Annotated in this window: 88 protein-coding genes and 11 pseudogenes; 52 read left to right on the top strand and 47 right to left on the bottom strand. The window is 69.1% G+C overall.

Going from position 1 to position 95,084, the window contains the following annotated elements; translation table 11 throughout:
* Positions 1-158: pseudogene (locus ACFU5F_RS16765) on the bottom strand (IS256 family transposase); the annotation flags it as partial.
* Positions 159-270: 112 nt separating this feature from the next.
* Entirely contained in the window at positions 271-510 is a 240-nt protein-coding gene (locus tag ACFU5F_RS16770) for a DUF6207 family protein (RefSeq protein ID WP_383887503.1), read from the bottom strand.
* Between the two features lie 98 nt (positions 511-608).
* Here ACFU5F_RS16770 and ACFU5F_RS16775 point away from each other — a divergent pair, with 98 nt between their 5' ends.
* Positions 609-974 (top strand): hypothetical protein, encoded by a 366-nt coding sequence (locus ACFU5F_RS16775; RefSeq protein WP_383887505.1) that lies wholly within the window; start codon positions 609-611, stop codon positions 972-974.
* A 74-nt stretch (positions 975-1,048) separates the two neighbouring features.
* Here the strand turns inward: ACFU5F_RS16775 and ACFU5F_RS16780 are convergent, their stop codons facing one another.
* The 4 genes from ACFU5F_RS16780 to ACFU5F_RS16795 form a co-directional block, all read right to left on the bottom strand.
* The gene (locus ACFU5F_RS16780) at positions 1,049-1,567 is read right to left on the bottom strand and encodes a hypothetical protein (RefSeq protein ID WP_383887507.1); all 519 of its coding nucleotides are present in this window, start codon (positions 1,565-1,567) and stop codon (positions 1,049-1,051) included.
* A gap of 166 nt (positions 1,568-1,733) precedes the next feature.
* Positions 1,734-1,946: an MmcQ/YjbR family DNA-binding protein gene (locus ACFU5F_RS16785; protein WP_383887651.1), complete on the bottom strand. Its 213-nt coding sequence runs from the start codon at positions 1,944-1,946 to the stop codon at positions 1,734-1,736.
* A complete protein-coding gene (locus tag ACFU5F_RS16790; protein WP_383887509.1) occupies positions 1,943-2,140 on the bottom strand; it encodes a hypothetical protein in 198 nt (65 codons plus the stop codon). Before ACFU5F_RS16790 ends, ACFU5F_RS16785 begins: the two co-directional genes overlap by 4 nt.
* Entirely contained in the window at positions 2,137-2,532 is a 396-nt protein-coding gene (locus ACFU5F_RS16795) for an MmcQ/YjbR family DNA-binding protein (RefSeq protein WP_383887511.1), read from the bottom strand. The genes ACFU5F_RS16790 and ACFU5F_RS16795 overlap by 4 nt, the downstream gene beginning before the upstream one ends.
* Before the next feature lie 224 nt (positions 2,533-2,756).
* Here ACFU5F_RS16795 and ACFU5F_RS16800 point away from each other — a divergent pair, with 224 nt between their 5' ends.
* On the top strand, positions 2,757-3,587 hold the full coding sequence (locus ACFU5F_RS16800) for a helix-turn-helix domain-containing protein (RefSeq protein WP_383887513.1): 831 nt from the start codon (positions 2,757-2,759) through the stop codon (positions 3,585-3,587).
* 113 nt (positions 3,588-3,700) lie between these two features.
* Here the strand turns inward: ACFU5F_RS16800 and ACFU5F_RS16805 are convergent, their stop codons facing one another.
* The 8 genes from ACFU5F_RS16805 to ACFU5F_RS16840 all read right to left on the bottom strand — a co-directional run bounded on the left by ACFU5F_RS16805 (position 3,701) and on the right by ACFU5F_RS16840 (position 10,483).
* On the bottom strand, positions 3,701-4,132 hold the full coding sequence (locus ACFU5F_RS16805; RefSeq protein WP_383887515.1) for a YybH family protein: 432 nt from the start codon (positions 4,130-4,132) through the stop codon (positions 3,701-3,703).
* Between the two features lie 64 nt (positions 4,133-4,196).
* The gene (locus tag ACFU5F_RS16810) at positions 4,197-5,177 is read right to left on the bottom strand and encodes an alcohol dehydrogenase catalytic domain-containing protein (RefSeq protein ID WP_383887653.1); all 981 of its coding nucleotides are present in this window, start codon (positions 5,175-5,177) and stop codon (positions 4,197-4,199) included.
* A 295-nt stretch (positions 5,178-5,472) separates the two neighbouring features.
* Positions 5,473-6,393, bottom strand: a complete 921-nt coding sequence (locus tag ACFU5F_RS16815; protein ID WP_383887517.1) for an SDR family oxidoreductase — start codon at positions 6,391-6,393, stop codon at positions 5,473-5,475.
* A 293-nt stretch (positions 6,394-6,686) separates the two neighbouring features.
* Positions 6,687-7,166 (bottom strand): MarR family winged helix-turn-helix transcriptional regulator, encoded by a 480-nt coding sequence (locus ACFU5F_RS16820; RefSeq protein ID WP_383887519.1) that lies wholly within the window; start codon positions 7,164-7,166, stop codon positions 6,687-6,689.
* A gap of 11 nt (positions 7,167-7,177) precedes the next feature.
* On the bottom strand, positions 7,178-8,239 hold the full coding sequence (locus ACFU5F_RS16825) for an alkene reductase (protein ID WP_383887521.1): 1,062 nt from the start codon (positions 8,237-8,239) through the stop codon (positions 7,178-7,180).
* Positions 8,240-8,315: 76 nt separating this feature from the next.
* Positions 8,316-9,221, bottom strand: a complete 906-nt coding sequence (locus ACFU5F_RS16830; protein WP_383887523.1) for an NADP-dependent oxidoreductase — start codon at positions 9,219-9,221, stop codon at positions 8,316-8,318.
* Between the two features lie 222 nt (positions 9,222-9,443).
* Entirely contained in the window at positions 9,444-9,980 is a 537-nt protein-coding gene (locus ACFU5F_RS16835) for a DUF6262 family protein (protein ID WP_383887525.1), read from the bottom strand.
* Complete coding sequence (locus tag ACFU5F_RS16840; protein WP_383887527.1) at positions 9,977-10,483, bottom strand: hypothetical protein; 507 nt, start codon at positions 10,481-10,483, stop codon at positions 9,977-9,979. Before ACFU5F_RS16840 ends, ACFU5F_RS16835 begins: the two co-directional genes overlap by 4 nt.
* A gap of 302 nt (positions 10,484-10,785) precedes the next feature.
* Between ACFU5F_RS16840 and ACFU5F_RS16845 the strand changes: the two genes are divergently transcribed.
* Positions 10,786-11,280: a hypothetical protein gene (locus ACFU5F_RS16845; RefSeq protein WP_383887529.1), complete on the top strand. Its 495-nt coding sequence runs from the start codon at positions 10,786-10,788 to the stop codon at positions 11,278-11,280.
* 104 nt (positions 11,281-11,384) lie between these two features.
* Here ACFU5F_RS16845 and ACFU5F_RS16850 read toward each other — a convergent pair whose 3' ends face one another.
* A complete protein-coding gene (locus tag ACFU5F_RS16850) occupies positions 11,385-12,722 on the bottom strand; it encodes a hypothetical protein (protein ID WP_383887531.1) in 1,338 nt (445 codons plus the stop codon).
* Between the two features lie 387 nt (positions 12,723-13,109).
* Here ACFU5F_RS16850 and ACFU5F_RS16855 point away from each other — a divergent pair, with 387 nt between their 5' ends.
* The 3 genes from ACFU5F_RS16855 (at position 13,110) to ACFU5F_RS16865 (ending at position 14,945) form a co-directional block, all read left to right on the top strand.
* Positions 13,110-13,649: a hypothetical protein gene (locus ACFU5F_RS16855; RefSeq protein WP_383887533.1), complete on the top strand. Its 540-nt coding sequence runs from the start codon at positions 13,110-13,112 to the stop codon at positions 13,647-13,649.
* Between the two features lies 1 nt (position 13,650).
* Entirely contained in the window at positions 13,651-14,310 is a 660-nt protein-coding gene (locus ACFU5F_RS16860) for a hypothetical protein (RefSeq protein WP_383887535.1), read from the top strand.
* Between the two features lie 122 nt (positions 14,311-14,432).
* Complete coding sequence (locus tag ACFU5F_RS16865) at positions 14,433-14,945, top strand: hypothetical protein (protein ID WP_383887537.1); 513 nt, start codon at positions 14,433-14,435, stop codon at positions 14,943-14,945.
* Positions 14,946-15,112: 167 nt separating this feature from the next.
* Here the strand turns inward: ACFU5F_RS16865 and ACFU5F_RS16870 are convergent, their stop codons facing one another.
* Positions 15,113-16,459 carry a hypothetical protein gene (locus tag ACFU5F_RS16870; protein ID WP_383887539.1) on the bottom strand — a complete coding sequence of 449 codons (1,347 nt, stop codon included), beginning with the start codon at positions 16,457-16,459 and terminating at the stop codon, positions 15,113-15,115.
* A 287-nt stretch (positions 16,460-16,746) separates the two neighbouring features.
* Here ACFU5F_RS16870 and ACFU5F_RS16875 point away from each other — a divergent pair, with 287 nt between their 5' ends.
* Together ACFU5F_RS16875 and ACFU5F_RS16880 are read left to right on the top strand one after the other, a co-directional pair.
* Complete coding sequence (locus tag ACFU5F_RS16875; protein WP_383887541.1) at positions 16,747-19,302, top strand: DnaB-like helicase C-terminal domain-containing protein; 2,556 nt, start codon at positions 16,747-16,749, stop codon at positions 19,300-19,302.
* Positions 19,302-19,874 (top strand): hypothetical protein, encoded by a 573-nt coding sequence (locus ACFU5F_RS16880; RefSeq protein WP_383887542.1) that lies wholly within the window; start codon positions 19,302-19,304, stop codon positions 19,872-19,874. Before ACFU5F_RS16875 ends, ACFU5F_RS16880 begins: the two co-directional genes overlap by 1 nt.
* A 490-nt stretch (positions 19,875-20,364) precedes the next feature.
* On the opposite strand, the gene ACFU5F_RS16885 is transcribed toward ACFU5F_RS16880, so the two are convergent.
* Positions 20,365-21,617 (bottom strand): IS3 family transposase gene (locus ACFU5F_RS16885; protein WP_383887544.1). Its coding sequence is split into 2 segments (ribosomal slippage): positions 20,365-21,335 and positions 21,335-21,617, totalling 1,254 coding nucleotides; the frame shifts between segments, so codons are not numbered across the junction.
* 54 nt (positions 21,618-21,671) lie between these two features.
* Between ACFU5F_RS16885 and ACFU5F_RS16890 the strand changes: the two are divergent.
* Together ACFU5F_RS16890 and ACFU5F_RS16895 are read left to right on the top strand one after the other, a co-directional pair.
* A pseudogene (locus tag ACFU5F_RS16890) lies at positions 21,672-21,953 on the top strand (transposase); the annotation flags it as partial.
* A 98-nt stretch (positions 21,954-22,051) separates the two neighbouring features.
* Positions 22,052-22,660: a calcium-binding protein gene (locus ACFU5F_RS16895; RefSeq protein ID WP_383887546.1), complete on the top strand. Its 609-nt coding sequence runs from the start codon at positions 22,052-22,054 to the stop codon at positions 22,658-22,660.
* A 350-nt stretch (positions 22,661-23,010) separates the two neighbouring features.
* Here the strand turns inward: ACFU5F_RS16895 and ACFU5F_RS16900 are convergent.
* Positions 23,011-23,346, bottom strand: a pseudogene (locus ACFU5F_RS16900) (lamin tail domain-containing protein); the annotation flags it as partial.
* Positions 23,347-23,479: 133 nt separating this feature from the next.
* Between ACFU5F_RS16900 and ACFU5F_RS16905 the strand changes: the two are divergent.
* Entirely contained in the window at positions 23,480-26,608 is a 3,129-nt protein-coding gene (locus ACFU5F_RS16905; RefSeq protein WP_383887548.1) for a Tn3 family transposase, read from the top strand.
* A 173-nt stretch (positions 26,609-26,781) separates the two neighbouring features.
* Here the strand turns inward: ACFU5F_RS16905 and ACFU5F_RS16910 are convergent, their stop codons facing one another.
* Positions 26,782-27,981 carry a terpene synthase family protein gene (locus ACFU5F_RS16910; protein ID WP_383887550.1) on the bottom strand — a complete coding sequence of 400 codons (1,200 nt, stop codon included), beginning with the start codon at positions 27,979-27,981 and terminating at the stop codon, positions 26,782-26,784.
* Entirely contained in the window at positions 27,978-29,111 is a 1,134-nt protein-coding gene (locus tag ACFU5F_RS16915) for a polyprenyl synthetase family protein (protein WP_329449156.1), read from the bottom strand. Before ACFU5F_RS16915 ends, ACFU5F_RS16910 begins: the two co-directional genes overlap by 4 nt.
* A gap of 407 nt (positions 29,112-29,518) precedes the next feature.
* On the opposite strand from ACFU5F_RS16915, the gene ACFU5F_RS16920 reads away from it, so the two are divergent.
* Positions 29,519-30,436, top strand: coding sequence for a recombinase family protein (locus ACFU5F_RS16920; protein WP_383887552.1), 918 nt, complete (start codon positions 29,519-29,521; stop codon positions 30,434-30,436).
* Between the two features lie 48 nt (positions 30,437-30,484).
* Here ACFU5F_RS16920 and ACFU5F_RS16925 read toward each other — a convergent pair.
* Both ACFU5F_RS16925 and ACFU5F_RS16930 read right to left on the bottom strand, forming a co-directional pair.
* A pseudogene (locus ACFU5F_RS16925) lies at positions 30,485-30,664 on the bottom strand (lamin tail domain-containing protein); the annotation flags it as partial.
* 527 nt (positions 30,665-31,191) lie between these two features.
* Positions 31,192-31,323, bottom strand: coding sequence for a hypothetical protein (locus tag ACFU5F_RS16930; protein ID WP_383887554.1), 132 nt, complete (start codon positions 31,321-31,323; stop codon positions 31,192-31,194).
* A 507-nt stretch (positions 31,324-31,830) separates the two neighbouring features.
* Between ACFU5F_RS16930 and ACFU5F_RS16935 the strand changes: the two genes are divergently transcribed.
* Genes ACFU5F_RS16935 through ACFU5F_RS16945 form a run of 3 tightly spaced genes read left to right on the top strand, consistent with a single transcriptional unit; the run spans position 31,831 to position 33,323 of the window.
* Positions 31,831-32,451, top strand: coding sequence for a DUF6417 family protein (locus tag ACFU5F_RS16935; RefSeq protein WP_383887556.1), 621 nt, complete (start codon positions 31,831-31,833; stop codon positions 32,449-32,451).
* 21 nt (positions 32,452-32,472) lie between these two features.
* The gene (locus ACFU5F_RS16940) at positions 32,473-32,838 is read left to right on the top strand and encodes a hypothetical protein (protein ID WP_383887558.1); all 366 of its coding nucleotides are present in this window, start codon (positions 32,473-32,475) and stop codon (positions 32,836-32,838) included.
* 56 nt (positions 32,839-32,894) lie between these two features.
* On the top strand, positions 32,895-33,323 hold the full coding sequence (locus ACFU5F_RS16945) for a barstar family protein (RefSeq protein ID WP_383887560.1): 429 nt from the start codon (positions 32,895-32,897) through the stop codon (positions 33,321-33,323).
* Here ACFU5F_RS16945 and ACFU5F_RS16950 read toward each other — a convergent pair.
* Positions 33,274-33,655 (bottom strand): annotated as a pseudogene (locus ACFU5F_RS16950) (IS5/IS1182 family transposase); the annotation flags it as partial. The gene ACFU5F_RS16945 and the pseudogene ACFU5F_RS16950 sit on opposite strands and share 50 nt — an antisense overlap.
* A gap of 346 nt (positions 33,656-34,001) precedes the next feature.
* On the opposite strand from ACFU5F_RS16950, the gene ACFU5F_RS16955 reads away from it, so the two are divergent.
* Entirely contained in the window at positions 34,002-34,454 is a 453-nt protein-coding gene (locus tag ACFU5F_RS16955) for a hypothetical protein (RefSeq protein WP_383887562.1), read from the top strand.
* 42 nt (positions 34,455-34,496) lie between these two features.
* Here the strand turns inward: ACFU5F_RS16955 and ACFU5F_RS16960 are convergent, their stop codons facing one another.
* Both ACFU5F_RS16960 and ACFU5F_RS16965 read right to left on the bottom strand, forming a co-directional pair.
* A complete protein-coding gene (locus ACFU5F_RS16960) occupies positions 34,497-34,787 on the bottom strand; it encodes a hypothetical protein (RefSeq protein ID WP_383887563.1) in 291 nt (96 codons plus the stop codon).
* Positions 34,784-35,461, bottom strand: a complete 678-nt coding sequence (locus tag ACFU5F_RS16965; RefSeq protein WP_383887655.1) for an HNH endonuclease family protein — start codon at positions 35,459-35,461, stop codon at positions 34,784-34,786. Before ACFU5F_RS16965 ends, ACFU5F_RS16960 begins: the two co-directional genes overlap by 4 nt.
* A gap of 510 nt (positions 35,462-35,971) precedes the next feature.
* On the opposite strand from ACFU5F_RS16965, the gene ACFU5F_RS16970 reads away from it, so the two are divergent.
* Together ACFU5F_RS16970 and ACFU5F_RS16975 are read left to right on the top strand one after the other, a co-directional pair.
* Positions 35,972-36,229: a hypothetical protein gene (locus tag ACFU5F_RS16970; protein WP_383887565.1), complete on the top strand. Its 258-nt coding sequence runs from the start codon at positions 35,972-35,974 to the stop codon at positions 36,227-36,229.
* An 8-nt stretch (positions 36,230-36,237) separates the two neighbouring features.
* Positions 36,238-36,606, top strand: coding sequence for a hypothetical protein (locus tag ACFU5F_RS16975; protein ID WP_383887657.1), 369 nt, complete (start codon positions 36,238-36,240; stop codon positions 36,604-36,606).
* Between the two features lie 275 nt (positions 36,607-36,881).
* Here ACFU5F_RS16975 and ACFU5F_RS16980 read toward each other — a convergent pair whose 3' ends face one another.
* Positions 36,882-38,102 carry a hypothetical protein gene (locus ACFU5F_RS16980; RefSeq protein ID WP_383887567.1) on the bottom strand — a complete coding sequence of 407 codons (1,221 nt, stop codon included), beginning with the start codon at positions 38,100-38,102 and terminating at the stop codon, positions 36,882-36,884.
* A 384-nt stretch (positions 38,103-38,486) separates the two neighbouring features.
* On the opposite strand from ACFU5F_RS16980, the pseudogene ACFU5F_RS16985 reads away from it, so the two are divergent.
* Positions 38,487-38,636: pseudogene (locus ACFU5F_RS16985) on the top strand (IS5/IS1182 family transposase); the annotation flags it as partial.
* A gap of 357 nt (positions 38,637-38,993) precedes the next feature.
* Here the strand turns inward: ACFU5F_RS16985 and ACFU5F_RS16990 are convergent.
* Positions 38,994-39,376 (bottom strand): annotated as a pseudogene (locus ACFU5F_RS16990) (serine/threonine-protein kinase); the annotation flags it as partial.
* Positions 39,377-39,707: 331 nt separating this feature from the next.
* On the opposite strand from ACFU5F_RS16990, the gene ACFU5F_RS16995 reads away from it, so the two are divergent.
* The 3 genes from ACFU5F_RS16995 (at position 39,708) to ACFU5F_RS17005 (ending at position 43,254) form a co-directional block, all read left to right on the top strand.
* Positions 39,708-41,480 carry a hypothetical protein gene (locus tag ACFU5F_RS16995; protein WP_383887569.1) on the top strand — a complete coding sequence of 591 codons (1,773 nt, stop codon included), beginning with the start codon at positions 39,708-39,710 and terminating at the stop codon, positions 41,478-41,480.
* 178 nt (positions 41,481-41,658) lie between these two features.
* Positions 41,659-42,132 carry a hypothetical protein gene (locus tag ACFU5F_RS17000; RefSeq protein WP_383887571.1) on the top strand — a complete coding sequence of 158 codons (474 nt, stop codon included), beginning with the start codon at positions 41,659-41,661 and terminating at the stop codon, positions 42,130-42,132.
* 924 nt (positions 42,133-43,056) lie between these two features.
* Positions 43,057-43,254 carry a hypothetical protein gene (locus ACFU5F_RS17005; protein WP_383887573.1) on the top strand — a complete coding sequence of 66 codons (198 nt, stop codon included), beginning with the start codon at positions 43,057-43,059 and terminating at the stop codon, positions 43,252-43,254.
* A gap of 202 nt (positions 43,255-43,456) precedes the next feature.
* Here the strand turns inward: ACFU5F_RS17005 and ACFU5F_RS17010 are convergent, their stop codons facing one another.
* Together ACFU5F_RS17010 and ACFU5F_RS17015 are read right to left on the bottom strand one after the other, a co-directional pair.
* Positions 43,457-44,452: a PP2C family protein-serine/threonine phosphatase gene (locus tag ACFU5F_RS17010; RefSeq protein ID WP_383887659.1), complete on the bottom strand. Its 996-nt coding sequence runs from the start codon at positions 44,450-44,452 to the stop codon at positions 43,457-43,459.
* A gap of 208 nt (positions 44,453-44,660) precedes the next feature.
* Entirely contained in the window at positions 44,661-45,080 is a 420-nt protein-coding gene (locus ACFU5F_RS17015; RefSeq protein WP_383887575.1) for a GNAT family N-acetyltransferase, read from the bottom strand.
* Between the two features lie 433 nt (positions 45,081-45,513).
* Here ACFU5F_RS17015 and ACFU5F_RS17020 point away from each other — a divergent pair, with 433 nt between their 5' ends.
* From ACFU5F_RS17020 to ACFU5F_RS17030, 3 genes and pseudogenes are all read left to right on the top strand, one after another.
* Positions 45,514-46,653 (top strand): peptidoglycan recognition protein, encoded by a 1,140-nt coding sequence (locus ACFU5F_RS17020; RefSeq protein ID WP_383887577.1) that lies wholly within the window; start codon positions 45,514-45,516, stop codon positions 46,651-46,653.
* A gap of 253 nt (positions 46,654-46,906) precedes the next feature.
* Positions 46,907-47,254, top strand: coding sequence for a hypothetical protein (locus ACFU5F_RS17025; RefSeq protein ID WP_383887579.1), 348 nt, complete (start codon positions 46,907-46,909; stop codon positions 47,252-47,254).
* Between the two features lie 591 nt (positions 47,255-47,845).
* A pseudogene (locus ACFU5F_RS17030) lies at positions 47,846-48,286 on the top strand (transposase); the annotation flags it as partial.
* Positions 48,287-48,346: 60 nt separating this feature from the next.
* Here ACFU5F_RS17030 and ACFU5F_RS17035 read toward each other — a convergent pair.
* A complete protein-coding gene (locus ACFU5F_RS17035) occupies positions 48,347-49,234 on the bottom strand; it encodes a prohibitin family protein (protein ID WP_383887581.1) in 888 nt (295 codons plus the stop codon).
* A 293-nt stretch (positions 49,235-49,527) separates the two neighbouring features.
* Between ACFU5F_RS17035 and nhaA the strand changes: the two genes are divergently transcribed.
* The 4 genes from nhaA to ACFU5F_RS17055 are packed head-to-tail and all read left to right on the top strand — an operon-like array spanning position 49,528 to position 51,919.
* Positions 49,528-50,844: a Na+/H+ antiporter NhaA gene (gene nhaA, locus ACFU5F_RS17040; protein ID WP_383887583.1), complete on the top strand. Its 1,317-nt coding sequence runs from the start codon at positions 49,528-49,530 to the stop codon at positions 50,842-50,844.
* A gap of 13 nt (positions 50,845-50,857) precedes the next feature.
* Positions 50,858-51,319: a CBS domain-containing protein gene (locus ACFU5F_RS17045; RefSeq protein ID WP_383887585.1), complete on the top strand. Its 462-nt coding sequence runs from the start codon at positions 50,858-50,860 to the stop codon at positions 51,317-51,319.
* Positions 51,316-51,579: a hypothetical protein gene (locus tag ACFU5F_RS17050; protein ID WP_383887587.1), complete on the top strand. Its 264-nt coding sequence runs from the start codon at positions 51,316-51,318 to the stop codon at positions 51,577-51,579. The genes ACFU5F_RS17045 and ACFU5F_RS17050 overlap by 4 nt, the downstream gene beginning before the upstream one ends.
* Before the next feature lie 34 nt (positions 51,580-51,613).
* Positions 51,614-51,919, top strand: a complete 306-nt coding sequence (locus ACFU5F_RS17055) for a PGPGW domain-containing protein (protein WP_383887589.1) — start codon at positions 51,614-51,616, stop codon at positions 51,917-51,919.
* A gap of 400 nt (positions 51,920-52,319) precedes the next feature.
* Here the strand turns inward: ACFU5F_RS17055 and uppS are convergent, their stop codons facing one another.
* From uppS to mobF, 4 genes and pseudogenes are all read right to left on the bottom strand, one after another.
* Complete coding sequence (gene uppS, locus ACFU5F_RS17060; RefSeq protein WP_383887591.1) at positions 52,320-53,981, bottom strand: polyprenyl diphosphate synthase; 1,662 nt, start codon at positions 53,979-53,981, stop codon at positions 52,320-52,322.
* Positions 53,982-54,174: 193 nt separating this feature from the next.
* Positions 54,175-55,041 (bottom strand): ABC transporter permease, encoded by an 867-nt coding sequence (locus ACFU5F_RS17065; RefSeq protein ID WP_383887593.1) that lies wholly within the window; start codon positions 55,039-55,041, stop codon positions 54,175-54,177.
* Positions 55,038-55,643, bottom strand: coding sequence for an ABC transporter ATP-binding protein (locus tag ACFU5F_RS17070; RefSeq protein WP_383887595.1), 606 nt, complete (start codon positions 55,641-55,643; stop codon positions 55,038-55,040). Before ACFU5F_RS17070 ends, ACFU5F_RS17065 begins: the two co-directional genes overlap by 4 nt.
* Before the next feature lie 265 nt (positions 55,644-55,908).
* Positions 55,909-57,446: pseudogene (mobF, locus tag ACFU5F_RS17075) on the bottom strand (MobF family relaxase).
* A gap of 142 nt (positions 57,447-57,588) precedes the next feature.
* Here mobF and ACFU5F_RS17080 point away from each other — a divergent pair.
* Complete coding sequence (locus tag ACFU5F_RS17080) at positions 57,589-57,867, top strand: hypothetical protein (RefSeq protein ID WP_383887597.1); 279 nt, start codon at positions 57,589-57,591, stop codon at positions 57,865-57,867.
* Here ACFU5F_RS17080 and ACFU5F_RS17085 read toward each other — a convergent pair.
* The 3 genes from ACFU5F_RS17085 to ACFU5F_RS17095 form a co-directional block, all read right to left on the bottom strand.
* A complete protein-coding gene (locus tag ACFU5F_RS17085; RefSeq protein WP_383887599.1) occupies positions 57,857-58,789 on the bottom strand; it encodes an anti-sigma factor RsbA family regulatory protein in 933 nt (310 codons plus the stop codon). The genes ACFU5F_RS17080 and ACFU5F_RS17085 overlap by 11 nt on opposite strands.
* The gene (locus tag ACFU5F_RS17090; protein WP_383887601.1) at positions 58,789-59,145 is read right to left on the bottom strand and encodes an STAS domain-containing protein; all 357 of its coding nucleotides are present in this window, start codon (positions 59,143-59,145) and stop codon (positions 58,789-58,791) included. Before ACFU5F_RS17090 ends, ACFU5F_RS17085 begins: the two co-directional genes overlap by 1 nt.
* Positions 59,146-59,639: 494 nt before the next feature.
* Positions 59,640-60,110 carry an ATP-binding protein gene (locus ACFU5F_RS17095; protein ID WP_383887602.1) on the bottom strand — a complete coding sequence of 157 codons (471 nt, stop codon included), beginning with the start codon at positions 60,108-60,110 and terminating at the stop codon, positions 59,640-59,642.
* A gap of 197 nt (positions 60,111-60,307) precedes the next feature.
* On the opposite strand from ACFU5F_RS17095, the gene ACFU5F_RS17100 reads away from it, so the two are divergent.
* Positions 60,308-60,838, top strand: a complete 531-nt coding sequence (locus ACFU5F_RS17100) for a methanogen output domain 1-containing protein (RefSeq protein ID WP_383887604.1) — start codon at positions 60,308-60,310, stop codon at positions 60,836-60,838.
* On the top strand, positions 60,835-62,415 hold the full coding sequence (locus ACFU5F_RS17105) for a SpoIIE family protein phosphatase (protein ID WP_383887606.1): 1,581 nt from the start codon (positions 60,835-60,837) through the stop codon (positions 62,413-62,415). Before ACFU5F_RS17100 ends, ACFU5F_RS17105 begins: the two co-directional genes overlap by 4 nt.
* Here the strand turns inward: ACFU5F_RS17105 and ACFU5F_RS17110 are convergent.
* Complete coding sequence (locus tag ACFU5F_RS17110) at positions 62,318-62,797, bottom strand: DUF6207 family protein (RefSeq protein ID WP_383887608.1); 480 nt, start codon at positions 62,795-62,797, stop codon at positions 62,318-62,320. The genes ACFU5F_RS17105 and ACFU5F_RS17110 overlap by 98 nt on opposite strands.
* Before the next feature lie 169 nt (positions 62,798-62,966).
* On the opposite strand from ACFU5F_RS17110, the gene ACFU5F_RS17115 reads away from it, so the two are divergent.
* The 5 genes and pseudogenes from ACFU5F_RS17115 (at position 62,967) to istB (ACFU5F_RS17135) (ending at position 67,683) form a co-directional block, all read left to right on the top strand.
* Positions 62,967-63,275, top strand: coding sequence for a transposase (locus ACFU5F_RS17115; RefSeq protein WP_171072378.1), 309 nt, complete (start codon positions 62,967-62,969; stop codon positions 63,273-63,275).
* Entirely contained in the window at positions 63,272-64,192 is a 921-nt protein-coding gene (locus tag ACFU5F_RS17120; protein WP_383887610.1) for an IS3 family transposase, read from the top strand. Before ACFU5F_RS17115 ends, ACFU5F_RS17120 begins: the two co-directional genes overlap by 4 nt.
* Positions 64,193-64,331: 139 nt before the next feature.
* Positions 64,332-64,742, top strand: a complete 411-nt coding sequence (locus tag ACFU5F_RS17125) for a hypothetical protein (RefSeq protein ID WP_383887661.1) — start codon at positions 64,332-64,334, stop codon at positions 64,740-64,742.
* A 508-nt stretch (positions 64,743-65,250) separates the two neighbouring features.
* Positions 65,251-66,889: pseudogene (gene istA / locus ACFU5F_RS17130) on the top strand (IS21 family transposase).
* Complete coding sequence (gene istB / locus ACFU5F_RS17135) at positions 66,886-67,683, top strand: IS21-like element helper ATPase IstB (protein WP_383887612.1); 798 nt, start codon at positions 66,886-66,888, stop codon at positions 67,681-67,683. The pseudogene istA (ACFU5F_RS17130) and the gene istB (ACFU5F_RS17135) overlap by 4 nt, the downstream one beginning before the upstream one ends.
* A gap of 75 nt (positions 67,684-67,758) precedes the next feature.
* Here istB (ACFU5F_RS17135) and ACFU5F_RS17140 read toward each other — a convergent pair whose 3' ends face one another.
* Positions 67,759-68,499 (bottom strand): class I SAM-dependent methyltransferase, encoded by a 741-nt coding sequence (locus ACFU5F_RS17140; RefSeq protein ID WP_383887614.1) that lies wholly within the window; start codon positions 68,497-68,499, stop codon positions 67,759-67,761.
* A gap of 1,486 nt (positions 68,500-69,985) precedes the next feature.
* Between ACFU5F_RS17140 and ACFU5F_RS17145 the strand changes: the two are divergent.
* Positions 69,986-70,431, top strand: a pseudogene (locus tag ACFU5F_RS17145) (ATP-binding protein); the annotation flags it as partial.
* Between the two features lie 154 nt (positions 70,432-70,585).
* Here the strand turns inward: ACFU5F_RS17145 and ACFU5F_RS17150 are convergent.
* Positions 70,586-71,074, bottom strand: a complete 489-nt coding sequence (locus ACFU5F_RS17150; protein WP_383887662.1) for a replication-relaxation family protein — start codon at positions 71,072-71,074, stop codon at positions 70,586-70,588.
* A gap of 500 nt (positions 71,075-71,574) precedes the next feature.
* Here ACFU5F_RS17150 and ACFU5F_RS17155 point away from each other — a divergent pair, with 500 nt between their 5' ends.
* Positions 71,575-71,856 carry a hypothetical protein gene (locus ACFU5F_RS17155; protein WP_383887616.1) on the top strand — a complete coding sequence of 94 codons (282 nt, stop codon included), beginning with the start codon at positions 71,575-71,577 and terminating at the stop codon, positions 71,854-71,856.
* Between the two features lie 436 nt (positions 71,857-72,292).
* On the top strand, positions 72,293-72,517 hold the full coding sequence (locus ACFU5F_RS17160; RefSeq protein ID WP_383887617.1) for a hypothetical protein: 225 nt from the start codon (positions 72,293-72,295) through the stop codon (positions 72,515-72,517).
* A 90-nt stretch (positions 72,518-72,607) separates the two neighbouring features.
* On the opposite strand, the gene ACFU5F_RS17165 is transcribed toward ACFU5F_RS17160, so the two are convergent.
* A complete protein-coding gene (locus tag ACFU5F_RS17165; RefSeq protein WP_383887619.1) occupies positions 72,608-73,450 on the bottom strand; it encodes an RNA polymerase sigma factor SigF in 843 nt (280 codons plus the stop codon).
* A gap of 294 nt (positions 73,451-73,744) precedes the next feature.
* Between ACFU5F_RS17165 and ACFU5F_RS17170 the strand changes: the two genes are divergently transcribed.
* From ACFU5F_RS17170 to ACFU5F_RS17180, 3 genes are all read left to right on the top strand, one after another.
* Positions 73,745-75,199, top strand: a complete 1,455-nt coding sequence (locus ACFU5F_RS17170) for a PP2C family protein-serine/threonine phosphatase (protein WP_383887621.1) — start codon at positions 73,745-73,747, stop codon at positions 75,197-75,199.
* A complete protein-coding gene (locus tag ACFU5F_RS17175) occupies positions 75,196-75,564 on the top strand; it encodes an STAS domain-containing protein (RefSeq protein ID WP_383887623.1) in 369 nt (122 codons plus the stop codon). Before ACFU5F_RS17170 ends, ACFU5F_RS17175 begins: the two co-directional genes overlap by 4 nt.
* Positions 75,565-76,696: 1,132 nt before the next feature.
* The gene (locus tag ACFU5F_RS17180) at positions 76,697-76,975 is read left to right on the top strand and encodes a GlsB/YeaQ/YmgE family stress response membrane protein (RefSeq protein WP_383887625.1); all 279 of its coding nucleotides are present in this window, start codon (positions 76,697-76,699) and stop codon (positions 76,973-76,975) included.
* A gap of 623 nt (positions 76,976-77,598) precedes the next feature.
* Here the strand turns inward: ACFU5F_RS17180 and ACFU5F_RS17185 are convergent.
* From ACFU5F_RS17185 to ACFU5F_RS17195, 3 genes are all read right to left on the bottom strand, one after another.
* Positions 77,599-77,721 (bottom strand): hypothetical protein, encoded by a 123-nt coding sequence (locus tag ACFU5F_RS17185; protein ID WP_383887627.1) that lies wholly within the window; start codon positions 77,719-77,721, stop codon positions 77,599-77,601.
* Positions 77,722-78,109: 388 nt separating this feature from the next.
* The gene (locus ACFU5F_RS17190; RefSeq protein WP_383887629.1) at positions 78,110-79,207 is read right to left on the bottom strand and encodes an SPFH domain-containing protein; all 1,098 of its coding nucleotides are present in this window, start codon (positions 79,205-79,207) and stop codon (positions 78,110-78,112) included.
* Positions 79,208-79,234: 27 nt separating this feature from the next.
* Positions 79,235-79,672 carry an NfeD family protein gene (locus tag ACFU5F_RS17195; protein ID WP_383887631.1) on the bottom strand — a complete coding sequence of 146 codons (438 nt, stop codon included), beginning with the start codon at positions 79,670-79,672 and terminating at the stop codon, positions 79,235-79,237.
* A 789-nt stretch (positions 79,673-80,461) separates the two neighbouring features.
* On the opposite strand from ACFU5F_RS17195, the gene ACFU5F_RS17200 reads away from it, so the two are divergent.
* Together ACFU5F_RS17200 and ACFU5F_RS17205 are read left to right on the top strand one after the other, a co-directional pair.
* A protein-coding gene (locus ACFU5F_RS17200) for an IS5 family transposase (RefSeq protein ID WP_383887633.1) occupies positions 80,462-81,336 on the top strand; the annotation gives its coding sequence in 2 pieces (ribosomal slippage) (positions 80,462-80,851 and positions 80,854-81,336; 873 coding nt in all).
* A gap of 94 nt (positions 81,337-81,430) precedes the next feature.
* Positions 81,431-82,174, top strand: coding sequence for a CBS domain-containing protein (locus ACFU5F_RS17205; protein ID WP_383887663.1), 744 nt, complete (start codon positions 81,431-81,433; stop codon positions 82,172-82,174).
* Here ACFU5F_RS17205 and ACFU5F_RS17210 read toward each other — a convergent pair.
* A complete protein-coding gene (locus tag ACFU5F_RS17210; RefSeq protein ID WP_383887635.1) occupies positions 82,074-83,189 on the bottom strand; it encodes a PI-PLC domain-containing protein in 1,116 nt (371 codons plus the stop codon). The two genes, ACFU5F_RS17205 and ACFU5F_RS17210, sit on opposite strands and share 101 nt — an antisense overlap.
* Positions 83,190-83,922: 733 nt before the next feature.
* On the opposite strand from ACFU5F_RS17210, the gene ACFU5F_RS17215 reads away from it, so the two are divergent.
* From ACFU5F_RS17215 to istB (ACFU5F_RS17235), 5 genes are all read left to right on the top strand, one after another.
* Positions 83,923-84,309, top strand: a complete 387-nt coding sequence (locus ACFU5F_RS17215) for a hypothetical protein (RefSeq protein ID WP_383887637.1) — start codon at positions 83,923-83,925, stop codon at positions 84,307-84,309.
* Between the two features lie 295 nt (positions 84,310-84,604).
* Positions 84,605-85,600, top strand: coding sequence for a PP2C family protein-serine/threonine phosphatase (locus ACFU5F_RS17220; protein WP_383887664.1), 996 nt, complete (start codon positions 84,605-84,607; stop codon positions 85,598-85,600).
* A 77-nt stretch (positions 85,601-85,677) separates the two neighbouring features.
* Positions 85,678-87,522 (top strand): glycoside hydrolase family 15 protein, encoded by a 1,845-nt coding sequence (locus ACFU5F_RS17225; protein WP_383887666.1) that lies wholly within the window; start codon positions 85,678-85,680, stop codon positions 87,520-87,522.
* Between the two features lie 644 nt (positions 87,523-88,166).
* Positions 88,167-89,408 carry an IS21 family transposase gene (gene istA / locus ACFU5F_RS17230; protein ID WP_383887639.1) on the top strand — a complete coding sequence of 414 codons (1,242 nt, stop codon included), beginning with the start codon at positions 88,167-88,169 and terminating at the stop codon, positions 89,406-89,408.
* Positions 89,408-90,229, top strand: a complete 822-nt coding sequence (gene istB, locus ACFU5F_RS17235) for an IS21-like element helper ATPase IstB (RefSeq protein WP_383887641.1) — start codon at positions 89,408-89,410, stop codon at positions 90,227-90,229. Before istA (ACFU5F_RS17230) ends, istB (ACFU5F_RS17235) begins: the two co-directional genes overlap by 1 nt.
* A gap of 239 nt (positions 90,230-90,468) precedes the next feature.
* Here the strand turns inward: istB (ACFU5F_RS17235) and ACFU5F_RS17240 are convergent, their stop codons facing one another.
* Positions 90,469-91,572, bottom strand: coding sequence for an amidinotransferase (locus ACFU5F_RS17240; RefSeq protein WP_383887643.1), 1,104 nt, complete (start codon positions 91,570-91,572; stop codon positions 90,469-90,471).
* A 369-nt stretch (positions 91,573-91,941) separates the two neighbouring features.
* Between ACFU5F_RS17240 and ACFU5F_RS17245 the strand changes: the two genes are divergently transcribed.
* Positions 91,942-92,700: an IS6 family transposase gene (locus ACFU5F_RS17245; RefSeq protein WP_383887645.1), complete on the top strand. Its 759-nt coding sequence runs from the start codon at positions 91,942-91,944 to the stop codon at positions 92,698-92,700.
* Between the two features lie 577 nt (positions 92,701-93,277).
* Here ACFU5F_RS17245 and ACFU5F_RS17250 read toward each other — a convergent pair.
* A complete protein-coding gene (locus tag ACFU5F_RS17250) occupies positions 93,278-93,517 on the bottom strand; it encodes a hypothetical protein (RefSeq protein WP_383887647.1) in 240 nt (79 codons plus the stop codon).
* Between the two features lie 718 nt (positions 93,518-94,235).
* Between ACFU5F_RS17250 and ACFU5F_RS17255 the strand changes: the two genes are divergently transcribed.
* Positions 94,236-94,919, top strand: coding sequence for a CBS domain-containing protein (locus tag ACFU5F_RS17255; protein ID WP_383887649.1), 684 nt, complete (start codon positions 94,236-94,238; stop codon positions 94,917-94,919).
* Positions 94,920-95,084 lie beyond the last annotated feature (165 nt).

Below are 95,084 nucleotides of genomic sequence, written 5' to 3' on the forward strand. Positions count from 1 at the left end.
TGCCCCTGCTCGTCTCTCTCGCTGATCAACTCAGCTATATATGCGTCGACTTCAGCTTCCAGAGCGGCGGCCAGCATCCGCCGGGCGCCCTCCCGTACGATCTCGTCGATCAGGGATCCATCTCGCGTCGAACCGTCGTCGTTGACTACCGTGAGCACGGGCGTGCCTTCCCGACCGACGCGCCAACGTCGGCCTACTCGATACCAGTCGATCGATCACTCGGGAAGGTACGCCCTCCCGAGCAGATCCACAGGATCTGAGCATTGCTCCTCACTGCATCCCGGACTCCTCCGCGTCCGAGGGCCCGGGGAGCGCCTGCCGGAGATCGGTGTACAGGCGGATCCGTACGCCGGGCTGACCCGGCTCCCGCGTCACGTGCTCGGCCGGAGCCGTCGCCCACGTCCGGACCACGGCATCCCGGAAGGCCATGACGCTCGCTTCATCGACTCCAGCGACGTCGATGACGAGCAGGCCGGGTTCGGACAGGTGCACTTCTCGGATCGGGTCCACGTCTGCCAGTACGTGTTCGTGGGCGCCCAGGGTTCTGTTCAGACTCCTGATTCACCTGACCGGGTGAGTTGTCAGTGGCGACATCTACGGTCCCTTGCATGACCAGTTCGCCGAACTCCCGCGAGGACGCTTGGGTGTTGGAGGCCACCATCCGGACAGCACCGGCCGCCGATCCTCACTGGCAGGAGCAACTCGACAGGCTCCGCCCGATCGCCTCGTACGATCCTGAGACCCAGACGTGGCATGCCCGCCTCGGCGCGCTCGACCTGGCGGGCCTACAGATGTTGCAGACCCTCTTCGACACCGCGCGCGTCCACGGCACCGAGGTGCGCCTCACGCACGTGGCGGTCCCAGCGTACTGGGACGGCCCCGCCTTTAGGCGGGGGCCAGACGTGGCCGTGGCCGCTTTCCTGGAGGCGCAGGCCGACCGCGGTCGGCCGCTCGGTCAGCTGCCTCTGGCCTGACGAGCCCCGCGGGTACGGCTATCGCACTGGGGCGCTCGCCCATGCAACAGAATCCTGCGCCCACACCGCGAGCGTCAGCTGCTCACTCTGAAGCGGCGGAACATGTCCGGGAGGAACTGCTGCAGAAGGTCCTGGGCTGCATCGAGACGCTTGAGCTCGTCGTGGCCGAAGCGGAAAACGTCGTACCCCCTGAGCTTGAGGTCTCGGTCAGCGGTGACCATGTCCGCGTACTTGCCTGTATCCGGAGCGCGGCCGCGGTCGGGGGTGTAGTGCTGGGATCCGTCGACCTCCAGGACGACGCGCTGGCCGTGCGGCAGCAGCAGGAGGAAGTCCATGCGGGAGCGCAGCAACGCCTCGGGGCCGCGCTCCTGAACAGTCTTATGGTCCCAGTGCAGCCACACCTCGGGCAGAAGAGCGGGATCCCCCGGCGAGGGCCCGAGGATCTGGTGGTAGGCGATGAAGAGATTCTTCTGGCCGTCCGAGTTGTCCGGCAGGCTCTTGAGGAGTCGTTGGTACAGGTCACCTCTGCCCTCGGTGTCACTGCTGATCTCGCGGGTGTCCTGCCACCAGGCATGCAGATCACGCCAGCGCAAGAATTCTCTGGGGCTGAAGACGTAGCGCGAGGCGGGCTTTGAGGACTTGATGCAGCTCAGCGCCGGTGCGTCTGACCGTATCGGGTGCAACAGCTGTGGCGCCATCGCTGAATCGGGCGATGGCGCCGTCCCAGCGGATGAAATTTCAGTAAGGACTCTGATCGCACTATCGGCCTAACTCCCTGTCAGTTACAGCCTTGTCAGAAGCCGACCCATACGGGCGCTCGCTTTGTGGCAGACCGTCGATGACCAGGTCGTAGGAGTGCTCGACGGCATCGTTGATCAGCTGCTTCGTGATGCCCCGCCCGGGCCCCAGCGAGATCCAGTGCCTCTTGTCGAGATAGCGGCCCGGGGTGATCGAGGCGTAGCCGCGCTTCAGTGCCCGCGCGTGCTCGGGCTCGCACTGACCGTGATGATCTGTTCGTCCGGGTCGTCGGTGACGATCAGGAACACCTTGTCCGCGACCTTGTACACGTCGAGTCCGGGGGTGAAGGGGCGTCCGTGGCTGACCTCGGACAGGGCGAGGGCCGCCTTGCGGGCGGTGTCCTGGAGGCGGTCACCGGCCGCGCTCACCGGGCCGCCCGCGTGCTGGTGCCGTAGGTGTGCGGGTTGACGGGCTGCTCGGCCTTGGGCAGGCGGGCGACGACGAGCAGGTAGGAGTCGGTGACAAGTTCCCTGACGAGCTTCTCGTCGACGCCTGCCCCGCCCTCCAGCGTGATCCAGTGCTTCTTGTTCATGTGGTAGCCGGGGGTGATGTGGCTGTACTGCTCCCGCAGGGCGTCGGCCTCGCCGGGATCCGCCTTGAGGATCACGACGGGGCGCCCGGGAACCTCTGTCATCAGCATGAACACCTTGCCTCGTACCTTGAAGACCTCCCAGTCCGGGCCGAAGGGATGCTCCAGCTGCGCTCCGGGAAGTTCCTCCGCGCACTCGGCGGCGAACGTCTGCAGGGTCGATCCGTTCATGAGTTTTTCCTTCCTCGGGTGGTGACGGGGAGGGGCGTCGGCCAAGGACGCGTACGGCACGCCCCACCTTTTCGTCGACGCGGGCAAAAAGGGCGGTAGGCTGCGGACACGTGATGGTCGACAAGCGACAACCCGGGCGTACTCCACGCGTCGGGCGCAGCGGGCAGGCCGCGGTTCCGCTGTACGGTTTCCAGCCCCCGGTCGGCACTCCGTACGGCCTCGAGGTGAACACCGTCGAGGACTTCTTCGCCGAACACGACGACTGGCCGTGGAACCCGCCCCGCCCGGGCCGCGCCACCTTCCACTACCTGATCCTCGTCACCGAGGGCGAGCTGCTCCACGATGTCGACCACGTCACGCGGACCGTCAGCCGAGGCCAGTGGCTGTGGGTACGTCCCGGGCACGCGCAGTGCTGGCATCCGCCGGGCGCCGCCCGCGGCTTGTTCATCCTGTTCGAGCCGGACGTGCTGACGTCCGACGCCGCCCGCCTGCTGGCCCCGCTCACCGCGCACGAGGCCCCCGCCGTTCTGGGCCCACACCCCGATGACGCGGCCTGGCTGCGGCAAACGGCGCTCCAGCTCCTGGACGAGCACCGTGCACTGGGGCGGCGTCGACTCGATGTCCACCACGCCCTGCGGCGCAGCCTGCTCGAATCGCTGCTGCTGCGCCTTGCCAACTCCCCGGACGTCACCTCCGACGGCGCGTTGGCGGGCGGCACGGCACGCAGGGACACGTACGCACGGTTCGTGGACGCCCTGGAGCTGCACTTCCGGGAACTGCACCGGGCCGCGGACTATGCCGGGCTGCTCGGCTGTTCGGTTCGCACCCTCAGCCGCGCGGCCCGGGACGCCACCGGCAAGGGCGTGCGTGAGGTCATCGACGAGCGGCGGCTGCTCGAAGCCCGGCGCCTGCTGAGAGGTGGCGGTTGGGACGCCCGGGCTGTGGCCGTCCATCTCGGGTTCACCGATCCCGCGAACTTCGGCCGCTTCTTCCGTGGCCACACCGGTCTCACCCCGGCCGCCTTCACGGCCCGCGAAACCAGGACCGGCATGTGAGGCGGGTGCGGCACAAGCCGGCATCCCCACGGCCGCCACGGCCTTGATCGCGTCCGGAACAGGGGCCGGGGCCGGCCGCTCACTGGCCAGGGTGCGTCACCTTGGGTCCCCGGTCAGGACGCGATCGCGTCTGTCGCGGTCTGGGCGAACGCCCAGTTGGAGTGCACGATGCGCCACTCGCCGTCGATCAGCCGGTACGCCTCGGTGGCGTTCCAGGCGCGCAGCTGGCGCTCGTTGCCGTTGTCGTCGAGCACGTAGGTGTTCAGGTTGTAGGCCAGGACGGCGAAGTCACCGCCGTCGCTGACGTGCACGACGGGGTTGAGGTACTCGTTGCGCACGATGTGCGGGTTGGAGTAGATCGCCTCGATGTGGGCGACGGCAGCGTCGCGGCCGACGACCAGGTCCTTTTCGATCGGGTCGAAGTAGCTGATCTCCTCGGCGTAGTTATCGAGGTAGCCACGGCTGTCGCCGACGCTGAACCGCTCGTTGAAGGACTTCTCCAGTTCCAGGATGGTCTTGCTGATTTCTTCCTTGTTGACGCCCATGACAGTCTCCTTTTCGTGCATGCCGCCGCCGGCCGGCTCCGACCGGCGCGGATGGGTGTGTTTCTCAGTCGTCGAGCAGCACCACGTGCTTGCCCGGTGTCGCGCCGCCCTCGAGGTCGGCCTGGGCCTCGCGAACCTGCTCTAGGCCGTGGTAGACCTTCGCGACCGGTGCCTTGAGCCGCCCGGCGGCGATGGCTTGCAGGTGCTGCTGGAACACCTGCGCGGGCAGGTCGGTGGCCTCGCCCGCGTAGCTGGTCAGGCGCACCCCGCTGGGGATCATGAACGGGGTGAAGTCGGGGATCGTCCACTGGCCCGCCAGGGCTCCGGTGAAGCAGACGGTGCCGTGGCGGCGGACGGTGCGGAAGGTGTCGGCGAGGACCGAGCAGCCCACCAGTTCCAGTACGGCGTCGACGCCGTCCGGGATCAGCTCGCGCACCTGATCGGCGATGGTGCCGTTGTCGACCAGAGGATGGTCGACGCCCATGGCCCGCAGCTCCCCGGCCCGGTCCGGGCTGCGGGTGGTGGACAGCACGGTGGCTCCGAGGTCCTTCGCGATCGTGGCCGCGCTCAGCCCGACCGTGGAGGTGCCGCCGCGGATCAGCAACGTCTGCCTCGCCTGCAGACCGAGGCTCGTGGCGAGGGAGCCATAGGCGGTCTGGAACATCTCCGGCAGCGCGCCGGCCACTTCCCACGGGAGGCCGGTCTCGAACGGGATGACCTGGCTCGCGGGGACGGTCACATACTGCGCGTACGAGCCGTCGAAGGATCGGCCCATGCCGCCCATCATGGTCGCCACCTGCTGCCCCGGGCGCAGCCCGCTGTCCTCGTCGGCCTGATCGACCACACCGACGCCCTCGATGCCGGGGATCCGCGGATAGGTGACCTCCGCGTCCGACTCCCCCTTCCGGGTGGTGACCTCAGACTCATTGACGCCGAACGCCTTCACCTTGATGCGCACCCACCCGGGCTGCGGCTCGGGCACCGGCACCGTGGTGACCTGAAGGGCATCCAGGCCGCCGGGCTGAGTGACGACGACCGCTCGCATCGCCGTAGTGGCGGCGCCTGCGGACGCTGCACGCTTGCCCATGCCAATGATTCCTTACTCATCGAGGACGACCCGCAGGGTCGCCACCCTGCGGCCCGCGGCGAGATGGTCGCCGCAGCACCTCTCGATCCTCTGTCGACATCCAGCGAATCCTGCAGTCAGTTGCGGACATCTGATCGTCAATGGAGGACACCGGTGAAGCCCCGCGGTCGCAAGGCTTCGGGCCCCTCATCTGGGATGGGCCCGAGCCGTCCTGATCAGGCCGCCGGGCCGCGAGGGATGGGACGCGGGCCGGTCACCGGTGCCGTGCGGTGCGCAGCTCATCGGTGTACCGGGCGAGGGCCTCCTCGGCCGTGGGGACGGGCCCGAACAGCTGCTCCTGGCGGCGGGGGTCGGCGACGTAGCGCCCGGTCTCGAACCAGCGGAACATCGCGGCCAGGTCCTTGAACAGGGGCATGAAGCGGCCGGCAACGGCTCCTGCGGCGCGGGCGACGGCGGACGGGACGGCCCACACCTTGATCTTCTTTCCGGCCCGGCTGCCCATCACGTCGGCCACCTCTCGCATGCTGACCGGACGGTCCCAACCGATGTCGATCCGCTCACCGGCCTCGGCCTCGGCGTCGACCGCGGCTGCCAGGTACGCCGCGAGATCTGAGGTGTGGACGAAGGTCAGCGGGACGGTGGCCTTGCCGATCCACACCATGCGGCCCTTGTCGACCGGGGCGCCCGCCATGCTCGCGACCTGGTCGAGAAACGCCCCCGGACGCAGGGCGACGAACGGGACGCCGAACTGTTCGAGCTTGTCCTCGGCGAGCTTCTTGTGCCAGAAGTGCGGGACATCGGGCGTCTGGTCGCTGGTGAGGATGCTGGTCAGGACGAACCGCCGGATGCCGGTGCGGTGGGCGGCCTCGGCGAGGTTGGCGTTGCCGACGGTGTCGATGTCATGGGCGTTCTTGCCGCCGCGGGTATAGCCAGCGGCAGTGGTGATGACGGCATCGGCGCCGTTCATGGCGGCCACGAGCGAGTCGACGTCGAGCATGTCGCCGCGGGCGATCTCCACGCCCCGGCTTTCGAGCCGGCGGGCGTCGCTGGCCGGCCGCACCAGGGCGCGGACGTTCTTGCCGCGCTTGAGCAGTTCGTCGACGACCTTGCTCCCCAGGGAGCCGGTCGCCCCGACGACGAGGACCGGGAGGGTGGTTGAGTCGGTGGCAGGCATGGGGGTCTCACTTCCGTCAGGTCATCGGCAAAGGGCTTGGTGGGAGGGACAGGGTGGCAGCAGGCATGATCGCCTGCCGGCCGGGCGGGCCGACGGAGGCGGGCCGTGGGGGTGGATCCGCAGTGCTCCTCGCCGCCGGAACGTGCCGCGTCCGAAGGCAGCCCGCGACGGGGTGGGTGATACGGCCGACCTGGAGGTGGTCGCGCCGCATGCAGGACGGTGTGCACCCCGGTCCGCGTGCCCCACATCACGTGTGGTGTGGCGTAATCGGGCATGGGGTGCACACCAGGGAGTCACGCGGACTCTTCTTCCGGCAGCGCGCGGCTGCTGATCGCCTCGGTGATGGCGTACGCGGTCTCGACGAAGGACTCCGCCTGCTGCTCCGACAGATTCCGGGCGGACGTCTCCTCCAGGGCCTGCCACAGGGCTGCGATGGGCTCGCGCATCGCCCGGCCCTTGTCGGTGAGGTGGACCACCATGACTCGCCGGTCATGTGCGGCCGGCTCGCGGACGACCAGGCCGGCGTCCTGCATGCGGCGTAGTGCCTTGGAGATGGTGGAGTGGTCCACGCCGAGGCATTCGAGCAGCTCGGACTGGGACTGGCCGTCTCGGTCAAGAAGGTGCATCAGCAGCAGCTCCTGTCCGGGATGCAGGTCCATCTCGCGCAGCAGGGTGGCGGCGTAGGCGCGGTGCGCGCGGGCGAGTTGGAAGATCGCGTAGCTCATCGGTCCTGCGTCGGCCGTCGCGGGGATGCGGGGTTCGGGGGTGGGCATGGTTCGGTTCCTCAGCCGGTGTGGGTGGGGTAGTCGGTGTAGCCGGCCGCTCCGCCGCCGTAGAAGGTCGCCGGGTCGGGGGTGTTCAGCGGCGCGCCGGCGCGAAGCCTTTCGACCAGGTCCGGGTTGGCGAGCGCGAGGGCGCCGACGGAGACGAGGTCGGCCGTGCCGCCCTCGATGTCCTTGGCGCGGGCGGGCAGGTCGGTGCCGCCCCGGTTGAGGATCAGCGTGGTCGGCCACAGCGCGCGCAGAGTGCCCAGCAGCTCCTCGTCGCCGGCGTGCATCACGTGGAGGTAGGCCAGGTCGAGAGGGCGCAGAGCGTTTAGAAGCGCCGGATACAGGTCGGCGGTGTCGGACTCGGCGATGTCGTTGTAGGGGTTGCCGGGGGAGATACGGATACCGGTGCGCTCGGCCCCGATCTCGTCGGCCACCGCGGCGGCGACCTCGACGGCGAAGCGGATGCGGCCCCCGATCGAGCCGCCGTAGCCATCGGTGCGCTGGTTGGTGTTGTCGGACAGGAACTGGTGCACCAGGTAGCCGTTGGCGCCGTGGATCTCCACGCCGTCGGCGCCTGCCGCGACGGCAGCCGCCGCGGCGCGGCGGAACTCCTCGACGGTCGCCACGACCTCCCGCGTCGACAGAGCACGAGGGGTCGGCATTTCCTGGGGCCCGGACGCGGTGAACATCGCGCCCGCTGGCCGGATCGGCGAAGGGGCGACCGGCTGGCGCCCGTGGGGGGTGTTGTCGGGGTGGGCGATGCGTCCGGTGTGCATGAGCTGGATGACGATCCGGCCGTCGGCCGCGTGCACAGCGTCGGTGACCTTGCGCCACCCGGCGATCTGCTCGTCATTGTGGATGCCGGGGGTGAGGAGGTAGCCCTGGCCGTCGGCGGAGGGCTGGGTTCCCTCGGTGATGATGAGCGCGTGCGAGGCTCGCTGGGCGTAGTACTCGGCGTTCAGCTCGGTCGGGACGCCCTCAGGTGTGGAGCGGTCACGGGTCATGGGGGCCATGACCAGGCGGTGCGGGAGGGAGATGCCACCGACGGCGGTCGGCGTCCACAGGGCGTTCAACATGAATGGTCCTTCGGTTCGGTGATCGACAGCGGTCATCGGCAGAGCGGGGGCGTGGCGGAAGGAGAGGCGGGCGTGATCAGTCGACGGTGAGGACGAGCTTGCCCCGGACATGACCGGCGTCGCTGACCTGCTGGGCCGTGGCCGCCTGGCCGAGCGGGTAGGCGGTGACGGTGGTGACGAGCTTGCCGGCCGCGGCGTCCTGGGCCAGGGCGGCCAAGCGGGCGGTCGAGCGTTCCTGGGACCCTTGGGAGAAGGTGACGCCCATCTGACGTGCACCGAAGTCGGCGATGGTGACTATGCGCTCGGTGCCGCCCCGCAGGGTGATGGAGTCCTTCAGGGCTCCCTTCCCGGCCAGGTCGAACACCGCGTCCACACCGTCTGGGGCGAGCGCCTGCACCCGCTCGACCAGGCCCTCGCCGTACACGGTCGCGGTGGCGCCGAGCGAGGCGAGGTAGTCCTGGTTGGCAGGGCCGGCGGTGGCGATGACCCGCGCTCCGCGGGCCGTGGCGAGCTGGACCGCCAGGGTGCCGACCGCTCCGGACGCGCCGTGCATCAGCACGGTCTCCCCGGCGGCGACCCCCAGCAGGTTCAGGACCCGCTCGGCCGTCTCACCGGCCACTGGCAGCGCGACCGCGTGCTGCCAGTCGAGGCCGGCGGGCTTGGGGGCCACGGTGGTGGCCAGCGCGTACTGGGCGTACGAGCCGGTGTCCGACCAGCCCAGCACCTCATCACCGACCTGCACGTCGCTCACGCCCTCACCGAGGGCGTCCACCACGCCGGCGAGCTCGGCACCGGGGACGGCGGGGAGGGTCGTCGGGCGGACGGCCTCCATCATCCCGGCGCGGATCTTGCCGTCCAGAGCGTTCAGCCCGGCGGCCCTCACGCGGACCCGGACCTGGCCGGGGCCGGGCTGCGGGACCTCGATGTCCGCCTCGTACAGCACGTCCGGACCGCCGAACCGGTCGAACAGAATGGCTTTCATGACGACTCCTCCCGTGCCCCCCACGCATTTAGGTGGCTGGACACATATTCACCGTAACAGTAAACATGTGGCTAGCCAAGTATCCGCTGTCGCTCGGGCTGCGTCGGGGTCGCGTCGGTCTCCCCGGGGCGGAGGTCGAAGCGGGAGACGCGCAGCCGGAGCGCGCCTTCCTCAGCCAATGGCTGCCTCGGCCGGAAGCCGGACGACCGGGCCGGCCAGACCCTAGCGGTCCGCGGCCTCCTTCTGGTTCAGCGCCCGGGTCAGCTCACGGTTGGCCGCCCGGGCAGCCTCCAGCTCCGCGTCCCTCTCCTCCAGCCGCGCCAACAGCTCGGTGTTCGCCTGTTCCATGCGGGAGACCTGGCGCTGAAGCTCTTCCTGGTCGGCGGGGGCGCCGAGGCCCGACTCCCGCCACGCCTGCTCGCCCATCAGCTCGGCCAGCCGGCGCTCCAGGCGCTGGGTCTGGATGACGAGCCGGGTGTTGCGGGCGTGTGCGTTGGCGAGGTCGGCCTGGAGCGAGGCGAGGCTGACCGGGGGCCCGGCCCCGGGCTCCGAGGCAGAGGGTTGCCGTTCGGCGGCGTGGATGAGGGCAAGCAGGTCGTGGTGGCGGTAGAGGAAGGTGCGGTCGACCCCGGCCTGCCGGGCGATCCCGCTCACGCTGATCGCCGTGCCGTTCCCGGTGGCCTGCTTGATGGCGGTTTTCACGCGCTGGCGGCGGCGTTCACTGTCGGCGCGGCGGCCGTCGGCCATGGCCTTGCTCATACGGACCTCGTGGTGTGCGCGTCGGGCAGAAGCTGGCCGATGCGGGGCATGCCCAGCATCACGCTCCGGTTGCGGCGTACGACGGCGACGGCCTCGCCGATCTGGGCCTGTTCCTCGGCCGTGAGGTCACCGAGATCGGCCTTGACCCGGTCGATCAGGCGACGCACCCGACGGATCTCCTCCTGGGAGGGCATGGCCTCGCTGCGCGCCCAGTCGTCGGCGGCGAACGCCGACATCAGCCGCTCCCGGCTGCGCAGCAGGTCGGCCAGATACGCCTGTAGATCAGGCAGGTAGGAGACATCCGTGCGGAAATGGTCGCAGCCCACGCACCGGAACCGGATGGGACAGCTCTGCCCGCCGGCCGCGACATTCGAGGGCTCCTGGCAGACACCGTAGGGGACGCTGACCTCCCCGATCGCCCGCCGTACGTGCTCGGAGTCCAGCAGCGAGTGGGCCCTGCGCCACACACGGGTGCCGTTACGGTCGAACTGCAGCGCAACCACCCGGTCTACGGCGTCGCGCCGCCGCTCCTGGCTGACCCGGTATACCTGGTCCGCCCCTCTGTCGCGGTAAATGCGTGCACCTCGCCCCGGCAGCCGGAAACCCCTGCCGCAGGTCGCAGTGATCACGGTAGAGACTCCGCCGCAGTAAATCCGTCATTTACTGCCGCACTACCCAGTCGGGGAGGGGGACCGCAGAAGTCCGATAAACCGACCCCGGCGTGCGTCTATGCGCCCTTGGCGCGCAACGCTGCGCTGACAGCTTTGCGTTGTCAGCGCAGTGCTGTGCCGGGAGGGTGAGAGGCATGACGAACACCGACAAGCCGACTCGTCCGCCCCGGCGGGTCCCGTACGTAATGGACGAAGAACAGGCCGAACTGCTCGCCCGGCTCGCCGGCCGCTACGCCAGCGTCCTGCCTGAAGTCCGGGACCACGCTCCGGAGGCGTCGGTGCCCGTGCTGCTGCACGCGGTTCACGCTCACCAGGCCCGTCGACTGATCGAGTCCGATCCGCGCTGGCAGAAGGCAACGGGGCGCGTGGTGGAGCTCGAAGACCGTGCTGATGACGTCGCCGCGGCCTTGGCCTTGCTGCGGGTTGCTCGTGCAGACCTGGACGGCCTGGAGTTTGCCCTGCTGCTGGCCGCCCGCTCCATCAGTACGAGCACGGGCAAGCCCCTGCTGACGTTCAAGAAGATCGCTGCCGCGCTCGGCGTCGAGTCAGAGCAGGCCGCCCAGGGCCGTTACCGCCGCAAGGTCGGCAGGCCGAACGCCACTTCTTCCGGCGCCGACGGCACCCCGTAAATGCTACTGCCGATTTCGGCATCGAGCTGGTCGATCTCGGCCATCGCCGAGGCGCGGACCACGGGTCGTCGATCGATGAACCCGCCAATCAGTTCCCCGTGATCTCAGAATCTGTGTGGCCAGAAGAGCGAGTCAGGGATACCAACGGCGGGTGGCCGCCGGGGGACGATGACGCCGATGGCGTCTTCGGCGGCCCGCAGGGCCTGTTCGTGGCTGCCGCTGCCGAGCTGATGAGCAGGGCAGTTTCTGCAGTCGCCGACCCGGGCGTGTGCATCGGGGCTGCCGTTGAGGCCCCGTACGTGGGCGAAGGCGTGTTCGGGGAAGTCGGCCCGCACCGTGTACCAGGCGCCGTGTCGCTCTTCTTTGGCGAGGCCGGCGGCCACTTCCGGGTGCATCGGCGGGTACAGCTGGCCATCGTGCTCGCGGAGCATGAAGACGCGGTCGACGTAGTTGACGGTGTCCCCCTTCGGCTGCTTCGCATCTAGCCAGGCCAGGGCGTCGCTGCGGCTTCCGGGCCCCCAGAGGTAGTCCGCGGGGAACTGCGTTGTCTCGAACCGGGAGTCGAACGCTGCCCAGTGTGCGTCCTCGTACCGGCTTCCGGGGCGGGAACCGCTGCGGATCAGGAGGTAGAGGTAGCCGTCGGCATCGGTGTCGTCGCGCAGGGCATCGGCCTGGGCCATGTGGACGCTTCCCTCGTCGTTCCAGGCCATGACGACGATGTCGCGTTCCACCGGGGCGGGGTACAGGCGGCCGCCAGGAGTCGGGTGTCCCCACAGCTGGTTGACGAGCTCTGCCAGGTCATGCAGGGTCCGTGCCGTCTCCACGGGCGTCGTGCGGTGGTAACCGGTCGGGTGGGCGACAGCATTGCGCAGATTCGACATCGCATGCTCGATGCCACGCGTGCGCTGACCACGCAGCAGACCAGCCGCTCGCGCCCAGGTCCGCAGTCCGGCGAGCATGCCATTGAAGGCGATCAGCGTGGTGCCGACCTTCAACTGCCATTGCGGCGAAGGTTGTTGACGTGATCTCCGCCGGTTCCTCCGGCCCAGCTTCTTCACCGCGGCGAGCACATCGTCGTAGGTGCCTACGGCCTCGGTTTTTGGAGGCTCCAAGCCATTGGCGTCCTCGAAGGTGACCGCACCGGCGTACCACTGGAGGAACCGCTCGCGCAGCGCCTGCTCCATCACCAGCAAGGCGCGGTCGTCGACCACGGTGAAGACGTCATAGTCGAGCAGGCCATAGACGAAAAGGCGCTGAAGCCGATCGAACTCCCGGCGCGTCCCCTCCGCCACGTCCGAAGCAAGCCCGCAGTCCGCGACCATCCCTTGTAGGAACTCGGCGGACCTCTCGGCCGGCATCGGGCCGCCCAGCCCGAACGGGGTGAAGATGAGCGCCGTACTATCCGGCGTCTGCAGCTCCTCCAGCGAGCGGATCTCTGCCACGGTTACGACCTCCTGTGCGGGCAACCCAACAGAATGCATGAGAAGTTCACACTGCGCCATCGCTTTTGGTACTGCTGGACCTGCTCCCCATCTCCCCGACGTAGAGCGCGCTCCAGGGCCCTGCTCTCCACCGCTCTGCTCCGCCAGCCGCGACGCAGCCGTGCTCCGATTGTCAGTGCCGCCCGGTACCGTGGATCCCGTAGAAAACGGCATGCCGCGAACCGCCGTTTCCGCTGTTGCCCGCGCCCACGCCGCACAGGGGCAACGCCGCCGGACAAGGACCGAGATTGGGTCCCGCGCAGCACCACCCGAAGGAACCCGTCTGTCCGGCTGCGCCCATCCACGCGACGTCCGGCGGGGAGCGTGGGGTCCCGCTTGGAGACGACCGTGACCAAATCAGGCAGCGACTACCTCAAGCGGCAGGCTCGCAAGATCGCCAGCACCACCGGCCGCCGGTTCCCCGACGTGCTCGCCGAACTGCGCCGCGCGCCCCGTCCGGCACTGCGGCAGCCCTCCACGGAGCTTGTCCTCGTCTGCGACGGGATGGCCCACCCCATCGACGGCGGCCGATGCGCCCGCGCGGCCGGCCACCGGATCCTCGACGGCGGCTGGGGCTGGTGCAGTTGGGGACCCAACGACGCCGTGAACGTCTGGGCCGGCTACTACGACGCCCAGGACCAGGCGCGGCGGGAGCAGGAGGCCGCGCGCTGCGCCGCACTCACCCCGGAGGAACGGGCGGCCGAGGAAGCCGAGTCGGAGTCCGCCTACTGGGCGGACCTGGCCGACGCGGCCCGGGAGCCGTACGACCCATACGACGACAAGTACCAGGAGATGGTCTGGGAAGCCCAGGACGAAGCGCGCTGGGAGGCCGAGGCCGACCGCGACGACGCCGAAGACCCGTACGTCGACTCGCACCTGGGGGCGTGACGTGACCACCTCCAGCGCCCTCAAGTCGTACGGCCCTCTGCAGTTCCCCGACCGCGCCGGTCTGGCGCGATGGCAGTTCACCCGCGCCCAGCGCCTTGGGCTCATCCCTGGTCCCGACGTGGCCAGCGACCGATGGTCGGCCGCGGCCTTCAACGACGCCGTCGCCCGCCTCGACACCATCCGGCAGGCCGTCGGCACCATGCCTGACGTCGGCGCCACCCGCGCCGAGGAACACCTCGCCGACCGTTTCTCGATCACCGTCCACTCTGGTGCTGCGGCCGAACTTGCCCGCCGTGGACACCTTCCAGTCCGCGGAGAGTACCGCGATCGCCCCCTCTACTGCGGGCTGGCCCTGGAGACCTTTCGCGACCGTCGCAAAGTCGAACGCGCCTCGGCCGCGGGCCGCCTCCACATGCGCGACGCGGCGGCCGAGGTCCTCCGCGTGAGGGAGAGCGACTTCGACCACCTCGTACGGGCCGGACTGCTCACCTACTCCGAGATCGTCGAGGGACAGCACCACACCCAGGTCCGCCTCTACCGGCAGGCCGACCTGGACCGGCTTGCCCGAAGCCGTCGAATCGACTGGCCGGCCGTCCACGCGACCCCCGCGGGCCGCCGGTCCCCGCTCGCCTCGCTCCCCACCAAGTCGGCTGGCCGGTGAGCGTACAGAGGGTCCACAGAGCCTGCTGCCCGCAAGACGACGAGGAACTCCCGACGACCCACGCTCTCCAGTACGCCATCCCTCACCCTTCCCCCACGGGGTCGGCGGGTACCAGCCGGCCAGTGGACGGCGCGCGGACAACCACGCGGCTCGACGACCTCCTGGAGACGCTCTCGCCGGAGGACCGATGGGAGTTGGCCCGCCGGGTGCGGGTTGGCTCTCTGACGCTGCACGTCGGCGACCGAGTGGAGGCTCGACGTCAGCTGCGAGGCTCGTACCCGCACGCCGACCTGGAGGCGGAAGAAGGATGGGGAGCGGAGCCAGAGGACTACTGCGTCCCGTATCGCGTGCCGGCCGGAACACTCGGCTGGGTGACGCTGGTTCGGACGTACATCACTCCGTTCCCCTACGGCGTTGTCTTCGACAGCGGCCCTGAGCTGAGCCTGGCTGAGGGCGACATCGTCCGTGTCACCGAGCAGCCGTCCGAGAACGAGCGGGAACGGAACGATGCGCTCTGGACCATCCCGCCCGACGGGATGTTCACCCTCTACTGCTGCCGATGGGTCGATCGGGTCGGCCGAGCCTGTCCGCAGCTCAGGCGCCACCGCGGCCCGTGCGGGCTGCCGCCGAGGTGACGATGGTGACCCCGGCCCCTGTCTTAGGGCCGTGCCGCGCGTGGCGCCCGGCGCGAGTCCGATCAACCCGGCCTGATGGCACCTCCAGGCGTCCGTGTGCGCGTACGGGTGCGGCTGCTGCATTCTGTGCGGCGGACTGCTGGGAGTAGCCCGGCCCTTCAGAGGGATCAGAGGCGGTGTAGTGGGGCCGTGCTGTCGACCCAATGCCAATTCACCGGCCGCCACTGCCTCTTGAGGGTGGTGCGCTCTTTGGCGTAGGAGCGCAGCGCGTCTTCCACCACCTGGCCGAGGCCGCCGAGGGAGGCAGGACGCGGGATGCGGAGCATCAGGTGCTGCGTGCGGTGAACGAGGATCAACTCGCCCGCGGGGGTGCAGTCCAAGAGGGTGAAGTGCTTGAGCAGCTTGTACCGCGTGTCTTCCAGGTCGAGGCGCTGGGCGCGCACTCCCGTGGCTGTCCAGGCGAACAGCCCGTACCGGTTGAGGTGGTAGATCCGCTCACGTATGGGGTCGGCGGCGATCTCGAAGCAGAAGCCGGTGAAGGGGCTATCGCGGTGCAGGTGCATGCCGCCGAGCTGGCCGACGAACTTGCCCTCGTCGCTGACCAGGACGAAGGCGAACCGCTGGCCGCGGCTGCCGCCCCGGTAGATGTGTCCGTAGACGGGGATGACGAACAGGTCCTCACGCACCACCGCGGGCCGGCCGAGCCGGGCGTCGTCCCAGTCCCACTGCCGCGCGGTCTGTTCGAGCTCGGTGAGGTGCTCGGTCAGCGAGGGCTGCGGCCGGTGGTCCATGCCGACTGGTTTGTCGTTGAAGAGGACGTCCGGCCGCAGGTCGGCTTCGGTGTGCTTGACGGGTTCTGCCTCCATGGATGCCAGGGCCCGCAGCGTCGGCTTCGAGGTGGGGGTGAGGGGCTGGTCCGTGATCGACACGATGTTGTCGAGCAGGTTGGCGTAGTTGTAGAGCCCGTACTCGCCGGTCGTGCACAGCAGGCGGCCGGCGGGAGTCGTGCTGATCCAGGTGGCGAACGGGTCGCGCGGGCCCTCGTCGTAGCTTCTGCGGGGCATACCGTGGTGCGCGGTCACCGCCGTGAGGTCCGCGGTGACCAGATGGGTGTGGTCACCGGGACCGGTTACGGCGACTGTTCCTTCGGGCAGGACGCACAGTCCCTTTGCCCACCAAAGGTCCTTGCCCAGCCCTGTCGTGGGGCCGCCGAGAGTCGTGTCCTGACGCAGGTACTTGCTCTGCCCGGAGACCGCGGTGGCGAGCAGGGTGCCGTCGGGGGCGTACCTGGTCACCAGCGAGTAGCTGAAGTCCGCCTTCGCCGGATCGGCTTCATCGTCCGCCACGCCGTAGGTGTGGCGGTGGACGCTGTAGAGGGCGTAGAGCTCGCCGGAGGGCGCGGTGGCGACGTCGTCGACCCGCACGCCCCAGCCGTCGGTGTACTTGCGTTCCAGGTCGACCGCGTGGTGATCGACGAGCGCGGACGGCAACGGCACGGGTATGGCGTGAGTCATCACGCCATTCTCACCGGCCCCACTGACAACACTGCTTCTCTCCCTCACTCGATCCGCACCTCGCGGGCGCGCCCTCACCGACAGGGATGACAGACGCCTGCCCAGCTTCTGGCACAGCGTCTCCGCGCTGCTGGCTACCGATCGGTTGCGGGGGCACCCCGCCCGTCAACTCACACCCCGCCAAGTCACCAATAGTGAGTGAGATACTCAAAAAACTTAGTGACTTTCACAGTCTGATATATGGATTCTGCTACAATGGGGGCTAGTTGAGTGCCCTAGGAGGGTGAGTGAGTCAGCCGCACGAAGAAGTTGCGACGAACGCGACCGAGGCACGGAACGATCTCTTCTCCCTGGTGAAACGCGCCGAGCTGGAAGGGCGTACGACGTTGATCCACAAGCACCGAGAGCGTGCTCTGCTGGCTCCGCTCGACCGGCTCCCGGCCGCCCGGAAGGCCGATGCGTTCCCGTCCCACGCGCTGAGTGCGGCACAGAAGGACTTCGGTGAACTCATCACCCTGGCCGCTCAGGGGCAGCCGCAGGTGCTCCGCCGGGGCCGTACCCCGGTCGCGGTGCTGCTTCCCGTCGACACCACGTCAGGTGTTCCCTCGTCCGACACGGCCGCCCACACTGGCGCGGCGCCAGAAGGAGGTGCGGTGAACAGCCCACACGATCAGGACAGCGGCAGTGCACCGCGCAGGCTCGCCACGCTGGGCGACGCCATCGGTGCCGTGCTCGCCGCCGGCCCAACCGGCGGCCCCACCTTCGGGCTGCCCGGCCTGGACGCCGCGACGGGCGGCCTGCAGGCCGGGCGGCTGACACTGGTGGCGGCCGCCCCGAACGTCGGCGGGAGCCTGCTGGGCCTGGCCGCCGCGCGACAGACCGCGCTCGTCGACAACCACCGGGTCCTGTACGCGGCCTCGGGGCCGAACCAGGCCGACATCATGCGCCGGATCATCTCCGCGGAGACCGGGGGCGACTACCCGCGCCTGAAGCAGGGCCGCCTCACCCAGCACGAGCAGCAGGTCGCCCAGGAGTTGGTCCAGGCGCCGCTGCTGATCGACGACGGCAGTGAGCTGACCGCCGAGGCGATCGCGGAGACCGCCCCCTACGTCCAGGACCTGGCCCTGGTGGTCGTGGACCGCCTGCAAGCCGCCCACAACCCCCGGCTTCCCCTGTCCGGTGACCGTCTCCCGGTTGCCTCCCAGGGCCTGGCCTCACTCGCGCGCACCCTGCACGTACCAGTGCTCGCCATCGTCGACAGCGACGATCCCACGCTCCTACGTCTCCTGGACGCCGACGTCACGTTGACGCTCGCACCGACCAAGGACCCTGCCAAGGTCCAGGTGACCATCGCGGAGCGCGACTTCGGCACGATCGGCTCGGCGTATCTGCAGCCCGACCTGCTCCACGCCCGTTTCCTCGACGCCGGAGCCGCCTCCCTCGACCGCGCCGACAGCCCGGCAGGCCCGGGGCTCTCGGCGTCCGCCGGCGGAACGGCGGCACTGGAACTGGCCGAAGCCGCCCTTCCCTACACCTCCGGCGGACACCAGGGGATCCCCGCCGCCCTCACCCACGAACTGGCGGCATGGCGAACTGCGGTCGCAGACAGCGACCAGGAAGCCCTGAAGGAGATCCTGCCGTCGCTGCTCCAGGCCGCCGCAGCGGTAACGGCGATGCCGGACACCCACGAGGGACACCGCCTCACCGCCGCTCTGCGCCCCTACGGCGAGCCCGTGTCTGCCGACACCGGCGCAAGTGCCGGTCAGGCTCCTGCCGCCGGTGCCCCTGTCCACGCCCCGGCGGACAGCGGACAGGCCCAGGGCCACGTGGCAGAGGACGAGGAAGACGACGAGGACGGCCTGAAGCCTGGGGATGAGGAGGACGAGCCCGAGGGCCACGTCTTCCCCGCCCTGAAGATCCTCAAGGACGCGGTCGGCCGCTCGAAAATGCACCCGATCCCCGTCATCCGCACTGCGGACCGCGACAGCGGCCCGTGGCCGCTGATCAGCGAGCACATGGACGGCGAGCCCCGCTGGGTCCACCCCGACGTCACCGCCACCCGCGTTCCCCACATCCGGGCGAACGGCAAGCGCGTCCGCCGCGACCAGCTCGACGTGCCCGACTCCTTCGGCGAAGGCATGCTGTGCCTGATCGACCGCAACGGCAGCTTCCCCTCCGCCTGTTCGGCCGTTCCCCTCGCCCCGAACAAGCTCCTGCACACCGGCCCGCTCGACGCCTACGACAAGGCCGGAGCCGGCATCTACCTCATCGACATCCCCGAGTGGACCCGCACCGACATGCCCCACCCCCTGGGGCGGATCATCGACCGACCCGACGACGACGGCCGCGTGTGGGTCACCACCCCCCACATCAAGCAGCTGGACAAACTCGTCCGGGACAACCACCTCGCCGCCATGCCGGCCATTCACGACTCCTGGACCGGGAAATACAACGAGTCCCTCTTCAAGCCCTTCTACGAGGCCACCCGCAAAGCACGGACCGAGCTCGTCCAGATCGGCGGCGACCCCTACAAGGCGTACAAGACCCGACTGTCCATCGCGCTGCGCCTTTTGTGGCCCAAGCGCCCCGCACAGCGGTCCCCGTTCTACCGGCCGGACTGGCGCATGAGCATGGTCGCCGAAGCATCTGTCCGCCACTGGTCGGTGGCCTTCAGGGCCGTCCAGCAAGGCCACCAGCTCCTCGCACTGCGCAACGTCGACGCGGCCGTCTTCTGGACGCCCGACGGCACCGCGCCCGCCACGTACCGGATCGGGACCGGCTTCGGCGAAGTGAAGGCCAAGTTCGTCAAGCCCGGCGAGATCATCCCCGAAGGTGACGACTGATGGCAGGCCCCACAGGCCGCGGCGACTCCCTGGGCGCCGCACTCAACAACCTCCTGCGCTCCCAGGTCACCCCCCGACACCGCCTGTCGTCGTACAACGCCAAGCACTGGCACGCCCAGCTCAGCCAGCTCACCGCGACCCACCGCGGGCAGCAGGCCCTGGCAGACTCCGGCCTCCACGTGACGACCAAGACCCTCATCAACTGGCTGTCCGACGCCGAATACAACATCCGCCGCAGCTACCGCGACCTCATCCACACCGCGTACGAGAACGTCGCCATCGTCCCCGCCGACCCGATCCCCGACCACATCAGGCGCGGCCAGTACGAGATCAGCGGCGTCGTCAAAACCGGCGACGATGAGCGCACACGCGGCACCGTGGACGCCGCGCCCCTGCGTATCGACGGCAGCCGGGGCCACTGGGACGAGATCGAGGAGCTCTGGCTCGCCGGCGAACTCACCGACGACGAGTTCGAGGACCACTTCATCGACGACGTCATCGTCGAGGACATCGGCGAAGGCACCGACGGATGGGAGTTCCCCGGCGCCTCGTACTCCGTCGAAGTCAGGTAACAGCACGCTGTGGTGCACGCCTCCTCTTCTGCTGTGGAGTCGGCGCGAGCCGTGCTCGGCGGGCCAGGCAAGGGAGGTCCGAACAGATAACCGCCACCCCGGTCGCACGTTCGCTGCCAGAGGGGGTCGGCTGTCGGAAGCTGTTCCCGAGCGACGGAACCATCACGGGCCGTAGGCTCACGGTCAGAGCCGGGGCGTAGCGCACGCATGGGACACGTACGGGACACCAGGGGGAATCAGTACGGTGGAGCAGGAACGTGAGCTGTTGGTCGAGTACGGCCGGTGGCGGAGGGACGACAGTGCTTCAGACGACGATCGTTCCGAGCAGTTTGTCGACATCGTGTCGGCGCTGTTGAGTCGGTCCGTGCCTCGGGACTCGCTGCATCTGGCCCATGGGGCGACGGAATGCGCGGTGGAGTACGAGTTCGAGGGACGGGACTACCTCGTTGCTCTCGTGGGGCACTGAACCGCCCCGGGTTCGGTAGAGATCTCAGGTTGTGGTTGTGACCTGGGGTTTCGTGAGTTCGGTGTAGTAGGTGGCTTCGTACTCGACCGGTGGGACGTGGCCTATCTCACCGTGGAGCCTGCGGTGGTTGTACCAGTCAACATATTCAGCGGTGGCGAGTTCGACCTCGGACAGCGTCTTCCAGGGCCGCCGGGGTTTGATCAGCTCGGTCTTGAACAGACCGATCGTGCTCTCCATCAGGGCATTGTCGTAGGCATCTCCGACTGATCCGATCGAGGCGGCGATGCCGGCGGCGTCCAGGTGCTCGGCGAGCCGGAAACTCGTGTATTGCGACCCGGCGTCCGAGGGATGGATCAACTCGCCTGGTCGAACGGGGTGTTGGTCGCGGTCGCGCTGCCAGATCGCCATCTCCACAGCGTCCAGGACGAAGACCGTCGCCTTCACGGTGGCCGCGGACCAGCCGACGATCCGGCGGGAGAAGGTGTCCACGACGAAGGCGATGTAGACGACACCGGCCCAGGTCTTCACGTGGGTGAAGTCCGCGACCCAGCAGCGGTTCGGAGCCTTGGCGACGAAGTCGCGCTCCAGGCGGTCGGGAGCCCGTTCGACTTGTCCGCCGGGAAGTGTGGTGATCACCTTCTTGCCGCGGACGGCGCCGGTGATGCCGAGTTCGCGCATGAGGCGCTCGACGGTGCAGCGGGCCACCGCATGTCCCTGCCGGTTCAGCTCGCGCCAGACCTTCCGGGCCCCGTAGACGCGGTAGTTGGACGTGTAGACCTCTTGGATGCGCACTTTGAGTTCCTCGTCGCGCACAGAACGGGCGGAGGGAGTTCCGAGGCGTTTCTTGTGGGCGTAGTACGTGGAAGGGGCGATCTTGCAGTCGTGCCCGGTGAGGGTTCTGCAGATCGGCTCGACGCCGCCGAAGCGGTCCCGGTGCTCGTCGATGAACGCTACGAGCGTGTGTGTGGCCGGTCGAGCTCGGCCGCGAAGAAACTCGCCGCGGCCTTCAGGATCTCGTTGGCCCGCTTGAGTTCGGCGTTCTCCTTCTTCAACGCCTTGAGCTGGGCGGACTCCTCCGTCGTCGTCCCCGGACGCTGGCCCCCGTCGATCTCGTGCTGCTTCACCCAGTTCCGGAGCGTCTCGCGGGAGCCGATGCCGAGCTTGTCGGCCACCGTCTGCAGAGCGGCCGTCTCGTTCGGGTGATCGTCGCGCACCTCAGCGACCATGCGCACCGCACGGCGGCGGAGCTCAAGCGGGTAACGGGAAGGTCGTGCCATGACTCGATCCTTTCATGAAATCGAGTCTCTATTCGAGCCGGGGCGGTTCAGTACGTCGATGTGTTGCGGCTGCGGCAGGTGCTGGCCGGACTGCCGCAGCCCGAGGCCGCCGACGGACGTCTGGTCCTCGCGGTGGACGTCACTAACTGGCTCCGCCCGGACGCGCCGACCAGCCCGGACCGCTTGTTCTGTCACGTCTACGGCCGCAGCGGCCGGTCCTCGGACCAGTTCGTGCCCGGCTGGCCCTACTCGTTCGTCGCCGCACTGGAGTCGGGCCGGACCTCGTGGTGCCAGATCCTGGACGACGGGCCCGACGGGCTCGTCCCATCCGTCTCGAACACTATCTGGGGGTTCTCTCCCCATGTGCGGCCCTCTTTCCCCGTTGATGCTTGATCGCAGGCACCGTACTGACTGGAGGAACAGTGGGAACCTCGATGCGCACGGGTTTACAGGCCGTGGTGATGGCAGGCGCGATGGGCGCGGCGCTGGCTTTGTCGGCCGGGCAGGCCCACGCCGCCACCGGTGTGACCGCGAACTCGGCCTTCATCAATATCAATGCCGCGGCCGACAAGGCGAACCAGATCATCATCAACCCGTCCGGCAGCAACATCACCGTCATCGACAACGGTGACACCGTCACCGCGGGGGCAGGTTGTACCCAGCTCAGCGCCAACTCGGTGTCCTGCCCGGCGGGCACACGGACGATCCTCCTCAGCGCGGGCGACCGCAATGACACCGTCATCCTGCGGGCGAGCCTGCGGGCCACGCTCAACGGCGACGCGGGCGGCGACACTCTCCAGACGATCGACAGCACACAACGCGCTGTCCTGGTCGGGGGCGACGGCAACGACATCCTGATCGGCGGTGCGGGCGACGACGAGATCGTCGGTGGGGCCGGCCGGGACATCATGGACGGCAACGCCGGAAACGACCGGCTGGGAGCCATCGACGGCGTGGGGGGCAACGACTCCTCCAACGGCGACACCGGCACGGACATCTGCCCGGGGGACGTGGGCGACCAGGAGTTCGACTGCGAGAGCTGAGCCGCTCATCCGCAGGGCCGGGACCTGGTATCGGGTACCGGCCCTCTGCCGGTTCGGTTCTGCACCGAGCGCCGCCTCTTGCACCGGGTCGGCCACAGGATGGCGCCGCGTCCGTAAACGCATCATCGGGAGTGCTGCCCACCCGCGTGATTACGCAGACCGTCGCGGCCGTAGCCCCGGAACGGCTCCTCCAGCAAAGCCTCGTGGCCCTCGTCTAGAGCACAGACCCCGGATGTTCGGTCGCGAGGGCCGTCCTACCCCGCTGGGCCAGGCGTTCGCATGGGGGCGCGCCCGGCCGTGTGTGGCCGGGCGCGTCCTTGTCGTTATCGGGGTGTGCGCGTGGTGTTGGGTCAGTGGCGGCTGCCACCCTTGTTGTAGTGGCCGCCGCCTCCGCCGTTGTGGTGGCCCCAGGAGTCGCTGTCGATGTGGCGTCCGCGGTCGTTGCGGAGGGTGGCGGTGTCGGAGCGGTTGTCCCAGACGTAGCGGCGGCTGTCCTGGTAGAGGTCGGTGTCGGTGTCGCGTCCGCGTCCGGTGTGGATACGGACCGTGGTACGGCCCTCCAGGCGGTAGTCCTCGAAGGTGTAGGTGTGGCCGTCCTCGTCCTGGAGGGTCCAGCCGTCGAGGTTGACGCTGCGGCGGGCGTTGTTGGTGATCTCCACCCACTCCCGGTTCAGGGAGCGGTTGGACGGCCTCGGGGAACATCGGTACAGCGGTTATCGGTGAGAACGATCATGGCCGTCTAGCACAGTGATCCACTTCGCCGCTGGGGTTCGGTGAAACGCCTCCGGGCCTGGTCCGGGGCTGGCTACGGTCCGGCTCGTGCCGGTGGAATTTCTGAGCGATGAGCAGGCCGAGGCGTACGGGACGTTCGCCGAGGAGCCGACGAGGCCCGAGCTGGAGCGGTTCTTCTTCCTGGATGACGTGGACCGGGACCTGATCGCCCTGCGGCGGACGGAGCATCACCGGCTCGGGTTCGCGCTCCAGATGTGCACGGTTCGGTATGTCGGGCTGTTCCTGGAGGACCCGCTCGCGGTGCCGTGGCCGGTGGTCGAGCACCTGGCCGTGCAGCTCGGCATCGAGGACCCGTCGGTGGTCAAGCGGTACACGGAGCGACGTCAGACGCTGTACGACCACGCGTGGGAGATCCGGGACGCCTACGGCTACCACCCCTACGAGGACGCCGAGTGGGGCCGGCGGTTCCGTACATTCCTGCACGGGCGGGCGTGGACGCACGCCGAGGGCCCGAAGGCGCTGTTCGACCACGCGGTGGGCTGGCTGCGCCGTCACCGGGTCCTGCTGCCCGGGGTGTCCGTGCTGGCCCGGCAGGTGGCGGAGGCGCGGACGGTCGCGGAGAAGCGGCTGCACGCCACCGTCGCGGGCGCCGCCCGCCGCGCGGACCCGGCGCTGCCCGGGGATCTGGTGGCGACGCTGAAGACGCCGGAGGGCTCGCGGTTCTCGGAGCTGGAGCGGCTGCGCCGGCCGCCGACGCGGACGACGGGCACGGCGTTCGCCCGAGCGCTGGAGCGGGTGGACGAGATCGGCGCGTACCGGCTCGGGCGGCTGAGGCTGTCGCAGATCCCGCCGAACCGGATGGCGGCGCTGGCCCGGTACGCGCTGGGGTCGAAGGCGCCGCTGCTGGAACGGGCGGCGGAACCGAAGCGCACGGCGATGCTCACCGCGGTGATGCGGCACCTGGAGGCGAAGGCCATCGACGAGGCCCTGGACCTGTTCCAGGTCCTGATGGCCACCCGGCTGCTGAACACCGCGAAACGCAAGACGGAGAAGGAGCGGCTGTCGACACTGCCGCAGCTGGAGAAGGCGTCACGGGTGCTCGCGCGGGCGGCGAAGGTGCTGTTCGAGGAACTGGAGCTGGTCGAGGAGCAGGCGGCGGACCTGGACGTCGCGGCGCTGTGGGCGGCGGTGGAGGAGGTCGCGCCGCGCGCCGCCGTGATGACGGCGGCCGCGACCGTGGTCTCGCTGGTGCCCGAGGACGAGGACTCGGCCGAGGTTGCCATGCGGGCCGCGCTGGCGAACCGGTACGCCACGGTGCGCCCGTTCCTCGCGTTGCTGGGCGAGTCGAAGGCGCTGGACGCGGCGAGCGCCGGCAAGCGGGTCCTGGCCGGGGTGCGCGGCCTTCCGGCGCTGGCCCGGCGGAAGGTGGGGGTCAAGCCGCTGCTGCCGCGGGAGGTGGACGACAAGCTCGTGCCGCCGGCGTGGCGCAAGGCGGTGTACGCCAACCCTGATCTGCCGCAGGGTGCGGTGGACCGGGACGCGTACGTGGTGTGCGTGCTGGAGCAGCTGCACCGGGCCCTGAACAGCCGCGACGTGTTCGCCGCCCCGTCGCACCGCTGGTCCAACCCGCGGGCCCGCCTACTGGACGGGCCCGACTGGGACGCGGTCGAGGAGGACGTGCTGGCCGGGCTGAGCCTGGACATGCCCGTGACCGAGCACCTGGCGGAGCTGGTGCGGGGCCTGGACGCCGGGTGGAAGCAGCTCGCCGAACGTCTGGAAGAGGCGGGGCCGGCGGCGAAGGTCTCCATCGAGGTGCAGGACGACGGGCGGGTGAAGCTGAACGTCGCGGGGCTCGGGGCGCTCGGCGAGCCGAAGTCCCTGACCTGGTTGCGGGGGCGCGTCGAGAGGATGCTCCCGAAGATCGACCTGCCGGACCTGCTGTTCGAGGTGAACGCCTGGACCGGGTTCCTCGACACGTTCGTGCACCTCGGGGACGGCACGACCCGGATGAAGGACCTGCCCACCTCGGTGGTCGCGTTGCTGGTGTCGGAGGCGTGCAACATCGGCCTGGCCCCGGTGGTCAACCCCGCCCATGAGGCCCTGACTCGGGCCCGGCTCGTGCACGTCGACCAGTACTACCTGCGCGCCGACACCATCGCCGCCGCGAACGCACGGCTCATCGCGGCCCAGGCCGAGGTGCCCATCGTGAAGTTCTGGGGCGAGGGCCTGCTCGCCTCGGTGGACGGGCTGCGGTTCGTCGTCCCCGTCCGCACCATCAGCGCCGCTCCGTCGCCAAAGTACTTCGGGTTCAAGCGGGGCATCACCTGGCTCAACGCCGTCAACGACCAGGTCGCGGGCATCGGGCAGATGGTGGTGCCTGGCACCCCGCGCGACTCCCTGCACATCCTGGACGCGCTGCTGAACCTGGACGGCGGCGTGAAGCCGGAGATGGTGGCCACCGACAACGCCTCGTACTCCGACATGGTGTTCGGCCTGTTCAAGATCCTCGGCTACAACTTCAGCCCCCGGTTCCGCGACCTGGACGATCAGCGGTTCTGGCGGGCCACGATGCCCGGGGTCGAGACCGGAACGTACGGCGCGCTGGAGGATCTGGCCCGCAACCGCGTGAACCTGAACAAGGTGATCACGCACTGGCCGGACATGCTCAAGGTCGCCGGCTCCCTGGTCACCAACCAGGTCCGCGCCTACGACCTGCTGCGCATGTTCGGCCGAGACGGTCGCCCGACCCCGCTCGGGGCGGCGTTCGTGGAGTACGGGCGGATCGCCAAGACCGAGCACCTGCTGCGCGTGGTCGACCCGGTCGACGACACCTACCGCCGTCAGATGAACCGGCAGCTCACTGTGCAGGAGTCCCGCCACAAGCTCGCCCGCGACGTGTGCCACGGCAAGCGCGGCACCATCCACCAGGCGTACCGCGACGGCATGGAGGACCAGCTCGGCGCGCTCGGCCTGGTCCTCAACGCCATCGTGCTCTGGACAACGAAGTACCTCGACGCCGCCGTCAGCCAGCTCCGCGCCGAGGGCCACGAGATCCGGGACGAGGACATCGCCCGGCTCTCTCCGCTCAAGCACAAGAACCTGAACCTGCTCGGCCGCTACAGCTTCACCGCCTCGACGCCGGCCGCCGGTGCCCTGCGCCCGCTGCGCGACCCGGACGCACCGGAGCTGGACGAGGACGGGGACGAACAGGACTAAGGGCGGCTGACCACGTCGGTGATGAGCTCGCGAGTCCTTGCCCTGGTCAGTCGCTTCGCGGCCGCCACGGCGTGGCCGGTGGCAACCTCGCGGGAGATGAGTGCCGGGGCATGGACGCGACCGTGAACCCAGCGATCGGAGCGGCGGGCGCGGCCAGTGATGCGCAGACCCGCTCATAGCGCATGTGTATGTCCGGCCGGGCTGGTGCGGATGCCGCGGATCCGCAGGCCGTGCGGTCCGTAGCGGGCAGCGAAGGCGTATGCGCGGAAGGTTCCTTCGACGGTTAGCCTTACCGCTCGGGTGTAGCCGGTGAGGTCGGGATGGCGGCGGCACAGTGCTTTCGCCAGGCGCATGGTCTCCATAGCCTCGTGGTGCTGCATGGCCATCACCTTGTCGCAGGCTTCCTGCAACGTGAGGCTGCCTTCTTGGTGCAGGACCATGACGAGGTTGCTGGGGTTGCCGTTTCTGATGTCCTTGGCCAATCCCATCACATCATGTCCGAGCAGAACGGCGTATGTGGCTGCCTGACGGAAACGCTTGATTTCCAGGAGGTTTTGGAGGCTGGGCGGGAGGTCGACCGCGTTGAGGAGCGCGGCTTGTTCGTACGCGAGATTCCCGGCCCCTTCGAATTCTCGCTGGAAAAGGAAGGTGTTGACGTCCGGGGGCCACACGCGTGTTTCTGCGTACTCGCGCAGTGCCCATTCACCTGCGTCGAGATATTCCTTGAGGGATTCAACGAAGACCTGTTTGCGGGACTGCCAGCCCGGCATGTGCGCGGCGTAGCGGACGGCGGCTTCGCGCAGGCATCCGAGAAGGGCGGCCCCGTGGGGGTAGGGCCTGGCGGTGCTCACGGGGTCAGGGGGCCGGTCGTCGCGGAACATGTCCAGGATGACCTGATCGATTTCCTCCAGGCTGCGGAGACGCTCAAAGACTGAGTCGGGGGCTGCGCGGGGATCGGGATCGACTCCGTCGTCGTGCATGAACAGTCCGGTGTTGAGCAGTGCCGTGGTGGCCATCAGGGGGGACGTCGGGGAGACGTCAGGAAAGGCATAGGCCGTCCATGCGGCACCCATACGGCTGGCTGCCGCCACGTAGCGATCGTCTTCAGGGGAGAAAACCTGCATTTCGGCCTGGCAGGTGGAAACGAGCTCTTCCACAGCGGCTGGGTGCGGCATAGCTGATTCACCGAAATAGGTCGCGCACGCGGCCGTGTAGTCCAGGACGGCTTCCTGTCCGTTCATCGCGACCGTGCCGGCATCGAAGTGCAGGGCGATCGGAGTGCCGGGCGTCAGTTCTCCGTCAAAAAAGGCCAGCCCATTGCCTTCCTTCCTTCCTTGGGGAATCTGTGACAGCGGCGCCAAGCGGGCATTCACGTGGTCCTCCCAGTGACGGCGTCGGCGAACTCTTGCAGGCTCTGTTCGACGGCTGGAGCGACAGGCACTGTCAGCAGTGCCCGTCCGGCCTGCTCACGACGCACACGGATCATGTCCTCGACCGCGGCGCGGGCGCCGGTGGCGGTGATGATGTGGCGAATGCGGGCAGCGGCGTCCTCGTCGAGACGGGGATCACCAACCAGCGCGTGGAGGGCCTCGCACTCGGCGGAATCAGCACGCTGGAGGGCGAGGGCGAGCAGGACCGTGTGCTTTCCTTGGCGCAGGTCGTCCAGGCGGGGTTTGCCGGTTTCGGCAGGATCGCCGAAGGTTCCGAGGATGTCGTCGCGGAGCTGGAACGCCTCCCCCAGGGGCAGGGCATAGGCGCTGAGCGCATCCAGCATCTCCCTCCCAGCCCCGGCGAGGGCGGCGCCGATGTGAAGGGGCCGTTCGATGGTGTACTTGGCGGTCTTGTAGCGCGCGATGGCCAGCGCCCGCTCGACGTCGGTGGTGGGGCGGCCGGTGGCGGTGAGGTCCAGATACTGGCCGTACATGACCTCGCTGCGCATCACGTTGACCAGGGGTCGTACGCATTCTCGGTGGGCTGGGCTCAGTTCGCTGTCCGGGCCGTACAGGAGTTCGTCCGACCAGATCAGGGCGAGGTCTCCGGCCAGAATGGCGGCTGACTCGCCGAGTGCATCGGCCGCCGCGACGGTACGGCCGTGGTGGTGGTGGGTGGCCAGGGCCCGGTGCACGGTGGGCTGGCCGCGGCGCGTGGCGGAGTGGTCCATCACGTCGTCGTGGATCAGACAGAAGGCGTGGAACATCTCCAGGGACGCACCCGCTCTGACTGCCGGCTGCACGCTGTCGGTGCCGCCGGCTGCGTGCCAGCCGAGCACGCACATCGTGGGGCGAATCCGCTTGCCGCCGGAGGCCAAGAACTTGCCCAGGACGGTGGGGATGTCGACCGGCAAACCCTGGCGGCGGGCCTCGCTGGTCTTGCCGTCGATGAAGGCGTTCAGCACGGCGGTGAGCTCACGGTGCACCCATGGCAGGTCCAGCCGGCCGTGTGCGGGAGCAGGCGGTGAGGACGGAGCCGGATCGTGCGGCGTGGCAGTGGGCAAAGTGCTCACGACGGTTCACCCTTCCGTAGCGGCCCGATTCATGGTCTCGGCCAGTTGGAGGGCGCCCAGCAACGCACCCCAGCATCCCCCGGTTGACCGAGCCCGCAAAGGCGCACACCAGCCACGATTGACGCGTATACGTCCTGCGGAGTGCGCGGTGGCGCACGCCATCCGGCCCCATCAGGAGCGGTGCCGCCACGCGGGCCGGGGGCGCGCAATCCACCCCGCCCGCGCCGGGCGCACAGCCGGGACCGATCTGTCGGCAAACGATCGTTTGACGACAGGGAGCCGATGCGTCCAATCAACCCGTGCAATCCGGGGTTCGCGGCGGCCCGAATCCAATCAGATCCGATGATGATTGCTGACAGGGTTTGACGACAGATAGGGTCCATTCCTCCGTACGGAAGGGGCCCGCAGTGGCAAACCTGGTCTACAAGCGGGTCTCGACCGACCAACAGTCCACCGCCCGCCAGGACCTCGTCCTGGACGAGGCCGGCATCGAGGACCCGGTCGTCTTCGAGGAGGACCCGGGAACCTCCAGCCGCCTCCACCCCCTCCAGCGCCCGCAGTTCGGCGAACTACTCACCTACGCGCGGCCCGGCGACACCGTGCACATCTCCGAGATGTTCCGCCTCGTACGCGGCACCGGCCACATCCTCGACGTGCTCGACGTCCTCCACCGCGACCGCCTCGCGCTGCGCATCCACGACGGCGCGTTCTCCGCGATGGACCTCACCGCCCGCCACCCGCGCACTGGCGAGCTGCTGTCCACCGTGAAGTTCATGGTGCAGACCCTCGCCGCCGCCGGCGAGCTCCAACGCGACCTCCAACGCGAGCTGACCTACGACGGACTGCGCGCCGCCGAGGCCAGGGGCAGCAAGGGCGGACGCCGTCCCGCCGTGGCGGCCGCGAAGACCGAAACCGTCCGCACCGCGTACCTGGGGGGCCGGTCCATCGCCGCCCTCGCGCGCGACCACGGCGTCAGCCGCGGCGCGATCCGCACGGCCGTCGCCGATCTCCTGCCCGAGCACACGGCCGACGACCCGGGCGTCCCGGCCCCGGAGCTGCCAGTCGTCCTCGACATGCCGGGCAAGGTCGCCGACTTCCTCCGCTCGGCCGAGCTGGAGCCCGCCGAGCGCGCCGCGCTCGACCAGGGCGTCACCGTGCGGCGCGGCCAGGGCTACACCCTGCGCGTCAGCGCCGTCCCCGCCGTACACCGCCAGCTTCTCGCCCTCTGTCAGCCGCTCGACGGCGGTCAGGGCCTTCCCGCAGTGCCGGCCCAGCGCAAGGCCCGCCGAGAGTACGAGAACAGGGTCAGCGCACTCGCGCCCTGACCATGATCGTTCTCACCGATAACCGCTGTACCGATGTTCCCCGAGGCCGTTGGAGCGGTCGTCGTAGCCGGGGGAGTCGTACTGGACGTCCGAGATCGTCACCCTCGACCGCTCAGGCCGGGCGTGGTCGGCGGCCGACGCCGGCAGTGTGACCATGGAGACCACGGCGCCGGCGGCGAGCGCGGCGGCGACGAGACTGCGAGCGGTGACAGAAGCGGAAGCGGACATGAGTCCCCCTCAGGGTGCGGACACCCTTCCCCGAAGCCTGAACAGGCCCCGGGATCCGGTGTGGTGGGCGTCGGCGGCCGGCTGGCCGCACACACACCTTGTCCACACCACGGATCACTCGCGGAGAGAACATGGCCTCTGTTACCTGGTGCCCACATTTCCATGACTCTCAGATGTAACGCCCACCTATGTCGCATGTGGCTGCGTTGACGTACCCACAGGTCGGGGGAGGTCTTGCAGGGGTTAGGGCACGGCGTCTCTCCGCCAGGGTGCGCCACCCTGCGGGGGGTTCGGGCCGTCACCCGAAAGTGAGTAACAGCAGGCTGCCTCCCCGAGAACGGCCTCCGACCGCCAGCTGGCAGCCCGGCCCACTCGTGCGTCGGCGGTCGCGGAGCATGTCGCAGAAGGCGAGCGGCCCCGCACCGTGCGGGCGGTCGCCGTGCGACCGCCTGCCCGGACCAAGAGGGAAGGGCCTGCCAGTGAACTGACGAGCCCTCACACAGCACTCATTCCAAACGGGGTGCCCTTTACGGGTGGCCGGGCGGCAGCGGGCCGCAGCAGGCAACGGTTTCGGTCTCGTCGGCGCTGGCGCCGACGAGGGGAGCTACCGCGAACAGCGCGGCCAGTGCCACGATCAGGCCGAGTACTGCTTTGCGCATCACATCTCCTTGTCGTAGTCGAACCAGGTCCAGCCCATCTCCTGCTGGCGAGCGACCTCTACGGTTGGCCGGGCGGTGTGACGCCGCAGCAGGCGACGGTCTGGTTCTGGTCGGCGCCCGCGAGCGGTGTTACCGCAAGTACCGCTGCCAGTGCCACGAACAACCCGAGTACGGCTTTGCGCACGTTCTCCTCCTGATCGCCGGAATCTGGTGCCGCTTGAAGCGGTCACTGACTCAGATGCGCGGACCAGAGGCCTGGTTGTACGGGAGGCCTCACGCGGGAGCGATCTCGACGTTCACAGCCTGATACTCCTGCCAGCCGGACGGGAGAGCCGTTCCCTCACCCAATAGGCCGGCCGTGGAAGCTGGGACGTCGACTTCGGCACAGCCCGGCCCGGCAGCCGGGCGGTTTGTCAGACGCAGTGGCCGGGCGACGGCATGGTCGTTTCCTCCGCCCGCGGTGCCTCGTTGGAGCCCCGAACGCGGATTCACGGGGAGGGGGCGGTTGTGCGGGGTGGGGAGCAGGTTCTTGCGGCGCTGGGGGCGCTGGATGAGCGGGTGCAGGCGTCGGTGCACGGCTGGGTGCTGGCTGCGGATGTGCTGGCGATGAAGCAGCAGGTGCGGGGGCTTGCCGACCGCGGTCTGGTGGAGATCGCCACGAAGGAGGACCGGGCGGAGCTGTCGGCGTGGGAGGGCACCGTGGTGCTGTGGGCGGCCCGCCTGTCCCCGGCCGGACACGACCTCCTGCTCTACGCCCGCACCCGACCCCGTCCCGGCAGCGCCGTCGACGAGCCGGATGCGGGTCGGCGGCTGGTGAAGTTGCTGCCCTCGCAGATGGCGGCGCTGCGTCAGTTCCTGGGCCTGGCCGGCCAGCTGCGGGTGCCGGTGGCGGCAGGGCTGGCGGAGCAGACGCGTACGGCCCGCAGTGATCACGGCGCGCGGCGGTGGCTGCTGTACCTGACGCCGGAACAGATGGAGTCGGTGGCGTACGGGTTCTGGCTGCACCGGATGACCGGATCAGCGATGGAAGCCAACCACTTCGCCCGCGAGTACGGCATCACCCACCACCCCGCTCCGCGCCGGGCCTCTCCGGCCTCAGGGCAGACCACCCCCTGCGAACAGCCGTGAGCGGCGTGGACCTCGCCTCCCGTGGCGGCCACGAAGACCGGCGACGTCCGCACCTCGTACCTGGAGGGCCGCTCGATCGCGGTCCTCGCTCGCGACCACGGCGTCAGCCGCGGCGCGTCTATCCTGCCGTCGCCGACCTCCTGTCCCGATCACACCGCCATCGAGGAGGACGCCCTCGCGCCGGAGCTGTCGGTCACCTTCGACATGCCGGGCAAGGTCGCCGACTTCCCGTCGAGCGCGGACCGTTCGGCAGGATCCAGCTCGGTTGTGCGGAAGAGTGTCCTTGTCGTCCCTGCCCAGCGCAAGGTCCAGCGCGAGTACGAGAAACCGCGTCCTCGGCCTCGGAGCTCCGACCTGAACAAAGTCATCGCACCTCAGCGTGCCTGACCAGGACGGGTTCAAACGGATAGGCAGGCCGCGAGACCGGACGTAATCTGCGGGCTGTGACGGTGAGATACGTGTTGGACGGCAGCCAGGTCAAGACGCTGGAGGACTTCTGGCGGGTCGCCGGCGAGAGCATCGGCTGCGGCGGTTACTTCGGCCGGAACCTTGATGCCTTCGCTGACTGTCTCCGCGGCGGCTTCGGGACACCGGACGACGGCGACTTCATGATCGAGTGGCGCAACCACGAAATCTCCCGCCGTGCCCTTGGACACCACGAGGCTGGACGGCAGCTCGAGATGTGGCTCGCTCGCTGTCATCCGACGAACAGGGACCGCATGGCCGCGAAGCTGGCGGAAGCTCGTGCTGGACATGGCCCGACCGCCTTCGACTGGCTGGTCGAGATCATTGAAGAAGAACTGCCGGGGGCCTACACCTACGTTAGCCAGGCGGGACTGGTCGCGGAACCGGCACGGTGTTCTCGCTGGTGAGGTGGCGGGCCGTGAGGTCTGCCATAGCGGTATGGATCACGGCTCCGGAGCGGGCGGGCCGGATTTCGTAGTCACGGGCCAGGCGGCGGTGGAGCATGAGCCAGCCGTAGGTCGTCGACCACCCACCGCTTCGGGATCAGGGTGAACCCCCTGCTCACGGGCTTGCGTTGAGTGATTTCCATGTCGATGCCGAGGCCTGCGGCGTGCTCGACGAGGTGCTGGCGGTAGCCGCCGTCGACCCAGATGCGGGGATGTTCGGTGGCGACCTGGTCCAGGAGCTGGCCGTCGGTGATGGAGTCCTGCACGCTCGCCGCCGGCGCTCGAAACGCTAGGCCGCCAGGACCGACTCGATCAACTCCCAGCGGGCATCGGACAGATCACCCGGATAGTTGGGTCAACTCCTGGCGCAGATCCTGGGCCCGCTACCCACACTCCGCAGCGCACCCGTCGACCACGACGAGGCTGCGGCTTGCCGAGTTCCCGAAGTTCAGGCTGTGACCGAGGAGAATGCAAATCACAGAATCTCACCATGTGTGACCGCTATTTGATGCAGACTGGGCGCCGCTTCCTGGGCGCGGGGTTCTGCCTGTGCCCGGTTACGAGAAAGGCACCCCTTTGCGCCGTTCCTCACGTGTGGCTGCCCTTGTCGCGGCCGCTGTGGCCGTCATCGCTTGGCCGATGCCCGTCCATGCGGCCTCCACCAGCGGGGCTCTCATGGTCACGCACGTCCGGCCCAACGCTGCCGGGGCCGACGTCAAGGACGGCAAGCAGGTCAATCTCAACGGCGAGTACTTCGTCATCAAGAACGTCACCACCAAGACGGTCAACACCGGCGGCTACGTCCCCGACATCACCACGAACACTTACGGCCGCGCGCTGCCCTCCTACAGCCTGCCGGCCAAAGCGAAGGCATACGTGCACACCGGCAGCGGCACCAACCGCAAGGAGTCAAGCGGCAGCCACCACATCTACCGCGGCTACGGCCGGCACGTGCTGCTCAACACCAGTACCGCCAAGAACCCCGACCTGCGACTGAAGAAGCCCGGCAGCGCCGACAACAACGCCGCCGTCGGCACCATCAGCTCCTGCAACTGGAACACCGCAGCAGACGGAAAGACCTACGCCTGCTGAAGCCCCCTGCGGAACGCGGTCGCCAAGCCTCCCGCGTTCCGGCTACTGCGGGGCCTGCGCCGCGCCTCCGTGCCGGACGCGCTGGACGACGTCCGTGTGGAGCGCGGCCAGCCCGCCCGGCGGCAGAGGGGCGGGGCTGCCGGTGAGGGTGTACCACTCCTCCGCACCCGTGTACTGGATCGCGATCTGGGCGCGCCCGTCGGGCAGTGGGCTGGTGGCGATGGTGAGGTCGCCGGTGATGACGCCGACCTCGTCGGTCATGGCACCGCCGCGCCCGGCTGTCACCTCGCTCTGGAGCCGCTCGGGCACGGGCCTGCTGTCGGGACTGGTCATGACGTACAGGTGTCCAGCATTTCGACCAGCATGTCCTTCTCCGCCTCGGTGACTGTCAGCTCGTAGGCGGTCTTCACCGCGGTCCAGGCTCTCCCGTAGGTGCACCAGTAGGTCTTGGCCGGCGGCTGCCACTCATCGGGGCCCTGGTCGCCCTTGGACCGGTTGGAGGAGGCTGTCACCGCGATCAGCTGCGGATGGGTCAGGTCGTTGGCGAATGCCTTGCCCTTGTCCGCGTCCCAGGTGCTGGCACCGGAGCGCCACGCGTTGGCCAGGGGCACCATGTGGTCGATGTCGAGCCTCGAGGCATCCGTAACGGTGACGTCGTCGTAGACGCTGACCCACTTTCCGGAGGTGGCTCGGCACTCCTCATCGCGCTGCACGTCCGTGCCGTCGCGCTCGAGCACCGCCTCGCGGGTGTTGCAGTTCTCGCCCTGCTCTGCCCAGTGGGAGAACTTCGAGCGGCTGTAGCCGGTCATCGAGCCGTGTGCGGCCACCTTCAGCCCGGCCAGCTGCGTGCGCGCGGTATCCGCGTCCGGAACTCCGGGCAGCGTGCCGTCATCCGGGCCCGCCTTGCTGTCACCGGGCCCGGCCTCGGCCCCCGACTCGGACGCCTTGCTGCCTTCCGGGCCAGCGACCCCGCCGTCCTCGAGCGCCGTACACCCCGCCATCGCCATCACGGCCACAGCCGCCAGACACCGCCCCCACCACTGCTGACGCCTCATGACCTGCTTGCCCCTCCCCGCCGACGGCCTTACCCGCGCGCAGCCTAACCCCCCATCAGGGCACATCCGCACAAAGAGCACCGAAGCCGTCTGCAGAAGCCGAAGGCGAACGGCCGGGTAGGGCTTCCATTGAAACAGCAACTGGTCGTCCAGCCGTCGGCGAGGTCCTGCGGGCCAGGGCGGGGGTCCGCGGGCGTGGCGTCCGGCCAGGAGGCGCCCGGGACGGCCAGACGGACGCCATACGCGGCCTGAACGGCGGCTATCGCCTTCTCGTAGGGCCCGGCCCCGCCCAGGTGACAGCACGCGGGCGGGGCCAAGGGTGGGCCTCCACGGGGGTTGGAGGATCACCGTCGTCACAGCATTGCACTGGATTCGGCCATACGACAGGGCTTTGACCGGAATCGGTCGCGTAGCGGGTACGGGTACGTACCCGTACCCTTGGAGATGGGAAGGAGTACGACAATGTCAGATGCCAACGTCCGTATCCCCGAGGAAGCCAAAGACCGGCTGGCCGCCATAGCCGCCGCTGAGGGTCTTTCGCTGCGCGCGTATCTCGCCCGTCTCGCTGAGACGCTACTGACTCCGGCCGAGCGTGCCGAGCGAGCGGAGAAGACACTGGCCGCGTTGAAGGAGTGGAACGGCTACGCGCCGACCGCTGCCGAGGAACAGGACCTGGACAGCGAGCTGGACCGGCGCCTGGCCCAGGTGACCAGCCGGTGAGCGACGCCATGCACATCGTCCTGGACGACACCGCGATGGCCGCAGCCGGCCAGGGCAACGTCCTCGCTTCCCGTCTGATCCACCGCGCCCACGCCGAATCGGGCTGGTTCCTGTACGCCCCGGCGTGCGCATTAGTGGAAGCTGATCGCGCCCGTCCCGGGACGGCCGAACACCTGGCTTCCCTTCCCGGCATCACCGTCCTCGATCTGGACCTGGCCGCCGCCCTGGACGTCGCGCGGCAGAAGACCTGGGCCGCAGCACACAGCCAGTACGCGGCGCAGCCCACCCCGGACCGGCCCGACGGCGCGATCATCGCCACCACCGCCCCCAACCGGTGGACGGGCGAGCCGGTACGCGTACTGGATCTCACCCCCTGACCACAGCAGCAGCCGTCTGCGGGCCCCGCCGGATTCGGCGGGGCCCGCAGTGCCCATCGATTGGCGCACAGGTGACCGCGCCGGACGGTGACCAAGCCCGCCACCGCTGGCGCGCGGGCTGCTCTCCGACGACGTACCCGCTGCCACGCCGCTCGCCTGGCCGCCGAGAGGTTCGTCGAGCACAACGGTCAGCTGATGCATAACCGGCTCAACCACGCGACGTCGTATATCCATTGGACGGCACTGCGTTGGTCCGGGACGGCTGCCGGCCGTTTCTAGGAGGGCGGCGGCTGGTCGCCGTTGGTTGCTTCGGGCCGGTCGTCGGGTGCGTCGGTGGCGAGTGGCGTCGTCGCGTCGTCGAGGCCGGTGTGTGATCGGTCGTCCAGCGTGATGGTGACAGGATCCCCGTCCGGAGCCAGGGCGGTCAGTTGGTGATGGATGCGCTGGTAGAGGGTGGTGGCCAGTTCCCAGTTGCCGTCGCCTTCGTCAGCGGTGTGCGTGACGTTGTACAGGCTGATCAGAACGGCGATCAGGGAACGTCCCGAGATGGTTGCGCTGACGCGTTCGCTGCCGTGGTCGGTGATCTGGCCGGGGACACGGAAGTGCGGGTGGCGCCCGGCATGGGCGGCGACGAACTCCCACATGTCGCGGTGGCAGACGAGGACGGCCGAGGAGATGCGCGCGGCCTGTTGCAGCAGGGTGCTGTGGTCCTTGGTGACGTCGGGTGTCCCGGCGCCTTCACTGGCCGTGGCTTGCTGGCTCTGCCAGTCGCCGAATCCGGTGGTCAGTGCTGTCAGCTCCTGACGGACTGCAGCGAGCTCCCGGCGGTGTTCTTCGCGCGCGGTGGCCTGTGCATCGTGGGCTTCCTTGAGGCCGGTCAAGAGCGTGCGCAGATCGTCGATCTCGTCAGCGAGTGCGGCGCGAACGACCTGCTGGATGTCCCCTCCGAGAGCGGGGAACGCCTCCTTGCTCTGCGTTTCTTCTTCGTACTCCGCATCGACGCGCTGGGAGGGCACCGCGGGGAGCGGGTGTGCCGGCGAGGAACCCGCATCTGCTGCCGCGAAGGCGGGCAAGCCGACGGGCGCTGTCTTGTCTGCTCCGGGGCTGGGCAGCACGGCCGCGTCCGGGACGGCGGAGGCTATCGGCGCGGTGGCCTCCGCTGGCGGGGCGGGCACGTCGACCGTTGCCGCGGGACGGCCTTGGACCGTGCTCTTGACCTGTTGGACCTCCCGGCGCAGGAGTGTGATCGCCTGGCGGACTTCCTCGCTGAGTTCGTCGCGATTGGCTGCCAGCCGGTTTCTGGTGTCCCGCAAGTCGTTGCGCATACGCGCGAGTTCGGCGACCACCGTGTCCGCGGTGCCACGCTGCGCTGCCTGGCCGCTGGTTTCGAGCTTGTCGATTCCCTTACTCAGAGCGTCCTGCAGATTCGTGCTGGTCTGTACGAGTGTGGTGTGCAGCATCGTCAGCGTGTTGGACAGATCCTGGCTCCGCGCCACGTACGCCCCCAAACTGTCGCGTTGAGTGATTGAGTGAACTCGGAACGTTCGACAACCTGGAAGATCTGCCCCGATGCGCGCCACTTCAGAGGCCCGATCCGGCCATATGCCGTCACGCTGGGACGGATTCAGGCCGCTGGGGGCCCTGCTGCGGCCCGTCTTGTCTCGGGCACCTGAGACCCGGGCCGCGTCAGGTGGCTGGCTACTGCTGGCGGAGGTGCTCGCGGCGAGCGGCTACCAGGGCGCGCCAGCGCCGGGACACGGTCTGCCCGCCATCGATCCAGCGTGCCCGCGAGGCTTCCTCAGAGGGTGTTAAGTCCCGTTCGTGGGTGATGGGACGGTTCTGCCCTCGCGTTATGTCGTGTGCATGATGGGGTCGCAGGCATGGAACGGATGCCGTACGCAACCGACTTGTCCGACGAGCAGTGGGCGTTGATCGAGCCGCTGGTCACCGCGTGGAAGCAGGAGCGGGTGGCGCGGTCGGCGACCGGGGACCCGGGCTCCTGCGACCTGCGCGAGGTCGTGAATGATCTCGGGTGAGTCCAGGGCGCAGCCGAAGCCGAGGGCGAGCGTCAGGAGGCCGTTACGGAGTTCGTCGGTGGGCTGGGCGCGGGCGGAGGCGTACAGCTGGGCCTGTTCCGGCTGTGTGTAGGGGCGGGAGGCGTCCGAGCCGGAGTAGGCGGCGGGGTTGCCGGTGATCAGGTCGGGGCCGAGCAGGGCGCGGCGCAGTTTGTTGAGGCGGCAGCGGCGGTTGGAGCGGGAGGGCTCCTCCAGGTGCAGGCAGCCGGTGGCCAGGTACGACTCGATCGCCTCCGGGGTGAGCAGGTGCTCGGCCTTGGTGGGGCGACCGGTGGAAGGTCAGGGAACAGTCTTTAGTTCGAATCTGTCGGGGCCCTGGTTGACGGTGCCGTCGGCGTCCAGGAGCAGGTTGCCGGGTTGATGTCCCGGTGCACGATGCCCTGTTGGTGGGCGGCGGCCAGTCCGGCGGCCGTTTGGGCGGCGATGCGGGCCACCTGCTCGGCGGGCAGCGGCCTCGTGGCGGACAGTGTGCGGAGACTGTCGCCGTCGACCAGTTCCATGACCAGGAACAGTTGGTTCTCGTGCGCGCCGAAGTCGTGGACGCTGACGACGTGGCGGTGGTTGAGGGAACCCGCGGTCTGGGCCTCCAGGCGGAAGCGGGCGGCGGCGGTGGCGTCGGAGCCCTGGGCGAGCAGGACCTTGACCGCGACGTCTGTGCCCAGCATTTCGTCGCGGGCCTGCCAGACCTCGCCCATCGCGCTCCGCCCGATGGTGGTTCGCAGCCGATACCGGCCCGCTATCACCTGTGTCTCATCCTCACGCCGTGAGCCGACTTCCGAACACCGCAGGCCATAACCGCGCGCAAGGCAGGTGCTGGTGGGGGTGCTGCAGCGGCCTCAGCCTTCTGGCCCGGTGGCGTCGGGCCGATCCGAGTTCGGCCCGCGGCGGCAATGCCCGCCTCCTGCCGCATAATCCTCGCGTGTCCGAAACTCCCGTCCCGATACCCCCGGGCGCCGTTCCGGCGGGTACGCCCGCCTGGTCGTCCACCGACGCCGCCCCATGGGCCCAGGCCGGCCCACTTCCGCCATGCCGTCCCAGTCCGGGCCGCAGGGCGCCGCATCGCTGCACGGCGGTACCGGTTCCACCGCGGTCGCCCATATGACGCTGATCAACAGCGCCGGCACGGACCACATGGGCCGTGCCCATGGCGCGGGGGGCCTGGCCGTCGGGCTGCTGTTCTGGCTCGCCCGGCTTCCGGAGCTCACGCTGATCGCGGCGCCCGCCCTGGCGGCCGTCGTGGCGTGGGGAGAGCTGCCGGGCGCCGGGCGGATGTCCCAGGCCGCGAACGTCGCCGTGATCGGGGCTCTGGCCTTCGGCTGGGCCGCGGCCCGCGAGCGGCTGGCCGCCCGGTCCAGGCAGCGGCGGATCGCCGACCGGGCCGCCGGAGTGCGGCACCGGCTGCCGGAGCCCGTCGGACCGCTCGCGCGAGGCAGGCTCCCGTTCGCCGCCGGGCTGGTCCTGTGTGCCGTGGCCGCGGTTGCGGTCCTGTTGGGGCTGAGCGGGATCCGCGCCGACGAGCAGCACGCGGCCCGGTCCGTGCAGACCACGGCGCAGGTGATCAGCCGCGGCGAGGAGAGCGTGCAGGTCCGCGCCGACGACGCACGGCGCATCACCGTCGACGCGTTCTACCCCGAGGACTACCGCGTCGGCAGCACGGTGACCGTCCTGGAGGACGGCTCGTGGCGGCGTCTGGTGGCCGAGCCGTACGACGCCTTCGGCTGGCAGCTGCTGGTGCTGGCCGCCGGACTGCCCGGCCTGTCCCTTCTCATGATGGGCGGCCTCGCCCGCCGCCGTGCTGCGGCGCTGCGTCGCGCACCGGTTCCCGCCCTACGCGTGCTGGAGCGCACGGACCACGAAGGCCGCACCTGGATCTATGCGGCCGACGACACAGCCGGCCGCACCGCGCTGTTCACCTGTCTCTGCACAACCACGCTCCGCGAGGACGACGAACCGGCCGACCGCACCGAAGCCGAGGGCCAGCACGAGCACGAAGTCGAGGACGAGGAGGAGGACTGTTCGGTCGACACGCGGTTGCACGAAGCGGTCCTGTTCGGCGCCCCCTACGAGGGAGGTGAACTGGTCCTCATCACCACAGACCATGCGGGGGATCCGATCGCGCTCCATACCGTCGGCCCGGTCCGGCTCCCTCGAACCGGCAAGAAGCCCCTCCTGGACGCCCCTGCCGTCACGGATACCGATTCCGACACCACAGAACCAGAGATGCAGGCCCGGACGGACCGCATCGCCGCCACCCTGACGCCCACCGGCCGCCCTGTGCGGTGGGGGCCGGGCCCCGTTTCCCGGACCGTCGGACTGGCCCTCACCGCAGGCGTGGCGACTGGGCTCTCCCTCGCCGCACAGGACCTTGCGACGGATGGCTTCGACTGGGGCCTCCTCCCCTTCCTCGGACTGTCGATATTGATCAACCTCGCGGCCATCCTCCTGAACTGGCGCGTCATCGCGGACAGCACCGGTCTGTGGCTGACCGGGGCCTGGACCGTACGGCACGTCCCATGGGAACAGCTGCGGGCAGCCAAGTACACCAACGAGGGCGGCGTGGAGATACACCGATCGGACGGCGACGCGTGGCGTCTGACGGGCCTGGGGGAGCAGCGCCTCGAACGCCGCCTGGGACTGCGACCGTCCTACGCCCGCATGACCGAGGAGGTCACCGCCCTGCACGCCCATCCGCAACTGCGCCCCACCGAATCAAGCACACCGCGCGAACACGGCCTGCCGCTGGGACCCCTCCTGCTCCTCCTCGTCAGCCTCGCCATCACGGTCGCGGTCACCAGGTGAGCACGAGACGGCACCGACCGTCACCGGGCTGTGCGGGAAGGCGGGAGGCGCTGATGAGGCAGAGCAGCCGGCATCCGAAAGCGACCGGAGACGTCAGCGGGCGTACATTCGAGACCCGTTGGCTCGGGTGGCTCTCTCCGCCCCTGCCTTCGTCCACAGGTTGTGCGCAGGGGGAGCGGTGACCACTCAGCGGCCGGGCAGCGACGGATCATCCGGGGATCCGGACCACACGTCGTCCTTCCCGGACGACGTGTGGCAGCAGTTCCTCAAGGACAACGAGCGCGCCACCCGGAAGTCCGCGCCCAGGGAGCCCTCCGCCCGCGAGCGGATTGCCCTGCGTTCTGTGGGCGAGGGCGGGCTGGAGGCGGTCGGCGAGCTCTGGCAACCGGACGAACCACGTATCGGCCAGGCATGGCACGAACTGGACGGATGGGCCAAGTGCCGTCGCGCCGCCCGCGCGCTCGGCGTGGCCACCGTCACCGCCCTGATCCTGGTGGCGGTGCGCCCTGGCGACACGGGCGGTCGCCCGGGAGACACGGGAACGACCGTGGAGCAGTCGGAGGACGCTCCTGAGGTGCTGCCTTCGGTGACGGGCACTCCGGCCGCCTCATTGCCGGTGGGTGGATCGGCGCAGGTTCTTCCCACCGGGTGAGACGCTGCAGAGCGCCGCGACCTCGGCCCCGGCCCTCCCCTCCCGACTCCCGGACCTGTCGTGATTCCGTGAATCCCCAGGTCGTCGCGCGACTGCGGGAACGTTTCTTGCGGGGATTGCCCTGGTATGGGGGATGTGGTGATCGAGGATGTGCTGTTTCCCGGGATCGGTGTGCGTGTCACGGCGGTGCACGTCACCGCGGAGCAAGTCGCCGTCGAAGGGCGGTCGTGCGGGCGACCGCCTGCCTGTCCGGACTGCGGTTGTGCGGGACGGCGCGTGCACTCCCGGTGCGTGCGCCGGCTGACCGAACGCCCGGTGATGGGACGGTCGTTGGTGACTCCAGGGATGAGAGGTCACGGCGTCGTCAGAACCGCCCCTCAGCATCAGCCACCGACGCCGTGATCAGCTTCGTCCGCGTCCGGATACCGCATGCCCACGACGTACCAGTCGGCACGGGATCAGGCGGCCGGCAGGCGGGCCAGCAGCACAGCAGCAGGCCGCCGAGAGCCCTCAACGGCTGCGGCCGGAACCTTGACTCTCGGGGTGCAGATCCACGCCCGGCCGCCGTCCTGCTGGTTCTACTTCTGCCAGGTCACCTGCCGCCAGCTCGTGCTGACGAACGCGGAAGTCAGCTGCTGACGGACGATCACCTACCGACGATCACGTCTTTGACCGGCACGAGCACCCCATCCACGACCCACGCCAGCCCCGCGACCTGCAATTTCAGGTTAAAAACCTCTCAATGGCCGTGGTACAGCGAGGAGAAGGCGACGTGGTGTCTGAGACACGGCCGGTGATGTGGGGCGAGGCCGCCCGGGTGAGGGTGGCGTGCTTGATCGTGTGCGCTCTGGCCTGTCCTGTTCTGGCCCTGCTCTGAGAGCCTCAACTGCCCTTCACCGCCTCGGTGGTGTTGCTGCTGGCCCAATGGTTCTGGACACCCGGCCCCCCTACTGGGGCCCTGGCGTGGTCGCCGCGCTCACCGGCTCCCCCGTGGTGTTCGTCCTGGTCGACCACCTGCACCCGCGTCTGGACCGGCTGCTCGCCGACGCCGCGGCCGCCGAGGCGGGAGTCCTTGTGGCGCTGCTCGTCTTCACCGCCTGCTCCCGGCTGCGGAACTCCTGACATGTCGTACCGGACGTATCGCTCTCCCGCCGGCCGGCGTCGCCTGCGCAGATGACGGGCCTCGGGGATGCCACGCTCATCAGGGGCTCGGACCGGCCACCGTGGAGACCACCGTGCTGGACGACCGCGGGGTGGGCGGAGGCGGACAGCACGCTTCGCCCATCCGCCCCCGGTGGTCGACCGTCAGGTGTGATCCGGCCGGTCACCGGTAGCGGAGCAGCAGCATGGCGGCGTCGTCCTGCAGCGGGCCGCCGACGTGCTGGAGCAGGTCCTGGCGCAGGGTCTCCAGAGCCGCTTCCGGATCGCGTTCCTTGAGCAGGGGAGCGCGGTCAGCGAGCGGGTAGAACTGACCTTCGCCGTCTCGGGCTTCGGTAACCCCGTCGGTGTACAGCAGCAGCTGGTCCCCCGGGTGGAAGTCGGCCTGGAACGGCTCCGCTTCCGACGGGCCGTGGGCGCTCAGGCCGAGGGGGAGCGCGTAGACGGCCGGTTCGGGGAGCGTCGCGGAGCCGTCGGCGCGGATCAGCAGGGGTGCGGGGTGGCCGTAGTTGAGGAAGGTGACCTCGCGGTCGCGCACTTCGGCGAGGATGGCGGTGACGAACTTCTCCCCTTCCAGCTGCCGGTCCACGGACCGCGCCAGTCTGCACCCGACCTGAGTGAGATCGGCCTCGTCCAGGGCCGCCTCGCGGAAGGCGCCCAGGACGATGGCCGCCGTCTCCACCGCGTCCAGTCCCTTGCCCTGTACGTCGCCCACGATCACCCGCACGCCCTGCGGTGCGGCGACCACTTCGTACAGGTCGCCGCCGATGCGGGCCTCGGCGACGGCGGACATGTAGGAGACTGCCGCGCGCAGCTGCCCGGCCAGGCGCGGCACCGGCTTGAGCAGCACCCGTTGGGCGGCCTCGGCGATCGAGCGGACGCTGGCCAGCTCTGCCTCCCGCTTCTGGCGCATGGACACGGCGACGAGTCCCGCCGCGGTGACGCCGATGACCGAGGCCGTGCTCACGTAGCCGCGCGCGGCGTCGAACAGGTCGTTGTACACGCTCAGCCCGACGGTGAGCAGCAACGCGATCACACCGATGCCCAGGGTGCGCCGCCAGCCGCCGACCAGCGGGGCGAAGGCCGGTCCGAGCGACACCAAGGGCAGCAGTCCCACCGCCGGTCCGGTGGCGATGTCGACCACCGTCACTGCGGCCATCATGGCGAACGGCAGGGCGGACAGCACGGCGAGCCGGTCGTTCTCCTCGGACACATCCCCCTCCAGCGCCAGGCGGTCACGCCTCGCGGCCCAGGACGGCACAGGTCGACGCCCTTGCCGTCACACACTCCCCGCGGAGCGAGATCCATAGTCGCAGACGGCCGGGCCCGTGCTCACGGCCCGAGCCGGGCCGCCGCATCTCCGGCTCCGTTCATGGCGCCGGGGACCGACCGGTCATGCGGTGCACGAACTGCCCGAACCGTCCCCTGAGATGAGGGCACAACGGGGCTGCGGCCGGGAAGTCGGTGGACGTCTCCCGGGTCATCGCGCTGAAGAAGGCCCGCCCCTGCCGGGTCTTCAGGGTGGTGCTCCAGCGGTGTCCGGGATGCAGAGTGAGCAGTGATTGGAGGGCCTCTCGGCCCAGTCCCTGCCGCTGCCAGGCTTCGTCGACCCAGACGTCGTGGATCCGCCCCGTACGGCATGCCGGACACACCCGGAAACGCAGCGCGACCACCCGCTGTCGGCCGTCGCGCAGGACGATCTCCATCGGGCGATTCCGCTGCTGCGGATGAACCCTGTCCAGCCGCAAGGTCCAGCAGCCCCGGCCGCCCACGCCCCAGGCCCGGGTCATCGTGCTCCGGCCGCGGTCGCGCAGAGTGCCGCCGGGGCACGGCTCCGGCGGAGGGATGGGTTCAGCAGCCGGCCAAGGCATCGTTGGACGCGTGCTGTTGTCCCGTACGGCTGCATGGCCGCATCCTGGCAGACCTGCCTGTGCCGCACCACAGCCCGCTGGCGACGGGCAGCTGGCCCGCACCCCGCACCCCGCACCCCGCACGGCAACGGGAATCGGCCGTGGCAGGGCTGGCCCGTAGCCGCCACCTGGCCCAACCGCCCTTCACCCGCCCGGGGGTGCGCGCCCTGGTCCCGGACCGGGCTTCCGTGTCGGTGATCCGATGATCGCCAGGCGGCTGACACACTCACCGCCCGAAGCCGCACCAGCTCAAACGAGGGCCCGAACCGTGAGTCAGGGGCCGACAGCAGCGTTCAGACAGGGGAGTTCAGGCATGTGGGGTACAGGACACATTGCTGCGCTGGTGGTGGCGGGGGCACTGACCGTCCAGGGCTTGTGCGCGCCGGCGGCCCGCAGCCACGGCAGGCCGACGGATCCCGGCCCCACCACCGGGACGCGGAGTGAGGTCCGCGCGGTGCCCGCCACGGCGGACCGGCGCGGCGCCGTACTGGTGGTACGAGACACACGCCTGTTCAGCGTGCTGGGCGTCACCTGGGACGATCCGTCTGCCCACCTCGCGGGCAGCGTGGCGGTGCGCACCCGGTCCGCCGGGACGGGCCGGTGGTCCGGCTGGCGGCACCTGGACGGCGACGACAGCCAGGGCGAGGACACAGCCCTGCGGGGTGGCACCGATCCCGTCTGGACGGGGCCCTCTGATGGTGCCGAGGTTCGCATCGCCGCGGAAGGTGCCTCCGTCCTGCCCGCCGGGCTGAGACTGGACCTGGTCGATCCCGGTCCCGACGCACCAGCCACCGCGCGGCCGGCCCCCACCGCTGCCCACGGAGCACCGAATGCCGAACTCGCACCCCGTCCGCCCATCACCTCGCGTGCTGGATGGGGCGCGGACGAGTCGATCAGCCCCGAGCCGCCGGGATATCTGCCGGACGGGAAGATCAAGGCGGTGGTGGTGCACCACACCGCCGGCAGCAACGACTACACCTGCGCCGAGGCCCCGGCCGTCGTCCGAGGCATCTACGCCTACCACGTCATGCAGTTGGGCTGGAAGGACATCGGCTACAACTTCCTCGTCGACCGATGCGGGACCCTTTACGAGGGCCGCAAGGGCGGCGTGGACCGTCCGGTGATGGGCGCCCACGCCTACGGCTTCAACACCGAGACCACCGGCGTCTCCGTCCTCGGCACGTACACCGACGTCACGCCCAGCCAGGCCGTCCTGGCCGCCGTGGCCAGGGTCGCCGCCTGGAAGCTCGGCCAGTACGGCGTCAACCCGGCCAGCACCGCCACCCTCACCGCGGGCGACGCCGGCCGCAACTACTTCGGCACAGCCTGGGCCAAGGGCGCCCGGCTGAGTTTCCCGGCCATCCACGGTCACCGTGACAGCTACAACACCCAATGCCCCGGCGACCAGCTGTACGCCCAGCTGCCCACGATCCGGATCCTGGCCGGTGGCTGAGATGCCCAGGACACCCACGCCAGCGCACCGTGGGGCGGAAGGCCCCTCCGTACGGCGGGGGAACCTCAGACGGTGCAGTTCTCCTTGTCGCTACTTCACGAAACATGACATACGACCTCGTCATGCATGAGCCCGGCCTGCACCAGAATTACACGTTTTCACCACAGGGTGCACGCGGGGTGGCTATGATCCGCCTCAGGTGAGCCGGGAAGCCTGGTCGGCGCAAGCCGCCGCCCTGCCCTGGAGCGCTCGTATGAACACCACCGCAAGCTGTGTCGTTCTCGGCATCGGCACGGTGCTCGTCCTTCCGCTCATTCTGGCGACCCTCCTCGGCTGGGAGCCGCCACTGCCGCACCTTGACACGAACTCACCACGCCTTCTCGCTTCGGTGGCGGGTGCGGCGTATGCGGCTGCCTTCGCCGAGGTCGCGCCTCGCCTCGCCAGTGCGTCCAAGAGCGTGGTCACCGCCTGCTCGCGCATCGCGCTGCTCCTGGCACTCCTGGCTGTCGCGCTCGGTATCGCGTACGAGCGCACGGCTCCCCTCCGCGACCGGCGGCGCGACTTGAGCCACCCGGCTCGGCGATTTCCTGGACAGCGGTGATGCGGGTTTCCGGGACGGCCGGGGCGACCGTGCCTCGACCGCCGGCCTGCGGATGCCACCCGTCGGAGTTCGTCGCCCCGAGCGCGTCGCCACTGATCGCGACGCGTGGCATCCGGCGATCATGGGAGCGGCCCCGTTTAGAGACCATTCCCTGAGGCTGCTCGGGCAACCCACCTGGTCCGCGCCCACCTGGGACGGAGCGGCCATCGCCCGTCGGCCTCCGGCCCCGTGCGGGATCCGTGGTCCACATGGGGGTTCGCCGGCGGTCTTCAGGCCGTCAGGGCCAGCAGTCAAGCGCTCCCCGGCCCAAGACGACAAGCTCCACCGTGGGCCCCTACGGCGTGCCAGTCCCTTGCCGGTCCCCCGGTGCTCGATGGCTCACCATGATCACGACACGACCGACGAGCAGCAGCGCGCTGCCGGTCAAGGTCCCCCACTGCCGGGTGCCGACGTCGTCGATGATCAGCCGAACACCGCCTGCCGGTACAGGGCGAAGGCGAGCGTCAACTGGCCCCAGCCGGCGGTTCATCCAACTTGGGACAGTCCTATGCCTCCATCAGACCGGGGGCGATTCACAGAGAGCTGACGCCCGAGCTCCTCGACCTGCTCGGCATCGGTCCGATAACTGCCGCTCAGATCCTGGTCAGCTGGTCCCACCAGGGCCGTTTCCGGTCGGAAGCAGCCTTCGCGTCCTTCGCCGGCGTCTCGCCGATTCCCGCTTCCTCTGGGCTTACCAACCGGCACCGGCTCAACCGCAGCGGAGACCGGCAGCTCAACCGGGCCATGCACACCATCACCCTGATCCGCATGCGGCTTGACCCCGCCACGAAGGCGTACGTCGCCCGCAGAATCACCGAAGGGAAGACCTCCCGCGATGCGCAACGATGCCTCAAGCGCGCTATCTGTCGCCAGATCTTCAAGATCCTCGAACGGACTGACCGAACCAAGATCGGGAGCATCAAGGAACTTACTCAAGCGGCTCGACACGACATAGCAGCCTCGGGGGTGAACAGCCGGGCGAGGTATCCGTAAAGGCTTGGCCGCCTCCGTGCCGAGACAGCAAGGCCCCTTTTCCGCCCCGGGCCGCTGGGGTCAGTTCCGGCCGGTGCCGTCCACGATCAGCGGGTTACCGCTGCCGGAGCCGCAGGGCACGGCGTAGACCGGGTTCTTCTTCGCGGCCTCCTTGAAGGCCTCGATGCACTGATTCATCAGGACCTTGTCGGACAGCGAGTCGCTGAGAATCTTGTTGGCCCTGGCGATACCCTCTGCCTCGATCTTGCGCCGCTTGGACTCTTCTTCCGCCGTACGGCTCGCCTCGACGGCCCGCTCGGTGGCCTCCTTCTGCTGGATCTTGCGGTCGATCTGCTGCTGGAGCTGCTCGGAGGGCTTCACGTTGCGCAGGTTCACGGCGGTGACGTCGATACCGCGCGGTGCGAGCCGCTCCTTGATCAGCTCACCGAGTTCCGCGTTGATCTTCTCCCTGTCCGAGGCGTAACCCTGCTCGCTGGTGTAGCGGGCGAAGACATTGCGGATGATCTCCCGGCTGTCCGGATAGACCAGCCGCTGCTGGATGGCCGCCTCGTTCCCGGCGAGCCGGTACAGCTCCACCGCCTTGGCCGGGGTCACCGCCCACTTCACGGTCACCTCCACATACATCACTCCGCCCTGCGAGGAGCGCACCTCGACGACGTCCTTGTCGGAGAGGTTGAGGTCCACCGGGCGGGTGGAGAAGGACGTGACATCCGTGAACGGGGCCTTCAGGTGCATCCCGGAGGTCATCGGCGTACCCACCTTGCCGAACAGCACCGGGACGCCGACCTCGTAGGCGCTGACGACATACACACTGCTGGCAATCCCGAAGAACGCGCCCCCGGCCAGCGCGGCTATGGCACCCAGGCGCAACGGGGACGAGGCGCGCACCCGGGCCACGAAGTACAACACCACAGCGGCGAGGATCAGCAGAACGGACAGTACGAGCACGGTGGCTCCCCCCTGGAACGGCAGAACAGCGCCACGTAGGGCACTGCTTGTGTCAGCGGAGCGTAAGACATCCAGGAGAAGGAGTGATCAGGGGCCCCCGAGGACCGTCTGCCCCGGTGCCCGACCTGGTCGCGGTCCGCGCTCCCGGAACCCCGAGGGTGCTCGTCTGGTCCTGGCAGGGCCGGGACCGATAGTGTGTAAAGAACGCGTCAAGAGATGCGGGGTGTGCCGGGAAGTCTGGTCGGCGAACAAGGGGCCCATGTGCCCATCTGTCGATGCCCCGGAGGTCTTGTATGCCTGCCGACCAGCGTGAGCGTTCCGTCTTCCTCGCTCTGCTGCCGTGGCCGGAGCGTGTACAGGTGGCGCGGGCCTTGCGTACCGAGACGGTCGGCGGGCTGATACTGCTGGCAGCGGCGGTGGTGGCGCTTGTGTGGGCGAACACCCCCATCAGCGGAACGTACGAGCAGATACGCGACTTCCACTTCGGCATACCCGCGCTCGGCCTGGACCTGTCGGTGGAGCACTGGACCGCCGACGGTCTGCTGACCATCTTCTTCCTCGTCGCCGGGATCGAGCTGAAACGCGAGCTGGTGGTGGGCGAGCTGCGCACCCCGGCCACCGCGGCCCTGCCGGTGGTCGCCGCGCTGTGCGGCATGGCCGTCCCCGCCGCCCTCTACCTGGCCACCACCGGGCTCGGCGGGGGAAGCACGCAGGGCTGGGCGGTGCCGATGGCCACGGACATCGCCTTCGCGCTCGCCGTCCTCGCGGTGCTCTCCACCCACCTGCCCTCCGCCCTGAGGGCCTTCCTGCTGACCCTGGCCGTGGTCGACGACCTCGGCGCGATCCTGGTCATCGCCGTCTTCTTCACCGCCGATCTCAACCCGTTGGCGCTCGGCGGTGCGGTGGCCGGGCTGGTCGTCTTTTACCTGCTCCAGCGCTACCGGGTCCGCGGCTGGTGGTGGTACGTGCCCCTCGGGCTGGCGATCTGGGCGCTGATGTACAACGGCGGGGTGCACGCCACGGTGGCCGGCGTGGCGATGGGCCTGATCCTGCGCACCACCCGCGACCAGGGGGAGAAGGCATCGCCCGGGGAGCGGACCGAGCATCTGCTGCGGCCGGTCTCGGCCGGTGTGGCGGTGCCGCTGTTCGCCCTGTTCGCCGCCGGGGTGGGCATCTCGGCCGCTTCACTGGGCGAGGTGTTCACCCGCCCGGAGCCGCTGGGCGTGGTGCTCGGCTTGGTCGTGGGCAAGACGGCGGGAATCTTCGCCGGCACCTACCTGGCGGCCCGGTTCACCCGGGCCCGGCTGAACCCGGACCTGGCGTGGGCGGACGTGCTCGCCCTGGCGGTGCTGGCCGGGATCGGCTTCACCGTCGCCCTGCTGATCGGCGAGCTCGCCTTCCCCGACCCGGCCGACGCCGAGCACATCAAGGCCGCCGTCCTGCTCGGCTCCCTCATCGCCGCCGTCGCGGCCGCGTTGCTGGTCAAGCGCCGCAACGGGATCTACCGCCGCCTGTGGGCGGCGGAGACACGAGATGACGACGCCGACGGCGTCCCCGACATCTACCAGCAGACCGGCCCCGGGCACGGCCGTGCCGACAGCGGAAACTGAAGGGAGGCCCGTCATGCGTGCACGGGATCTCGCCGAGCCCTACCCCTTCGTGACCACCGACGACGACGCGATCGACGCGGCTCGGATGCTGGCCGACCAGTCGCTGCCGGCTCTGCTGGTCCTGGACACCGACAACCAGCCGTATGCCATCGTGCCCGGCTCCCAGCTGATCCGGCAGCTCATCCCCGCCTACATCGCCGAAGACCCGGCCCTGGCCGCCGTCGGCGGCGACCAGCACGACCGCGAACTCGCCGAGCGTCTCACCGGGCTCACGGTCGCCGAATGGGCGCCGCGCCGCCTGTATCCGCCGCCGGCCGTCGGGCCCGACGCGTGCCCGATGGAGGTCGCGGCCCTGATGGCCCGCACCCACAGCCCCCTGGTCGCCGTCATCGAACGCGACCGCAGCGGCGTGACGCCGCTCGGCACCATCACCGCCGCCCGCCTCATACAGCACTTCCTCCAGGTGGCAGCGTGAACAGCGCCACCGGCGTACTGCCGGTGGCCATCGTGATCGCCGCACTGGTGATCAAAACCGCGATCGGCGAGCTGCGCACGCCGGGCAGCGCCCGGCGGCAGTGGCAGTTCGCATCCGACCGTCGCGCCCTGGCCGCCGGCACCGCCATCGCCACCGTCCTGCTCGGCTGGCCACAAGCCAAAGGCGCCGCCATCGCCTGGGCACTCCTCATCGGAACGCTCACCGCCCACCTGGTGCACCAGGCAGCCCACCGCCCCTGACCCCTCCAAGCCCGCCCACCCGATGAGGAGCACCATGCCCGAACGACGCATCGGCACCGCGCTCGCAGCTGTCGGCGCGGTCGTCACAGCGGCCGGGACCGCCCTGTACGTCTTGCCCGGCCCCGGCCTGCCCGTCCTGGTCACCGGCCTTGCCGTGCTGACAACCGGCCTGGTCATGGCTGCCGCCGGCCGTCACTTCGCGCCGATTCCCGCCCTGACAAGGGGTTTTCCTACGGCCTCGGGTGCCGGGCGCCAAAGGGGGTTCCTGAGTGCCTTTCGAAGTGGGCGCCCAGGGAGTCCCCTTGGGCTTGCCCGCCACGGGGCCGGCCTTCCGGTGTGATCGGCCCGAGCGGTGCCGCTGCCCGGTCCCCGGGTGGGTGGTCGTCATCGTCTCGTCTCCTTCTCTGCCCCGGTCGGGGCGGTCGTTGCGAAGGAGCAGCGTGCAGACGACCCCCTTGTCCGCTGTCTGACGGCCGCCGGTAGCGGGCGTGGACAAGGGGAAACGCGGCGGTGGTCGGGGCGGTAGCCGACCTGGACAAGGGGTCATGGTCGGGCTTGTGGTCGGGCCGACCAGGCTGGACAAGGGGGCCGGGTTCGGCCCTTGCAGCCCGTTTTGTGACGACGACCGATAGATGGCCCTGATGCGACCTGGAGCGGCACCGCCGGCATGGAACTTGCCGGATGTCTGGGGTTCCCGTTGGTGTGGACTTCGTTGAGCCCGGACTCGTCAGCTCCGACAGTCAGATCGGACGTGACGGAACGGCCGGTGGTGAGACGAGAAGGGCGGCGCCGTGGCGACGTTGGCGTCGGCTGTACTCGGTGATGGCCTGCCACAGATCACGCCGGTCGACGTCGGGCCAGTAGCCGGAGGTGAAGTGCAGCTCCGCGTATGCGGCGTGCCAGGGCAGGAAGTTGGAGGTGCGCTGTTCGTTGCCGGTGCGCCACAGCAGGTCGACGTCCGGCATGTCAGGGTGGAGCAAGTGGCGGGCGAAGTCGTCCTGCCCGATGAGGTGGGGGTCGATGTCGCCTGCGTGGGCTGCCTGGGCGAGGGCTGCGGCGGTGCGGGTGATCTCGTCGCGGCCGCCGTAGTTGATGCACACGGTGAGGGTCAGGCCGGTGCGGTTGCGGGTGCGGCGTTCCTCGCGCAGGAGGGCTTGGACGAGTTCTTCGGGGAGTTTGTCGGGGTGGCCCGACCAGCGCTGGCGTACGTCGAGGTCACGGATGGGCCCCTCGTCGAGGTCGCGTCGGATCGCTTCCAGGATGGTGGTGATTTCCTCGGTGTCGCGTTTCCAGTTCTCGGTGGAGAACGCGTACAGGGTCAGGTGGCGCAGGCCGATTTCCAGGGCGCCGTAAACCATCTCGTGGGCGGCGGCGGTGCCGGCGCGGTGGCCTTCGGGGCGGGGCAGGCCGCGTTGTGCGGCCCAGCGGCCGTTGCCGTCCATGATGATCGCCACGTGGGTGGGCAGCTGGTCGGCGGCAATCTGTGGGGGGTGGGCGCCGTCGGGGTGCGGGGGTGGGGGCCGCAGGGCGGTGCTCTGGGCTGCCGGGCTCGGGCCGCTCACGGTCATCGCGGATCGTCGGGGTCCGGGCGGGGTCAGGGGCGTCAGGCTCCAGGCGAGGCCTGAGCGGAGGCGGGCGGGGGCGAGGATACGGGTGCGGGCGGTGAGAGAGGGGCGCGGGGCGCGCTTGAGCAGGGCGGGGCCAGCCGCGTCGACGGTGTCGAGTTGGGCGCGCAGCAGGCAGGCGGCCGTGTCGAGAACGGTGGCGGCGCCTGGGTGCATGCCTTTCGTCATCGCGGGCCTGGTCACCCATCGGCGGGCCAGATCCGTCAGCTCTGCGATCAGAGCGGCTGTGGCCGGGCTCCAGTGCCCCTGCCGCAAGTCGTATGCCGCACCGGGGAAGGCGTCCAGGGCTTCCTGCGGCAGGAGCAGGTCGCCCTGGGGGAGGTCGGCGCTCAGGTCGGTGAGGATGTCGGTGAGTTGGGCGCCGTCGATGAACTGCTCGTAGTCCTGCTGCCGGTCCAGCCTGAGGGTCATCGGCGCTCCGGCCTGTTCGAACAGGTGCCGTACCTGGTCGACCCAGGGCGTGATTTCCTCGGTGCACCAGGCCCGCCACTCGCTCCAGTCGGCGAAGCGCCGGCCGCGGGCGTCGTCGCGCGTGCTGGTCATGGCGCCTTGCAGGCTGGACAGGTCCAAGCGCCATCGCAGCGCGGTGTCCACCAGGGCGTGCCGGACCGGATCCGCGCTGGCTCCGGCCGCCAGGTCGCGTTGCAGGGCTTGGGTCCACGCCTCGACGCGGGCCTCACGCTCGGCCTGTTCCGCATCCCGCTGGTCGACCAGGTCGTCAAGGACGCTCGCTGCCGCCCACAACGCCCAGCAGGCCGGGCGCAGTACGGCTGGCATCAGCTGGATGAGAGCGTAGATCCCGGGATCGTGCGCTCGTGTCGTGCGCCGGCAGAGCTGGTACGCCGCCAGCAGGGATGGGCCTTCCCCGGTGAGCGACCGGGCAATGGACCGCTTCCGTTGTGCTCGCGAGGCCGCATCGAGATCCGCCCTCGTGGACTGCCTTGTGGCGCGCATATCGGGGACTGGGACCTCAGTGTGCTTCCGCGTCGGACTCCGCAGCCGATGGCGCGGCAGCCTGGCGCGGTCCGGGAAGGCCGGCTGTACCGCTCACCTCGGGCAGCGAGGCCCGCGCGGTCGGCGGCAGGGCACCACGGGTGCTGCGACGGAAGCCCACCAGTGCGATCAGGGCAGCGGCCGCGAACCAGGTGAGCTGGATGGTCAGGTAGCCGGGAACCGGGCGGGTGGAGAATCCGGCCGCCGTGCTGGCCTGCATGGCTCCGTAGGAAGGCAGGTAGCGCATGACCGGGTTGTCGGCCCCGGAGCTGGTGATGGGGTTCTGCAGCGCGAGGTCGATGATGCTGGTCATCACGATGGCGAACATGCCCTCAACTTCCCGGCGCAGCAGGGAGCCGAAGCCAACGCCTAGCGCGCCGTAGGTCAGTCCGGCGCAGAACAGCGCGGCGGCAAGCAGCAGCGGCTGCCGCGGTGTCCAGACCAGGCAGGCGATGGCGGTGGCGTAGGCGGCGACTACCGCTGAAACCAGAGCCAGGGCGGTGACCTTGGCCAGGACGAGGTGGGCACGGGGGTAGCCAGCCATGGCCAGGCGGCGGTCGAAGCCGCTGCCGGAGAACGTGGCGGCGAACATCATGAAACCAGTGATCAGCGTGACCGCGTTGAGCGCACCGCTGATCGCGGTCAGTTCATTGCCGTGCGGGGCAAGCGTCTCCCCGGTGGCGCGAAGCCGCATCCGTGCCGGGGTGTCGGGCATCGACAGATACGCCAAGGTCGTCCATACAGGGACGAACAGGATCACCAGGGTCATGGCGAAGCGGTTGCGGCCGTGCTCGACGAGCGTGAACCGGGTGGCGACAGCGAAGCGGGTCAGGTGGAACCTCACGCGGCAACCGCCTCGTCCGGGCGGAGCACGCCGCCGTCCAGGCGCCACAGCTCGTCCAGGCGCTCGGTGTCATACGCCAGATGGGAGACGACCAGGACCGAACGTCCCGCATCCCGCAGCCGCACGGCCAGATCCCAGAACCGCTGGTAGGTGTCCCAGTCGAAGCCCTGATACGGCTCATCCAGCAAAAGGACCTGCGGATCGTGCATGAGCGCCAGCGTCACGTTCAGCTTCTGCCGCGTCCCGCCGCTGAGCACCCCGGCCCGCTCATCGGCGTACCCGGTAAAGCCCAGGACCTCCATGACCTCCTCCGCGTAGCGCACATCGGCGAGGCGGTAGGCCGTCTGGAAGAACGTCAGGTGCTGCCGGACGGTCAGGGCGTCATTGAGGACCACGTGCTGCGGGCAGTAGCCGAACCGGCCGCGGTGCCGGACCGTGCCGCGCGTGGGCCGCAACTCGCCGGAGAGGACCTTCAGCAGCGTGGACTTGCCGGCGCCGTTCTCCCCAACGATCCCGCACAGCGTCCCTTTCTGAAGCCGCATGTCAACCCCCCGCAGGACCACACGCCGACGGTAGGCATGATGGACATCCCTCACCTCCACGCCCGTCTCCCCCCATAGGCCTGGACCGACTGTGCACCGAATGGCCTAACGATCACGAGGCGGAACAGACACGAGCCTCATCTCACCGGCGTAGCCGCAAAGAGCCAGCAGCGTTCAAGAGCCGAGGATGATGCTGTGCCCCGCAAGCCGGTGCACGCCTCTTGGCCAGCCACGGAGCGCGAGTCACAACAGGTTGCGTGAGGCGCACCCTCCGGGGCCACCTACCGCTCTGAGGGGCCGCCTATCGGTCGTCGTCACACCCGATTCATCCCGTCTGGCGGGGCGGGAGAGTTCTCCGTCCTCTGTCCACAGGCCAGCGCGCCAACCATGCGAGGACGACGCCGTGAGTCGCGCGGCGGCCATCGTGAGGAGAGCTTGATGCCGTACCTGATTCCGTCCCGCACGCCGCTGACACCCGAGCAGGTGCAGCGGGGCCTTCGACTACCTCCTGGCGCTGCAGACGGGTGGCCGCGCCGCTGTCGCCGGGCGGGCGGAAGCGGACCCGGAGCTGGCGTTCGTCCTGCTGCAGCTCCCCGAAGACATCGTCTGGCCCATCACGGCCGTGGACGGGGAGGCCGATCCGTGCGCGGACTCCTTCGCGGGGCGCAGCCGGCTCGCCGGGATCGGCCGGAGGGTGCCGGTCCGGGCCGGGTGCGGGGGTGGGTGGGCGGCGCCGGGCGGGGAGGTCGGACAGCGCCCACCGGGCGGTGTAGAGGCGGTAGTCGGCCTCCAGGCCGCGCACGGTCTTCGGCTCGCTGATGTCCAGGCAGTACGTGGAGATGGCGGCGGCCACGATCTGGTCGTCCAGGCCGGGGTCGCGGCGGCGGCCGCGACCGACGAGGGCGAGGTGGCGGCGGGCTTCGGCGAGCAAGTGCCGGCGGTGGAAGCGGCCGCCTTCGTTCATCACGAACACGGTCGCGGCGACGTCGACGGCCGCCAGGGCGACGTCGACCACGGCGGCGACCCGGGCCCGGATCGCCGCAGCCGCAGCACGGGCGTACTCGAGGAGGGAGTTGATGACGTCGACGGCCACCCCGGAGGTGCGGATCGCGCTCTCCTTCCACTCCTTGCGCAGCTGCGCGAGCGGCCGGGTCTTCCGCTTGGGCGGGCGGGTCTTACGGGCGGCCATCTGGTTCAGCTTGGCGCGGGCCCGTTCAGAGACCACGGGCAGGAACCTCAGCTCACCGTCGTCGTCGACGGCAGTGACGTACTCGTGCTCCAGGTCCTCGAGGCAAGCGGCGATCTGGTCGCTGCGCCGGGCGGTCCAGCGGATCAGCCCGTGCGGCACCCCGGCAATCTCCATCACCGGCCGGCGCCCCGGAGTGACGGTGCGCGGCTCGGTCGCCAGCCCCAGCGCCTCGCAAACCTCAGCGGCCACGAACTCGTTGTAGAGCGCGGAGGCGGCCAGGTGTTCTCGTGCAAGGCCAGGGTGTGGATCGAGCCCCACTTCCCGTCCAGACGCTGCCCCTTCACCGACAGCAGCAGATGGTCATGGAGCAGCGGCATACCGGAGCGCGCCTCGTAGTGGCGGAAGCGCGCGGCGACCAGACCGCCGGGCGGCCGCACCCGGTAGATGCCGTCCTTGCCGTACCGGATCACCGCCACCTCGTCCTCGATCCACTCCAGCACCCGCTCGATCGCCCGCTCGCGCGCGGCCTCGATCACCCGCCGGGTCTCCTCATCCCCCAGCGCCCCCAACAGGACGAAACCGGCGAGACCTTCCGGTACTCCATGATCGGACGGGGAAACTACAGCCGGCCGGCTCGCGCAACACAGACCTACGAGGACGTCAACAAGGTCCATCTTCTCGCGCACCTACTGCAGGCCGGATACTCCGCGCACCTGGACCACTTCGAAGAACTACAGCAGGAGTATCTGTCGAAGGCGTTCGCGAAACGGGCGGGCTGCATCACCTGCCCGGACGAGGACTTCGTCGAGCTGCAAGATGACCTCTTATCCGGCCGTCACTCTGGTGCCGTCCGACCTGGTACAGGCCGCCACCCTGGACGTCGTCCGGCACGACGAATGGCGCCGCACCCGCCTGCACGAGGTCGCCACCATCTTGCGGGAAGGTCTCACCAGCCTCGGGTACGACCTGCGGGGTTCGGGCGCCCACGTCCTGTCGCTGCCCGTAGGAACCGTCGATCGTTACAGCGTGAAGGCAGGAGCGGGGCGGGCGGCCGCCCGGACAGGGTGGCCGCCCGCGCAAGCGGCTACAGGCTGAGGTAGAAGTGCACCGTCGTGCCGTCGTCGCCGGTGTGCACGCGCACCAGGTCGGACACGTAGTGGACCAGCAGCAGGCCCCGGCCGCCCACCTGTCCGCGCTCCGGCGGGCGGCGGCCTGCCAGCGGATCAGTCAGCCGGCCCGCATCACGGACCTCGATCACGAGTTGTTCCCCCTCGGCCCAGACCGCGAGCGCCCCACGGCCTCCGCCGTGCACCACGCTGTTGGTCGTCAGCTCCGCGACCGCCAGCTCCACGTCCATCAGCCGCTCACCGGCCAGGCCCAGCCGCACGGCCTGAGCGTGAGCGAAATAGCGGACCGCCGGAAGCTCCTCCTCACCGTAGGAGAAGACCGCGGCGTCCGGCGCCGTCGGCAGCTCCTGGTTGTAGCGGGAGACGACCGCCTGCCAGTCGTAGACGTCGCTCACCCACTCACGGCCCTCCCCGCTGATGAGGGTCGGGTGGGTGACCCGCGCATCGGCGATCGCCTGCGGATCCAGCCGCACCTCGTCGTACGGGCACAGGATCGTCACCGCCCTGCCCTCGAACGCGGCGTTGATCAGAGCCTCGTGCTGCGCGCATGCCGGGTACTCCACCGCGCTGCGCCCGGCCCAGATCGGTTCACCGATGATCCGCACCCGCCCCTGCGGGTGTGCGTCGGCGAACCCGCGCAGCACCTTGGGGATGATCCGCCCGGGATTGCGGCCGGCCTCGGTCATGTCCAGGAACAGGATGCCCTCGGCATCCGCGCCCAGCCCGCTCTTGATCAGTTCCAGGTTGGGTCCGGGCACCGCGACGGCCATCGGCTCGCCGTTGTGCAAGCCCTCGCGCAGGAAGGACACCGTCTGCCGCGTGTACTCCTGCTCGCTGCGGTAGAACAGGGCAGGGTGTACGAACGCCTCGTGGGTGGTCACCGTGCTCATCACAGAGCCACCTCGATCCGGTCCAGACCCGGCCAGAACAATTCCAGAACCCGTGGCAACTGTGGCGGCGGATGCTCCACCACGACCCGTCCGCCCGGCAGGTTCATGGCGGTGACCGCCAATGCGCTCACCCCGGCCACGTCGACGAACGCCACGTCCGACAGCTCCACGTACGACACCTCCGCGTGCTGCCGGGCCAGCTCCGACAGGGCCTGCTCCCAGGACGGACGTGTGAGGGCGCTGATCTCACCGCGGGCACGTATCCCACAACGACCACCGGGCAGCGGGCTCACCTCCAACGCGACCTTCCCGGGCGCCACCTGGCCGGTTCCGCCCACCGCATGTGGGGCATCCACGCTCGGACTCCTTCACAATAGGCCACCTGCCGGCCGCCCTGGCACAAGCAGGCGGGCAACTCCCCAAGCTGGAGAGTCTATCCCGGCAGACAGGCCAACCCCGGACGGCTGGACAGATGCAGCCTCTCCCGAAGGCACTACCTCGGGGCGGACCCCTACCCCATGCTCATCATGCCCAGGGCAGGCGGCAGCGTGTGCGTCGATGCCCCAGGTCCCGGGTCCGAGCTGGCCCGCAGGAGATGGTGGCGTACCTTGCCTGTGAGCTGGGCGTGACCTTGTTCCGCGGCGTGCAGTTCGAGGTGGCTGACGGGTCGCCGGCCGGGTCCGCCTCAGCGGTCGCCGAGGGGAAGGATAGGGCTGCACATTATCTGGGACGACCGGCATCAACTGGCCGGGCCTGCTGGGGCTGGGCAACTCTAAGACGAGCTGTGCGACCGAGTCGGAGTCTTCCCGTAGTGGCGCCACTGCTGATCCAGGGTTGGAAGGAGGCGCGCTCAGGGGGCGAGGCTGAGTTCGGCCCAGACTGTTTTGCCGGGGTGGCGTGGGGTGACGCCCCAGCGTTGGGAGAGTCGTTCGAGGAGCTGCATGCCGAAGCCGCTGGGCTCGGTGTTCTTGGTGGCGCGTGTGCGTGGCCAGCGGTTGCTGTAATCGCTGACCGCGATGCGCAGCAGCCGATCGTTCCAGGTGAGCCGGATCAGAGGTGGGCCGGCGCCGTGGCGGATGGCGTTGGTCATCAGTTCCGAGACGAGCAGTTCGATGGTCTGGAGCATCCGGCGCTGGCGCAGCGGGGCGCCGGCTTCCACGCAGTCGCGGACCCAGTGCCGGGCGGCCGCGATGCTCGCTGTGACTGCGGGGAAACGCGACTCGCAGGATGGGATGGTCGGTTCGCCGTTCACGAGGTTCCTCCAGCGGGGGTGGCCCTGCGCGGCCGCCGACTGGCGCTGCGCACAGCCGGTGGCAGTCATCTGTCGGGTTACCCCTGCCTGCGTGGTGAACCATTTGTGCCTGCCGGGTGACCGGCAGATCCTGTGAAGGCCGTTTGCCGCTGTCAAACGGGACTGGTGGTGGCGGGCTGGAGAGCGCTGGCAGAATCAGATCCCGACAATGACATTGAGGCCACGCCGGTCGCGCTGCCGCCGGGCCTGGGGGCGAGGGAGCCGGTATGGGACAGGTTTCGGATGTGGAGATTCCTCTGGACCGTGATGTGTTCCTGCGGACCTTGGTGCGTGAGCTGGCGACGTCACTGGAGTCAGTGATCGGTCTGGAGGAGGCGTCCGGCTACGTCAGCCTCGTGGGGCAGGCAGTCGGCACGCAGATCGACGAGATGTACCTCAAGGCGCTGGGAGCCGACCGGCTCACAGGCGAGCAGGTCGCCGAGGCACTCGTGGATCTCAAGCGGCGCATCAACGGTGACTTCTACGTCATCGAGCACGACGAGACGAAGATCGTGCTGGGCAACCGGGTGTGCCCGTTCGCGGAGAAAGTGGTGGGCCGGGAGTCGATGTGCATGATGACGTCCAACGTCTTCGGCACCATCGCCGCCCGCAATCTGGGCTATGCGCGGGTGGAGCTGGAGGAGACCATCGCGCGCGGCGACGCGGGCTGCCGTGTGGTGGTGCACCTGGTCCCCGACGTGGATGTCGAGACGGTGCGCGGCCGTGAATACTTCGGCGACCGGGCTGTGGCTCCATGACCCTTGGCCTCTTCCGGGCCATCACCAGACCGCTGCCCCATCCGGTGCTGCTGTGCGGGGCCGACGGCCGCGTGCTGGCCGCCAACCCGGCGGCGAGCCGCTGTGACGACCGGCTGCGTCCGGGTGCCAGCGTCTTCGACCTACGGCCCGACGACACCCCGCTGCTGCGTCAGCAGCTGGCTGTATGGCTGCGCAGCGGCAGTCCCGTGCCCGGCGTACTGGTTCTCAAGGACGCTGACGGCCGCATGCGGCGGTTTCGCTGTCACGGGGCGCGGGCCACCTGGTGGGACGGCCTGCAGCCGGCCGTGCAGCTGCATCTCGTCGAGGCCGGGGCGTCCGACCGGTTCGTCGTGCTCAGCCAGCAGGTCGAGGCGCTGAACCGGGAGGTGGCATTCCGCCGGGCCGCCGAAGTGGACCGGGCACGGTTGCTCGCCGCTGAACAGGCCGCCCGTACCCAGTTGCAGCACCTGTACGACCTGACCGCCGCCCTGGCCGCTGCGATCACCCTCGCGCAGGTTTCCCGCGTCGTCAGCGAGGTGGCGCCGGCCGCCCTGGGGGCCAGCGCGGCGGAGCTCTATCTGCACTCGGCGCGGCTGGTGCCTCCCCTGCAGCCTGAGGACAACTCTCTCCCGGTCGGGGCCGGCGGCTGGACCGACCTGGACCGGCCGTCCTGCGCGGACGGCTCGCTTCCCCACGAGGCCACGGACGCGGTTCCGCTCGCGCTGTCACTGGAGGCGGACGGCGTCCCGCTGGGCATGCTCATCGTGTACGGCTCCCACAGCTCCACCGCTTCCGCGCACATGAAGGCCGTGGCGCAGCAGATCGCCCAGGCCCTGCGCCGGGCGGGGCTCCACGAACACGAGCACCGGGTCGCCGAACGCCTCCAGCTCAGCCTGCTGCCGCAGCTGCCGCAGCTGTCCGGCCTGGAGACAGCGACCTGCTACGCCCCGGGCAGTGACCTGCTCTCGGTCGGCGGCGACTGGTACGACGTCTACGACGTGGACGCCGATCACATCGGCCTGAGCATCGGCGACGTCGCCGGCCACGGACTGCACGAAGCGACCGTCATGGCACAGATCACCGCCGCCCTGCGCAACATCGTGCCGCGCTGCGGCACCGACCCCGCTGCTGTCCTCGACGAAGTCAACACCTTCCTGGGCCGCTACCACCCGGAGCGGATGGCCACCGCCTGCTACCTGGTCTTCGATCGCCGCACCCGCACCCTGACCTACGCCACCGCCGGCCACCCGCCGCCACTGCTCATCCACGCCGACGGCACCAGCGCCTACCTCGACCGGGCCACCTCACCGCCCCTCGGCCCCGTCCGCAACGTCCGCTACCGGCAGGCCCACACCACCGTGGCCGAGAGGGACACGCTGTTGCTGTACACCGACGGAGTGATCGAGCGCCGACGGGAAGACCTCGCCATCGGAATGCAACGGCTCACCGAGTTCGCCCGCACCACCAGCCGCCTGGACATCACCGAGCTGTGCGACCGCTTCCTGCACCACCAGCCCGAGGTGGTATTCCCTGACGACCGGGCCCTGCTCGCCGCCCGCTTCCCTCCATCGGTCTGACCGACCCTCCCTTTAGCACGGCAGGCAAGGGCGAGGACGCCCCGCCTGCCGATGGCCGGCACTGCCCTGACTGCCGCACCGATCTCCTCGGCCAGCCACCGGGGCTGCTCAAGGCACTCTTCAGCCGCAGCGACCCATCGAAAGCACCGTGAACAGCCGCTGTGTCACACGCTTCCCGGGGTGAGCTTCTGGCGTACGTCCAGCTGCAGCGCAGCCGGATGCCGGGCTTACCCGGTACCCGGGTTGTCCGGTCCGCTGCCACGGTCGCCCACCGGGTGGCGAGCAGCTCCTGGACGACGAGAGCCGTCTGGTTGTCGCACGCCGCGATCTCCACCACGGCCAGCCCCGGCAGCGCGACATGCGCTTGGTTGATCGGCTCCATGTACGGCACTACGGGCGGGCGTCTTCGTCGGTTCTGCGAGCTGGCGGGCTTCACCGACCGGGTACGCGACGGGCCGCCAGACGGCTGGGAGGTGTCCGGGTGAGGTTCCCCCGAGATGCGGGGAGAGGTGACAGCAGGTCAGATGGGGCTCACGAGAGGAGCTCTGACGATGCCTGCCCCGAGGAAGTACCCGCTGGAGTTGCGTGAGCGTGCGGTGCGGATGTACCGAGCTTCCGAGCCGAAGCCCGTGATCCGCCGCATGGCCGAGGAACTCGGCGTGCACCACGAGGCCCTGCGTAACTGGATCCGTCAGGCCGAGGCCGATGCCGGCGAGCGAGGCGACATGCTCACCACCGCCGAGCGTGAGGAGCTTGCCGCCCTTCGCAAGGAGAACGCCCAGCTCAAGCGCGCGAATGAAGTCCTGCGGACGGCCTCCGCTTTTTTCGCGGCCCAGCTCGACCCGACCCGGCCCAGGTGACGGCGCTCGTTGACGAGCACCCGCACCTGGGGGTCGAGCCCGTACTCCGGGAACTGAACATCCCCTCTTCCACCTACTACCGGTGGCGCCAGGCCGAGACCGAGCCGTGCGAACGGCGCCGCCGGGACGCGGAGCTGACGGGCAGGATCCAGCAGGTCCACGACGACTCCGGCGGAATCTACGGCTCACCCCGCGTGCACGCCGTCCTCAAGCGTGAGGGCGTCCACGTCGGCCGCAAGCGCGTCGAGCGGCTCATGCGCCAGGCCGGCCTCGCCGGGATCAGCCCCCGCCGGGACAAGGGCTTCACTCGCCGTGACCCGGACGCCGATCTGGCCCCTGAACTGGTGCAACGCGACTTCACCGCGAACGGGCCGAACCGGCTGTGGGTCACCGACCTGACCATGATCCCCACCGGGGAGGGGCCGCTGTGGCTGTCCGCGATCCGCGACGCGTTCTCCCGCCGGGTCGTGGCCTGGGAGACCTCCGCCCGCGCGGACGCCGACCTGGTCCTCACCTCGCTGGAGTATGCCCTGGCCAGCCGCGAAGTCGCCCCCGGCGAGCTCGTTCACCACGCCGACCACGGCTGTCAGTACACGTCTGTGAAGCTCACAACACGCCTGGTCAGGGCCGGTATCCAAGCATCCATGGGCTCGGTCGGCGACTCGTTCGACAATGCCCTGGCGGAGAACCTGTGGATGGTCATCAAGACCGAGTGCATCCGCGGCCACCTCTTCGCCACCAGGGCCGAAGCGAACCTCGCGCTCTTCGAGTACATCGACGGCTTCTACAACCCCCGCCGCATCCAGAAACGGCTCGGCTACCTCAGCCCGATCGAATACGAAGAGAAGCACTACGCCGACCAGGCAGCGACCGAACAAGTGAACCTGAAACCACGTCAACCCGCTCTGACCAGCTAGTCAGCCACTCCCGCACTGCGGGGGAACCTCAGGGTGATCGTGTCGGGCCGCTCGGTGCCGAGGTGGCTGGGTCACTGGCCGATCTTCTGCGCTCTGCCGCTGATGAACAGGGACCGGCATTAGGGTGTCGGGTGTGGACATGCGGACGGTCATTGAAGAACTGGTGGAGGAAGCGGAACGCCTGATCCGCGAACGGGTGTGGCTTCTGACATCCACTGACCGTGCCGTCGCGGCGAAGGCCGCCGCCGACCTGCACGCCGCCGTAGGCGCCCCGCAGTTCCAGCAGACTCTGTCCGAGGTCGACCGGTTGGAGCACTTGCGGGAAGCACTTGCTGCTGTGGCCATCGCCCTCGCCCGCGTACATGGACGCCTGGCCTGGTTCCTCGGCGCAGCTGCTACCGCCCTCATGCCAGTCCTGCACTGGCGCGCCATGCCCGCCGAAGACGGCCGCACCTTCGGCGCCGTCGTGCCGGTCCTCCAGCAGTACGCGGAAGCCGAAGACGCGGTCCGCCGGCTCCAGAGCACCCTCGCCAGCATCGCCACCGCCTGACACTATCCGGCTCAGCCGAACGTCATGATCGCCCGTGCTAGGCCTGACCGCGGGTGCTGGTGTAGCGCACGCCGGGCCCCACTTCTCCCTCACCGGGGCCATGCCCCACTGGCAGAGCGGGCTGCCGCCGCTGCAGTATTTCCGTGTGGAGTGCTGACATCCCGAGGACGGGCCGACCAGGCTGCTTGGGCAGATGAAGGTGGAGGGGTTCGGCTCGTTGACCGGTGGTGGGGGAGTGCTGGTCATCGGTGGTCGTCCTGTGCCGGGCGATGCGTGCGAATCGCCGCGGACACGGCATAACGACCGCGAAGACCAGCCGTTCGATCCCCGCTCGCACCTGCTCGCGGTGGTAGAGGGGGAGCCAGTGGTTCTGTTGACGGAATCCGACACCACTTGTCGCTCAGGGCCGAGAACGCCGTGTTTCGTCGGAGGGCGGTGTCTGTGAGTTCTGGCAACGCTTGAGGGCTTGCGGTGGGAGCATTGACGTGCTCTGCGGGATGAGGCTGCGATGACGCCACCGAAATCCAAGGTCGACTTGTACGCGGCGATCCGCCGTGACGCCCGGGCAGGAATGTCGTACCGGGCCTTGATGCGTGAGCACGGAGTCGGATTCCGCACGGTGAAGGCCGCGTTGGAGTCGGTCTGGCCGGAGCCGCGGAAGAAGCCGCGGCCGCGCGGGACCCGCCTGGATGCCTACAAGCCGTTGATCGACGAGATCCTCCGAGCGGATCTGGATGCGCCGCGCAAGCAGCGTCACACGGTCAAGCGGATCTTCGACCGGCTCCTGGACGAGCACGGGGCGGAGGCGGTGACCTATCCGATGGTGCGGGCCTATGTCGCCGACCGGCGGCCCCAGATCGCTGTTGAGGCCGGCCGCGGGTTGGTACACGCGTTCATTCCGCAGTCCCACCGGCCGGGGGGCCGAGGCAGAGGTGGACTTCGGCGACGTGAAGGTACGCCTGGCCGGTGAGCAGGTCACCTGCTTCGTGTTCGCGATGCGCCTGTCGTATTCGGGCAAGGCCGTGCACCGCGTCTTCGCCTCCTGCGGCCAGGAGGCGTTCCTCGAATGCCACGTCCACGCTCTCAGCGTGCTGGGCGGTGTCCCAACCGGCAAGGTCCGCTACGACAACCTCCGCTCTGCGGTCTCCCGGGTGCTGAGCTCGCGTTCCCGCGTGGAGAACGAGCGGTGGACCGCGTTCCGGTCGCACTTCGGCATCGATGCTGCGTATTGCCTGCCCGGCATCGAGGGCGCCCATGAGAAGGGTGGGGTGGAGGGGCAGATCGGCTGGTTCCGCCGCAATCACATGGTCCCCGTCCCCGAGGTCGCCTCCATCGCCGAGCTCAACGTGATGATCGAGCAGTGGGACGAGGAGGACGAACGGCGCCGGATCGGGTCCCGGCCACGGCCGGTGAGCGAGTACTTCGCCGTTGAACGGCCGCTGCTGCAGCCGTTACCGGACGAACCCTCAGAGACGGGACGGCTGTTCAGCCTGCGGGTGGACCGCTTCAGCCAGATCAGTGTCCGCACCAATCGCTACTCGGTGCCGGTGCGGCTGATCGGGCGGACGGTGAGAGCCATACTGCACGCGTCCGAGCTGGTGGTCTACGACGGCCAGCGGGAGGTCGCCCGTCATGAACGGCTGATCGCCAAGGGGAAGGCCCGGCTGGATCTGGACCACTACCTGGAAGCCCTGGTCCGCAAGCCCGGCGCGTTTCCCGGGGCCACCTCCCTCGAACAGGCGCGTTCCGCAGGGAAGTTCACGCCCGTCCATGACGCCTGGTGGGAGGCGGCGAAGGCCGCCCACGGCGAGCGGGACGGCACCCGGGCCCTGAGCGAAGTCCTACTGATGGGCCGCCACGTCCCCCACGAGCACCTGGTCGCTGGGCTTGCCTCCGCGGTCAGGGCCGGCGCCCTGACCGCGGACGCCGTCGCCCTGGAGGCCCGGAAGGCTGCCGAAGCCGACGAGGTCGCAGCTCCGGTTGTCCCTGCGGAGCCGGAACGGACGAACGTGACCTCGCTGACCGAACGGCGGCTGGCCCAGCTGCCGCCCGACACCCGGCCGCTGCCCTCGGTCGCGGCCTACGACCAGCTGCTGCGCGCCCGGCAGCCGGCCGACCGCCTCGCCATCCAGGGAGAGATGCCGTGACACTCAAACGACACCGCGGGCTGACCGAACAGGCCGCGACCGCCGCCGTCGACCAGGCATGCCGCATGCTCAGGCTGCCCACTATCCGGGCCCAGTTCCCCGAACTGGCCGAAGCCGCCGCCCGCGACCAGATGTCCTATCGCGGCTTCCTCGCCGAACTGCTGATGGCCGAGTGCGACGACCGGGCCCGCCGCCGCTCCGAACGACGCATCAAGGCGGCGCAGTTCCCGCGGGAGAAGTCGCTGCGGGCCTTCGACTTCGAGGCCAACGGGAACGTCGACGCAGCCGTCATTCACACCCTGGCGACCTGCGAATGGGTCAAGAAGGGCCTGCCGCTCTGCCTGATCGGCGACTCGGGCACCGGCAAGTCCCACCTGTTGATCGCGCTCGGCACCGAGGCCGCCATGGCCGGCTTCCGGGTCCGCTACACACTTGCCACCAAGCTGGTCAACGAGTTGGTCGAGGCGGCGGACGAGAAGGTCCTGACCAAGACAATCGCCCGCTACGGACGCGTCGATCTCCTCTGCATAGACGAACTCGGCTACATGGAGCTGGACCGCCGCGGCGCTGAGCTGCTATTCCAGGTGCTCACCGAACGCGAGGAGAAGAACAGCGTCGCCATCGCCTCCAACGAATCTTTCGGCGGCTGGACCAAAACGTTCACCGATCCGCGACTCTGCGCGGCCATCGTCGACCGCCTCACCTTCGGCGGGAACATCATCGAGACCGGCACCGACTCCTACCGCCTCGCCAGCACCAGGGCGGCCCGAGGACAGGACATCGCCGCGAACTGATCACTTCTGGCGCACCGCCGTGACCGGCCCTTTCTCGCAGGCTTGAGTGTGCAGTCAGACGGCTCGCGCCTGGTCCTACAGGTCGGCCACGAGCAGCCGGTAGCCGGCGTCGAGGGCTTCGCGGTCGAGCAGGTCGGCATGGCGTTGGTGCCACCGGCCGGAGGACAGGTCGTCTGACAGCCGGGCCAAGCCCGGCTGGAGGACTTCGTCACTGGTCTGGGCGAACAGCGAGATACCGGCCCGCACTTCCGGGTCGAGGTATGCCTCGGGTCGGCGCCAGAAGGCGGCGAGGAATCCGTCGGTGCAGTCGTGCGGGACGGGGACGGTTTCGATGCGGGCGCCTCCCAGCAGCGTGGCCAAGCGGTCGACCGCGACGGCGCGTGTGTTGTCGAAAGCGGCTGCTTCGGGCAGGTACTCCTCCAGCAGCCAGAACCTGTGGTTGATGTCGGGGTCGAAGGTGAGGACGACGATCCGCTGCCGGGCGATGCGGAAGAGTTCGCCGATGCCGGCTTCCAGGTCGCTCCAGTGGTGCACGGTCAGGAGGGCCATCGCCGCATCGGCCGAGTCGTCGGCGAGAGGGATCGACTCCGCGGATGCTTCCAGGGCCGGTGCGGACCCGGCTGGGCGCTGGGCGATCATCACTGAGCTGGGTTCAACAGCCAGCACCGTGTGTGACGGTTCGTAGGAGCCGGTGCCGGCTCCTACGTTGATCACAGTGGTGGCACCATCGAGGGCTTGATGGATCCTGGCGGCGATTCGGAGGTCCGGTCGCCGGGTGTCAGCGTAGGTCGCACCGATGCTGTTGTAAGTCGCCACACCGCACAGTATGCGCTTCCCGCTGACACCGGGAAGAGCTCGCAGCGTTGTCAGTTCTCATCGATATTTTCGAGCTGTCTGATCGCCAACTGTTACCCGAAACCGTCGACAAACGTTGCCCGCTTCCACCGACGAAACCACTGCACCGCGTGCGGAGAGCTGAGTCTCACGCCGCGGGCGGTCACGTTCGCGGGGTGCGGGCCGACGTTGGGTATCGCTGTGCGGCGCCCACTTGATCGCCCTGATGCGGTCGGTACCGCGCATGCCGCTTGGGTGGGTCGCCATCCTGGCCGACCCGGCAAGATCGTCCTCACCGTCAGCTGAGGCCGACGGCACCGCCGGGCAGTGTGGGCGGCATCAGGGACCTGGCAGGGCCAGAGCGGCGGTGAGTTCGGCCAGCGCGCGGTGACCCGGGCCCGTCGCCGGACCGGGGGCAAGACCTACCTGGAGCTGACCGGAGGGTGGCTGGATGGACTCCTGTTGGATGTCACGGGCTGGACGTGTTGGTTGGCTGCTGTCACGTCGTGTGTCGCTGTGGGGCGGGGGAAGAGGAGATTCTCCAGCGTGTCCATGGCGAAGAGGAAGGCTGTCATCAGGGCGGGCACGAGCAGGACGAGCAGGATCACAGGACCTCCCGGAGAGGGGATGGTCGGCCTGTGCAGCCGATGGTGCCGTCTACCAGGATGGGGCCGGATGGCGGAATGCGCATGCCGTGCGCGGTGGCGCAGCGCATGGCAGTGGACCTGCTACGGCTTCCGGCATGGAACGCGCGTTCGAGCGTAGGTGCCGGAGGCTGACGAGTGTGCGGCGGGAAGCCTGGGGAGGTCGAACGCCGCCTTCTCGTCTTTCTTCAGGCTGCTGTGCGGTCGGCAGCGCGGTTTCACAAGGTTTTTCGACGCCGGTCTGGGTGGAGAGCCCGATGCTGAGATGGGCGGGCAGAGACGTGCCAAGTACAGGCGGGTAGCCGAAGCGGCACAGCTGGAGCCGCCGGTGCCCTGTGGGGCCGGCCGGCGCGCTGGGCGGGCAGGCAGGTGTCAGGGCGAGATCCAGCGGTTGTTTCACCAGCCATTCACAAGGGGTCGGCAAAAGCCGTCTACCGGTGTCATACGGTATGAAGACGTCGATCATGATGAGGATGGCAATCCCGTCACGGCCCGGACGGCAGCGCATGAGACAGCAACAACCACACCAACATCTGCTCACGGCAGCAGCGTTGCTGCTGTTCTGCGTACTGGCCACCACGGCCGCCATCTCTCGCCAACCGGCGTGGGCTCGCGTCCTATTGTTGATCGTTGCTGTTGCTGCTCTGCTTGTGGCGCTGATGAGTGCCTGGCCGGTGGTGTATGCCGCCTTGCGCCGAGCCGAGCCGCAGGCACCGGCCGTCCTGCACCGGCGCGGGAAGAGCAGTGCGGTGCCGGCGGGCAGGGCCAGGCGTCGGCTGCCCGGCGCATTCCCTGACCTCCTCTCGGCCGTGGCAGCAGGTGAGATGCCTGAGGGTGAGGGCGATGCGACAGGAGGCGGGACTGCGCTGCAGGCGGCCGCAGCCCTTGAGGGGGATTTCTCCTGCATCGCTCAGGCGCGCGATCTGGTGGCCGACTTTCTGAGCCGCGTGCGGGCCGATCACGGCCTGCCGGTCTCGGCGCGTGCCATGGACGTGGCGCAGCTGGTGGTCAGTGAACTGGTCACCAACGCCCGCAAGTACGCCCCCGGGCCCGCCCTGCTGGAGCTTCGTGTTGCCGGTGCCAGCTGGAAGTGACCGTGTGGGACAGTGACCCGTCCCTGCCCCTGGCGCGGGCTGCGGAACCCGGCCGGGTCGGCCAGCACGGCCTGGAGATCGTCATGGCCGTCGCCCAGAGTTTCGAAGCGCACCGCGAGCCGGTCGGCAAACGCATCACCGCCGGCATCGCCCTGTCCGACGACCCCGACGCGGATCCGGCCATCCAGACGGCGCCGGTCCCGGTCGGCCAGCGAGGAGCCGAGGGAGTCATGCCGCAAGCAGGAAACGCGGCCACGTTGGGTGACATCCCCCAGCAGCAGCCCGTGCTCGGCGCGGCGGATGAAGCCGCCCGGCTGGAGACGGAGGCCGCTACGACACCCTGGCCCCCCGCCCGGATGGGGTGGAACTCGCGCCCGTGCTTCCGGGTGCCAGCAGGTGATCGTGGGCTTGAGGGGACAGCTCGCTTGGTGCGTTTGCCCAGTTTCGACCCCGGTAGAAGACTGGCCATGTCAGAGGTTTCGGATGTGCGCGGGAGGCGTCATGTTCGTACGCACGCTTCGACCGCCGGCCTGCGCGAGACGATGGACGACGTCCGGCGGTCCGTAGCGGTGCTTGCACGCCGTACGGGGTGGGGAACCACGCCCGGGTTCGTCCGGCCTGCGGCAAGGTGATGCGGTCGACCACCCCCTCGCCGCGCAGTCTGGCCAGCCTGCGCCTGGTCTGTCCGGTAAGCACCGAGGGGGTGGTGCGCACCGAGGAGGCGATCACTTGGTGCATCTGCTCGGTGGTGGCCATCCGGTACCGCGTCAGCACGCCCAGCGCCAGCCGGTCTCCGCTGCCCGCGTTCACCCCGATCATCACGGATCTGCTCGCTCACCGCTCGGTGCGACGCCGGCCTGTCCGGCACCGCGCGTACCGGTTACGGCAGTAGCAGCCCCGACCGCGAAGGCGTGACCACGGTCACAAACGACAACGCCTCCGTGGACCAGGCCGTAACCCCATCCGACAGCCGGCCGCACTCACTCCCCGCACTCGCCCGCGAATCCGCAGGTCACCACGCTGGTCCGGCCGTGGTCGGGAGGTCCCGCCCGCCACTGTCACCACGTTCGTCACCGACCAAGTCCCCGAACCATGCAGCGCCCTGGTCCTCGCCTGCATCCTGCAACTGACCGACACCGACGAGGGCGCACGCTTCTGGTGGGCCTCTACCTGCGCAACTTCGCGCTGGGGGAACGGACCGGCCGAGTGGTGGCACCGACCCTCGGACGGCGCAGCAGCCATCCCCGCTGCTCGCGGTCGCCCGCACTCGGAACTAGCGTCGTTCACATCTGTCTTCGCACGCGAAACGAGGAACCGAGATGGCGATTCTGGTACTCAACCAGGCCCCTGGCTGGAATCAGGAGCTCTACCAGGCGACCTTCGACCGGGCGATCCCGGACCCCACGAATCCGCCCGCCGGGCTCATCGCCCACTTCGGGGCGCCCGGCGAGACGGGCGGCTGGCAGGTCATTGACGTGTGGGAGTCGGAGGAGGCGTTCCGGCGCTTCATGGAAGAGCAGGTCAAGCCAGCCGCGCAGGAACTTGGGGCACCACCGTTCGAGTCGAAGGTGGTCGAGGTCTACAACGCTCTGATCCCGTAACGACCGCCTGGGCATGGGCCAGTGACGGATCAACGCGTCGGAGGTGCAACCGCTGCACTGCCCACTTCGGAAGGACCAGCGGGTACGGCGGAAGACGGACTCGGTGCTGGTGGGGTGGGTGCGCGGCAGCGAGTTGGATCCTGCGGGCCGGGAGGATGCCGAGTTCGAGGGCATTCGTGCTGCTCTGCGGTCGGCGCTGCTGGCGATCCTCACGCAGGCCGGTCATGCCGTGCAGGTGGACCGCGAGAGCGGTGAGGTGCGGGTCAGACCGTGGGCCGCGGAATCGACACCCGCGCGCCCCCTGCGCGGGGCAGTTCGAACGCCAGCGGGAGGGGCGATGTAGGACCCGCGTGCCCGAGTTTCGACTGGTCCGGCGACACCTCCTGACTGGGCAGCCGACTCGCCGCACGGCCCTGCCGGGAGCACGCTGGGAGGCGTGATGAGCGCGCCGATCGTCGTACACCAGCCCTCCCGTACCGGTGGCCGGAGCGTCACCGTGCACTCGCACGGACGCGACGAAATCCTCGGCACCGCTTACAGCGACCACGACCTGGTGGTGTTCCTTCAAGCGGCGGGCGTCGACGAACCCGAGGCAGTGTTGGACGATCCGCGCTGGGTGGAATGGCGCGGAGGCTGCCCACACGAGTGGAGAACGGTCTGAGCGGGGCCGCTCCAAACCGACCGCACACAGGGTGGTGCCGTGGTGTACGGGTTCACCGCGGCCGCGAGGTGCCGTTGCGGGGTGGCGGTGTCAGTGGGCGGTAAGCATGCCCTTGCGGAGCTGGGCGAGGGTGCGTGACAGCAGCCGGGAGACGTGCATCTGGGAGACGCCGAGCCGTTCGCCGATCTGGGCCTGGGTGAGTTCCTCCACGAACCGCCAGTGCAGGATCTTGCGCGAGCGCTCGTCGAGGTCGGCGATCATCGGGGCGAGGGCGTGGAAGTCCTCCACCAGTTCCAGGGCGCCGTCGTCGTTGCCGATGAAGTCGGCCAGGGCCGTCTCGCCGTCCTCACTGCTGCCGATGGCGGCGTCCAGGGAGGAGGAGCGGTAGCCGTTGGAGGCCATCCGTGCCTCGATGACTTCCTTCTCGTCCAGGTTCATCAGCTGGGACAGCTCCGCCACGGTGGGCGTGCGGCCCAGGCGGCTGCTCAGTTCCTCGGTGGCGCGGGCCAGCTGGACGCGGGCCTCCTGCAGCCGGCGCGGAACGTGCACAGCCCAGGTGGTGTCACGGAAGAACCGCTTGATCTCACCCACGATGTAGGGGATGGAGAAGGAGGTGAACTCCACCTCGCGGGACAGCTCGAACCGGTCGATGGCCTTGATCAGACCGATGACGCCGACCTGGACGATGTCCTCCATCTCCTCCGCGTCCCGGCTGCGGTACCGGGAGGCCGCGTAACGGACCAGGGAGATGTTCATCTCGATCAGCGTGTTGCGTGCGTACTGGTATTCCGGTGTGCCCTCTTCCAGCCGGTCCAACTGCTGGAAGAACAGGCGGGTGAGCTCACGCGCGTCCTTCGGGGCGACCTTCGACGGGTCCGGGACTGCCGGCAGTTCAGCGCACTTCACATCCGCCGTCGCCGTATCCGTAACCATGTGCCCTCCCCTGTCGGCCATGCCGACACCGGCCCACCTCGACTCGCCACTGCCGCGCGTACCCCTTCCCCCCACCTTCATGCCTACTCCTTCCGTGATATGGACGGTCCCGCACCCGCGAGGTGCCGAAGCGGACCTCGATCGACTGCGGCGAGCGGATCCAACCGAGCCGCTCCTTCCAATCGAACACAACTCTGCGCACTCGGATCGGGTGCGCAGGCCGTGTTCGGTAGGGTTCCGGAGTGCTGGCTGTCTGGTCGGTGCCTTCCTGGGGGGACCAGCGAGACGAGGGACATGCCGGAACAAGCGATCCTGCCTGCGATAGCACCGAGCGGGCCTTTGGCCGTGTCGGTCGAGGCGGCGCGGATGGCGGCGGTGCGCCGTTACGACATTCTCGACACTCCGCCGGACGGCGCCTATGACCGAGTTGCGGCGCTGGCCGCGCGGCTGTTCGAGGTGCCGGTGGCGACGGTGACGATCGTGGATGAGGACCGGATCTGGTTCAAGGCCGCGCACGGGCTGGAAGGTGTCAGCGAGATCGGCCGGGATCCGGGCCTGTGCGCCTCGGCGGTGCTGAGTGATGACACCACCATCATCCCCGATACGTTGCTGGACCCGGTCGCCTGCTCCAACCCGCTGGTCGCCGGCCCGATGGGGGTGCGGTTCTACGCCGCCGCTCCGATCATCACCGCCGACGGGCACCGCCTGGGCACGGTCAACGTCCTTGACACCCGCCCCCGCGAGATCAGCGAGGCCGATGCCTCCACCCTCGGGGACCTGGCCGCGGTGGTGCGTGACCAGCTGGAACTGCGGCTGTCGGCGTTGCATGTGGTACGCGCCGAGCAGGAGAAGCGTCAGGCGGAGGAAGAGGCCCGCCAGCGTGCGGAGCGGGACAAGGCGGCCATCGCCGCGTTTGCCTCCACCCTGCAGCGCACCCTGGTGCCTCCCGCGCTGCCCGCGGTACCCGGGCTTGAGCTGGCCTGCCACTACAAGACCGCCTCCCCGCAGGAAGTGGGCGGCGACTTCTACGACGTGTTCCCCGTGGGCGGGGGCCGGTGGGCGTTCTTCCTGGGCGATGTGTGCGGCAAGGGCGCCGAAGCTGCCTCGGTCACCTCACTGACCCGCTACACGCTGCGGGCCGCAGCCCTCGTCGACGCGGACCCCACGGCCGCGCTCAAAGCCCTGAACACCGCGCTGCTGCTCGACGCGGCGGTCGGCACGCGCTTTTGCACCGCCGTCTTCGGCCTGCTCGATCCGGCCCGGGACGGCGGCTTCACCGTCACGCTGGCCACCGGCGGTCACCCGCCCGCCTACCACCTTAGCCCCACCGAGGGCGGCGGCGTGCGGGTGGAGGCGGCCCGCGCCAAGGGCGGCATGCTGGTTGGCGCGTTCGCCGAGGCCGCCTTCGCCTCACGCACCCTGCACCTGGCACCCGGCCAGGGACTGCTGCTGTACACCGACGGGCTGACCGAGGCACGCACCGTCGATGGCCACATGCTCGCCGACACCGGCCTTACCGACTTCCTTGCCCAGCGAGGGGCGCCGGTCAGTGCAGGCGCCCTGATCGACGACACCGTCGCGCTCCTGGACACACTCCCCGACACCGAACGCGACGACGTGGCGCTGCTGGCCCTGTCCGTCCCCACCGCGGACGCCGCTCCCTCCGGCATCACTACCACCGCTCACAGCGCCGCCGCCCCGACCGCACCCGCCGACGCCTTTGTCGGGCAGGAGATCCGACGCCCATGACCGACGCATTCCACATCGACGTCCCGCACACCGACGGCGCCCTGGCCGTGATCGCACTGTCCGGTGAATTCGACAGCGCCGCCGCACCCGCCGTGCGGGCCCGCGCCCTGGAACTCATCGCGGCCGGACACGCAGACCTGGTCGCCGACCTGTCGGGGGTCACGTTCTGCGACTCCTCAGGGCTGGGAGCCCTCGTCGGCATCTGGCGCTGCGCCAAGGACGCCGACGGCTCCCTGACCCTGGCGGCCATCCCCGACCGGCTGAGCCGCATGCTCAGCGTCACCGGGATGGACACCTTCCTGCCCGCCTACCCCAGCGCCGAGGCCGCGCTCACCGCCCGCCAGGGCAATCGCACCACCGCCTGAACACCCTCGCTCGCAGGAGCGGCATCAGCGGGCATGCCTGGCACAGCCCAGCCCTACAGCTCGGCGCGCGGGAGCATGGCGAAGCCGCGTGTCGCGACCGACCACTGTGCGCGATCCGCTTCGTCAAGCAGGTCGCCGCCGCGATCGAAGCGGGCACGTCTGCTCAGCTGTTCATCGACGCGCTGACCGAGCTGGTCCAAGAGCAGGCCGGCACCAACGTAGATCAGGGCTTCGGCTTGGCCGCCTCGGCGGTCGGGCAGTGGCGCCGGTTCTGGCCCCGCCCACTTGCTCGGCCTGGGATCTGGCCCTGGCCGATCCGAGTGAGTATCGGCCGTCGTGGTAACCGGCACAGTGGTGTCGGTCAGGCTGGCAAGGCGGCGCTTGGTGCGATCTCAGCTGTGGGAGCTGATGTATCCGTTGCCGTGGAGCAGAAGCCCGATTCCGTTGTTCGCCTGGAGCAAGTGCTACCTGCCAGGCGCCGTCAGCACCACGGCCCTCGCCAGGTTCGGTCCACAGGCGGGTCCGCCACACCGCCAGATCGGTCAGCGCCGGATCCAGATCGATCCGGGGACGCTGCGGTGAGCAGGTCGGCGGGCGTGCCGCTGACCCCACAGCACCCGGCGACGGCGTGTGAGGGTTTCTTGGCCCGGCGGTGACGTTGCCGATGGGATACCGGGGCAGATGAACCCGGAACGGTTCATGCGGGTGTCCGGCAGGAGGAGCCAGTGGCCGGTCATGAGGTCTATGCGCCAGCGCATTGTTGGTGGTGGCCGCGATGCTGCTCGCACGATGGTGCCTTACGGGCCAAAGCGGCAGGCCGCGCACTCTTGGCGTATCCCGTGGTGCCTCGCGCTGGACGGCGCTGAGGGAGGTTCGCACGGGATCCACCGCGGCCCCGGCCGGGCAACGCCTGCCGAAGGAAGCGCCATGCGCTCAGCGGGCGGTGCGGGAGGCTGAGGACCTCGTGCACGGCTACTGGCGCCAGCTCAGTCCCCTCTACCTGTCCCAGCGCGATCACCAGCAGCACTGAGCCAGTCGGGCAGGGCAGCCGGCAGGGCAGGTGTTTATTCGGGCGCGAGGGGTGCAGACGATGAGCTGACACAGCCTTTATACGATGAAGCGGAGAGGCACCATGGGCATCATCGCGTGGATCATCATCGGCCTGCTCGCCGGCGCCATCGCCAAGGCGCTGATGCCGGGCAAGGACCCCGGCGGCATCATCATCACCATGCTCATCGGCATCGCCGGCGGCCTGCTCGGCGGCTGGCTCGGCAAGGTCATCTTCGGCGTCGACTCCATCGACGGGTTCTTCCACCTCTCCACCTGGATCGCCGCGATCGCCGGCTCCGTCATCCTGCTCGCCCTCTACCGCCTCGTCACCGGCAACCGGCACTCGCACCGCCACGCATGACCCGCTGAAGGCATAACGCCTCGGGACACCACCTGGGACGGCTACGGCTCCCTTCCCTGTTCGACGGGAGCCGTCAGCGTGTACGGCCGGGCCACCCAGTGGCCCGCCGGTTGCCGACGTCCGGGTCCCCCGCGTCCTGCCCGCTGTCCCGAAAAGGCCCCTGTGCAACTCGGTGGCATGATCGTGCTTGTCGTGGGCGGGTGACCGGCGTGTCGTGCACCCCGGCTGACCTCGTTCCCCAGGTGAGCTCTCGTCTGCGCCAGGCAGGCTTTCAGGTACTGGGCGACGCGGACGGCTCGATTCCGGGACTGCGGGTGACCGAGGTGTCGGCGGGCGCGCTGGTCAGATGAAATCCGGGCACCGAACTGCACCAGGCAGTCCCGCAACCGCACCGCCACCGACGGGCAACTGCCGCTCGGCGGCGAGCTGGTGACCGCCGGACCGAGCGGGCTGCCGGACATGACCAGCCGCGACCCGCGCCGTTGCCGCCGCCTACCTCGTGCAGCGACCCGCGCTAGCCCGCGCCGTGCTGCGTGAAGACCTCGACCTGATCCAGGAGCTCGCGCAGGAAGCCGCTCTTCGGTGTCGTGCAGGGCGAGGGTCGGCGCGGAATCTTCCAGAGCCTAGTCCGGGACGACGACGCGCAGCAGCTGCGATCCCGGCACGATCGCGTAGGGCCGCTGATCCGCATCGAGGACCAGCAGAGCCGGGAGTCGCCGTTCCACGAACAAGCGGGCCACCGTCACCGCATCGTCGTTCGTCAGCCGAGACCGCCGGATACGGCTCGGCCAGGTCATGTGCTCGCATGCGCGGTCTCCTCTCCTCGGCCGACCGAAGGGAGCAGAGCTGCGAACAGGGCGGTACGGACAACAACTGCCGCATCACCAGGAGCTCACCCGGTCGGCGCCAACGCAGAGATCTTCGGCCGGTCATCGGATGCGTTCCCGATGAGGGGACTGTCCTCAGTGGGAGTGCCTGATCACGGGGGTATGGTCGGCCCGTTGGGCACCGGGCGCCGATGACCGCGGCTGCAGGGTATAGGGGTGGCTCGGGTCGATGGGGCCGGTGCCGGCTGGGGCGTCGCCGTCACTCAGTGGCGTCACAGCGGTCCCTGGCGAGATCCCGAGGGTGGGCTCAGGCGCCGGACGTCTGCCCCCGGCGAGGCACCTGGGGTGACATCGCGGCCGCTGCCTCCGCCTTGGCGTCGCTCACCGCGGCGGCGGCCTGCTTCGCGGCCTCGTCAGCAGCCGCCCCGGCGTCGAGCGAAACCGCCGAGCCTACATCGAGCTCTGGAACCCGGCTTTCGTGGGACGTGTCGTCGGCTGCCTTCTCGGGCTGCTCGGCTGCGGGGGGACCCGCCGTCGACTGGTCACCGAAGGCACTGGTGACGGTCCGAACTGCCTCGGTCAGCTCTCCCGGGATCACCCAGAACGTGTTGCTGTCGCTGCTAGCCAAGTGCGGAAGCGTCTCCAGGTACTTGTAGGCAAGGACCTTCGGATCGGCATTGTTGCGATGGACGGCCTGGAAGACACGCTCCACCGCCTTGGCCTCGCCGTCCGCCCGAAGGATCATGGCCTGTTGCGTGCCCTGGGCCTCCAGGATGTCCTTCTGCTTCGTGCCCTCCGCGGTAAGGATCTTGGCTTGCCGCTCCCCTTCGGCGTGCAGGATGGCCGCGCGCTTGTCCCGCTCGGCCCGCATCTGCTTCTCCATCGCTTCCTTGATGGTGTGCGGTGGATCGATGGCCTTGATCTCGACGCGGTTGACCCGGATGCCCCACTTACCGGTGGCATCGTCGAGGACGGCGCGGAGCCGGGAGTTGATCTCCTCACGCGAGGTGAGCGTCTCCTCCAGGTCCATGCTGCCGATGACGTTGCGCAGCGTGGTCACGGTGAGCTGATCGATCGCCTGGAGGTAGTCGGCGACCTCGTAGGCCGCCGCCCGCGGGTCGGTGATCTGGTAGTAGAGCACGGTGTCGATGTTCACCACGAGGTTGTCCTCGGTGATCACCGGCCGGGGATCGGAGGAGTAGACCTGCTCGCGCACGTCGAGTTTGGTGTTGACGCGGTCCGCCACCGGCAGCACCAGGTTCAGACCGGGTTGCAGCGTCCGGCGATACCGGCCGAACCGCTCGATGTTGTAGCGGCGCGCCTGCGGGACGATCCGCACGGTGGAGGCCACGAGGAAGACGACGATGATGGCCGCCACAAGAATGGGGACGACGACGGGGTCCACAGTGCCTCCGTTGCTGTGTTCAGCCGTTCAGGGAAGGAGTTCGCGGGGGTAGACGATGGCCGTGGCGCCTTCGATCTCCATGACTTCCACCAGCGCTCCCACCGGGATCACCAGGCTTTCGTCGAGGGCGCGGGCGGACCACTCCTCGCCGGAGAGTTTGATCAGGCCGTGGGTGGCGGTGACCTCCTGCTTGACCTCGGCCCGCCGGCCGATCAGCGCATCACTGCCCTCGCGGGCGAGGGGTTGCTGTGCCATATGCCGCAGTGCGACAGGACGGACGAGGAAGAGACCCGCTGCCGCTGCTACCCCGAAGGCGACGAACTGGCCGAGAACGCCGATGCCCACACCGGCGACCACGGCGGCCACCAGTGCGGCGCCCGCCAGCAACCCGAAGACCAGTGTCAGGGTGAAAAACTCAGCGGCACCGAGCACCCCGGCGGTGAGCAGCCATACGAACCACGGCATCACATCGCCCTCCTTGCAGAGGTCTCCTCCAACGAGCTACCTTCGGTAACGCCGGTCAGAACAGAAACAGGGGAGCTGTGGTTCCTGACCGCTGAAGCGTTGGCCCGGGGCGTCCGCCGATCCGCTCATCGTCGTGCTCCCACCTGGGTCAGCGTGATGTCCTGCCCCTGGACCGCGTGGAAGGTGCGCAGCTCCATCACGCTGTCGTTTACCCTGCCTGACGGGGGTACATGCGGGCAGCTAAACGGCCGCGCAGGCGGTGCCAGGCTGCGTTATGGCTCCTCCCGCGGGACCGACGGATAGTGTCCATACCACCGTCGCACGCGGCCTTGCGGCATCGCCATCGGGGCCAGCACCCATTTCCGCCGGTAGCCGACACTCACTACCAGCTGACGACTGGGTGCCGACGACGAGTCCCGCCAGCTTCTCACCCAGCCGCTCCAGTTACTGAGGGGAATCCCCGGCACACTCGGCCGACTGTGCTGGCGACGCCTCCGTCGGTTGGGCGGTGGCCTGGGGATAGGTCTGTGGATCACAGGGGTCTGGTGGGCCAGTTTCGAGCAGGCGGGCGCCCATGACCGCGGTCTGCAGGGTGTGGCGGTGTGCGGGTCGGTGGGATCGGTGCCGGTCAGGGTGTGGATGCGTTCCTGCCGGCCCCGGCCCTGCGCGGAGTGAACACGACCGACGTCATGCCTGTTCTGGTGGAGAGTTGCCCCGAATGGTTCACAGCGGAACGCTGCGTCTAGGGCGTGCTTCAGAAGTGGATCTTGATGTGTCAAGATCCACTTCATGGCGAGGCATGACCTGACGAGTGCTCAGTGGGCGAAACTGGAGCCGCTGCTCCCGCTCGGGAAGAAGCCTGGACGGCCACCGGTACACACCAAGCGGCAGCTGATAGACGGCATACGCTGGCGCACGCGCGCTGGTGCTCCCTGGCGGGATGTGCCCGAGCGGTACGGCCCGTGGGAGACGGTCTACGGCCTCTTCCGGCGTTGGCAGCGCGACGGCACCTGGCACCGCATCTTCGAGCAACTGCAGGTCCGGGCCGACGCCGAGGGACTGATCACCTGGGACGTCTCGGTGGACTCGACCGTCGCCCGCGCCCACCAGCATGCGGCGGGTGCCCGCAAAAAAGGGATCTGCAGGTCGAGCCGCCAGGTGGTGTCTTCGCCGAGCCCGACGACCACGGCCTCGGACGCTCCCGGGGCGGGCTGACGACCAAGCTCCATCTGGCGGTCGAGCAGGCCCAGAAGCCGATGTCACTTGTGATCACGGCCGGGCAGCGTGGCGACTCCCCGCAGTTCCAGGTGGTCCTGGAGCGTATCCGGGTGCCCAGGCTCGGGCCGGGCCGCCCGCGGACCCGGCCGGACAAGGTGCGTGCCGACAAGGCATACAGTTCCCGCGCGAACCGCGACTACCTGCGCAAGCGCGGTATCCGCTGCACCATTCCGGAGAAGCGCGACCAGATCGCCAACCGCAAGAAGCGCGGTTCCCACGGTGGCCGGCCACCGAAACTCGACACGGCCGACTACAAAGAGCGCCACGCGGTGGAATGCGGTATCAACCGCCTCAAGCGCCACCGCGCGGTCGCCACGAGATACGACAAGCTCGCCGTCCGCTACGAGGCAACCGTGCTGGTCGCAGCCATCAACGAGTGGCTGTGACCAGCACTTTCGAAACACGCCCTAGGGCCTGGCCGTGGGGACCCGCCACTCGACGCTCGCTCCGACCGGCTTCGAGGGACACCCCAGCGGCCTCATGCAGCTTCCCCGGCTCAAGCAGATTCCCCCCGAGCAGCGGCAGACATTGCGCGTGCGTGACGTGGCCGTCCCGCTGTTGCGCTGCACGACCGTCGCACCGGACGACCTCCTGCAGCACGTGCTGGAAAAGCTCCGCCCCGGCAGCGGCCTTCCCATCCTCGTCATCGACGGCCAGTACCTGACGGGCGTCATCACCGCGCGTGACATCTCCCGGATCTCCAGCACCACGCACTGCGCAGAAGAGGGAGTGGGTAATGGCCGTTCCTTAGAGGAACAGGCCAGAAAGCCGGGTGCCCAACGTCGGCCGATGTGGATGTGCCGCAGACGCTGGCGTGCAGGACTCCGCAGGAGGTCCATCGGGCGCACAGCATTTCCCCGCCCTGGTCGACCGGTCGACGCGACTGGTGAACGGCTGCGGCGGGTCCACGGCCAGCACCGTGTCACCCCTACGGCGCTCCCTGTCGCGCGTGGCGACCGCTTTGCCGTCGACAGACAACTCGGCTTGGCCGATCAGCAGAGCTGTCGACACCTCCGCGCGGGCGGCGAGACCCGAAAGCTGCACCGCGATGAGCAGCGCCACTCCGAAGACCACAGCCGGTACCACGACCATGCCCCTCGATCGGCGACGGAAGAGGGTTCGCTCAAGACCGCCGCCGACCAGACTTGCTGGCAGACCGATGCAGATCCTTTATGCCGCTCCTCGGCGATCCTTTGTCGTCGCCCTGGAAGCGTTCGGCGTTGAGGGTGTCCACGGCGCTCCGTGCGTCTCCGAGCGTTGCGTAGTCCACTGCGACGAAGTTGACCGGCCTGCCGCGTTGCCGTTCACAGGTGTGCGCCCGATACAGCACCTGTCGGCGGGAGTTGACCGCTGCGGCGTCGAGTCGTCTGCCACCGTCGGCTGTGACGAAGTGGTTGAGCAGGAAGAGTCGTTTGTCGGTGCCGCCGCGGTTCGGCGTGCAGGTCATCTCCCCCGGGCTGCGGAAGGCATATGGCGTCTCCATGCCGTAGCGGTAGAAGTTGCGGTACCACGGCGGGGGGCCGTCCGCCTTCTCCGCGAAGACGACCAGGCGCCGACCGCTGTCGATCATGTTTTCCATCGTCGGCCACGGGCGGTTCGGGTCCGGGTCGGGCTCGTACAACAGGTCAGCGAGTCCCGCCTGCTCGAAGGCGTTCCTGGTCTGTTGCGGGCTGATGCCGTCCTGCACGATCAGGGTGACGACTTCCGTGGTGTGCGTGCGCAGCCAGTCCCCGATCTGCCGCAGCGTGGGCTCCAGCTCAAGGGCGCCCGCGCCACAGACCGAGTGGCACAGCCAAGTCCCCGGGCGGGGCGGGTTCACCCGTGTCAGGACCCGGGTGAGCTGTTGGCGCAGTTCGGGGGAGAACTCGGAGGTGGCCAGGCGTTCGGCGACCTCCTCGGGCCGCTCCCATCGGTGGGTGTCGATGAGCAGGGCACGCACTCCGGCGTTCAACTGGCCAACGATGTCGGGGTCTTGCAGGGGGCCGATGAACCGGTCCGCCGTTGTGGCCATCGCGTTGTGCGCCGCGAGCTGGGCGATCTCGTCGTAGCGGGCGTCGCACAGCCAGGAACTTCCCTGGCAGATGCGGGGAGTGGGGCCGGTCATCGCCGCCGGTGCCACGACCGTCCCGACGAGCGCGCATATCGACACGCCGACGGTCAGGGCCAGGCCGTGCCGCCGTCCGGCGGGGAGCCGGAGGCTGGGCCTGGTCTGCCAGGCCCAGCCGACGGTGACCAGCAACGCTCCCGCGGTCAGCAGGATTACCGCGACGACGATGCCGGTGTTCAGCAGCCGGTCGACGGCGGTGGTCTGGATGTCCTCGATGAGACGCGCGGCTGCCGGGGGCCAGGAGGGCGGCGGGCGGAAGGGGGGGGTGGCCCACGATGGTGCGTACGAGGAACACCGCCAGTGCCATCAGCGCGGCGGCAGCGGCCAGGGCCCAGCCCAGCGGCATCAGCCGGCGCCCGGTGGGCGGCGGGGTGGAGAGCCACAGCAGGGCCAGGGCGGCGAGAGCGAGCACGGCGGCAGCCGGCTCCACCACCTCCTGGAAGAGACGGGTGACGGACCGCGCCTGGTGCGCCTGTGCCGGTACGTCCCCCGACGGACCGAGGTCGGTGGTGATCACCCAGGTGGATCCCCCTGCGTCCCGCAGCAGCTCCGCCGCGGCCGCCCGTACGCCGTCCGATACGGCGACCGGCATGACGGCTGCCAGCGCCGTGGCTACGTCCCCACTGGCCATAGCGGCCTCGACCTCGGGCCTGAGCGCGGGGCGTTCCGCCTCCGGCACCAGACGCAGCAACGCGCTCGTTGCCGTGGCCGCCTGGCGGGGGGAGAGTGCCAGCGACGGCAGACCCTCCGCTGGGGGGTCGCCCGCCGCCAGCTGCGCCGCCGTTGCCGACAGATGCTCCATAAATGCCTGGAAGTCTGGATCGGGGCGTTGCTGGAGCGAGGCGACGGCATCACCGAAGTACACATGAGCGAGTCGTTCGATGTTGGCCAGCAGCGGCCGGAGATCGACCGTCAGACGCAGCGTGTCGCTGTCGCCCTTCAGGTAGCTGGTCACCTCGGCGATCTGTCGGTCGGCTACAGCACGCAGGGTCTCCGGGGGAATCACGACCTTGAGGTTCGCGGTGACCGTGGACTCCGGGACCGGCAGCCGGCCCAGCAGGTCGCGGACGCCCGGTGCACTGTGAGGGTCGACCAGCACCTCGTCGTAGAACCTCTGGTACGCGTGTTCCTCTTCGAATACCCGGCCGTAGAAGCCGGGGTTGAGCGCGGTGCTCCGTACGACGGCAGCGGCGGCCAGCACGGACAGGGTCAGCACCGCCACGACCCATACCAGCGTCCGGATCAGCGGTGAGTGACGCACCAGAGCCACCATTCCCCCATTCTTGACGCGGTGGGGGAGCGGCCGCTCGATGAGGCAGCGCCGGTGTGTCCCGTCGAGCAACTCGGACGCCCCACGTCCCGGGGTTGTGCGCGCGTGGACTGCGGCGCCTTCGTCTGGGGAGGACGGGACCGAGTCTGCCACCATGGAACTTGCGCTCTTCCCAGGGAGCTGCACGCCGTGGACAGGGACGGCCGACGAGGGGAGGCAAGGGGGTGTGAAGTGGGAAAATCATCGCCGTGCCGTGCTGTCGGTGCTGCCCTTCGTCATGATGACTGTGGTCAGCGTGGCCGATCTTGCTGTCGGCCCAGAGGTGGTATTCCTGCCTCTGGTGTCGCTGGGACCCGCCTTCGCGCCGCTTGTGGGCGGCTGGAGGCGCACCGCTTGTGTGGGCGGGACGGCGGTGCTGCTGTGCGTCGGTCTGGGCTGGTATAACGACCTGCTCGAAAGGTCGCAGGGTGTGATGAGCGTGGCCGCGGTCCTCGGCGTGACCGCGGCCGGCCTTGTGGCCGTGTCCATGCGCCAGGAACGGGAGGCGAAGCTGGACAGTGTGAGCTCCATCGCCGAGGCGGCGCAACGCGTGCTGCTCAAACCGGTTCCGCGGCTGGCCGGGGGTGTGCGAGTTGCCGTCCGCTACATGTCCGCCGTCGCCGAGGCGCGCATCGGCGGTGACCTTTACGAAGTCGTCACTTCCCCGCATGGGGTACGCGTCATCGTCGGGGATGTCCAGGGAAAGGGGCTGGAGGCGGTGGAGACCGCGGCGGTGGTCCTGGGGGCCTTCCGGGAAGCAGCCCCGGACGAGGCTGACCTGGCAGCCGTGGGATCCAGACTGGAGCGGGCCATCGCGCGTCAGCCCGGAGCCGAGAAGTTCGTCACCGCCATCCTCGCCGAAGTGAGGTCCGAAGAGGTCACCTTCCTCAATTACGGCCATCCGGCGCCCCTGCTGGTCCACGCCGACGGCACCACCACCTGGCCCGAGCCCTCCTCCTACGCTCTCCCCCTCGGCCTGAGCGATCACGGGACGGAGCCGCCGGAGCCCTTCCGCACCAGCTTCCTCCCGGGCGACCAGCTTCTGCTCTACACCGACGGAATCTCCGAAGCACGCGACGCCGAGGGGCGCTTCTACCCACTCGCGGAGCGCGCTCATCTGCTGAAGGGAAGCGACCCGGAGGCAGCGCTGGAGACACTGCGCCAGGATTTGTTCCAGCACGTCAGCGGCCCACTGCACGACGACGCGGCCATGCTGGTGCTCCGCCACCGCTGACGGGTTCCCGCCCTCCTCCGAGAGAGCGGCAGGGCTGCCCATCTGTTCAACCCGGGGATTCTGGGTACTTGTCCGCTATGGCGCTCTGGCAGCCCCTGACACGCCGAGAGGGTTACCTACCGATCGAGGACCACGGTCTGATCGGTGATGGCCGCGGCTGCGCCCTGGTCGGGCGGGATGCGGAGATCCGTTTCATGTGTGTGCCGCGCTTCGACCGGGATCCCGTCTTCTGCTCACTGCTCGACCGGAGACACGGGGGCGGCTTCAGGCTCTCGCCGCGGAACGTACGCCAGAGCCGCCAGCGCTACGTGGACGACACAGCCGTCCTGGTCACCGAACTGCGCACGGGCACCGGCGCGGTGGAGGTCACGGACGCCTTCCTGCTCCGTCCTGGTGCGCGGCTGGAGGAAGACGAGCCCGCAGCCGCGGGAGAGCTGGTGCGCCGGGCTCGTGTCACCCACGGCGAGGTCATCCTGGACTTCGCCGTGGAGCCGCGCGGCGGGGCCCGCGTCCGGCATCGCGGTGAGGAGTGGCTGCTCGACTGCGGCCGGCAGGGCGTCACCCTGCGCCTGAGTTCCTCACCCCCCGTGACACCTCAGAATCGCACCCTGCGGCTCCGCGCCGGGCAGGAGCTAGCCGTGCGGCTGCGCTGGGACGCCCCATCCGTCCACTCCTGTCCCTCGGTCGATGCCGGCCTCCAGGCCACGCTGCAAGCCTGGCGACGCTGGGCGTCCTTCTTGGTCGACGACCTTCCGCAGCCCGGCCTCGCGCGCCGTTCCGCCCTGACGCTGAAACTGCTGGACCATGTGGAGAACGGAGCGATCATCGCGGCCCCCACGTCATCGCTTCCCGAACACATCGGAGGAACCCGGAACTGGGACTACCGCTACTCCTGGATCCGTGACGCCGCCTACACCGTCTTCGCGCTGCGCCGCATCGGGCTGCCGTCGGAGGCCGGGAGCTTTCTGGACTGGGCCCTCACAGCGGCCCGTCACAACCACCAACCGCACGTTCTGTACGACGTCGACGGCAACATCCCGCCGCCGGAATCCGTGGACGAGGGTCTTGAGGGCTACCGCGGCTCCGCCCCCGTGCGCTGGGGCAACGCTGCGGTCGAGCAGACGCAGCACGACGTATACGGAGAAATCCTGGACTGCGCCTTCCAGCGGGCCGCCACGGGAGAAACCATCGACGAGACGCTGTGGCAGTGGCTGGCCGGTCTCGCCGATCGAGCGGCCCACGCCTGGCGCACCCCCGACCACGGCATCTGGGAAGTCAGAACGTCCGGCAGACCCTTCACCTACTCCGCCGCCATGTGCCAGGTGGCCCTCGACCGCGCTGCCAGGCTCGCGCGACGGCTGAAGCTGCCCGGGGACGCCGACAGGTGGGCCCGCCAAGCCGATCACCTGACCGAGCGGATCCTCGACCACGCCTGGAACGACCGTGTCCGCTCTCTCACGGAGGACCTCGAGGAGGGGAGCACGCTCGATGCCTCCCTCCTCGCCCTGCCCCTGCGCCGCGTTGTGCCGGCCGACCACCCCAAGATGGTGTCCACCTGCCGGGCGGTGACAGAACAACTGGGCGCGGGCAAGGGACTGCTCTACCGCTACCTGCCGGAGCGCTCCCCGGACGGGCTTGACCATCAGCCGGAGGGCGCGTTCTTGCTGTGCAGCTTCTGGCTCGTGGACAATCTCACAGGACAAGGGCACATCGAACGGGCAGGGGAGTTGTTCGAGGACCTCTGCGCGCACACCAATCACCTGGGGCTGCTGCCGGAGCAGATCGACCCGTCGGACGGTACGTTCCTCGGCAACTTCCCGCAGGCCATCAGCCACGTCGGCCTCATCTCCAGCGCAGTAGCCCTCGCCCGAGCCACTCGCGGGATGCATCCGGACCTCTCCACGGGGGCCTGGTTTACCTGACGGACAGGAACGGCAAACACCCGCCTGCCCCACCTCTGAGCACCGAGCCCCCATGGCAGTCGACCGGGATACAGAGACCAACCAGAGCGAGCGGAGTGGGTCGGCGCGCCGGAGCGACGAAACCCACCGAGGGGTTGGTGCGGTCCTGCTCCTGCCGACCGCCCACCCATGCAGGGGCGCAACGGGGCTTCCCTGGCGGTCGGCAGCGGCGGCTCGGCCGCGCGCCGTGGGCCATGGCAGGTACGTCCGGCGGGAAGTCCCGATAATCCCTGACGGTGGCTCCGTCGCGCTCCACTGATGGTTGACCTACGGCTGAGGGTGCCTATGCCGCCAGCTCGCCGATTGCCAAGGCCACCGGATACGCGGCGGGCAGGCCGGAATCGGATGCTGCCCGGCCATCCCGACCCCGAGTTCGGCACCGCGATCCGCAGCGAGCGGACTCCGGGGCGGCCGGGGCCAACGCCAGCCTGCAGGAATTCGTGACGGCCGGCACCTTCGGCGACACAAAGCCTCGAGGGCCGGGGCGTCTGCTCAAACCTCTCTCGGCGACGCCTGAATTCTGACCCTCTGACGGCGGATCAAAAGTGACCCTCTGGGTGGTCTTCGCCTGAACCTGATCTTGATCGGAAGGTCAGGAGGGAAGGGTGATCCGCGTGGAGGACTGGGCAGAGATCCGCAGGCTGCACCGGGCCGAGCAGATGCCGATCCGGGCGATCGCCCGGCATCTGGGCATCTCGAAGAACACGGTGAAACGGGCACTGGCGAGTGACCGGCCGCCGAAGTACGAGCGTCCGGCCAAGGGCTCGGTGGTCGACGCGGTCGAGGTGCAGATCCGTGAGCTGCTGCGGGATACCCCGACGATGCCCGCCACCGTGATCGCCGAGCGGATCGGATGGGAACGCGGGATGACGGTCCTCAAGGAGCGGGTGCGGGAACTGCGGCCCGCCTACGTTCCCGTCGACCTGGTCTCCCGCACGACCTATCAGCCGGGCGAGCTGGCCCAGTGCGACCTGTGGTTTCCCGACGCGGACATCCCGCTCGGCTACGGGCAGACGGGGCGTCCGCCGGTGCTGGTGATGGTGTCCGGCTACTCGCGGGTGATCGCCGCACGGATGCTGCCCTCCCGCACGACCGGCGACCTGATCGACGGGCACTGGAGGCTGCTGTCGGCCTGGAACGCCGTGCCCAAGACGCTGGTCTGGGACAACGAGGCCGGGGTCGGCCGCGGCAAGCTCACCGCCGAGTTCGCCGCGTTCGCGGGCCTGCTCGCCACCAAGATCTACCTCTGCAAGCCCCGCGACCCCGAGGCGAAAGGGCTGGTCGAACGTGCGAACGGCTATCTCGAAACCAGCTTCCTGCCCGGCCGCACGTTCAGCGGCCCCGGTGACTTCAACACCCAGCTGACCACCTGGCTGGCGGTCGCCAACCGGCGCCTGCACCGCACCTTGCAGGCCCGTCCGGCCGAACGCTGGGAGGCCGACCGGGCCGGGATGCTCACCCTGCCGCCCGTCGACCCGCCCGCCTGGTGGCGGATGCAGACCCGCATCGGGCGTGACCACTATGTCCGCGTCGATACCAACGACTACTCCGTGCACCCCGAGGCGATCGGACGCACCGTCACCGTGCTCACCGACAACGACGAAGTCATCGCGCTGGCGCCCGGCGGCGTGATCGTCGCCCGCCATCCCCGCTGCTGGGCCCGCCACCAGACCCTCACCGATCCCGATCACGCCGCCGCCGGCCAGACGATGCGCGGGCAGGCCCGCCACCAGCGGGCCGCCCAGGCCGATGCAGGCCCGCTCGTCGAGGTCGAGCAACGCGAACTGGGCTCCTACGACCGGCTGTTCACCGTCATCGAAGGCGGCGGCGACAGGGAGGCCGGCTGATGTCCCGCACCACCATCGACCCGGCCGAAAGCACCACAGCGGGCCGCAGGACCGGCTCCCAGACGGCCGCCGACCTGGCCTTCCTGGCTCGCGCGATGAAGGCCCCGGCCCTGCTGGACGCCGCCGACCGGCTCGCCGAACGCGCCCGCAAGGAGTCCTGGACCCACGCCGAATACCTCGTCGCCTGCCTCCAGCGCGAGGTCTCCGCCCGCGAATCACACGGCGGCGAAGCCCGCGTCCGGGCCGCCCGCTTCCCCGCGATCAAGACGATCGAGGAACTCGACGTCACCCATCTGCGCGGCATGACGCGACAACAGCTCGCGCATCTGGGCACGTTGGACTTCATCGTCGGCAAGGAGAACGCCGTCTTCCTGGGTCCGCCGGGCACCGGCAAGACACATCTGGCCATCGGCCTAGCCGTCCGCGCCTGCCAGGCCGGACACCGCGTCGCCTTCGCCACCGCAGCCGAATGGGTCGACCGCCTGGCTGCCGCCCACCACGCCGGACGGCTCCAGGCCGAGCTCACCAAGCTGAGCCGTTACCCGCTGATCGTGGTCGACGAGGTCGGCTACATCCCCTTCGAAGCCGAGGCCGCGAACCTGTTCTTCCAGCTCATCTCGAACCGATACGAACGCGCGTCCGTGATCGTCACCAGCAACAAACCCTTCGGACGCTGGGGAGAAGTCTTCGGTGACGAGACCGTCGCCGCCGCCATGATCGACCGTCTCGTCCACCACGCCGAGGTCCACTCCCTCAAAGGCGACTCATTCCGCATGCGAGGACGCGAACTCGGACGCGTCCCCACCACCGACAACGACTGAAACAACCGAACCGAAGACACCCGGGTCAGATTTCACCTGTCCAGACTGGGTCCAGGTTCAGCCGCCGCCGACAACCTCCAGCGATTGGTCCAGCTCGGTGCCCTCGACTGAACCCCAGGCGGGTGAGATCACCAACAGGCAGCCGCCGCTCGGCGGCGCCGAGAGTGAGCACCGCTCCTCCCGCAAGCTGCAGTCCGAAACGGACATCAGCTGTCGAACCGTGACGCTCGACGGGCCGATCAGTGAAAGTACGACTCGAGGCTGCCGCGACGCCGGACGTCAAGCGTCGCGCAGTGGAACGAGCCGCCAAACGGCGCGTAGTGCAGCATGTCACATGGGATCGGTTCGAATCCCCAGCTTTCCAAGGCGCGCAGCATGGCGGTGTGGTGCCGCTCTGCGATCACCCGCTTTTCATCGATCATGAGAACGTTCATGCTGAGCCACTTGCCACACATCGAGGTGATCTTGAGCAAGCGCCCGCTGATCGGGTTGGGCTCTGGAGCGATCAGGATGTCCCAGGAACTCAGGACGTCGGGCAGACGGTCGACGTTGATGTATTCGGGATTGACTAGCACTTTGCCGGGCGCGAGTGGGATGAAGGTCGTGTCAATGTGCATGGGCGTACGGCAGCGGCTCTCGATCTCGTGGATCCGGTAGCCGGGACCGAGGTGGCGGCGTAGCCAGTCGATGCCCATGCGGTTGGTGACGTTGCTCCGCGTGACGAACAGATCACGTCCGGCGCGCACGAAATCCGCCGCATCAAACACCGGCTCGAACTCGGTGAGGATGTAGCGCAAGGGCTCGTCGACCGCTGGAAGAGAGAAGTCCGCCTCGAACAGCGCGTCGGTGAGCTGTGGCTTCGGAGCCGCCGTCCAGCGGGCGCCGCGCCGGAAGTAGTCCTTGAGGATCGCGCGATAGGAGTGGGTCTCGAAATATCGGCACGGCCAGGCCATCGGGGTCTCGATGATTTCGTCACCGATCACGAGCAGGCAGTCGCGCGGACACGTGTTGCAGAAGCCGCGTGACGACCAGTCGGGAGTGCCGAAGCGTTGCCTGTAGTCGACCGCGTCCGGACGTCTGACCGTGATGCCGAGGGACTCAAGGAGGATCACGAACTGATCGAGCTCGTGCTGCGCTGGCTCGATCAGCATGCGTGGGTACTTGACGCCGCCGGCCAGTCCCTGCATCCGCGCCGTCCATCGTGGGACGTTGCAGGCCACGACGGGATGGCTGGAGGGGATCGTCGCGCCATCAAGGCGCCCGACGACGACCTCCTCGAGCGGATCCCACTCGTTGTGTGAACTGACCGGTGAAGCGAGAGGCTCCGAAGCAGGGTCAGTCATGGTCGACGATGGTGACATCGCGCATAGTCCACTGCTCCCGCGTAGGGACATCGTCGTCTGCTGCCGACAGGATGCCGGGCTTCTGCCCATCAGCCATGCTGAACCCCCCAATTCGACAAATGGTAACTCAATGCGCTTGCAAGTTTACCATGTGTGACGAGGTGGATTCGTTGTCGACCCGCTCGCTGTTTCTGCCCCTATAGCTTCGCCTGGGCTGAAACCACGCGGGATCCGGCGGCTGTGGAGGCATGCATGCTGTCCGACGGAACCTGGGTCAGCTCCCTGGACTGGTGGGACGGCGAGGTCCCGGACGGCACCGTGGACGGCCATGCGACCAAGCGGCGCTGTCACGTTGGCTGACAGGGTGGGATGATCTTCTGGTTGATCACGCTGGAGGGGGGATGGTCCGTGGGGAGTGTGTCGCCGTCGTACAGGGGGCACTGGTACCCGGTCGAGGTGATCTCCCACTGCGTGTGGCTGTACCACCGCTTCCCGCTCAGCTTCCGCGAGGTTGAGGAGCTGATGCTGGAGCGCGGAGTGATCGTCTCCTACGAGACGGTCCGCCGCTGGTGCGGCAAGTTCGGGCAGACGTACGCCGGCGCACTGCGCCGCCGCCGACCCCGGCCCGGTGACAAGTGGCACCTGGACGAGGTCTTCGTAAAGATCAATGGCCAGATCCGCTACCTGTGGCGGGCCGTCGACCAGGACGGAACGATGCTGGACATCCTCGTGCAGAACCGCCGGGACAAGGCCGCGGCCAGGCGTTTCTTCCGTCGCCTCCTCAAGAAGACGGGCGCGGTGCCGCGGGTGATCGTCACGGACAAGCTCCGCTCCTACGGCGCCGCCCGCCGCGAGGTCATGCCCTCCGTCGAACACCGCTCGCACAAGGGCCTGAACAACCGGGCCGAGAACAGCCACCAGCCGACCAGGCAGCGCGAACACGCAATGAAAGGCTTCCGCTCCGTCGGCGGAGCGCAGCGGTTCCTGTCCGCGTTCAGCGGCATCTCACCCCACTTCCGACCCCGCCGCCACCTGCTCACCGCACACGACTACCGGGCCGAGATGACTATCCGCTTCGCCATCTGGGAGCAGATCACCGGCCTCTCCAGTCCGTCCACCATGCCCTGAGCACAGGCCCGGAACCGGCCTCCACCATGCCCCGACGCACCGTCAGAAGCCCCCACACCCAACAACGTGACAGCGCCACCTCACCCACTCCCTTCCGACACGCCGTTCCCTAGAACGGCGGACTTCCGGTCAGTGCAGTCCGCGAGTACCCATAAAGCGGGAGTGTCCGTTCGACCAGAACGGGTTCGCCGAGCCCACGCGGACACGCGGGGACGGTGTTCGTGTCGACGGCCGCCCTCGCCTCAGGGTGCGCAACGCGGTGTCAAGGTATGACGCCGCTGAAGCGGCCGTCGAGACAGCACTTCAGCGGACGCACCCGACCCGGGCGGGTCCGGAAGGCCGGCCGTGAGCGCGGTGCAGGGGGTTTGTTCCGTAGCGGCAGGGGAGAGAACCGGGCTGGCTTCACTGCACGGCACGCTCCCGGCGCGGGCGGCGTTGACCTGCTGGTTCATGGCTCAGACCCCCCCTCGGTACGGTCAAGCGTCAGAGCGATTGAGCCAGCGCTGCTGGCAGGTCATGCAGTACCGCGCGAAGGAACCAGACTTCCGACTGGGCTGCGGGGATGGGCTGGGCGCCGTCACAGCACATGCCGTAGACGCCGGTCGTCCAGCCGGGCGAGGGCGTTGTCGATGCCGACGAGCGCGCGCCGAACAGCATTCTTCTGGCTGACCAGCACGCCATCGGCCGTGGGCTCGAACCTGTTGAGCGCCTCCAGCTGAGCCAGACGCACCTCGCGTGCCCGCTCCAGACGCCGCCGTGCCTCCTGCACGCCAATATGCTCCGCAGGTGACCCGATACCGAAAGTGACCAGTGTCATGGCGTGCTCCTCTCTTCACGTTGGCGTTTGGAAAGCGGGCCAGGCAGCCGACACTTTCCGCTTGTCTCCACCTTGACCGGTCGGGAGCGGGTGCGACCATCCGTGGCAGACCTCATTTCTGCCCTGGCGTGCCACGTACGCCTGTGCGCCACGGGCGTTCCTGGGTCCTGGCGATCTGCTCGAAGGTGGCTCGCGGCAGCCCCTGCTTCAGCGCATCCTGTGCCGGGTGCCGGGTGCCGGGTGCCGGGTGCCGGGTGCCGGGTGCCGGGTGCCGGGTGCCGGGTGCCGGGGCTCCGGCGACGCGGACTGCCGAGACCCAGACCGACGGTCGGACGTGAACTCGGTGGTGCGGATCAGGCTCAGCTCGGCGACGACGCCGGATAGCGGCAGCAGCCCGGCCAGGGAGGAGGGAGGTGCCGATGAAGTCGTGGCGAGCAGAGGGGTGCGGCACGTCTGTCGAGCGGGTCGAGGTGGTTGTGCGCCTGGTGGTCTCAACGCAGTAGCCATCTGGCTGACGGGGGCCATGAACAGCCACCTGTCGTGGTGCCCCACGCATGCCACCCGCCTCGACGGTGAGAATCCCGTGGCCATTCAGCCCGATGGTGATCAGGTGAGTATGAGATCACTCGGGAAGGGCATTTTGTGAATTTTGCTCCTTTTGTGGGTACTGAAGTATGGGTTCGAAGCTTGCCGTCGGTAGCACACCTAGAGAGCCGCGATGAGGCAGTGGACCGTGCGAGATGTGATGACCGCGCCGGTGGTGTGGGTGGGCGAGGACACCACCTACCGGGAGATCGTCAGTGCTCTGGCCGAATGCCGGGGCAGTGCCCTGCCCGTCCTCGACGATCACGGCCGCGTGGTCGGCGTGGTCTCCGAAGCCGATGTGCTCCGCAAGGTCGAGTTCGCCGAGGGAAACAAGGAACCGCGCTTCTTCGAGCGGCCGTCGCGGCGCGCCGCCCGGGCCAAGGCCGGCGCCGACCTCGCGCGGGATCTGATGAGCACACCGCCGGTGACCATCGGTCCGGACGAGCCCGTGACGGCAGCAGCCAGGCTGATGGAGAGCAGGCGGGTCAAGCGCCTGCCGGTCGTCGATGGCGAGCGCCGCCTGGTGGGCATCGTCTCACGGCGGGATCTGATGAAGACCCATCTACGCCCGGACAGCGACATCCGCGACGACATTGTCAACGGAGTATTCCAGCGCGCCCTGTGGGCCGATCCCGCCGGGCTGACCGTCGACGTCCGCGACGGCGTGGTTGAGCTGCGCGGCCAGCTCGACCGGCACAACACCGCCATTTTCGCGGTACTCCTGGCTGAGCAGGTCCCCGGCGTGGTTCAAGTGGTGGATCACCTCTCCTGGCAGGTCGACGACTCCCCCCGGTCTGCGGACGGCGAACCCACATGATGGCTGGCCGATCGCCCAGAGGACGCGTCCGCATCGTTACTGGCGCACCCGTGGGTGTCACATCGGTTGGTGGCGCAGCCGCTTGTCTACGGCGACCACAAGGGAGGCGAGGGCGGCTAGAAGGTCGATGAAGATCTTGGTGAGGGGCTGTCCGGCCGTCAGGCC

Origin of the sequence: Streptomyces sp. NPDC057438, assembly GCF_042802995.1 — a bacterium.
GTDB lineage: Bacteria > Actinomycetota > Actinomycetes > Streptomycetales > Streptomycetaceae > Streptomyces.

Bases quoted from the DNA above. Each gene is read 5' to 3' on its own strand.
- ACFU5F_RS17105 (WP_383887606.1), top strand. From the start codon at position 60,835: ATGACCCTTGGCCTCTTCCGGGCCATCACCAGACCGCTGCCCCATCCG.
- ACFU5F_RS17115 (WP_171072378.1), top strand. From the start codon at position 62,967: ATGCCTGCCCCGAGGAAGTACCCGCTGGAGTTGCGTGAGCGTGCGGTG.
- ACFU5F_RS16795 (WP_383887511.1), bottom strand. From the start codon at position 2,532: ATGAACGGATCGACCCTGCAGACGTTCGCCGCCGAGTGCGCGGAGGAA.
- ACFU5F_RS17125 (WP_383887661.1), top strand. From the start codon at position 64,332: ATGCGGACGGTCATTGAAGAACTGGTGGAGGAAGCGGAACGCCTGATC.
- ACFU5F_RS17110 (WP_383887608.1), bottom strand. From the start codon at position 62,797: ATGGAGCCGATCAACCAAGCGCATGTCGCGCTGCCGGGGCTGGCCGTG.
- ACFU5F_RS16805 (WP_383887515.1), bottom strand. From the start codon at position 4,132: ATGGGCGTCAACAAGGAAGAAATCAGCAAGACCATCCTGGAACTGGAG.
- ACFU5F_RS17150 (WP_383887662.1), bottom strand. From the start codon at position 71,074: ATGATCGGGGTGAACGCGGGCAGCGGAGACCGGCTGGCGCTGGGCGTG.
- ACFU5F_RS16970 (WP_383887565.1), top strand. From the start codon at position 35,972: ATGTCAGATGCCAACGTCCGTATCCCCGAGGAAGCCAAAGACCGGCTG.
- istB (WP_383887641.1), top strand. From the start codon at position 89,408: ATGTCCCGCACCACCATCGACCCGGCCGAAAGCACCACAGCGGGCCGC.
- uppS (WP_383887591.1), bottom strand. From the start codon at position 53,981: ATGCCAGCCGTACTGCGCCCGGCCTGCTGGGCGTTGTGGGCGGCAGCG.
- ACFU5F_RS17010 (WP_383887659.1), bottom strand. From the start codon at position 44,452: ATGATGGCCGCAGTGACGGTGGTCGACATCGCCACCGGACCGGCGGTG.
- ACFU5F_RS17165 (WP_383887619.1), bottom strand. From the start codon at position 73,450: ATGGTTACGGATACGGCGACGGCGGATGTGAAGTGCGCTGAACTGCCG.
- ACFU5F_RS17195 (WP_383887631.1), bottom strand. From the start codon at position 79,672: ATGCCGTGGTTCGTATGGCTGCTCACCGCCGGGGTGCTCGGTGCCGCT.
- ACFU5F_RS16965 (WP_383887655.1), bottom strand. From the start codon at position 35,461: ATGGCGATGGCGGGGTGTACGGCGCTCGAGGACGGCGGGGTCGCTGGC.
- nhaA (WP_383887583.1), top strand. From the start codon at position 49,528: ATGCCTGCCGACCAGCGTGAGCGTTCCGTCTTCCTCGCTCTGCTGCCG.
- ACFU5F_RS17005 (WP_383887573.1), top strand. From the start codon at position 43,057: ATGGTTCTGGACACCCGGCCCCCCTACTGGGGCCCTGGCGTGGTCGCC.
- ACFU5F_RS17080 (WP_383887597.1), top strand. From the start codon at position 57,589: ATGACCTCTTATCCGGCCGTCACTCTGGTGCCGTCCGACCTGGTACAG.
- ACFU5F_RS17100 (WP_383887604.1), top strand. From the start codon at position 60,308: ATGGGACAGGTTTCGGATGTGGAGATTCCTCTGGACCGTGATGTGTTC.
- ACFU5F_RS17215 (WP_383887637.1), top strand. From the start codon at position 83,923: ATGAGCGAGTCGTTCGATGTTGGCCAGCAGCGGCCGGAGATCGACCGT.
- ACFU5F_RS17245 (WP_383887645.1), top strand. From the start codon at position 91,942: ATGATCTTCTGGTTGATCACGCTGGAGGGGGGATGGTCCGTGGGGAGT.
- ACFU5F_RS17220 (WP_383887664.1), top strand. From the start codon at position 84,605: ATGATGACTGTGGTCAGCGTGGCCGATCTTGCTGTCGGCCCAGAGGTG.
- ACFU5F_RS16960 (WP_383887563.1), bottom strand. From the start codon at position 34,787: ATGACCAGTCCCGACAGCAGGCCCGTGCCCGAGCGGCTCCAGAGCGAG.
- ACFU5F_RS17055 (WP_383887589.1), top strand. From the start codon at position 51,614: ATGCCCGAACGACGCATCGGCACCGCGCTCGCAGCTGTCGGCGCGGTC.
- ACFU5F_RS16825 (WP_383887521.1), bottom strand. From the start codon at position 8,239: ATGTTGAACGCCCTGTGGACGCCGACCGCCGTCGGTGGCATCTCCCTC.
- ACFU5F_RS17175 (WP_383887623.1), top strand. From the start codon at position 75,196: ATGACCGACGCATTCCACATCGACGTCCCGCACACCGACGGCGCCCTG.
- ACFU5F_RS16815 (WP_383887517.1), bottom strand. From the start codon at position 6,393: ATGCCTGCCACCGACTCAACCACCCTCCCGGTCCTCGTCGTCGGGGCG.
- ACFU5F_RS16955 (WP_383887562.1), top strand. From the start codon at position 34,002: ATGCCCGTCCATGCGGCCTCCACCAGCGGGGCTCTCATGGTCACGCAC.
- ACFU5F_RS16845 (WP_383887529.1), top strand. From the start codon at position 10,786: ATGACGAACACCGACAAGCCGACTCGTCCGCCCCGGCGGGTCCCGTAC.
- ACFU5F_RS17250 (WP_383887647.1), bottom strand. From the start codon at position 93,517: ATGACACTGGTCACTTTCGGTATCGGGTCACCTGCGGAGCATATTGGC.
- ACFU5F_RS16835 (WP_383887525.1), bottom strand. From the start codon at position 9,980: ATGAGCAAGGCCATGGCCGACGGCCGCCGCGCCGACAGTGAACGCCGC.
- ACFU5F_RS16775 (WP_383887505.1), top strand. From the start codon at position 609: ATGACCAGTTCGCCGAACTCCCGCGAGGACGCTTGGGTGTTGGAGGCC.
- ACFU5F_RS17255 (WP_383887649.1), top strand. From the start codon at position 94,236: ATGAGGCAGTGGACCGTGCGAGATGTGATGACCGCGCCGGTGGTGTGG.
- ACFU5F_RS17020 (WP_383887577.1), top strand. From the start codon at position 45,514: ATGTGGGGTACAGGACACATTGCTGCGCTGGTGGTGGCGGGGGCACTG.
- ACFU5F_RS16995 (WP_383887569.1), top strand. From the start codon at position 39,708: ATGCCGTCCCAGTCCGGGCCGCAGGGCGCCGCATCGCTGCACGGCGGT.
- ACFU5F_RS16880 (WP_383887542.1), top strand. From the start codon at position 19,302: ATGGCAGGCCCCACAGGCCGCGGCGACTCCCTGGGCGCCGCACTCAAC.
- ACFU5F_RS17205 (WP_383887663.1), top strand. From the start codon at position 81,431: ATGCAGCTTCCCCGGCTCAAGCAGATTCCCCCCGAGCAGCGGCAGACA.
- ACFU5F_RS16930 (WP_383887554.1), bottom strand. From the start codon at position 31,323: ATGCGCAAAGCAGTACTCGGCCTGATCGTGGCACTGGCCGCGCTGTTC.
- ACFU5F_RS17170 (WP_383887621.1), top strand. From the start codon at position 73,745: ATGCCGGAACAAGCGATCCTGCCTGCGATAGCACCGAGCGGGCCTTTG.
- ACFU5F_RS17045 (WP_383887585.1), top strand. From the start codon at position 50,858: ATGCGTGCACGGGATCTCGCCGAGCCCTACCCCTTCGTGACCACCGAC.
- ACFU5F_RS16810 (WP_383887653.1), bottom strand. From the start codon at position 5,177: ATGCGAGCGGTCGTCGTCACTCAGCCCGGCGGCCTGGATGCCCTTCAG.
- ACFU5F_RS16975 (WP_383887657.1), top strand. From the start codon at position 36,238: ATGCACATCGTCCTGGACGACACCGCGATGGCCGCAGCCGGCCAGGGC.
- ACFU5F_RS17025 (WP_383887579.1), top strand. From the start codon at position 46,907: ATGAACACCACCGCAAGCTGTGTCGTTCTCGGCATCGGCACGGTGCTC.
- ACFU5F_RS17085 (WP_383887599.1), bottom strand. From the start codon at position 58,789: ATGAGCACGGTGACCACCCACGAGGCGTTCGTACACCCTGCCCTGTTC.
- ACFU5F_RS17095 (WP_383887602.1), bottom strand. From the start codon at position 60,110: ATGACTGCCACCGGCTGTGCGCAGCGCCAGTCGGCGGCCGCGCAGGGC.
- ACFU5F_RS16895 (WP_383887546.1), top strand. From the start codon at position 22,052: ATGCGCACGGGTTTACAGGCCGTGGTGATGGCAGGCGCGATGGGCGCG.
- ACFU5F_RS16870 (WP_383887539.1), bottom strand. From the start codon at position 16,459: ATGACTCACGCCATACCCGTGCCGTTGCCGTCCGCGCTCGTCGATCAC.
- ACFU5F_RS16830 (WP_383887523.1), bottom strand. From the start codon at position 9,221: ATGAAAGCCATTCTGTTCGACCGGTTCGGCGGTCCGGACGTGCTGTAC.
- ACFU5F_RS17180 (WP_383887625.1), top strand. From the start codon at position 76,697: ATGGGCATCATCGCGTGGATCATCATCGGCCTGCTCGCCGGCGCCATC.
- ACFU5F_RS17225 (WP_383887666.1), top strand. From the start codon at position 85,678: ATGGCGCTCTGGCAGCCCCTGACACGCCGAGAGGGTTACCTACCGATC.
- ACFU5F_RS16820 (WP_383887519.1), bottom strand. From the start codon at position 7,166: ATGCCCACCCCCGAACCCCGCATCCCCGCGACGGCCGACGCAGGACCG.
- ACFU5F_RS17015 (WP_383887575.1), bottom strand. From the start codon at position 45,080: ATGACCCGGGCCTGGGGCGTGGGCGGCCGGGGCTGCTGGACCTTGCGG.
- ACFU5F_RS17155 (WP_383887616.1), top strand. From the start codon at position 71,575: ATGGCGATTCTGGTACTCAACCAGGCCCCTGGCTGGAATCAGGAGCTC.
- ACFU5F_RS17240 (WP_383887643.1), bottom strand. From the start codon at position 91,572: ATGACTGACCCTGCTTCGGAGCCTCTCGCTTCACCGGTCAGTTCACAC.